111 protein-coding genes and 1 pseudogene (1 of these 112 only partly in view) are annotated in these 115343 nt (G+C 53.6%); 54 read left to right on the forward strand and 58 right to left on the reverse strand.

Annotated elements, in window-relative coordinates; translation table 11 throughout:
- The 11 genes from BN8_RS16475 to BN8_RS16525 all read left to right on the forward strand — a co-directional run.
- Positions 1–80, forward strand: partial view of an HNH endonuclease signature motif containing protein gene (locus tag BN8_RS16475; RefSeq protein WP_009283048.1) — the end only. The gene continues 268 nt to the left of window position 1, outside the view; only the last 80 of its 348 coding nucleotides appear in the window; its start codon lies beyond the left edge, outside the window; the stop codon is at positions 78–80.
- A gap of 6 nt (positions 81–86) precedes the next feature.
- Positions 87–809 (forward strand): hypothetical protein, encoded by a 723-nt coding sequence (locus BN8_RS16480; RefSeq protein WP_009283049.1) that lies wholly within the window; start codon positions 87–89, stop codon positions 807–809.
- Between the two features lie 162 nt (positions 810–971).
- Complete coding sequence (locus BN8_RS16485) at positions 972–1583, forward strand: ParB N-terminal domain-containing protein (protein ID WP_009283050.1); 612 nt, start codon at positions 972–974, stop codon at positions 1581–1583.
- Positions 1583–2074, forward strand: coding sequence for a phage terminase small subunit P27 family (locus BN8_RS16490; RefSeq protein WP_009283051.1), 492 nt, complete (start codon positions 1583–1585; stop codon positions 2072–2074). The genes BN8_RS16485 and BN8_RS16490 overlap by 1 nt, the downstream gene beginning before the upstream one ends.
- Positions 2075–2079: 5 nt before the next feature.
- Positions 2080–3852, forward strand: a complete 1773-nt coding sequence (locus BN8_RS16495; protein WP_009283052.1) for a terminase large subunit — start codon at positions 2080–2082, stop codon at positions 3850–3852.
- A gap of 25 nt (positions 3853–3877) precedes the next feature.
- On the forward strand, positions 3878–4144 hold the full coding sequence (locus tag BN8_RS16500; protein ID WP_040006173.1) for a hypothetical protein: 267 nt from the start codon (positions 3878–3880) through the stop codon (positions 4142–4144).
- 118 nt (positions 4145–4262) lie between these two features.
- The gene (locus tag BN8_RS16505; RefSeq protein ID WP_009283054.1) at positions 4263–5639 is read left to right on the forward strand and encodes a phage portal protein; all 1377 of its coding nucleotides are present in this window, start codon (positions 4263–4265) and stop codon (positions 5637–5639) included.
- Positions 5636–6658, forward strand: coding sequence for an HK97 family phage prohead protease (locus BN8_RS31860; protein ID WP_009283055.1), 1023 nt, complete (start codon positions 5636–5638; stop codon positions 6656–6658). Before BN8_RS16505 ends, BN8_RS31860 begins: the two co-directional genes overlap by 4 nt.
- A complete protein-coding gene (locus BN8_RS16515; protein WP_009283056.1) occupies positions 6655–7902 on the forward strand; it encodes a phage major capsid protein in 1248 nt (415 codons plus the stop codon). The genes BN8_RS31860 and BN8_RS16515 overlap by 4 nt, the downstream gene beginning before the upstream one ends.
- 62 nt (positions 7903–7964) lie before the next feature.
- Entirely contained in the window at positions 7965–8411 is a 447-nt protein-coding gene (locus BN8_RS16520) for a hypothetical protein (RefSeq protein ID WP_009283057.1), read from the forward strand.
- Positions 8408–8926, forward strand: a complete 519-nt coding sequence (locus tag BN8_RS16525) for a head-tail connector protein (RefSeq protein ID WP_009283058.1) — start codon at positions 8408–8410, stop codon at positions 8924–8926. Before BN8_RS16520 ends, BN8_RS16525 begins: the two co-directional genes overlap by 4 nt.
- A 38-nt stretch (positions 8927–8964) precedes the next feature.
- Here BN8_RS16525 and BN8_RS16530 read toward each other — a convergent pair whose 3' ends face one another.
- Positions 8965–10047, reverse strand: a complete 1083-nt coding sequence (locus tag BN8_RS16530) for an RNA-guided endonuclease InsQ/TnpB family protein (RefSeq protein ID WP_009283059.1) — start codon at positions 10045–10047, stop codon at positions 8965–8967.
- 101 nt (positions 10048–10148) lie between these two features.
- On the opposite strand from BN8_RS16530, the gene BN8_RS16535 reads away from it, so the two are divergent.
- From BN8_RS16535 to BN8_RS16570, 8 genes are all read left to right on the forward strand, one after another.
- Entirely contained in the window at positions 10149–10484 is a 336-nt protein-coding gene (locus BN8_RS16535; protein ID WP_192579069.1) for a phage head closure protein, read from the forward strand.
- A complete protein-coding gene (locus BN8_RS16540) occupies positions 10484–10951 on the forward strand; it encodes an HK97-gp10 family putative phage morphogenesis protein (protein ID WP_009283061.1) in 468 nt (155 codons plus the stop codon). The genes BN8_RS16535 and BN8_RS16540 overlap by 1 nt, the downstream gene beginning before the upstream one ends.
- Positions 10948–11334 (forward strand): hypothetical protein, encoded by a 387-nt coding sequence (locus BN8_RS16545; RefSeq protein ID WP_009283062.1) that lies wholly within the window; start codon positions 10948–10950, stop codon positions 11332–11334. The genes BN8_RS16540 and BN8_RS16545 overlap by 4 nt, the downstream gene beginning before the upstream one ends.
- A 16-nt stretch (positions 11335–11350) precedes the next feature.
- A complete protein-coding gene (locus BN8_RS16550; protein ID WP_009283063.1) occupies positions 11351–11815 on the forward strand; it encodes a hypothetical protein in 465 nt (154 codons plus the stop codon).
- A gap of 76 nt (positions 11816–11891) precedes the next feature.
- Positions 11892–12314 carry a hypothetical protein gene (locus BN8_RS33620; RefSeq protein WP_009283064.1) on the forward strand — a complete coding sequence of 141 codons (423 nt, stop codon included), beginning with the start codon at positions 11892–11894 and terminating at the stop codon, positions 12312–12314.
- A 62-nt stretch (positions 12315–12376) separates the two neighbouring features.
- Positions 12377–12640 (forward strand): hypothetical protein, encoded by a 264-nt coding sequence (locus tag BN8_RS33625; protein ID WP_009283065.1) that lies wholly within the window; start codon positions 12377–12379, stop codon positions 12638–12640.
- On the forward strand, positions 12637–15801 hold the full coding sequence (locus BN8_RS16565; protein WP_192579070.1) for a tape measure protein: 3165 nt from the start codon (positions 12637–12639) through the stop codon (positions 15799–15801). Before BN8_RS33625 ends, BN8_RS16565 begins: the two co-directional genes overlap by 4 nt.
- Positions 15802–15814: 13 nt before the next feature.
- Entirely contained in the window at positions 15815–16075 is a 261-nt protein-coding gene (locus BN8_RS16570; protein ID WP_009283067.1) for a hypothetical protein, read from the forward strand.
- Here BN8_RS16570 and BN8_RS16575 read toward each other — a convergent pair.
- Entirely contained in the window at positions 16050–17057 is a 1008-nt protein-coding gene (locus BN8_RS16575; protein WP_040006174.1) for a hypothetical protein, read from the reverse strand. The two genes, BN8_RS16570 and BN8_RS16575, sit on opposite strands and share 26 nt — an antisense overlap.
- A gap of 44 nt (positions 17058–17101) precedes the next feature.
- Positions 17102–17425 carry a hypothetical protein gene (locus BN8_RS16580; RefSeq protein WP_040006175.1) on the reverse strand — a complete coding sequence of 108 codons (324 nt, stop codon included), beginning with the start codon at positions 17423–17425 and terminating at the stop codon, positions 17102–17104.
- A 437-nt stretch (positions 17426–17862) separates the two neighbouring features.
- Here BN8_RS16580 and BN8_RS16585 point away from each other — a divergent pair, with 437 nt between their 5' ends.
- The 11 genes from BN8_RS16585 (at position 17863) to BN8_RS33925 (ending at position 33229) form a co-directional block, all read left to right on the forward strand.
- On the forward strand, positions 17863–20226 hold the full coding sequence (locus tag BN8_RS16585) for a hypothetical protein (RefSeq protein WP_009283069.1): 2364 nt from the start codon (positions 17863–17865) through the stop codon (positions 20224–20226).
- Positions 20216–21544, forward strand: a complete 1329-nt coding sequence (locus BN8_RS16590; protein WP_009283070.1) for a hypothetical protein — start codon at positions 20216–20218, stop codon at positions 21542–21544. Before BN8_RS16585 ends, BN8_RS16590 begins: the two co-directional genes overlap by 11 nt.
- On the forward strand, positions 21541–23109 hold the full coding sequence (locus BN8_RS16595) for a putative phage tail protein (protein ID WP_009283071.1): 1569 nt from the start codon (positions 21541–21543) through the stop codon (positions 23107–23109). The genes BN8_RS16590 and BN8_RS16595 overlap by 4 nt, the downstream gene beginning before the upstream one ends.
- A 2-nt stretch (positions 23110–23111) precedes the next feature.
- Positions 23112–24656: a BACON domain-containing protein gene (locus tag BN8_RS16600; RefSeq protein WP_009283072.1), complete on the forward strand. Its 1545-nt coding sequence runs from the start codon at positions 23112–23114 to the stop codon at positions 24654–24656.
- Positions 24657–24698: 42 nt separating this feature from the next.
- The gene (locus BN8_RS16605) at positions 24699–27560 is read left to right on the forward strand and encodes a hypothetical protein (RefSeq protein ID WP_040006176.1); all 2862 of its coding nucleotides are present in this window, start codon (positions 24699–24701) and stop codon (positions 27558–27560) included.
- Between the two features lies 1 nt (position 27561).
- The gene (locus tag BN8_RS31865) at positions 27562–30981 is read left to right on the forward strand and encodes an SGNH/GDSL hydrolase family protein (protein WP_009283074.1); all 3420 of its coding nucleotides are present in this window, start codon (positions 27562–27564) and stop codon (positions 30979–30981) included.
- Between the two features lie 47 nt (positions 30982–31028).
- A complete protein-coding gene (locus tag BN8_RS16615; RefSeq protein WP_009283075.1) occupies positions 31029–31403 on the forward strand; it encodes a hypothetical protein in 375 nt (124 codons plus the stop codon).
- Positions 31404–31407: 4 nt separating this feature from the next.
- Positions 31408–31878, forward strand: a complete 471-nt coding sequence (locus BN8_RS16620; RefSeq protein ID WP_009283076.1) for a hypothetical protein — start codon at positions 31408–31410, stop codon at positions 31876–31878.
- Entirely contained in the window at positions 31875–32330 is a 456-nt protein-coding gene (locus BN8_RS16625; RefSeq protein WP_009283077.1) for a hypothetical protein, read from the forward strand. The genes BN8_RS16620 and BN8_RS16625 overlap by 4 nt, the downstream gene beginning before the upstream one ends.
- An 85-nt stretch (positions 32331–32415) precedes the next feature.
- Entirely contained in the window at positions 32416–32712 is a 297-nt protein-coding gene (locus BN8_RS16630) for a ubiquitination-like system serine protease family protein (RefSeq protein WP_009283078.1), read from the forward strand.
- Positions 32713–32776: 64 nt separating this feature from the next.
- Complete coding sequence (locus tag BN8_RS33925; RefSeq protein ID WP_040006178.1) at positions 32777–33229, forward strand: lysozyme; 453 nt, start codon at positions 32777–32779, stop codon at positions 33227–33229.
- 171 nt (positions 33230–33400) lie between these two features.
- On the opposite strand, the pseudogene BN8_RS33930 reads toward BN8_RS33925, so the two are convergent.
- From BN8_RS33930 to BN8_RS33365, 17 genes and pseudogenes are all read right to left on the reverse strand, one after another.
- Positions 33401–33910, reverse strand: a pseudogene (locus tag BN8_RS33930) (hypothetical protein); the annotation flags it as partial.
- A 6-nt stretch (positions 33911–33916) separates the two neighbouring features.
- Positions 33917–34645 carry a DUF5131 family protein gene (locus tag BN8_RS16645; protein WP_009283080.1) on the reverse strand — a complete coding sequence of 243 codons (729 nt, stop codon included), beginning with the start codon at positions 34643–34645 and terminating at the stop codon, positions 33917–33919.
- Positions 34645–34899, reverse strand: a complete 255-nt coding sequence (locus BN8_RS16650) for a hypothetical protein (protein ID WP_009283081.1) — start codon at positions 34897–34899, stop codon at positions 34645–34647. Before BN8_RS16650 ends, BN8_RS16645 begins: the two co-directional genes overlap by 1 nt.
- Positions 34899–35564, reverse strand: a complete 666-nt coding sequence (locus BN8_RS16655) for a hypothetical protein (RefSeq protein ID WP_009283082.1) — start codon at positions 35562–35564, stop codon at positions 34899–34901. The genes BN8_RS16650 and BN8_RS16655 overlap by 1 nt, the downstream gene beginning before the upstream one ends.
- Before the next feature lie 32 nt (positions 35565–35596).
- Positions 35597–36097 carry a hypothetical protein gene (locus BN8_RS16660; RefSeq protein WP_009283083.1) on the reverse strand — a complete coding sequence of 167 codons (501 nt, stop codon included), beginning with the start codon at positions 36095–36097 and terminating at the stop codon, positions 35597–35599.
- The gene (locus tag BN8_RS16665; protein WP_040006180.1) at positions 36094–36792 is read right to left on the reverse strand and encodes a hypothetical protein; all 699 of its coding nucleotides are present in this window, start codon (positions 36790–36792) and stop codon (positions 36094–36096) included. The genes BN8_RS16660 and BN8_RS16665 overlap by 4 nt, the downstream gene beginning before the upstream one ends.
- Entirely contained in the window at positions 36782–37846 is a 1065-nt protein-coding gene (locus BN8_RS31875; protein ID WP_051041090.1) for an LvrA C-terminal domain-related protein, read from the reverse strand. Before BN8_RS31875 ends, BN8_RS16665 begins: the two co-directional genes overlap by 11 nt.
- Positions 37843–38415 (reverse strand): GIY-YIG nuclease family protein, encoded by a 573-nt coding sequence (locus BN8_RS16675; protein ID WP_009283085.1) that lies wholly within the window; start codon positions 38413–38415, stop codon positions 37843–37845. The genes BN8_RS31875 and BN8_RS16675 overlap by 4 nt, the downstream gene beginning before the upstream one ends.
- Before the next feature lie 26 nt (positions 38416–38441).
- Positions 38442–38594 (reverse strand): hypothetical protein, encoded by a 153-nt coding sequence (locus BN8_RS33360; RefSeq protein ID WP_009283086.1) that lies wholly within the window; start codon positions 38592–38594, stop codon positions 38442–38444.
- Positions 38591–38992 carry a hypothetical protein gene (locus tag BN8_RS16680; RefSeq protein WP_040006181.1) on the reverse strand — a complete coding sequence of 134 codons (402 nt, stop codon included), beginning with the start codon at positions 38990–38992 and terminating at the stop codon, positions 38591–38593. The genes BN8_RS33360 and BN8_RS16680 overlap by 4 nt, the downstream gene beginning before the upstream one ends.
- Positions 38989–39291 carry a hypothetical protein gene (locus BN8_RS16685; RefSeq protein ID WP_040006182.1) on the reverse strand — a complete coding sequence of 101 codons (303 nt, stop codon included), beginning with the start codon at positions 39289–39291 and terminating at the stop codon, positions 38989–38991. Before BN8_RS16685 ends, BN8_RS16680 begins: the two co-directional genes overlap by 4 nt.
- Entirely contained in the window at positions 39284–39799 is a 516-nt protein-coding gene (locus tag BN8_RS16690; RefSeq protein ID WP_009283088.1) for a hypothetical protein, read from the reverse strand. Before BN8_RS16690 ends, BN8_RS16685 begins: the two co-directional genes overlap by 8 nt.
- Before the next feature lie 20 nt (positions 39800–39819).
- Entirely contained in the window at positions 39820–40074 is a 255-nt protein-coding gene (locus tag BN8_RS16695) for a hypothetical protein (RefSeq protein ID WP_009283090.1), read from the reverse strand.
- 4 nt (positions 40075–40078) lie between these two features.
- Positions 40079–40387, reverse strand: coding sequence for a helix-turn-helix domain-containing protein (locus tag BN8_RS16700; RefSeq protein ID WP_009283091.1), 309 nt, complete (start codon positions 40385–40387; stop codon positions 40079–40081).
- Positions 40388–40392: 5 nt separating this feature from the next.
- Positions 40393–40638, reverse strand: coding sequence for a hypothetical protein (locus tag BN8_RS16705; protein WP_009283092.1), 246 nt, complete (start codon positions 40636–40638; stop codon positions 40393–40395).
- Entirely contained in the window at positions 40635–41423 is a 789-nt protein-coding gene (locus tag BN8_RS31880) for a KilA-N domain-containing protein (protein WP_051041091.1), read from the reverse strand. Before BN8_RS31880 ends, BN8_RS16705 begins: the two co-directional genes overlap by 4 nt.
- 4 nt (positions 41424–41427) lie before the next feature.
- Positions 41428–41676, reverse strand: coding sequence for a hypothetical protein (locus BN8_RS33365; RefSeq protein WP_040006183.1), 249 nt, complete (start codon positions 41674–41676; stop codon positions 41428–41430).
- A 116-nt stretch (positions 41677–41792) separates the two neighbouring features.
- Here BN8_RS33365 and BN8_RS16720 point away from each other — a divergent pair, with 116 nt between their 5' ends.
- The 5 genes from BN8_RS16720 (at position 41793) to BN8_RS16740 (ending at position 45063) form a co-directional block, all read left to right on the forward strand.
- A complete protein-coding gene (locus BN8_RS16720) occupies positions 41793–42632 on the forward strand; it encodes a LexA family transcriptional regulator (RefSeq protein ID WP_009283094.1) in 840 nt (279 codons plus the stop codon).
- A 37-nt stretch (positions 42633–42669) separates the two neighbouring features.
- Entirely contained in the window at positions 42670–43257 is a 588-nt protein-coding gene (locus BN8_RS16725) for a DUF4468 domain-containing protein (RefSeq protein ID WP_009283095.1), read from the forward strand.
- A gap of 97 nt (positions 43258–43354) precedes the next feature.
- Positions 43355–43948, forward strand: coding sequence for a DUF4468 domain-containing protein (locus BN8_RS16730; protein WP_009283096.1), 594 nt, complete (start codon positions 43355–43357; stop codon positions 43946–43948).
- A gap of 27 nt (positions 43949–43975) precedes the next feature.
- Positions 43976–44215 (forward strand): hypothetical protein, encoded by a 240-nt coding sequence (locus BN8_RS16735; RefSeq protein ID WP_009283097.1) that lies wholly within the window; start codon positions 43976–43978, stop codon positions 44213–44215.
- 35 nt (positions 44216–44250) lie between these two features.
- Positions 44251–45063: a hypothetical protein gene (locus BN8_RS16740; RefSeq protein ID WP_144051758.1), complete on the forward strand. Its 813-nt coding sequence runs from the start codon at positions 44251–44253 to the stop codon at positions 45061–45063.
- Between the two features lie 555 nt (positions 45064–45618).
- On the opposite strand, the gene BN8_RS16750 is transcribed toward BN8_RS16740, so the two are convergent.
- Complete coding sequence (locus BN8_RS16750; protein WP_040006186.1) at positions 45619–46227, reverse strand: hypothetical protein; 609 nt, start codon at positions 46225–46227, stop codon at positions 45619–45621.
- Between the two features lie 127 nt (positions 46228–46354).
- On the opposite strand from BN8_RS16750, the gene BN8_RS16755 reads away from it, so the two are divergent.
- The 4 genes from BN8_RS16755 (at position 46355) to BN8_RS16770 (ending at position 51291) form a co-directional block, all read left to right on the forward strand.
- Positions 46355–47260, forward strand: a complete 906-nt coding sequence (locus BN8_RS16755) for an HNH endonuclease signature motif containing protein (protein ID WP_009283100.1) — start codon at positions 46355–46357, stop codon at positions 47258–47260.
- Positions 47261–47310: 50 nt separating this feature from the next.
- A complete protein-coding gene (locus BN8_RS16760; protein WP_009283101.1) occupies positions 47311–48732 on the forward strand; it encodes a site-specific integrase in 1422 nt (473 codons plus the stop codon).
- A 91-nt stretch (positions 48733–48823) separates the two neighbouring features.
- Complete coding sequence (locus BN8_RS16765; RefSeq protein WP_009283102.1) at positions 48824–50245, forward strand: MBL fold metallo-hydrolase RNA specificity domain-containing protein; 1422 nt, start codon at positions 48824–48826, stop codon at positions 50243–50245.
- Between the two features lie 92 nt (positions 50246–50337).
- Positions 50338–51291, forward strand: a complete 954-nt coding sequence (locus BN8_RS16770) for an acetyl-CoA carboxylase carboxyltransferase subunit alpha (RefSeq protein ID WP_009283103.1) — start codon at positions 50338–50340, stop codon at positions 51289–51291.
- Between the two features lie 153 nt (positions 51292–51444).
- Here BN8_RS16770 and BN8_RS16775 read toward each other — a convergent pair whose 3' ends face one another.
- The 4 genes from BN8_RS16775 to aroQ all read right to left on the reverse strand — a co-directional run bounded on the left by BN8_RS16775 (position 51445) and on the right by aroQ (position 54131).
- Complete coding sequence (locus BN8_RS16775) at positions 51445–51918, reverse strand: pyrophosphohydrolase domain-containing protein (RefSeq protein ID WP_009283104.1); 474 nt, start codon at positions 51916–51918, stop codon at positions 51445–51447.
- A 155-nt stretch (positions 51919–52073) separates the two neighbouring features.
- Positions 52074–52649, reverse strand: coding sequence for a MarC family protein (locus BN8_RS16780; RefSeq protein WP_009283105.1), 576 nt, complete (start codon positions 52647–52649; stop codon positions 52074–52076).
- Positions 52650–52684: 35 nt separating this feature from the next.
- A complete protein-coding gene (locus tag BN8_RS16785; RefSeq protein WP_009283106.1) occupies positions 52685–53701 on the reverse strand; it encodes an aminotransferase class V-fold PLP-dependent enzyme in 1017 nt (338 codons plus the stop codon).
- A 7-nt stretch (positions 53702–53708) separates the two neighbouring features.
- Positions 53709–54131 carry a type II 3-dehydroquinate dehydratase gene (aroQ, locus tag BN8_RS16790; RefSeq protein ID WP_009283107.1) on the reverse strand — a complete coding sequence of 141 codons (423 nt, stop codon included), beginning with the start codon at positions 54129–54131 and terminating at the stop codon, positions 53709–53711.
- A gap of 81 nt (positions 54132–54212) precedes the next feature.
- Here aroQ and xerD point away from each other — a divergent pair, with 81 nt between their 5' ends.
- Complete coding sequence (xerD, locus tag BN8_RS16795; protein ID WP_009283108.1) at positions 54213–55136, forward strand: site-specific tyrosine recombinase XerD; 924 nt, start codon at positions 54213–54215, stop codon at positions 55134–55136.
- 109 nt (positions 55137–55245) lie between these two features.
- On the opposite strand, the gene BN8_RS16800 is transcribed toward xerD, so the two are convergent.
- The 4 genes from BN8_RS16800 to BN8_RS16815 all read right to left on the reverse strand — a co-directional run bounded on the left by BN8_RS16800 (position 55246) and on the right by BN8_RS16815 (position 56985).
- Positions 55246–55782 carry a DUF8685 domain-containing protein gene (locus BN8_RS16800; protein ID WP_009283109.1) on the reverse strand — a complete coding sequence of 179 codons (537 nt, stop codon included), beginning with the start codon at positions 55780–55782 and terminating at the stop codon, positions 55246–55248.
- Between the two features lie 93 nt (positions 55783–55875).
- Complete coding sequence (gene gloA2, locus BN8_RS16805; RefSeq protein ID WP_009283110.1) at positions 55876–56265, reverse strand: SMU1112c/YaeR family gloxylase I-like metalloprotein; 390 nt, start codon at positions 56263–56265, stop codon at positions 55876–55878.
- A 5-nt stretch (positions 56266–56270) separates the two neighbouring features.
- Complete coding sequence (locus BN8_RS16810; RefSeq protein ID WP_009283111.1) at positions 56271–56480, reverse strand: hypothetical protein; 210 nt, start codon at positions 56478–56480, stop codon at positions 56271–56273.
- 1 nt (position 56481) lies between these two features.
- On the reverse strand, positions 56482–56985 hold the full coding sequence (locus BN8_RS16815; protein ID WP_009283112.1) for a SixA phosphatase family protein: 504 nt from the start codon (positions 56983–56985) through the stop codon (positions 56482–56484).
- 186 nt (positions 56986–57171) lie between these two features.
- On the opposite strand from BN8_RS16815, the gene BN8_RS16820 reads away from it, so the two are divergent.
- From BN8_RS16820 to BN8_RS16850, 7 genes are all read left to right on the forward strand, one after another.
- Positions 57172–57603, forward strand: coding sequence for a hypothetical protein (locus BN8_RS16820; RefSeq protein ID WP_009283113.1), 432 nt, complete (start codon positions 57172–57174; stop codon positions 57601–57603).
- Positions 57604–57809: 206 nt separating this feature from the next.
- Positions 57810–59276, forward strand: coding sequence for an asparagine--tRNA ligase (asnS, locus tag BN8_RS16825; RefSeq protein ID WP_009283114.1), 1467 nt, complete (start codon positions 57810–57812; stop codon positions 59274–59276).
- A gap of 100 nt (positions 59277–59376) precedes the next feature.
- Positions 59377–60462: a complex I subunit 1/NuoH family protein gene (locus BN8_RS16830; protein WP_009283115.1), complete on the forward strand. Its 1086-nt coding sequence runs from the start codon at positions 59377–59379 to the stop codon at positions 60460–60462.
- Positions 60463–60519: 57 nt separating this feature from the next.
- A complete protein-coding gene (locus BN8_RS16835; RefSeq protein ID WP_009283116.1) occupies positions 60520–61209 on the forward strand; it encodes a phosphatase PAP2-related protein in 690 nt (229 codons plus the stop codon).
- A gap of 539 nt (positions 61210–61748) precedes the next feature.
- Positions 61749–62564, forward strand: a complete 816-nt coding sequence (locus BN8_RS16840; protein WP_009283117.1) for a phytanoyl-CoA dioxygenase family protein — start codon at positions 61749–61751, stop codon at positions 62562–62564.
- A gap of 68 nt (positions 62565–62632) precedes the next feature.
- Positions 62633–63406: an SDR family NAD(P)-dependent oxidoreductase gene (locus tag BN8_RS16845; protein ID WP_009283118.1), complete on the forward strand. Its 774-nt coding sequence runs from the start codon at positions 62633–62635 to the stop codon at positions 63404–63406.
- A 62-nt stretch (positions 63407–63468) separates the two neighbouring features.
- A complete protein-coding gene (locus BN8_RS16850; RefSeq protein ID WP_009283119.1) occupies positions 63469–64734 on the forward strand; it encodes a DEAD/DEAH box helicase in 1266 nt (421 codons plus the stop codon).
- Between the two features lie 77 nt (positions 64735–64811).
- Here BN8_RS16850 and BN8_RS16855 read toward each other — a convergent pair whose 3' ends face one another.
- The 6 genes from BN8_RS16855 to BN8_RS31890 form a co-directional block, all read right to left on the reverse strand.
- Positions 64812–65858 carry an adenylate/guanylate cyclase domain-containing protein gene (locus BN8_RS16855; protein ID WP_009283121.1) on the reverse strand — a complete coding sequence of 349 codons (1047 nt, stop codon included), beginning with the start codon at positions 65856–65858 and terminating at the stop codon, positions 64812–64814.
- Complete coding sequence (locus BN8_RS16860) at positions 65855–66229, reverse strand: response regulator (RefSeq protein ID WP_009283122.1); 375 nt, start codon at positions 66227–66229, stop codon at positions 65855–65857. The genes BN8_RS16855 and BN8_RS16860 overlap by 4 nt, the downstream gene beginning before the upstream one ends.
- 72 nt (positions 66230–66301) lie before the next feature.
- Entirely contained in the window at positions 66302–67666 is a 1365-nt protein-coding gene (locus BN8_RS16865; RefSeq protein ID WP_009283123.1) for a sensor histidine kinase, read from the reverse strand.
- A gap of 64 nt (positions 67667–67730) precedes the next feature.
- Entirely contained in the window at positions 67731–69170 is a 1440-nt protein-coding gene (locus tag BN8_RS33800; protein WP_009283124.1) for a sensor histidine kinase, read from the reverse strand.
- 39 nt (positions 69171–69209) lie between these two features.
- Positions 69210–70982, reverse strand: coding sequence for a hydroxysqualene dehydroxylase (locus BN8_RS16875; RefSeq protein WP_009283125.1), 1773 nt, complete (start codon positions 70980–70982; stop codon positions 69210–69212).
- Positions 70983–71230: 248 nt separating this feature from the next.
- Positions 71231–73474, reverse strand: coding sequence for a tetratricopeptide repeat-containing sensor histidine kinase (locus BN8_RS31890; RefSeq protein ID WP_009283126.1), 2244 nt, complete (start codon positions 73472–73474; stop codon positions 71231–71233).
- Between the two features lie 236 nt (positions 73475–73710).
- On the opposite strand from BN8_RS31890, the gene BN8_RS16885 reads away from it, so the two are divergent.
- Positions 73711–74292: an HD domain-containing protein gene (locus BN8_RS16885; RefSeq protein WP_009283127.1), complete on the forward strand. Its 582-nt coding sequence runs from the start codon at positions 73711–73713 to the stop codon at positions 74290–74292.
- Here the strand turns inward: BN8_RS16885 and BN8_RS16890 are convergent.
- Complete coding sequence (locus BN8_RS16890) at positions 74289–77549, reverse strand: cyclic nucleotide-binding domain-containing protein (protein ID WP_009283128.1); 3261 nt, start codon at positions 77547–77549, stop codon at positions 74289–74291. The genes BN8_RS16885 and BN8_RS16890 overlap by 4 nt on opposite strands.
- A 156-nt stretch (positions 77550–77705) precedes the next feature.
- Positions 77706–78665, reverse strand: coding sequence for a hydrogen peroxide-inducible genes activator (locus BN8_RS16895; RefSeq protein ID WP_009283129.1), 960 nt, complete (start codon positions 78663–78665; stop codon positions 77706–77708).
- A 103-nt stretch (positions 78666–78768) separates the two neighbouring features.
- On the opposite strand from BN8_RS16895, the gene BN8_RS16900 reads away from it, so the two are divergent.
- The 3 genes from BN8_RS16900 to BN8_RS16910 all read left to right on the forward strand — a co-directional run bounded on the left by BN8_RS16900 (position 78769) and on the right by BN8_RS16910 (position 84885).
- Positions 78769–79557, forward strand: coding sequence for a hypothetical protein (locus BN8_RS16900; RefSeq protein ID WP_009283130.1), 789 nt, complete (start codon positions 78769–78771; stop codon positions 79555–79557).
- Positions 79558–79597: 40 nt separating this feature from the next.
- Positions 79598–80686, forward strand: a complete 1089-nt coding sequence (hemH, locus tag BN8_RS16905) for a ferrochelatase (RefSeq protein ID WP_009283131.1) — start codon at positions 79598–79600, stop codon at positions 80684–80686.
- Between the two features lie 305 nt (positions 80687–80991).
- On the forward strand, positions 80992–84885 hold the full coding sequence (locus BN8_RS16910; protein WP_009283133.1) for a hypothetical protein: 3894 nt from the start codon (positions 80992–80994) through the stop codon (positions 84883–84885).
- Positions 84886–84974: 89 nt separating this feature from the next.
- On the opposite strand, the gene BN8_RS31895 is transcribed toward BN8_RS16910, so the two are convergent.
- The 3 genes from BN8_RS31895 to BN8_RS16920 form a co-directional block, all read right to left on the reverse strand.
- Positions 84975–85370, reverse strand: a complete 396-nt coding sequence (locus tag BN8_RS31895) for a response regulator (RefSeq protein WP_009283134.1) — start codon at positions 85368–85370, stop codon at positions 84975–84977.
- A 19-nt stretch (positions 85371–85389) separates the two neighbouring features.
- Positions 85390–90240 (reverse strand): PAS domain S-box protein, encoded by a 4851-nt coding sequence (locus BN8_RS31900; RefSeq protein WP_009283135.1) that lies wholly within the window; start codon positions 90238–90240, stop codon positions 85390–85392.
- Positions 90241–90490: 250 nt separating this feature from the next.
- A complete protein-coding gene (locus BN8_RS16920) occupies positions 90491–91561 on the reverse strand; it encodes a hypothetical protein (protein WP_009283136.1) in 1071 nt (356 codons plus the stop codon).
- Between the two features lie 199 nt (positions 91562–91760).
- On the opposite strand from BN8_RS16920, the gene BN8_RS16925 reads away from it, so the two are divergent.
- Together BN8_RS16925 and BN8_RS16930 are read left to right on the forward strand one after the other, a co-directional pair.
- The gene (locus BN8_RS16925; RefSeq protein WP_009283137.1) at positions 91761–92642 is read left to right on the forward strand and encodes an OmpA family protein; all 882 of its coding nucleotides are present in this window, start codon (positions 91761–91763) and stop codon (positions 92640–92642) included.
- A 93-nt stretch (positions 92643–92735) separates the two neighbouring features.
- Positions 92736–93239, forward strand: coding sequence for a helix-hairpin-helix domain-containing protein (locus BN8_RS16930; RefSeq protein WP_009283138.1), 504 nt, complete (start codon positions 92736–92738; stop codon positions 93237–93239).
- 8 nt (positions 93240–93247) lie between these two features.
- On the opposite strand, the gene BN8_RS16935 is transcribed toward BN8_RS16930, so the two are convergent.
- The 10 genes from BN8_RS16935 to BN8_RS16980 all read right to left on the reverse strand — a co-directional run bounded on the left by BN8_RS16935 (position 93248) and on the right by BN8_RS16980 (position 102862).
- Complete coding sequence (locus BN8_RS16935) at positions 93248–94102, reverse strand: DMT family transporter (protein WP_040006189.1); 855 nt, start codon at positions 94100–94102, stop codon at positions 93248–93250.
- 8 nt (positions 94103–94110) lie between these two features.
- Complete coding sequence (locus tag BN8_RS16940) at positions 94111–94461, reverse strand: DUF5615 family PIN-like protein (protein ID WP_009283140.1); 351 nt, start codon at positions 94459–94461, stop codon at positions 94111–94113.
- Positions 94461–94700, reverse strand: coding sequence for a DUF433 domain-containing protein (locus BN8_RS16945; RefSeq protein ID WP_009283141.1), 240 nt, complete (start codon positions 94698–94700; stop codon positions 94461–94463). The genes BN8_RS16940 and BN8_RS16945 overlap by 1 nt, the downstream gene beginning before the upstream one ends.
- A 77-nt stretch (positions 94701–94777) precedes the next feature.
- Complete coding sequence (locus BN8_RS16950; protein ID WP_009283142.1) at positions 94778–95218, reverse strand: PIN domain-containing protein; 441 nt, start codon at positions 95216–95218, stop codon at positions 94778–94780.
- Complete coding sequence (locus tag BN8_RS16955) at positions 95215–95445, reverse strand: hypothetical protein (RefSeq protein ID WP_009283143.1); 231 nt, start codon at positions 95443–95445, stop codon at positions 95215–95217. The genes BN8_RS16950 and BN8_RS16955 overlap by 4 nt, the downstream gene beginning before the upstream one ends.
- A 25-nt stretch (positions 95446–95470) precedes the next feature.
- Entirely contained in the window at positions 95471–97531 is a 2061-nt protein-coding gene (gene nadE, locus BN8_RS16960; protein ID WP_009283144.1) for an NAD(+) synthase, read from the reverse strand.
- Positions 97532–97670: 139 nt separating this feature from the next.
- On the reverse strand, positions 97671–98612 hold the full coding sequence (locus tag BN8_RS16965) for a phosphatase domain-containing protein (protein WP_009283145.1): 942 nt from the start codon (positions 98610–98612) through the stop codon (positions 97671–97673).
- A gap of 150 nt (positions 98613–98762) precedes the next feature.
- Positions 98763–100049 carry a DUF5690 family protein gene (locus BN8_RS16970; protein ID WP_009283147.1) on the reverse strand — a complete coding sequence of 429 codons (1287 nt, stop codon included), beginning with the start codon at positions 100047–100049 and terminating at the stop codon, positions 98763–98765.
- A gap of 99 nt (positions 100050–100148) precedes the next feature.
- Positions 100149–100544, reverse strand: a complete 396-nt coding sequence (locus BN8_RS16975; protein WP_009283148.1) for a GxxExxY protein — start codon at positions 100542–100544, stop codon at positions 100149–100151.
- A gap of 71 nt (positions 100545–100615) precedes the next feature.
- Positions 100616–102862: a TonB-dependent receptor gene (locus BN8_RS16980; protein WP_009283149.1), complete on the reverse strand. Its 2247-nt coding sequence runs from the start codon at positions 102860–102862 to the stop codon at positions 100616–100618.
- A 171-nt stretch (positions 102863–103033) separates the two neighbouring features.
- Here BN8_RS16980 and BN8_RS16985 point away from each other — a divergent pair, with 171 nt between their 5' ends.
- Positions 103034–103399 carry a DUF1304 domain-containing protein gene (locus tag BN8_RS16985; RefSeq protein ID WP_009283150.1) on the forward strand — a complete coding sequence of 122 codons (366 nt, stop codon included), beginning with the start codon at positions 103034–103036 and terminating at the stop codon, positions 103397–103399.
- A gap of 11 nt (positions 103400–103410) precedes the next feature.
- Here the strand turns inward: BN8_RS16985 and BN8_RS16990 are convergent, their stop codons facing one another.
- From BN8_RS16990 to BN8_RS17025, 8 genes are all read right to left on the reverse strand, one after another.
- Positions 103411–106176, reverse strand: coding sequence for a bifunctional YncE family protein/alkaline phosphatase family protein (locus tag BN8_RS16990; protein ID WP_009283151.1), 2766 nt, complete (start codon positions 106174–106176; stop codon positions 103411–103413).
- Between the two features lie 36 nt (positions 106177–106212).
- On the reverse strand, positions 106213–106779 hold the full coding sequence (locus tag BN8_RS16995) for a phosphonate degradation HD-domain oxygenase (RefSeq protein ID WP_009283152.1): 567 nt from the start codon (positions 106777–106779) through the stop codon (positions 106213–106215).
- An 88-nt stretch (positions 106780–106867) separates the two neighbouring features.
- Positions 106868–107779: a metallophosphoesterase family protein gene (locus BN8_RS17000; protein ID WP_009283153.1), complete on the reverse strand. Its 912-nt coding sequence runs from the start codon at positions 107777–107779 to the stop codon at positions 106868–106870.
- A gap of 116 nt (positions 107780–107895) precedes the next feature.
- A complete protein-coding gene (locus BN8_RS17005; RefSeq protein WP_009283154.1) occupies positions 107896–109410 on the reverse strand; it encodes a SusD/RagB family nutrient-binding outer membrane lipoprotein in 1515 nt (504 codons plus the stop codon).
- Between the two features lie 128 nt (positions 109411–109538).
- Positions 109539–112868: a SusC/RagA family TonB-linked outer membrane protein gene (locus BN8_RS17010; protein ID WP_009283155.1), complete on the reverse strand. Its 3330-nt coding sequence runs from the start codon at positions 112866–112868 to the stop codon at positions 109539–109541.
- Positions 112869–113241: 373 nt separating this feature from the next.
- Positions 113242–113607 carry a TonB-dependent receptor plug gene (locus tag BN8_RS33640; RefSeq protein ID WP_009283156.1) on the reverse strand — a complete coding sequence of 122 codons (366 nt, stop codon included), beginning with the start codon at positions 113605–113607 and terminating at the stop codon, positions 113242–113244.
- A gap of 16 nt (positions 113608–113623) precedes the next feature.
- Positions 113624–113878: a carboxypeptidase-like regulatory domain-containing protein gene (locus tag BN8_RS33645; RefSeq protein ID WP_009283157.1), complete on the reverse strand. Its 255-nt coding sequence runs from the start codon at positions 113876–113878 to the stop codon at positions 113624–113626.
- 180 nt (positions 113879–114058) lie between these two features.
- Complete coding sequence (locus tag BN8_RS17025; RefSeq protein WP_009283158.1) at positions 114059–115228, reverse strand: TIGR03364 family FAD-dependent oxidoreductase; 1170 nt, start codon at positions 115226–115228, stop codon at positions 114059–114061.
- Positions 115229–115343: the final 115 nt, after the last annotated feature.

Consider the following 115343-nt stretch of genomic DNA (forward strand, 5'->3'; position numbering starts at 1 on the left):
GGGACATTGGCAACCTGCAACCGTTATGCCTGAAATGCCACCAGCGTAAGAGTGCTAAAGAAAGCCACCGTAAATCGTAATTAATCATGGAGTCAGTAAGCCCCCCCAAACCCGACTACTCGAAAGGTGAACACCTGAAAGCCCTGCACACCGATAAAGCCTTAAAGGCCTACATCGAAAACGGTGTCTTGCACATTATCACGCCCAAAGGTGAGTATCTGGGATCGATAACCGATGTACGTATTGACCAGCCATTTGGCGCCGTATCCGGAAAGAGGAATGGATTGACTACAGCTAACTTCAAAGGCTTCGTTAATCTTTACGACACCAAAGAAGCCGCCTTGCAGAGTGTTCCCGCTGAAGAACCCCAAATAGAGGTTGGTCAGAAGGTATTTATCATTCGTGGTGAAGGGCTTAGTCAAGAGATTGTATACGTTGAGATTGCACAGATCGCCACCAAACGTATGCGCTTTGGCTCAGATGGCGAAACAATCGAGACGGTAACAACCTATTGGTTCGCTGAACTTAACGAAGACGACACCTACAAAGGCAGATATACTATTTTTCCGTTCATGGGACTAGTCTTTCGTTCGCGTCAGGAAGCCTTAGACCTTATCCAGTTTACCAAGTCTCGTATAAGAAAGGAACAGACGCCCCCCGTTACTGAGAACATCTACTTTAAGGACGGTGCTGCTCACGTAGTCCATGATAAGCCCGGTATGGTATACGATGAGGTGTCAGAACAACCCCGCCAGTACCCCCAGAAACCCCGAAAGCACGACCAGGGGGAGGGGGGTATCGAATCCTAACGACGCGCCCTCTTGCGACCGCACTGTTGCACCAAAAAAAACCGGTGTCAAAATTCGAGGGGTTTTCATAGGGGTATCAACCTATAAACGACTCGCTTAAAAGGAGTTAAGACCCAAAAAGACCCCACCCAAAATTGCCGTTAATTAATACCCACCGTAATTATGAAAGATATCCGAACCGGTAAGCTCGATGACCTGAGCTTTGACCGTCGTAATGCCAACAAGGGTAGCGAGTACGGTAACCACCTGCTCCGTAAATCCATTCAGGAACTAGGTGTCGGTCGCGGGATCGTGGCCGCTGCGGACGGTACCATCATTGGGGGTAACCATGTCGTAGAGACCCTCAGCGATCTGGGAATTGAAAACGTTGTCTTTGTACCCTCTGACGGCAAGACGCTGGTCGTAACCCAGCGCATGGACATCCAGCCCGACTCCAGAGAGTTTCACCAACTTGCCCTCGCTGATAACAAGGTCGGTCAAATCAACCTCCACTTCGATGAGGAAGTTGTCAAGCAACTCGCTACTGACTTCGATTTCGACGCCCACGACTGGGGATTCAACATCGACGACGTGGTTACGGATGAGGAAGAGGAAGCGGAGAAAACGCCCAAGGTGGATGATAAGGTGTCGTTTCAACTAAGCTCCTTCCAACTAGCCGAACTGACTAAGGCGCTGGCTACGGCCAAACTGGAAAAGGCGCTACCAGACGGCAAAGACTCGGACGGGCAAGCGCTGATGGTGATTGTGAAGGAGTACTTATCCCATCGTAGCTAATGGGACCGGGCCGACCTGCCAAACCGACTTCCGTCAAGGTACTGGAAGGGACTTACCGCGCTGATCGTGCCGTTACGGACGAGGTGCCCCCTGAACTACTGGCTGAAATTCCCGATCCACCCGAAGGCCTGGGTGAATGGGGGCAGCGCGAATGGCACGTCGTTACCCGGTGGCTGCATAGTGTAGGGAATCTTGCCGCCACAGACCTCAGCCTGGTGGCGGCTTACTGCAACGAGGTCGACAATTACTGGAGCTACGACGCCAGTGTCAAGAAGATGGGCGCTGTTGTACCCTTCAAAAAAGGCGGGGAGCTCGTCAAACTGCAACGCAATCCGTATACAGTCCTGCGTACAGATGCCCTGACCAACGCGCTTCGCCTGGCGGGTCAGTTCGGCTTTACGCCATCGGCCCGTGCCCGGTTGACAATAGGTGGAAGTGATCCCGCTAAACCCAAGTCGAAGCTGGCTAAACTCATGGACCGCAAGAAGTAACCAAAATGCCACCGTACCCCTTGGAAGATTACAACGAAATCGCTCGGCAATACGAAGAGGATATCCTGAGTGGTCGGATCGTAGCCGGTCGGCTGCTCAGGCTGGCCATTGAACGGCAGCGGGATGATCTGGAGCACGGGCACGAGCGCGGGCTGTACTTCGATCACGACGCCGGCCAGAAGATACTGGACTTTGCTGACTGCGTTAACATCGGCCCCGACCAACCGTTTCACCTGTTCCCGTTTCAGGTGTGGGAACTCTATGTCTTCTACGGCTGGAAACGGGAGGATGGACGGCGTCGGTTTCGTCGTAAATACAAATCGTGCGCCCGGGGTAATGGCAAAACGCCCCTCGAATCCTTGCAGATCCACTACCACCTGACGGTTGAGGGCTTACAGAATGCGGAGGCCTACGTATCAGCTACCAAAGAGAAACAAGCCAAGATCGCCTTCGACGATGCGGTATTGATGCTGGATAATTCACCTGACTTGCAGGAGTACTTAGATCAGTCGGCCGAACAGATTTTTAACCGATCGCTGAACGCCAAGTTCTCGTTTCTGACCTCCAGCCCCAAAACCGCCGACGGTACACGCCCCTCGTTCGCCGTGATCGATGAGTATCACGAATTTGAGAATGACGGGATGGTCAATAAGCTCAGTTCAGGTTTGATCAAAAAGAAAGAGCCGATCATGAGTATTGTCACAACCCGGGGAAGCCATCAGGAGTGGCCATGCTTTCAGAAAGAGCTCAAGGTTTACATTCCGATTCTCGAACGGTCGGTCGAAAACGATTCGTTCTTCGTGGTGATCTACTCCCAGGATTCGGAAGAGGAACTTCAACAGCCCGAAACCTGGCAGAAATCAAACCCGATGCTGTGTGAGGGCGGTATTCTGGATCTGGAGACACTGATTGAGGAGCGGGACGCCAAGATTCTGGAAGGAGAGGAAGGCAAGGTATCCTTTCTGACGCTGAACCTGAACTGGTGGTGTGATGCGCCCCAGGTGTTTATTCCGAACGACATCTGGATAAAAGGTAACGGTACGATCGATATCGAATCGCTCTACGAGCGGGAATGCTGGGCCGGGCTGGATATGGGTCAGACGAACGACTTTTGCGCCCTGTCGTTGTTTTTTCCGCCCGCTGATTGGTCCCAATACGACGAGGATCTGACCGATGAGCAGAAAGAAAAGCTGGTGTATCTGCGTACGCCTACCCGGGTGCCAGGTGAATTTACCTTTCTGTGGTGGTTCTGGATTCCCCGCCTGCGTTACAACAAACGCGTAGCGGATGGGCTGCACTCGCTCCGGGATTGGGAACGCAATAAACTCATCTATGTACAGGAGGGCAACGTGATTGACCCGCGCGAAATTGATGCGAAGCTGCTTGAATTGGCCGGCACCTTCAACATCCGGATGATGACCTATGACCGCTACAACGCCAATGCCACCGCCCTGACCATGCAGGAAAAAGGCGGGGTGCCGGTACTGGAGTTCCCCCAGACGATGCCCATGTACGCCGAACCGACGCGTAGTTTCCGGGATATTGTTTTGCAGGAGCGCATTCGGCACGGTGGGAATCCGATCGCTGAATGGATGATGCGCAACAGCCGACCCATTACCGATACCAACGGCAATATCAAGATCACCAAAGACCCCAAACGCTCACCCGATAAGGTCGATGGTATTGTAGCCGCCATCATGGCCCAGGCGGGCTGGATGTACGACCGTAACGTCGTCAGCAGTAACGTGTATGACCAGCGTGGGTTCCTCGAGTGGTGACCTTCTTAACACAACCCTTTTCCCTATGAGCCAAGCTTTACCCCTTACCGACCACCGTACGACCATGAACGTTAATGACGTGCCGCCCTTCCGTCAGTATTTTGATGGATTGGTTGCCCAAAAGAAGCAAACCATTCACAAAGCGTCTGATCAGGATGCCTTTGATGCGGCTGTCAAGCACGTGGCCGAGGTGTTCGGCTTTGTGCCTGACTTTGAATTTGCCGCCTGGAAAGCCCGCAAAAACGCCCGAAAGTTGAAAAATTCGCCCGAAAAAGGTAAAAAACTCGCCTAAACCGGGTAAAAACCTCTGTTTACCGGCCATCGGTAACTTACGAGTTTTACGGTCACAGAAAGCGCTGCCCTTGTAACCAAGGTTGGATAAAGTTTTCACCCACCGTAACGTAATGTAAATGGCCGGATTCGCTTCGTGGGCATCTGGGTTTCTCAGGGGCTTTACTGCGCCGGAGTCGTCGTCGATTCCGGACCCGGTAGCCCTTGCCCAGCCGACCGACCCGCAGGTTCGAGGCTCTTTAGAGAATCCGGCCACTCCCCTTTCTGACATCACCTCCTGGGAGAGTTTCTTCGGGGGTGGTGAAGCTCCCACTTTTACCGGTATCAACATTTCGCCCGATACGGCGCTGAAAGTTTCAGCCGTCTACCGGGCTGTTGGTCTGATTGCCGAAAACGTAGCCCGGATGGACATCTCCGTCTACCGGGAGACGAACATGGGCCGCGAGGTTGATAAGCGCAATGCGTTTCAGAAGCTGCTGGAATCGGGCGGACCGGATGAGTACATGACCTGGTTTGATTTCTGGCTGACGGCCGTAGCGCAAACCCTGCTACACGGCAACGCGTACGCCCTGATCGATCGGGATGCCTACGCGACACCGTTGTCGATTAGGCTACTGGCACCGGGTCAGTGCGTACCCATCTACATGGATCTGGGACGGACTCGCTATCTCTACTACACCGTGTTTGGGGAGTACGTCGAGAAGCGCAACATCCTGCACTTTAAATGCCTGGGTAATGATGGCGTAATCGGCAAATCACCCATTGCGCTGTTCCGCGAATCGATCGGTCTGGCCCGGGCGGCCGAGGAATACGGTGCTCGTTTCTTTGGCCAGGGCGGTAACATGTCGGGCACCCTGGAAACCGATCAGGTTTTCAAAGATGCGGGGGCGATTGAGCGGCTCCGTCAACAGTTTGCCCAGCGCAACGGTGGGTTGCTGAACGCCCATAAGCCGCTGGTGCTCGAACAGGGCATGAAGTACAACCGGGTGGCCATCCCGCCCGATGATGCCCAGTTCATCGAAACCCGCAACTTCCAGATTGAGGACATCGGCCGAATCTTCGGCGTACCCCAGCACATGCTGGGTAAGCTGGACCGCTCGACCAACAACAACATTGAGCACCAGGGCATCGAATTCAAGAACTACACGATTCTGCCCTGGACCGAACGCATCAGTCAGGAGCTGAAGCGGAAGCTGATTCCGGAAGATCACAAGGCCAGCCGCCAGATCGTCTTTGACGTCGATAAGCTCGATGCCGGGGATGCTACTGCCCGCGGTAACCTCTACAAAACGCTGTTCAACATCGGGGCTATGTCACCCAACGAAGCCCGGCGCAAGGAGAATATGAACCGACGCGAGGGACTTGACGATACGTTCATTCAGGTCAACATGGCCCGCGTCACGCCGGATTCTCACCAACATCAACCTCAGCCCGCGACTCCAAATCCGGGAAACGACAGTCCGACTGAGGATAAACCCTCCAATGAGGCACCATGAGCAAGTTAGAAAAACGCTTATATCAGACCGAACTGGTCGTTGAAGAACGGGCTGCTGACGAGGGCGGTTCGAGTAAGGTATTTTTTCGGGGCATGGCTATCGTCTACGATAAGCCTTCCCGGATGCTCTACCATAAGGAGAAAGGTCCGTTTGTCGAGGTTATCGAGCGGGGTGCTGTTGACGAAAATACCGACCTCGCCGAAGTACTCGCCGTATTCAACCACGACGAAAACCGGCTGCTGGGTGCTAACTACTCGGGTACGCTTCGCTTTGACAAAACCGATGAGGGGGTATCGGTCATCATCGAAAAGCCCAATAACACAGTTGGCAACGACTGCGAAGAGTGGGTACGCCGGGGTGACATTCGGGGTATGAGCTTCAAATTCTTCGTGGCCAAAGACCGCTGGGAGATGAAAGGCGAAGTACTCCACCGCTACGTCGAGAAGATCAGCAAGATCATGGACCTCAGCCTGGTCACGCGGGCGGCTTACCTGCAAACCTCCGTCGATATGGCAGAGGCCGGCACGGCTACTACCCGTTCCATGGCGGACGGTCCCGATGCGGCTCTGACGCGCGGTTACTGGCATTCTGAAACCAAACTGGGACCTGTCAGCGACACTGACAAGGCGTTTTTGGCTGATCTGATCACCCAGTTGCAAAGCCAGATTGACCTCATTGCCAAAGCCATCGCCGGTATCACCGATAACCGCATCAAGCAACTGGCGGCCAGTCGGCTCAGCGATGCCGTGTACGTGCAAAACTGGATTCAGGAGGTGCAGGCTGAACTACTGGCTGCTGAAGCCGAAACGTCGGGCGCCGATGGTGCCATGGCATCAGCCAAACAGCAGCGGTCAGCCACAGAAGCCCCGGACGGCAAACCGTCGGAGGTGCCCACCAACGAAGTACCCACCAATCAAGAACCAGCGAAACAGGAGCCCGAAGCGCGTAGCGTCGAGGGTGATCCCCTGGAATGGTTCAAGCGTAAAAATAGTCTCCACCGTAATTCCTTATCGTCATGAATGACAAACTGAAGGCCCTGCAGGAACAAAAAGGGCGTATTGTAGCTGAGCAGCGCAGCCTAATCGACGCTGCCGAAGGTCGTAGCTTCAACGCGGAAGAGCGTTCCAAGTTTGACCAGCAGGATTCCGACATTTCGGACATCGACCGCAAGATCAAAGCCCTCGAACGCGAAGAGGCTGACAAGCGCTCGATAGCGGAAGTTACTGAGAAGCAGGAAGCTGAGAAGCGGGGCAAGCATGAAGATCAGAATGCGGAGACGGCTCACAAGCAGGCGTTTGATGCGTACCTGCGTCATGGCCTGGGGGAATTGACCGAGTCTGAAAAGCGGTCACTTGGTGGTTTCCACAAAGCCATTGAGGGCGGAGAAACTCGCGCTCAAAACGGTGGTTCGGGTGCCGCAGGGGGTTACCTGGTACCGCGTGAGTTCAGCAACGAAATCGATGTGGCCCTGAAGGCCTACGGTGGTATGCTGGAATTGGGTCGTACTTGGGGAACCGGTACGGGGGCTACTGTCGACTGGCCGACGATGGACGATACGAACGTAAAAGGGCGTATCCTTACCTCTGGCACCAGTGCCGCTACGGGTTCTACTGATTTGGGCTTCGGTTCTAAAACCCTGACCGCCTTTACTTATACCTCAGACCTGATTGCGGTCGACAACGCCTTGATTCAGGACTCAGCCTTCAACCTGGGTGCGCTGATCACCGAAGCCATGGGTATTCGCTTTGGCCGGGTTCAGAACGAGCACTACACGAAGGGCACGGGTTCGGGCCAGCCGCAAGGTGTAGTGGTTGCCGCCGGAGAGTTCACTAATGGCGTATCAGCTACGGGGATCACGGCCGACAACCTGCTTGAACTGCTGCACTCAGTAAACCGGGCCTATCGCAAAAACGCCAAGTACACGCTGAACGATCTGACGCTGGCCGCTGTGCGCAAGCTGAAGGATGCCGAAGGCAAGTACATCTGGAGCATGGGCGATATGCAAAAGGGTGCACCAGCGACTATCTGGGGCTACCAGTATGAGATCAACGACGATCTCGAAGACATCGGAGCCGAGAAAAAATCGGTTGGGTTCGGGGACTTCAAACGCTATATCATCCGCACGGTGGCTCAGCCGCTGATCATCCGGTTGAATGAGCGTTTCGCCGAAAACAACCAGACGGCCTATGTAGGCTTCATGCGTACGGATGGTCGTCTGCTCAACTCAGGGGCCGTCAAGTTCCTCAAGCACGCAGCCGCCTAACCCAGTCCGGGAAAGGTAAGTCATCCCAGCACGTAACCGGTCCTTAGTGACCCTCCCCTACTATGTGGATCATCCCACAGGTCAGCGTATCCGGAGCTAACTACAGCTACCAGCCAAAGGTAGCTGTAGACGCTCCGGAAAACGTAGCCAACGACCTGATCAAACACAATATGGCGGTAGCGACCACCGATCCGAATGGAACGGTACCGACCGCCCAGACCGCCCAGCTATCCGCTGACGGTGAAACCGCTACTGATGTGAATCCGGCTGGCGAAACCGCAACCGACGAAGTTACGGGCAGCGAAACAGCTACCGATAATTCGGCTGATGCGGAATCGACTACCGATGCTGCTGACGTGGCTCCGGCTGCTGAGCAGTCAGATGCTGCTGATGTGAACCCAGTTGATGAGGAGTCGAACACTGAGCAGTCGAACGATCCGAACCCAGCGGCTGAAAAATCAGCCGACACGGTAGCTGACGCTAAACCGGCCAAGCCAACCAAAAAATGATCCATTCTGCCCAAACTACGGAGCCAATGCCGGCAAACCTGATCCTACTGGAGACCGTCTCGCAGTGGGTGAATGTCGACGAGAGCGACCCAAGTCTGGCTCGGCTCGTCAAGTCGGCGGCTCTGTGGGCAGAAGGTTACTGCCGGCAGCCCCTGTTTCGTCGTACCTACGTCATCGAACTGGAGGGCTTCGAAGATGGCTATCTGCCGGGCGTGAACCCCGAGATCGTCAGCATCACCTACATCGATGGGGATGGCCAGGAGCAAACCCTGGAAGAACGCACGCATTACAAGCTGTTGACGACGGGCTTGCTCCGCTTCTGGATTGACGATAGAACGAAGTCGGTGACCATCACCTACCAGGCAGGCTACGAAGCGGGTGAGGTTCCCGAAGACATTCAGGATGCGATGCTGCTGAAGATTGAGCACCGCTTCGATAACCGCGCCGATACGATCGAGGAACGGACGACAGCCGCTCAGAAGCTGCTCTACCCGTATCACTACCCCATACTGTGATCAACCGCTCCCGGTTTGTCCGGTGGCTTGTAACTAAATCAATGAAGCTGACTTGCTACCATAGGCCTGTTGATAAGACCCAGATTCCGAATGTTTAACGCAGCATTTTCATCTGCATTAGCCGAATGACCACACAAACGACATACGAACTCCGACTGGCTTTTCCGGTTAGCCTTTTTGCAATAGCCGCACTTATTACAGGTTCGGCTGGTATTGCGGGGATTAACCACCAGTACAGGTACGCCGTAACGTATGGCTTTATAAGTGATATGTTGACGCAACTGACCGAACGACCAGTTGGTGTGCTTGGTGCGCTGTGCTTTTCTAACCGTTGCCCGTTCGCGAATACCCGTCAAATCTTCAAGAGCAATAGCGCGATGGGTGCCTTTAGCCTTTGTAACAAGCTGTTTAGAGATTACATGATTGGTGTTTTTCTGGAAGTTTCGTTGACCGCCCGACAGTTTTTTAAGTCTCCGTTTAGCGGATTTTGTACCAACACTTTGCAAGACCGAACGGCGTTTCTGATACCATTGACGCGTCGCTTCAATGGTAGCTCCACTAAACGATTGTCCATCCGAATCGGTAGCAAGATTGGTAATACCCAAATCGACGCCAAGTACGTCTTCTGGTGTTTCGGTCTGGTCATCAGGAACCTCGCACGTTGCCAGCAGAAAAAATTTACCCTTCGTGTAGAGCAAATCCGATTCGCCTTTCTGGTAAGCAAGCAACGCTTCATTGTGTTTGCCACCAACGTAAGCAATCTTTTGTCTGCCTTCTATCGCCCAGATAGACACTCGCTTTTTGGTCGTATTGTAGGTGAGGATACGGCTATCATACGCAACAGCACCCGTAAGTCGAAAAATGCGCTTACGCGATTTGTCCAGCTTATAACTGTCGGCAACCTTGCTGATACACCGAATAATTACCTGACTACTAAGCTGACAGGTCTCTTTGGTAGGATAGTACCGTTCACGGTGAAGCTCGAACTGTTTGAATTTTTTCTTTTCCCACGCCCAATCCGACAACGCATTACAAACGCTGTTCGCTTCCTTGATGGTTGTCAGCAGCAATTCAGCTTGTCGTTTGGTAGGGAGAAGTTTGATTTTAGCAGTAAGCTTCATACCTCTCTAACTGATAGTTATGCCGTAAAGTTTCTTGTTTGTGAAAATAAGATTATGCCTAAGCTATCTTGGTTTAATTCGGTCCTAATGGGTTTCAGATGATGAAGAAAAAATTACAGTCCGGTGATCTGGACCGGACGGCCCATTTCTACCATCAGCAAACGCTGAAAGACAACGGCGGGGACTACCTCAATGCGCTGGATAACGATCCGTACGCTTCGGTTCCGGCGGCCCGCCTTTCCAGTCGGGGCGATGAAAAGGAGCTGCTGAATCGGCCTACCGAGGTCGGTGTAGAGACGTTTGCCATCCGCTACCGGGACGATGTGCGGGCCACTGACCAGATGAAAATCGACGGGGTAGTCTATAACGTCACCTTCGTCACTGAAGGCGAAGGTCGGCGCCAGTGGACGCTCATTACCGCCAAACGCAAAGATTAATGGAACCGCTGCTCGATACCCGACAATTAACGAACCTGAACCGCCAGCTGAATCAGGCTGGCCGGGCGTTCGACGATCAGGTAGCGGGCAAGGTGCTACGTCAGGCCGTGCAGCCGATGCTACCCGCCATGCGCCTGGAAGCACCGGTCGGAGCCGGCAATGAACGCATCAGCCTGCGCCGTCGGGATAACGTCAATGCCAACGACTACCGTCGGGGCGGGGCAACCCGGCGCGACTTACGCATAAAGCTGGTGGCCGGCGTCGATGGCGAAGCGGCCCGGGTGCTGATCGGTGTGGATAAGCGCCGGGGTAAGGTCGGCTGGCGGGCTCATTTTATTACGCGGGGCACGGTTCGTATGGCTGCCAACGACTTCATTCAGCGGACCTACGACAAGACGATCGCCATTGTCCGCTTCCTGTTTGGGGAAGAGGCTCAAAGCGTCGTCACTAAACTGCTCAAGCAATGATTGGCTCCGTTATCCGCACTCTGTTGATTAATACACCCGCGGTGGCGGCTCTGATCGGTGACCGCATGAAGGCCATCAAGTTCGCCCAGGCGGAGGATCTACCCGCGCTGATGTACTCGACCGATAACCTGCAGCCGCTGGCCTGCCGAAACGGGGGTGGTGTGTATTACGGCACCCTGGAGCTATCGCTGCTGGCCAAACGCTACGCCGAGATTGAGCAGCTACTGACCGTGATCCGCCTGGTACTGGACAATTTCAGCGGGGTGGTGGACGGCTGGAGTCTGTCGATTGAAGCGGGTATCGAAGGGCCTGACGACGAAGACATCGAATTGCAGGCCTACTATAAGCGCATTGATTTTTTCATAACCGCCGAAAGGCAATAAAACCACCGTACAAACAATGGCACAGGCAAGAACGCAAACCGCCGTGTTCGGTAAAGATGAACTGATCTGGGTAACCAAGCCGGGCGGCTCAACGCCTGTACTGATGGGCTGCATGACCAACTTCGACGAGGATGTTCCCGGCGCGGAAGCCGAAGAACTCGCTTGTCGGGAGGGCATCTCGCAGGCTCCAGCGGGTGACGTAAAACCCCAGTCGCTTCAGATTGAATTAATCAGCCGCCGGTTTCCGACCGGTCAGCAGGCCGGACAGGTGACGGCCGATGAGATTAAGAAATGGGTAAAGGACGTCGCCATTCTGACCATCCAGTACGGCGGCAAGTTCGTGGGTGATCCCATCTACACCGTGAGTGGCTGGTTTTCAAACTACCAGGCCAAGAACCCCCAGAAAGGCTTTCGGACCGCGAGCGTGAAATTCAACCCGAGTGCTACGGAGACCGAATCAACGGTTACCAACCCGACGTAATCCGCTTTATCTGGTAAGACGCTGGTACCTGTTAGCAGCGTCTTACCGCTATTTCCACCGTAACCGTACTTACCTCATGAAACCGCTTGAACAAACAAAAGGGGAGTTGACCGTTACCATTAACGGCAAGCAATACACCCTCAAATTCGGCATGCTGGCCGCCAAGCTCGTCGAACAGCACGGCGTCGGCATCACGACCAACGTTGAAATCATGGCCCTGACGCTCTGGGCGGGTCTGATGGTTCGCCACGAACAGAATCAGCTACCCGACGGCTTTGACGTCGCTACGGCCCTTAACTGGATGGACGACATGTCGGACGATGACCTGGCTACTATGCTGGTCGTATCCAAAACCGCCTTCGATCGCATCCCAAACGTAAGCAGTCTGGTCGAAAAAAGACTCGGCATCGTGCCGATCGGCGAAACGCCCAAAGTCAATCTTCTGCCAGACGCCACCTCCAACGCCTTGCCCAGCGGTGGGAAACCCTCCTCGAAGTAGGCTGTGAGCTGGGCCTGAACCCGGCTGAATTCTGGGAAACCACGCCCGCGGACTTCGAACGCATGCGGGCAGGTTACCAGCGACGCAGCCGGGCGGGTGGCCTGTACTTCCGCGAAATCTACGCGCTGCTGGCGAACGTCTACCGTAAGGAAGGCACACCGGCCATTGACGGCACCGACGTGCTGGCGCTACCCGGGGAGAAGAAACCCCGGCGAAAACGTGAGAAGGAACCGCAGCTGGATTATTCCGACGAGGAACTCGCTGACATCAAGGCCCGCATCATAGCGGCCACCACCGTACCACCCGTAACACCCATTACCCCGTGAGTCAGGGCGCTGTTAACCTCCGATTAGGCATGATCGTTACCGATTATGTCGCTTCCTTTAAGCAGGCGACGACGGTAACGAGTCAGTTTGTCAATACCTTCAAACAGCAGTTTGATGGCTTAAAACGCACGGCTGATGCGCCCAAGGGAGCGTTTTCGGATTTAACGCGCACACTGTCGGCTACGGGTCGGCAGATTAAAGACATACTGGCCACGGGCGGTCAGGTGCCCGACGAACTGAGCCGGAAGTATGCCCTGCTCAGGGGGAACGTGGAGGCCGTTAACCGGGCTTTCAATCCGGCCCCTACCCTATCCGGCTTTCAGCAGCTTAACCAGCGGCTATCGGAGACCCGCGCCAAAATGCAGGAGCTGTTGGTGGCAGGCAAGCCCGTTCCGGCTGAACTCTCGGCCGAATACCGCAAGCTTGAAAGCCAGATCAACCAGGTTAACGGCGCGTTTGCGGCCACGCCCTCGCGCATGGACCGGATTGTTGAATCCGGTAATAGACTGTCTTCAGTCGGTCGTAATTTATCGATTCTGACGGCCGGCCTGGCCCTGGTTGGTGCTACGGCCTTCAAGGATTACGCCGACATCGACGGCTTAGTCCGGGGCCTTCGCATCACAACGGGATCGGTTCAGAATGCCAACAAGGAGTTTGCCGAGTTGCGCGAACTCTCGAAGCTGCCGGGTCTGGGTCTGCAGGAAGTCTCGCAGGGCGTACTGCAACTGGAAGCGCTGGGTTTTGCCGGCCGCGAAGCGCAGCGGGACGTGCGGGAGGTGGGTAATGCCATTGCCCTGGGTGGAAAAGGTAAAGTTGAGTTCGGCTCGGTCATTACCCAGTTTACTCAGCTGGCCGGCAAATCCAAAGTACTGGCGGAAGACCTCAAACCGATCGTCAATGCCAGCCCGGTCATTGCCAAAGCGATTCAGAATATTTTCGGCACCGTCGACTCCGAGCAGATTTCGGGTAAACTCCAGGCGGTCGGCAAAGGACCCCGGGATTTCATCAACCTGCTGGTCGATGAGCTCTCGAAGGTCGAACGCGTATCGGGCGGGCCTAAGAATGCCATGGAGAACTTCGGCGACAGCGTCAAGATCGCCGGCTTTGAGATTGGTAAAGCGGCCGACAACGCCTTCAACCTGACGGGGCTGATTGATGGTCTGGGTAACGGGCTGACCGGAGTCGCTACCCGCTTTGGTCAGTTGCCGACGGGTATTCAGCAGGCTACACTCACAGTTGCCGGCCTGACGGCCGCGACTGGTCCCCTGCTGCTCGGCATCGGCTCGGTGATGCGGATACTACCGCTGTTGAAAACGGGCTTTCTGGCCGCATCGGGTCCGATCGGACTGACGGTGGCGGCTGTAGCCGGTGCAGCCGTACTGATTATCGCCAACTGGGATTCCATCAAAAAGGTACTCGTTGATTCGGGCATCTGGTCAGCCGTTTCGGATCTGGTCGATACGGCCATGGCCACCATCAGCGACACCATCAAACTGGCCGTCGATTTTGGCAAAGCCCTCTGGGCTACGTTCGGCTCGCAGTTTATCAGCATCGGTAAATTCGCCTTCGAAGGCGTAGCGAACCTGCTGAAGTTCACGGCGGGCGTTCTGCAGGGAACCTTGAAGGTGCTCACCGGCCTTTTGACGGGTGACTGGCGCAAATTCGCCGAAGGGTTCCAGAACATTGGAGCCTCGCTGTGGAACGCCGTTATCAACTCGTTCACCAGCGGTCAGCGCATCGTCGGTAATCTGTTTGCCGACTTTCTGAGCTTCATCGGAGCGGACTCGTTATCAAAAACCGTCCGCGGTCAGGTCGACAGCATCACCGGCCGCATCAACGGTCTGAAGGTTGCCCTGGAAAACACCAAGAAGGCGGCTGCCTCACCCGTAGCGACCAACAATCCGAGTGCTACCGGTGCTAAACCCACCGCGACGACACCCACCACCAGCGGCCCCAAGATTGATTTCAAGAACCTCAGCCTGGGCAACGACAGCGAGTTTCAGCAGGCCAAAAAACGCCTAAAGGAACTCAAGGACGAAATCAACAGCCTGGAAGTATCGGGCAAGAAAGTCCCTCAGTCGCTGCGGGATGAATACACTCAACTGGCGGCAAAAGTCAAGTCCGCTACGGATTCGACCAAACTGTCGACCAACCCAGTTCGCTCATTGGCCGAAAGTGCGCTGTCAACAAATGAGCGTATTCTTCAACGGCTTACAAGACAATTAAAGGAGGCAGGGGATTCGGCATCGGATGAACTCAAGCGTCAAGTTGCTGTCTTTCAAAAGCTGGTTGAAGATGACAAAAAGCGGGTCAATAATCCCTTACAAAATATCGGACCAGGAATTGATTTATCCGCTATCCGAAAACAAACCCAGGAGGAAATTCGGGCCAGCAATGAAGATAATTTTCGCTTAAAACCAAGAGGGGAAAACGTCCTGTTTAATGAAGTAATTGATTTGGCAGGACGCCAGACGCGCATGTTTGATGCGCTGCAAAATCGGGTTGCTGGTATTAGTGAGTTCTACAAAAAAACTCAGGAAGCAATCCAGAAGGGAGCCCAAGATACGGCAGAAATTACCAAAGGTGCGCGCATTCTACTTGCGGAAGCGGGGGCGAATATTCTAACAGGAATTGGTGAATCAATCGGTAGGGGTCAAAATCCATTAAAAATTGCCCTAAAGTCGGTATTGGACTTAGTGGGTGGGTATTTAATTCAACTCGGTACGGCACTACTCTTTTCGAGTGCCGCCCTACTCGCAGCCGCGCCCGTTACGTTCGGTATAACATTAACACAAGGTATCGGCCAAAAGATTGCCGGTGCTGGCCTTATTGTTGGTGGTGGGCTAGTGAAAGGATTGGCGGCTAAACCCTTCGCGAAGGGAGGTTTAATTGCTGGCCCTACTTTGGCTTTAATGGGCGAATACTCGGGTGCTGTAAATCGCCCAGAATTTGTATCGCCAGTCGATATTGGCGCGGACTTAATTAGTAAACGCATCATCAATAATCTAAAAATCGACGCCGTAAACTCCCAGTCTAACCAGATTCGGCCAGCTACTGAACTGGTATTCCCCGACTATTTACCCGCACAAGAAATACAGGGTGATACCCTATTAACCTGGTATGAACGCGCCGACCGCAAGCAGCGCCGAACCAAAGCGTAAAACTCACCGTACTATGACTTCCTCGCCCGTTGCTACAAATTTCTCAACGATGATTCGGTACGCCCTCGATCTGTTAACGGTCGAGGGGTTTGTTGCCTGCTACGAACAACACCTTGCTGCACTGGGTAATAAAGCGGCTGCCTATGAAGAAACCGAGCGTACCTACGAGACATTTTTTATGAAACGTAGGTACGCTGACCGAGATAGCTTTTATACGACGCTGTGGAGATATAACGAGAATAAGAAGGTTAAGGCAATGGATGGATTTCAGTAATATGAGTCCATGTTTTTCTGTCTTTTATTGCTCGGATTGTTCCGTTTGCAACCCCAAACTTCTCTGCAACTTTTCTCGTCGAATATCCATTCCCTAAGAGCTGTACGATCTTGGGTATATCAAGGTCGCTAAGTTTGGTACCTTTTCGTTCGCTCCCTCTTTTTTTGTTAATGACAGTTGGCTCCAAAATCGCATCAGCGATATGTTTCTTCCGATCAATGTATACCGATGCATCTTTGTACAAAAAAGATACAATACGCCTTACTTGATTGCGTCCACTAACCGATAAAACCTTTATTCTTTCTTGGGAATGGTGGTTAATTATTTTGACATTCACATTGCACTTTCTTGATAGTATTAGGCCGACCGATTGTATAAAAGCCCCTGATCCAATTAAGTAGAATTTGCATTGTTTTCTATTTAAATGTAGGCAACCATCACCATCCGTATAGCCCCTTAAAAAATGGCAGACAAGCGAATCAGGAAGCCATTCAGGATATGTAATTACAAATGACTTGCGCCTAACGCAACCCAACTCGGATAGTCTTTTAGAAAGCTTAGAACTGTATATTCTCAACAGATGCTGCGTGCCACCATTAACACATCTCCCTTGAATAGGTGTTTTATTTGTCTGTGGTTCACGACTAAGTATGGGACCTGTAAATTTTAGGGCTTGCTTAAATTGGTCAAGAATCCTTCCATCTCTTTGCTGAAGAGATATTTTAAATGAAAAGTTAAGAGTGTCATTACACCCATCTGCAAATAATAGTCCTAGAAAATAAGCCTTGCTTTCGCAGTCGATTTCATCAAAATAAGATTCATCAACACTGTATTTGCGTGGTTGCCCCTTATAATGTACCCCTTGCTTGTTCAAATAGTGATACATTGTTCCAGGGGAAATATTGTACTCCTCTTGAATGGCCCTGTTAGTTTTACCGTTGAGGTAATCACTTACCAATTTGGCAATTACGTTGTCTTCCATAAAAATTAAAAAAAGGGGCAACCATAGGCTACCCCTTTTGTGATTTATACGGTGGCTAAATCTTTGATATGCTGATACCGCTTGTACTCATACTCAAGCCTGGCTACCAAATTGATAACCTCCATCACATGAAATACCGCATCGTGCGCGCTTCGTTTGTTCATCTTTCTAAACTCATGCACAAGATATTCGTATAGAATCGAGTTCAGAATCTCGATGTAATCCGCACCACTATTCAGTCGGTAAAATTCGTGGATTACCTTCTTAACGCGTTCGTCGGCATTCTTGAGAAGGTGCAGAATGTGGTCGTGGGGTTGATCGTGCTGATCAGGGGACTGGGGGTTGTTTTGTTCGTTTGGTCTGAGCATGACACAAAAAGTTATAGAATGAAAAAAGAGGCCGGTCACTGCTCAGACCACCATTGCACGAAGCAATGAGAAGAACTAGGGACTTTCACCCTTTGCCGGCCAATATCGTTGTATGTTCTACTGCTTAAGGTATGCGACTTCGTGTTAGAGATGAAACAATGGTTAATCTGAGCAACACTAAGTACGCATCTTTCTAGGACTAAAGCAAGCCTTTCGGAGGTTATTTTTTGCAGTGACAAAAGTAGGAAGCAAACCAGCAGCCACACAGACGTTTTGAGGGAGTGGCAAAACTAATCTTACACAGTCGTTTTTTAATCCTTATCTCAACACGTGTTTAGATATTGACCCTGTGGGTGACTCTAACTTTAGGGTAGCGGAACTAGCCGCCGTAACCCGCTGTGTCAGAGATATATAATACCCGGTTTATTGTCAAGTTTATGACCCGCCCCCCCAAGCACATGGGGGTGTTGCCGGTTGATATAGTCATTGAGTTTAAAAAGCGGGGGTACACCGGCGATCCGGTTGAAATCCGGGCGTCTAAAGAGTCTACTGTTGTTCGGGAGACGGTCGATAGTTCCGATTCGAGATGGACCCCCATTCTTGCCCAGAAGGTGTCTATCAGCCTGTTCTGTGAGGAGTTTTGGGACTTTAAAGACCTCTACGTTGAGACCGATGACACCTACCAGGTTGTCATTACCAAAAACGTTGGTACGCGCTCGAATCCGCTACTGGTTACCGAGTTTACCGGCTGGCTGCTGTCGGACGATGCCGCTGAACCCTATACCGTCAAGCCGTACCGGGTTCGGGTATCGGCTATCTGTGGTTTGGCGCTGTTGAAGAGTCGCCCCTTTGTAGACCTGACGGGTAGACCCATTACGGGTATGCGCGACCTGCTGGATCTGCTGGCCGATGCGCTGCTGCAAACGGGCTACGATTTACCGATCGTAACGGCCGATAACCTCTACGAGCTGTATGATATGGCGTCGGGGCAACTGCTGAACGGGCTACCCAACCCAGCCTACGATCCCCTGAAGCGGACGCGCATCAAAGGTGAACACTTCACCGACGACAAAAACCAGCCGCTAAGCTGTACGGACGTACTGAAGGCTATTCTGGAAGCCAGAGGGGCCAGGCTCACGCAGTGGAATGGCATGTGGTTTATCGTGCGATCGAGTGAGGTGGTGGGTGGCTGGAACCCCTGGAGCGGTGATCCCAGCGCCCTCTGCATGCGCCGGTACGCCGATGCTACGGAGCTTGAGAATCCGCTGGTAGAATACAGGATTCTCAAACAAACAGTAACGCTGCCGGGCACGCTCCGGCCGCTTGCTACGGCGAAGGTTGCCTATGAGCCACCCCTAAAAAAATACACCGTCAAGCAGGATTTTGGCCGCACCATTAACCTGCTGCCCAACGGTAAGTTTTCAGCCTCGGCCGGGGGTTTTCCGACCATCTGGCAACGCAACCGACTCAGCTCCACCGGCACCGACCGCTCGGCCATTTATCTGGGTTCTGGTCTGGAAGGTGATCCCTACCGGGTGCGTATTTACGGCATTGCCTCCGACGAAGCCGATAGGGGCAAGGAGTTTATCTATCAGCAGATTCGGCTGCCTCAGTTTGTGAAGGGACAGGCGGGCTACGTCATCAAAGGCAAAATGCAGGTCAACAACTGCCGGGGCGCTATGCTGATCGTGCAGGGGCAGGTGGAAAACAACCCTCACCCACCCAATGACGGCAAATGGGCGTGGCTGAAAGTAGATGATAAGTCCTGGGATATTCAGCCCAAGAAAAAAGATATGCGTTGCCACACTTTCCCCCACGTTGACACTGTGCCGGGTGTGGCAGAGGGAAAACCTGGCTGGTTGAAACCCAAAATCGGCTGGGGCGACTTCGAACTGGAGTTTAACACCAATCCCTTCATCCGTAACATCCGCATTTGTCTCTGTATTGCCGAATCGCTCGACGGACAAACCTCGACGCCAACGCCCTGGCTGGACTATGCTGACATTCGTGTTGAACGAAAAGTCTCCGATGCAGGGGCGCCGACGGGCCGTTACGAAACCCGTACGCAGGACAATAAGCAGCTTGTCACAACGCCCGAAGCCGATCTGACGATTACGATAGGCGACGTGCCCGACGCGGCCGATGCGACCGGGCATCTGGGTACGCTTTATAAACCTGACGGTCAGACGCCCGCGTCGAAGTGGCTCAACCCAAACGATGTGCAGCACCTCGAACGGGGTGGTTCGATGCTAAGCTACGCCGTTTCCGATCGCTTCGGAGCCTCCATCCGGGCGAAACAAACTTGGGATGGTCAACTCGTCGGTGATCTGCTTTTGGGTCCTTTGTCAGTACCCCAGTTTCCCGACATCACGGGCCCCGATGGGCCGCTATCATTCCAGATCGTCAAGTGGAAGCAGGAGATGCTGTTTCACAAGCACACGATTACCGCCGTAGAAGTAATTGGCGAAGGCGGGGTGCAGCTTATTGGTAAACACTGGGATACGCCATCGGGACCCGTGTCGCTCGAAGTAGACCCGCTGACGGGCGAACCTGCGACAACCCAATCCAAGCTTGATGAAATCACCAAGCAAATCAAAAAGCTGCTGAGTCCAATACTACCGACGCTCAAATTCGAACTGGGCGTTTCGACCCTGCCCGGCTCGCTGGTGCCGCTCGACGAAAGCGATCGTAGTCGCTATCAACTGGGTGTGGAACTGAGCGTGAACGGTAAGGTAATCGGCAACGTGCGGGCGATTGGTCGAAAAATTAACGATCTAAATCTGATTGACGATGGCCAATAGAGTAGCCCGACCCACCCTGACCGCGACCGGCGAAGGCTGGGAATACCAACTCGAACGGGATGGTATTTTCTCGGACTGGTTTGCCTGGCCGTATACGTTTACCACCGATCCGGAAGATGGAGGTGAACTTCGGGCAAACGTCACCTACTGGCTGTACTGTCGGAATCTGGATTTGCCAGGAATCGACGTGCAGGCGGCCAGCTTCAAGTTTACCGAGGACGACCGGATTGTAACTGTCGATCCGGCTGGCAACGATTCCGACGCCGATAATGCGGCCGGGCTGGGGCTTGCGGATGTGCAAACGCTCATTGCTGAAGCGCTAACGGCCGTTACGCTGGAATCAGCTCGTCAGAACGGCCCTGAACTAAAAGGTGAGGTTACCGTAGACTCTGGTTCAATTCGCTTTCAGGCCGATTCGGGCAATTTTGGCGTTGCCTGGGATTACATACTGGAAGGGGGAACGGTGAAGACCGTGACGCTTACCGTGAGCAAAGACGGCGAGATCCTCATCAATGGAGATCCCCTTCCGCTAAATAATTCGCCTGGTGGCGGTATCAACGATGCACTGGGAGTAGACCCAAACGCTACACTATCGATTCTCTTCGGAGCAACGGGTAATATTTACTTCGCTGGAGACGGTAACACCCCACGAGGGTTGTTTTTTCAACGACCGGGTGGCCGGCTGTTAGGGATCGGCGAATTAGGCGACGGGGCGCTCGGCATGGATGATGGCGCCGGCAATCAGCTTCGAATTAAAGACGGGCTGCTGACCTGGAGTGCCAAAGAGATCGCCGGCGCCATGGCCCTGTTTGATCTGATTCAGGCGACCAATCCAACGGGCTGGCTGGTCTACAAAAAGAATGCCCTGCCCGACGGCCGCGACATCTACGACTTTCAGTCGCTGACAAATGAGCAGGCGGCTGACCGGATCGTCACTGATATGAGCGAGACCAGCCTGCGCAAACTGGCTTCCCGGCTCGGCCCCCTCATTGACCCGGACGGCTTCTCGGCTGTGGCCTATAAAGTCGAATTCATCAAATGCGCTGAGGTTCCCGACGACCCCCAAAATGATCAAGATTTTTCGATTACGTCCGCGATGGTCGGCATATGGCAGGATCACAACCTGCAGGTTGCTGAATCTGGAATTCGCGTAGTAGCCTTCCAGAACAAGTATTACAACCCTGAGCAGCTTATGCGCCTGTCGTTTCAGGGTACCTCACAGTGGCGCATTGACTACCCAACCGACGAGGAAGGCAATCCCATCGCCGACGACTATGAAGGCGGTTTCTTATCAATAAAACGCAAAGACCCCCTATGAAACGAGTGTTAACCGTCCTGCTGACACTGCTTACGGTCGTCAGCTTCGCTCAGATCACCAAAAACCCGCGTCGCCCCTCACTCAGTGGCGCTTTTGAGTTGGGCCGCTCGGATGAGGGGCTGTTATTCGTACGCCCCAAAACCGGCGTTGATCTGCTGATTCCCTCGCTCGTGCCCCTGTCAGTTTCTCAGGTTCGGGGGCTCAATCCAACGTTAACGAACCTGTTACCCCAAACCATCGCCATCACAGATGAGGGAAAGACCGGTGTGTTCGTGCTCGATCCTAACGATACCACCACGCCCGATAATACCGGCACCGTGCTGGTGACGGCCGGTGCAAAACGATACAAGCGTCGATACGACACCTGGCTGAATCCGGCCTGGTTTGGTGCCAGGCCGAACGATACCGCCGACGATGCGCCGGCTATTCAAGCTGCCATCAACCACGCGGAGGCCATCAAGGCAGGCATTCAGATCGACGAGGGCCGATACGTCATCGGATCAACGCTCGTCAAGGCAGAATCCTTTCGGGGGCTGGAGATGCGCGGCCGGGGCAGGGTGACTTTCGCCTTTCGGAATCTATCGACGGGCTCCGCCTGTCTGCGCATCGTCGGCGGATCAGGCTACCTGACGGAAAATACCCTTCAAGGCATTGATTTCGTAGGCAACGCGGGTACGGTGGCCGTTGAACTGTCGGGGCAGTGTGGTCAGAAGATCGTAGCCTGTCGGTTTGACTCGTCAGCGACGGGCGTGCTGTTTCATAACCAGGCTGCGAATAGCTTTACCGAATACTGCCAGATTGATCGGTCAGATTTCACGGGCAACTGCCTGGTTGCCGTCGAGTATAAGGTCAGTAGCGGCAATGACAGCTTTCACGGCTCTGGCCTGATCGGCTCCAATACGATCAACTCGAAGGCCGGTGGCCGGGTCATTAAGATCGGCCCGGGTTGCCGCCCCTACAATTTCCCCTTGTGCTTTCAGGTCTGGAATGGATCGGCTGATTACGTGGTGATCGAAAACGCCGGCTACGCCTGCGATGCCTACGGCCACATCACCGTCGAAAACAGCCAGCCCATGCTACTGTGCGCGGGCAATTACATCTACTATACCGGTTCGCTCCACACCTTCGGCGATAACATTCAGGGCGGGGCGTTTCTGCGCTGCAAGTCGACCATCACCAAAAATAACGGCTCGGTTGTCGGTCTGGGGATTGAAAAGAACATCCGGCTCGACTACAGCCCCACCAACTACACCGTCATTATGCCTGCGGGCAGCTACCAGGTGTACGTCAACATCTCGGCCCCCAACTACGAATACCGGGCGGTACTGTATATCCATGCCAGTGGCTTTCCCGGCTTTCTCAATAATCCGGGATCGGTGAGCACGCCGGTTGTGCTTTCTCAGTTCAACGTGGGCTCGCTGGGTGCTCCGGGCTTCGGCATCGATGCAGCCGGCCACCTGACCATCACCAACCCTAACTACCCGGCCTCGGGCCTGGTGGCTCATCTGAGCTACAAGCAGATTTCGGATTACGAGGAGGGTAATTATCCAGGTTCACACTTCTAGTCATGGCAACGGGATATTGGGTATTAGTCTCCAAACTGGACCGCAACGGCAACGTTGAGCTTGATGCGAACGGCGATCCGATTCAGCGAAAGGTACGCGTACCGAAGGGCTTCTCGCTCAACGTCGGCAAAGTCATCTACCCGGACCTACAGGGCTTTGTTGATGACGAAGAGGGCTACGACGAAGCCGGTACGGGGTGCGACGTGCCGACACCGACGTATTTTTTGCGCAATCTGACCTACAGTCAGGAGGATATACGGGCCAATGCACGGGTAACAGCCAACGTCGAAACCAACTACCCCGCTCAATTCCGGCTGTCGGGCCACGGCTACGATTCGGGACTTGTGCAGGGCACGCAGGCCTATCAGGAAGACCGGCAGTTTTACACGTTTGACAAGCAGTTGACGCGTGGACTGACGTATCAGTTGTACGTCCAGCGCTACGACGACACGCAGAGCATTTCACTGGAAGTTACCGTACCTGAATTGCCTTCGCAGCCCGGCCCGACGAGTGCGATCATCAAACACGGGTATCTGTGGGACTCCGATCCGGGCAACCTGGCCTTTTCGTCGTATCTGCTGGTCAACGATGACAGCGACTACGAAGGGCTCTTGCAGCCGCAATCCGGCCAGACGGCCCCCTCGGGCGTCTATCAGACGTACGAAAAAGGCACCTACACGCTCAACGGACAGACGTTCAACCGGCTGTTGCTGTATAAGCCAAAGTTCCTGGGCGGCATCGGCGTTTCGCCGGGCAACTGGAACGACGTAGCGCGTAAGAAGTCGGAAACGAGTGTGAATCATACACTACTGGTGACGCTGAACGCGGGGCAAAACTCCAGCAACATTGTCGAAGTCGGTAACGCCGGCCAGGAGCTGAAGATTACCGGCATCACAACCGTCGACGAAGGCGTCAGCGAAACGCAGTTTACCTCAAACGGTACCGGAGCCGCTACCTGGTCGGTCTCTTCATCGCCAGGTGTAACGATCAATGCGCAAACGGGGGTCTTGTCAGTCTCGACCAACTCAACCTTGGGCGATACGCGAAAGGTAACGATCACGGTCGTGCAGGGCGGCAAAACGGCGACGCTGGAAGTAACCATCAACGATACGAGCACAGTTGGCAACGAAATCACCAAGATTGAAGCTCGATACGAATATGACGGAACGAACATAGACCCGCAAACCGGTGCAGGTGCCTCTAAGACGCTCTTGATTCGCGTGACCCGAACCGGTAGCGTTGAAGCTGAAGTATCGGTGGCCACCGACCGCGACCTGTCGCAATCACCCGGCTGGCAAAACGGACAACAGCCCGGGGGCTTCTGGGAAGATTGTTCAACATCTCGACGGTTGGGCGAAACCTACTACGGCCATCAGCAGACGAATGGCAGCTCAACCACGGCGTACCGGGCCATCGTTCGGCGTAAGGGCACCTCGCAAACGCTGGCGTCCATCAGTTTCACGGCGGATACGATCGACAAAGCCTGGCAGACCATCTACCCAATCGATACCATCCTGACGGTCGAAGATGATTCGTTCGCAGCCTAGCACTTAAGTACCGAGATTACTTAATAACCACCGTAACAAACTATGAAACGATTGCTTTTAATCTGGGTAGGGCTTCTTATGGCCTTACCCGGCTTTGCTCAGAAAAAAGCCCCACAACGCCTAGCCCGTCGCGATCCGGCGACCGGACAAATTCAGTACTATCTGCTGGCCAGCGTACCGCAGAACACCTACACGGTACCGACCGGCAAAAAGCAGTTTGAGCGCGACGCATCCGCTGGCGGTTTCAACCTCATCGTCGAGGATAACGGGATCGTCATACCGGCCGGTACCGTACCTCCCCTGGTTAAGCCGCAGCCACCAACCGGCACGAACGGACTGCTTTCGGCGCAATTCACCTACAACGTAGCCAATAAGCAGCTCAGTATTGAAGGAGCGCCCGCGCCCGGTCAAACGCTACAACTTAAATTCGAGCCGCTGTCCGGTACACTGACCGGCATCCAATCCAATCAGGGGCAAGCGCTGAACGCGGGTGACTATTACCCAGCCGGAACGCTTACCGGCCAGGGCGAGTACACCCAGGAATGGAGCTTGTTCAATATGCCACAAGTGGCGATCCGGATTACCTGGCGACGCGTCAGCGATGGCGCAACGCATAGCTACGTGTTTGGTCCGGTGCAGGCAACGCGGCAGTTATTGTTTACCCGATCATCCGGCAGCGACCCACCGCCGACGCTGACGTATAATTATCAACGTGGCTATTTTTTGGGGAATAGCTTCTTTAGTCACGGAGCGTCAACAGCGATCAACTGGTACCAGAACAATGGCATGGCGGCTAGCGGTCCGGATAAGGACGCTCCGGCTCGCATTGCTGCCCATCTCAGAGCTAACGGCTCACCGTCGTTCGACTACCGCGCTTCAGGCTACGGATCAATTCTGGAGCAGCAGTACGCCAATCCTTCCAGCATCAACTATGCCGGCATTACGGCGGAGGTTACCGAAAAATTTGGGTCTCAAAAGGTTGATTTTATCGCCGTTCGCGTCGGTGAAAACATACCACCCGGCTACAACCAAACAGCGTTTAACCAGACGTTTGATCAAGCCATCGCGGCCATTCCTAAGACCGACAACTGTAAAATTGTCGTATCGGACGGTGTTTGGTTGGGTCACGATGAAGGCCACGCCATGCTCCAAAGCTGGGCCAACGCACGAAGTTATCCCTTCGCTTCGGAAGCGTCAATACGCGAAACCCTTGTGAATGGCAACCGCTTTTCGCCCTATTACGCGTACCAGTATACAGACCCAGGGGTACAGCGGCATTTCAATGACGAAGGGCATCAGCAGATTGCCAATCTGATTATTGCCAAAATTCCGTCTGGCAGCAACGGCGGCAATAACGGTGGAGGAAACCCAACTACACCGGTTTCGGATGCTGAGTTCGATCAATTCGCCCAAATGGCCGACACGCCCTGGGATGAGTATGATAATCGGTTATTTGGCAATGGCGCGGCTGGCACGAATGGTCGTCACCCGAAGGTAGCGATTGGTGAAAAGGATGTGCTGGATAACGGCACGGTTCGCTTTGAGGTCTGGAAGCTGTTCGGGGGTGCGGTGGCTCATATGTCGCTTGGCTCGTCGCGCGACAACATGCTCAACCTCTACGATCTGGGCCGGGGGGCGTACATGTCGCTGTATGGGCATCCGCAGCCGCTTTTCCCTTACAAGGGCAACACATGGAAAAATGGCGGCTGGACCGGCATGAGCCACAACCCCATCCAGGGAGGTGACAGCTTCGACTATCCATGTACGATGCTTAAGCACGTCAAGGCGAATGGCAAGATTTACACAAAGGTCATACTCCAGCAGTGGGCGTTTCACAACCAACCCACTGATGTAGTACTGGAGCAGATCACGAGCCTAGCCTCCAATAACGCCGTTGAAGTCAAAATTCGGTGGACCCAAAACCGGACGGACGAATACGCCAACATCTCGGAACCGACCGCTCAACAGCAGGAATACCCGTGTTTCATGGTGAATGGCGATGATTGCCGGGTGGCGTATGCGCTCGGTGGAGAACCCTTCAACGCTAACAACGATGTACGGGTACTACGCCCCATTGAGAATCTGAATGTCGGCTGGGAGCAAACGCCTATGTACATTTCAGAGCCCTGGCAGGCGGTCGAATACAAACCCGGTCAATGGGGCGGACTGGTGGCTCCAGGCTTTTACCGCGCTACGCAGTCGGCGTATCTCAGGCCCTCCGACGGCGGCAAAAACGAGTTTAGCGACCCGATTGTCTATACGGCTGACGTCAGATCACTACACCTAGACAAAAACGGCTCACAGAAGCATACGTACTACCTGGTGGCCGGCAACAACTACGATGTGGTCCGCAACTTTGCGGCCAGCCTGCCGCGTGAGACAAAACCCGACTGGACGTTTAACACCGCGAAGGGCCGTAATGGCTGGTGGTACAAGCAGTGCGAGGATGAACGCGAACCATTTCCGAGCGATGGGTGGAAGATCACCACGGCCAGAGGTTTGCAATCGGATCAGACCAATGCCGCCGTCAGCAAGTTGTTTTCGCCGGCCATCGGCTACAAAACATCGGATTTCAATACGGTCTATATCCGCTACAAATACTCAGGACCTAGTTCACAGCTTCGATTGTCCTGGATTCGCAACGGCGAAAAAGAAGGCCCTTTAGATCCACAGAAACCCCTGCAGGAAGCTAACCGCTGGCCACGTGGCTGGCGCGGGGGTGGCAGCACCCGCCTGTTCAGTGTAATCAACGACGGCCAGTGGCATACGGCCACCATTAACCTCTCAGGTGGTGACTGGTCCGGTGTCGTGCAGGAGTTTCAGCTCGAAGGCTTTTCTGGTACACCACAGAGTCCCGATCAATTCACGATGATGTATTTCGGCGCTAACAACCCAGGCAATTAACATGAAACAATTCCTTAGCATCATAGCTCTGCTTATTTCGCTGACGGCCTCTGCCCAGGTAACCATCCAGCCGACGCCCTTCTGGGTTAAGGTGTACCGGGGTTATCCAACGGCGACCTACAAGATGACGCTGCCCGCGTCGCTGTCGGCAACGGTGGTAACGACCGTGCTGTATTACGGCGAAGGGAAACTAGCCTTACCCGCTCCCGCTCAGCCAACGCTGAACCGAACGGATAACGATGTTACGATTACGTATCCGAACGTAGCGCTGCTACCCACGACATCGTATCAGGTAATTAAATTTGATGGCGTAATTGGCCTGGTCGGTCCGCTCACGACCAGCTTTGCCTTTGCGGGCATACCCCAAAATCAGTCCACCACCATAACCCTGTCGGGCGGTACCACCGTCACCGTATCGGTACTGGGTTCGGGCGGTGGTGTTTCCTCGGGCATCAGTTCGTTTACGGCCCTGACCGACCGGCCGACCACGCTTTCAGGGTACAATATCACCAACGCCTACACCCAAACGCAGATCAATTCGCTGCTATCGGTCAAAGCCAATACGGCTACAACGCTTTCAGGCTATGGTATCGGTGATGCGTATACCCAGAGTCAGGTCAACACGTTGCTTTCTGGCAAGGCGACTACCGCGACGACGCTTTCAGGGTATGGCATTACAAATGCGTACACGAAAACAGAGGTAGACAATGCGCTGTCGGGAAAAGTCAGCGTCGTTTCAGGTAAGGGGTTATCTACCGAGGACTACACAACGGCTGAAAAGACGAAGCTGGCCGGGCTAAGCAACTTCAACCTGACACTGACTACGACGGGCAGTTCAGGCCCGGCCACCTATTCGGGCGGGGTGCTCAACATTCCGCAGTATGCTGGCGGTGGTGGCGGGGGCGATATGTTCAAGGCCACGTACGATAGCGATAGTGATAACGTCGTTGATCAGGCCGAAACCGCTCCGTGGTCAGGCGTATCGGGCAAACCATCGACGTTCAGCCCATCGGCTCATAGCCACGCGCAAAGTGAGGTAACGGGGTTAGCTGACTCGCTCAGCGTACGGGCGTTCAAATGGCAGCTTTCGGGCTATAAACCCAGCAGTTACGTACCGGCCTGGAGCGAGATCACCGGCAAACCCAGCTTTGCGAGTGTTGCTACCTCTGGTGCCTATACGGACCTGTCAGGACGGCCCTCAATTGGAACAGCAGCAGCGCTGAACGTAGCGGCTACCGGCAACGCGGCCACAGGTGAGGTGGTCAAGGGCAACGATACCCGGTTGACCGACAGCCGAACCCCGACCGCGCACACCCAGACGGCCAGTACAATCACGGATTTCCAAGCTACCGTCAGCGCCAACACCGACGTATCAGCGAACACCTCGGCCCGGCATACCCACAGCAACAAAACGCTGCTGGATACCTACGATCAGTCGAACGCGAACCTCTCGGATGCGGTAACGAAACGGCACAGCCACAGCAATCAGTCGGTACTGGATAATACGACGGCTTCGTTTACGACGGCCGACGAGTCGAAAGTCGATGCGCTCGGAACGGCCTCGACGAAGAACGTTCCGGCATCGGGTAATGCCGCAGCGGGTGAGGTGGTGCTGGGTAGCGATACCCGACTGACTGACGCCCGGACACCGACTACGCATACGCATTTGATCGGTGACGTAACCGGTCTGCAAACGGCGCTGGATGGCAAACAGAATATGATTACGCTCACCACGACCGGCACATCGGGAGCCGCTACGCTGACGGGCAATACACTCAACATCCCGAACTATGCCACGGGTGGTGGCTCAGCTACCCTCACCCGAACGGCCGTCACGGGCAATTATACTGCCCTTACCAGTGATCAGGTACTGGAGGTCAACACCGGTGCAACGAGCACGACGCTCACGCTGCCTACGGCTTCGGGCGTGTCGGGTAAACAGTATTTCATTAACCGTTACGCCAGTGATGTCACGGGGCTGATTACGATTGCCTCGGCATCGGGCGTGCAGGGGCCGGAAGGCTTGCTCACCCTGACGGTCGGCAATACCGGCACCAGTAGCTTTACCATCGCCAACAACACCTACACGTTGCCGACGGACTGGAAGCAGGTTAGTTTCTACTCGAACGGGACGGAGTGGCGGCTGCTCGATTACCAGGTGAACTACCTGCGCAACAGCCAGACGAAAAAGCGGGTGCTGGTGGTAGGTTCGTCAAGCGCGAACGGTGCTGGAGCGTCGGTTGGAACCGGCAGCAGCGCAACCGCGCCCCTCGACCGCAATGGTTGGGCGCAGCAACTCGGTCAGCGGTGGAGTGCCACCCATACGTTCATCAACCGCGCCACCGATGGGGGAACCACCACGACGATTCTGCAAAATCTGGAAAGCTACCTGGTACGCGATCGACCCGATTACGTGTTGGTAGCGCTCACGCTGGGCAATGAGTGGAGTGAAGTGTCAAACCGGCCCACTGGTTACCTGCAATTCATGACCAATTACGCCAAGATTGCATCGATCGTGCGAGCCTACGGCGCAATACCGGTCCTGGTGACCTCGCAGGGACGCAACACCTTCAACGCGACCGACTATAATTACCTGCAAAACCACAGCCGCCAGATCAGCGACATTTCGGGAACCCTAGTGCTCGATCATGGAGGCATGCTCGACAACGGAGCCGGCCAATACCCAGCCAGCATCAACGCCGGAGATGGTATCCACTACGCCTTTCCTACGCATACGCACCTGGCTGATCAGACCCCGAAGTCTTATTTCGAGGGAGCACCCGGAGATGTACCATCGTTTCTGCCGGCCGGCACCGGCACACGCATTACCAGTAGCGCGGCCGTGCAGCCTCTTCAGCTCGATTACGGGTACAAGAGTTTCTGTTTGACGTTCGATCTTCGGCGCGAGTCCGGGGCCGCAGCCAGTACCGTCGTAGCCTCGTTTTCGACCACCAGCAACGCGAATTTTAGGGTGGATGTACTGTCCGACTACCGACTTCAAATCAGTATGGATAACGGCTCGGGTGGCACGACCGCCTTGGTCACATCAACGGCCGTAGTGGGCACGAGCTACCAGACCGTCAGCGTGCGCTACAACGCGCTGCAAAACCAGATTGCGCTGTACATCAACGGCGTCAAAGAGGGCCAGTCGACGAGCGTAGGAAATGGCTGGACAATCGACCGGATTATCCTGGGTGGGCGCATCACAACGGGTGTCAACGCGGTAGACTATTGGTTCCGCAACGCGCTCGTTCATACCACTGCCCCACTCGATCAGACGGTGCTGGACGGTCACCGGGGCCGGGTTAACCGGGGGTCGTTGCTCCTGCTGAGTACCTTCTCAGAGGGGCAGCCGCCGTTCTCGGGCTTCCGGTTCAGTAATCAAACCGGTCTACCGTTTCGATTCGTCAACAACCAATAAACACACTGGATAAGGAAGTTAGATTCCTTTTCCAACTCACCGTACTCATGAACGAAACCAATCTCACCAGCGCTGTTCCTGCCGACGTGCTGATTTTCTTTTGTTTGTTTCTCAGCGCGATGGCGATGCTCTGCCAGGGCAAATACATCAGCCCCGTTGCCGCCCTGCGTCAGTTCTACTGGGGCTTGATCGTAGGAGCCAGCCTGACGGGCTTCTTCATCTGGTGGACCGAATTACCCCTTCGGTCGGCCTGGTGGATCGCGCTGGGTTTGCCCGTCTCCTCGATCTGGGTATCGAAGAAACTCCGGCGCGTGCTGGGCAAAAAGCTCCAGCAGTTTGAAGACCTCACCTTACAGGACTCCCTGAGCCTGATTACCACTACCCTGCGTAGCTTTTTTAAACCACCAATCAATCCATCGTAACACTATGAAAGTCTTAACGCTTCTGTTTCTGTTTGCGGCTACCAACGCCGTCCTGGTGTTCCTGGCCCGGCTGTCGGCAGATGTACCGGCCCGGGTCCGCATCAGCGTAGCCGCCATTGCGGCCAGCTTCTGTCTGACTTTTCTGCTGGTCTGGCGCCTGCCCCTGCACACTGACTGGGGGCTCAACTCGCTGAGTATATCGATTACCGTTACCGCCCTGCTGGGTTTTCAGTATCTGGGGTCAGGTGAGCTCTCCCGGGAAGAACGCATGAGTTTGCTCCGACGCTATGCAGCAGGCCTGATCATCACTTCGATTGCAGCCGTACTGGCCACGGGTCTGATCTACCAGCTTAACAAACAGCAGCTCTCGGCTCCTGCTCCCCGCGTACCTATTCAGCCAGATACGGCGAAACGGGTCACTGTCGATGCGTCGACTCAGAAAGCTATCGATGATTTCAAAAAACTGGCGCAATGAGACGGGAACGCAATTGCCTAATCCTGATCAACCTGATGCTGGCCATAGCGGGCCTGCTACTGGTAGAGTGCGCCAAGGGGCAAGCCCTATCGATGCCGGCGCATCTGTCACGTGATCCGGCCTACTGGTATAACCAGTACCAGCAGCAGCGCGTCCTGAACGAGGGCTTGAAGCAGTCGGGGCTGACGGCCATTACCGGACTGGAGAAAGGTTTGAAATCTGCTAATGATACGATCAGTCGGCAGAATCGAACGATTGTCACCCTGACGGATCAGGTTAACCGGCAGACCGGACGAGCGGAAGCGGCTGAAGCGGCTCTGAAGCCCGTGACGGATGAACGCGACCGGCTAAAGGGAAAGACCTGGGCGGGTAAGCTGCTCCGTAAAGCCAGGGATGGCCTGGCCGTAGTGGGTGGCGTGACGGTGTTGATTGGAGCCGCAACGTTGCTGTAATCGCCATAAATGCGCCCATGAATTCATAAAAACGTATGCGGTTTGCGCCAAAGCGTGTGTAAACCGCACATAAACTGCACATAATATGGCTAAGCTAATGGAGATCATCAATGGCAAAACGTTCTCCCATATTTTTTTCTGCCCCGGCTGTCAGTGTGGCCATGGTGTTAATGTAAAACCGGACAATCAGGCTCCGGTCTGGACGTTAGTCGGAACCCTGGACAATCCTACGGTTCAACCCAGCATTCGGGTTCAGAGTGGTAATGAGCATGGTCCAACCGTCTGTCACAGTTTTATCACCGACGGCAAGATCCAGTTCCTCTCCGACTGCACACACGCGCTGGCTGGCCAGACTGTTGAGCTACCGGATATGGACGACTGATTTTGCTGAATCAGCCCCAAAATATTCCACTTAAACCCGGAAAGATATTCCGGACCACCGTACCATGAATAACTTACAGATTTCACCTAATGGCATCGACTTTATTAAGAATGAGGAGGGGTGCAAACTGAAGGCTTACCGCGATGTCGTCGGTGTGTGGACAATAGGCATCGGCCATACCGGTTTTGACGTAACACCCGGCAAGGTCATCACCTATGCCGAAGCGCTCAGATTGCTGGACAACGATCTGGATAAGTTTGAAGCGGCTGTCAATCGTCACGTAACCAAACCGCTAACACAGCACCAATTTGATAGCTTGGTGAGCTTATCCTTCAACATTGGTGTGAGTGCCTTTGCGGGCTCGACGCTACTGAAGCTGGTCAACATCAACCCCAATAATTCCAGCATTCGCGCTCAGTTTATGCGCTGGACGAAGGGAACGGTTAATGGCAAGAAAATAGACCTGACCGTACTGGTAGCCAGACGAAAGCGGGAAGCGGACTTGTATTTCAGATAAGACAAAAGGGTAAATTGAGGAAGTACCGACAGCCCGGCCACATTGCAGCCGGTAATTGTTCATACCCTCATCCCGCACGAACCACTTGGCCCGCATGTCCTGAGCGTCCAGCACGTTCAGAAATTCGGAGTGGTTGCCGATTTCGTTCAGGTCGTTGGGCGAGGGAGTTGCCGTGCAGGCCAGCTTATAGGGCGTATCGCTGAAAGCTTCCAGTATTGCCCGCTTGGTGGCACCGGTGAAGTTTTTCAGAATCGACGATTCATCCAGTATTACACCAACGAATTCATCGACGGGCAAACTGTCAAGCTGTTCGTAATGGGCTACGTAGATAACATCGGGTAAATACGCATTTTGAGCCATTTCGGGCATCCAGCGAACAACGCCTTCGACCTGAAACTTACGTGCTTCGTTGAGTGTCTGAGCGGCTACGGCCAGGGGTGTAAGGATAACAACGGGTCGGCTAGTGAACTTTACGACCTCCTCAGCAAAGCATAGCTGCATCAGGGTTTTGCCCAGACCACAATCAGCAAAGATGGCGTACCGCCCGGCTTTCAGCGCTTTCTGAACAATATGCCGCTGAAACGGAAACAGATTCTGGTTAAGCTGATCGGGGTTAATATCGAAGCCTGACTCGGAAACCCGGGTTATTTTGGAAGCGATTAATTCGTCGTATGATTCCATAAGATTTTACTGATTGTTAGCCTGATAGGTAAAGGGCATCTCGTCGTAGGTGCGCCCATTGAGCAGCCGGCCAGCGGCTTTCTTGTTAGTACCACCCCATTGCTTGAAGAAAAAGGCAACGCCAGCCGCTTCACATTGACGCTGTATGTCTTCTACCCATTCACGTTGCATAGGGCGCGGTTTGCGACCGGATTCACCGCCGACGATTACCCAGTCAATGCCCGTTAGATCCAGGTTTGGTAGTGGACCTATCAGCGGTTCAAGTGAAAGGAATTTAACTTTGGCGCCCGTTCGACGTAGGGCATCAATTCGCCAAACATGCTCCTCACTCTCGACTGATACGCCCATCCACACGTTATCTGACCAGTTGATTGCTGGGGAATACTCAGCCAGTAGGTCAGCTCTCTTAGTTAGCACCTGATACGTGTGCCAGGATGCTTCGCACATTACCGCAAATACCTTTTGGATGAAGGTTAGCGGTATGTCTTTGTGAAACAGGTCGCTCATGCTGTTGACAAAGATCAATTCTGGCTTTCGCCACTTGTAGGGCAAATGCAGCTCCCCGGGGTGTGTTTGTAGCGTCGTGAACGGTTCACTATACTTAGGCTGCCCCATTGCCCGCAAGCGACGGTGCATAGTCTCAGCGTAACAGAACTTACAGCCCTGCGATATTTTAGTGCAGCCGGTCGTTGGGTTCCACGTCTTGCCGGTCCATTCAATTGATGTGTCTGCCATTATCGTCTTGCTTTTGCCGTTCTGGGGCGTTTGATGGGGTTAACTGGGTTGCTAATTGGTGTTGCTTTCGGTTTACGACCAGTGAGCTGATACAAGGCATTGAGCCGGGCGCTGACTTCGGCGGCTGACAGACCGGGGGGCAGAGGTGGATCGTGCTCCAGCTCATCGATCATGTACAGCATCTGGCCGGTGGAGTAGCCCTGGCCGGGAAACCTGCCCAGCCAGTAGGCTACTGATTCACGTTCACTGGCCATTAGTCCTCAGGTTCGTCGTCAGACTGGGAGGCTTCCGGCTGCTGGGGTGACTGATCAGGCTTCTCAGGGTCTTGTGGATGGTCAGGCTCCATTGCCTTCAGGGCGGCTTCCAGTTCAGCGATCTTTGCGGTGATCCTCAGACCCCGGTCGATCTGCAAGTCGTCCGGATCTTCTGACTGGGGTAACATGACCAGCTTTTCACGCCAGTGGTTTAGTTCGCGAATCAGGTGAGTATACTGGTTTGGATTGGTTTCAGCCGTGCCCTGGGGTTCCGGTGTCGGATCGGTCACGCTACCAAACTCCTCATCGATATCTTCCTCCTGATCGTCAATGTCACGCTGGTAATCGTAGGATTTAAACGGTTCGGTTTTGACCAGTTCGAACGTATCCAGGCTGTAGTATTCCCGCTGGTAGGTTTTGTAATTCTTAATCATGCGGGCGCGGATTTCCCGCATCTCGTAGCCGGAATTCAGCTTGTTACAGGCTTCATTAAAAGCTTCTTTGATGGTGTCGAGCTGGTGTTTGAAAGCAGACATGGCCGATTTCTTTTCCAGTTCCTTTTCCTGAAACTCCTGATTGAGCCGGGCAATGATGGGGCCTAACTCGTTGAGTTCGTCCTGGGTGAACTGGTGGCGGACTTCGATGAATTTGATTTCAGACTTCATGGGGGTAGGGATGATTTATAAGTGATTATTGATTAGCGATTCATGTAAGCGGCCCGGATAGCGTCCCGAACGTCCTGATTGGTGCGGGCTTTGATGCCGGTGATCTGACGGAGCAGCTCAGCGTCCCATTTGGCCGACGTAGGCGTATATTCCTTGACCAGGTAGTGATTGGCCCTGAGTACGGCGATGATGGCGTGACCTGCTCCGAAGTTGACGCCGGTATCTGCGCCCCGCTGCCACATATAGCCCTCGCGGGATTCGGCTTTCCAGGTTTCGAAGCCTTTGGGCAAGCTGTCTTTCTTGCTGCGGTGCATACCCTGATTATGCCAGCCTGCTTCGACGAAGACTTCGGTTTCAGCCTGTGGGTATTCGAAACAAGCCATTTGCAGCGCCCAGAACTCAAGGCCTTCGTGTCTGAGCCATTTGCGATCCTGACGATCCCAGACGGCAAAGCCGGATTCGGTTTTGTCGGGATCGATACCGATGCAGTAGCGTCGCCGGGGTGGGCGATTGATGGGAAGCTGATACATCATGGTAAGGTTTTGAGGTAATCATTGAGGTATAGGTATTTAGCCTGCGCCCGAACCCGGTCGATATAGCTGGCGGGTATCAAATCCGAGTCGCCTAAGACCATTTTCAGGGTTTCGGTTAGCTCCTCCCGTTTGGCATTCTGGCCGGGTGTAGCATTGATGCGCGGAATGGCGGCTTTTTCTTCGGCAAGAAGCTGGCGAACGATAGACTCAGCCCGTTTCATGTACTCTGCCTGCTCCTCAGCCGTTGGGTTGATCAGACCCGACTGCTCAAGCCAGGTATAAAGCGAATTGCCCGGGTCGGCAAAATCGCCGGTCGTTTTGGCAATGGCTGTTGCCTGCATCAGCAGGGCGTTCATTCGGGCTTTAATTTGGTCGGCCGTTGGCTCTGTGGCTGGATATAGTAGTAGTTGTTGCCGGTTGACGCTCGAATACTCAACATTGTCGTTGAGGTAGTCACGGTAGGCCTTTAAAACGGAGCCGACGTATTTCGGGGCCAGCCGGGCGAACACCTCCATACCCAATTCCCCTTCCACCAGCAGATTGTAGGCCTTGCATACTTCCTCACAGGTCATCCCCTTGGGGCCGTACTGACGTCGAAGCCAGTCGTTGAGGTCGACTAATTCGGCTACGTGTTCGTCAAACTCCTCATCGGTAGCAAAGCGAATATCCAGCAGGCCAATAACCTCATTCCACATCGAGGACAATTGTATATCGGTTGCCGTCCGGATCGGGGTCCCCACCATTTGGGCTATCACGACGGAGATGGTCTGGCTGGATATATGCCTTTCGCTTAAGAGGGCGGTGATTTCCGTTTTTCGGCGGTCCAATATTTGTTGCTCCTGCTGCATAGCCAGTGCCGTTTGCTGCGGCTGGGCCTTTTCGAGTTGTTGATGGTTGCTCATCGTATGCAATGATTTCGTCGTTCCAGGATTTCTTTTTGAGGTAGCGAATGGGGTCTTTTCTAAAGTACTTGGGCGTTACGGCGGTATAGGCCTTGGTGTGTTCGAGGGCCTGAGTTCGCTCCGTGTCGGTCAGCTTTGCCCAGGTCGTTTCGCAGTCATCGCGGTCCCGCTTCTTGCCGTAGGCATCCCACCAGATTTCGAAGGGAATGTTGGGGGGGGCGGGCGGAATTCGGGGGGGCTTTCCCTTTTTTTCTTCACCGACAGGTACTGTGTTTTCGGCAGCGACCTCCACCCTTTCACCAGCCATCAAATCGCCGTTAATACTTTGTTTAGTATTTGGCTTATTATCTGGTTTATTATCTGTATCCTTATATATAGTCGATTTCTCATTTTGGGAAATCGGGGGATCAATTTGAGAAATGGATGTCTCATTTTGAGAGATGCAACTCTCAGATTGAGAAATCGGAGTCTCATTTTGAGACTTGCATTTCCCATTTTGAGAGATCGGATCAGATAACCAGTTTTCTAAGCGCTCCCCGCGGGCGAACCAGGTCGTTTTATCCAGTTGATGATCGTTGTACCGAGCGGTTACAATCCAGCCATCGACCGAGAGCTCCTTAAGCCAACGGTAGATTGATTTTTCAGTGAGGTAAGGATATTTGGATGAAAGGTTCTTACCGGTATCATACGTCCAATACCGGCCGTCCCGAAAATGAGCCTGACTGTTTCGCTGCTCATTTTCGTGAATCCAGAATAGGATGTTGCCCAGTAAAATCGCCTTTTCCACCCCAACCTCACACGCTAACGCGACGTCGAAGGAGTGAACATTACTCCGTTCGATCATCATCTGAAATAAGCCTTAAATTGTGCTACGTCTGATTCAGCCAGGGCAAACCATTCCCCGCGCAAACGCTTGTCAGCAAAAAGATTATGAAGGTGTTTTTCGTCCTTTATTTTGCCATCGAAAGCGCAAACCAATTCGATTTCGGGCTGCTCATCCTGCAGGGTCTTTTCCCTTAATTTCAAGCTTTTGGACCGCCCTATTTTATAGTTACCAGTGCGTTTATTGTGCATCAGGTAAACCTTACAAACGGCTTCTGACTTCTGCTTTTTCAGTCGCTTTAAATGCTCAGCCTCAGCCACTTCCTTTTGGGCTCTGCGAAACTCATTAACCTGATTGACAAGGTTATTGTATTCATGCGTATCGTAGGTTGTCCTAATCGAATCAATGATTTTCTGAAACTGATTCAGCTGTATTTGCAAAGCCATCAATGCGTCATGGGAATACAAGTAACCGACATTATTGGCGACAAACTTTTGACCATCGTATTCAGCTACATAAGCGTCATAAATGGAGTCGGTTAGTGATTCATCAATCGCGTTAACGAACCGATTTAAGGCTTCAGAATTGTCCATAATCTCTTAGGTTCTTTAGTTACAAGTCAGTACCATAGGTATCGGAAGAATATGCCCATCGGCTCCACGTAGAAGGCCAGCACGAAGCCAATCAGCCATAGCGCGGCCAGCCACCAGCCGATCAGCAGTAGACGCCGGGCCGCCGGGCGGTGGAGCCAGGGTTGACGAATTGGCTTCATACGGTGCAGGAAAATCCCTGATTGACCAGTGCGTCGAGCGATGCGTTGGCGAGGACCCGGGCCCAGGTAAAGGCCAGATCGTGTACCAGGCCGGTATTACGGCCCGTTAGCTCCATCATCGAGAAAGCCAGCCGATTGGTGATCCAGACCCGATCTTCGTGGTGCAGTATCATCTGAGGATCGATAAACCGTTCATAGAAGCGATTGGACCACTCGCGGGCCAGCCGAACGAGTTTATAGGGTGTTGGCTTTAGGGTGCCGGCCATGACGACAAAGGCTGCCAGATGGCGTTCGAGCGGATCGGCCAGGTTATGCTCCGGAATGTAGGGGTATAAATCCGCGCCAACGTTGTTGACTTCGGCGGTGATTCGTTCCTGAATTGGGGTTTGTGGTGTCATGATTTTGCAGGTGAAAACAGGTGAGCAATCCAGGCGATCAGGCCACCGATACACAGGCCACCCAGAAACCAGATGGCTACTATTCCAGTGTACCGGCCCGACCATCTGGGCAGGTAATCGTGACCGTCGGCATAGCCGTCGTATTCGATGTAGGTATGCTGCGGGGGAGCCGGTTGTCCAGCGCGATACTCCTGGTGGGCTTCCAGCAGGATCATGTGTAGTTGCCAAGCGTGCTGGCTGGGGTCATCCGTGAGTACGTAGGGACTCAGGGCCGGTTTCTGATTGCTGAGCTTAGCCATTGATCATCTCCTTTCCCCGCATCGCCAGCCGACGTTCGTAGATGGCCCGGGCCAGATCAATGGTCGGCGCGTAGATGATTTGCTGATGAAGCTGTCCGTCTATGCGGAAGGGCTGAGCCCCCTTGCTGTACGCCCATTCGCGGGCAATCTCCCGAAACAGCGTATCCGTCAGCCGGATGGATTCGTAGTCGCCATCGGGATCAGCGATAAAGTCAAATTCAGCTTCCAGATCGTTCAGGGCGGCAATGACTTCGTAGATGTGGTAGAGGGGCTTTAGTCGCGGGTGGGACGGTGAGCCGATATAGGTAGGCAGCCAGCGAATTACCTGATCGATGGTAAAGCGGGCAAATTCGCTGGTCAGACTCCGGTGGTGACCAAAGCTGGTAAGCTCCAGACTGTGCTTAGCCGATCGGATACAGGCCGTCAACACCTGCCGGTAGCGGTTTTTTTCGGGGGTAGAAAGCCCCTGGCTGCTGACAAAAAGCAGCCCAATGCGGTCCAATGTCATGGGGGTAGGGGTTGGTTTGGTTACAGGCTCAGAAAGCAGTAGCCCTGCATCGGGATGGCTTTGCGGCCGGTGCGGGCCCGGTGTTGTTTGAGCAGTCGTTTAAAACGGCCTTCGGAGATTTCAACCTGCCGAAAGGCTCCCAGAATCACGTAGCTACGCAGCGGTTTGGTCGACCAGGCGCCTTGGCCGGGCTGGGTAGTAACCGTGCCACGGCGGTAGCTGAGCGTCAGGGGCGAACGGGTACCCGTTCGAACGGTGTCGATGCGTACAAGCATTGTATCAGGCAGTTACAGCGGTTAGGAGTCGGTTGTTGACTTCATCGGTCTCCAGGTGTTTACCAGCCAGATACGCCCGGATGTCGTCGGCTTTGTAGAAGGGCTTTACGCCCCGGTACGTCGGTTGCAGCCGGTTCAGTTTGGTCAGCCGCCGGACGGTATGGGTCGAAACGCCTAGTGCTTTGGCGGTTTGGGTCAGAGAGAGCTGATCCTGACCCGTTAGCAGCGACTGCAGAAACTCGATCTGCTTACCCTGCCGCTCGACGATCTGTCGGAGCTGAGAAAATTCCTCGTGAGATGGGACGTTCAGCATAGGACTTAGGCAGTTGCATTAGCTTGAAACTGATGATGAACAAATTCCCTGTATAGCTCAGGAGATGTCCAGTAACGACGCTCCAATACATCCGCAAGCGCACACAGGACAGGGTTGTCAGCTCCGAAACTCAATTGCCCCATGATGTAATCGAGCGCTACCTCGTCCATTGGCTTTTGAGTCAGACCCAACAGATCGTTCAATAATTCAGCTTCCTGAACGATAAGCGAAAAGGCTTCGTGGTTGCTCATGATTTGGAAAGTATGGTTTGAGTCGATGACTGCGAACGCACTCCGCTTTCTTTCAGAGCCTTAGCTACGGAACGGGCCGCTGACAAACAGGCCGTTTCACATTCGGCGTTACCCCACAGGTTGTTATGCTCAATGGTATGCTGGGCAATCTTTTCGGAGAGGTTGACGGCGGCCAGTTCCAGCTCATTCATGTGGTCACGGATGTTTTCCGACTTTTCCAGGCCCTTTTTGTGGCGAACCACTTCGCTGGTACCACCGTAGAGAGGCATGTACGTAGCGTTGGTGCAGTTGCGAAATCCTTCGCGTCGAACCCCATGCTTTCCCAAGGTGGAGGCAAAGGCTTTGCGCTGGGAAACGCTCTTGATTCGCTGTTCAATCCAGCGATCATCCTTACCCTGCTTTTGCCAGCCCCTGACGGCCCGCTCCTGGCCACGGGTTAGGGCCAGTTCGGGATTCGTTTCCTCTTCGAGTCGTTCGAGAAAGGCCTGGTTGACGGCGATGTGTAGTTCAGGGTTAAGCCATTTGGCGTATGACAGCGCAAGATTCTTATGCGCCCAGGTGCCACCATCATGCCGACCACGCTTTGATTTCAAAACCCCCATTTTTGGGGTATTTAAAATTCCGCACAGCGTGTCGATTAGTTCCTCCGTCGCTTCCCGATTCTGCCAATCGTTTGGCGATTTCTTAGAAGGACTTCCCATCGCTTTCCATAGATCAGTAAGACTGACCAGTCCGCCAGAATCTTGACGAACCGACACTTCGGAGTTGTTAAGGTGTACAAGCATAGCTTTAGGCAGTTTGAGGTTGAGCATAAGGATCGTGCGCTTCCATCCATTCGACTTCTGCTTCAAACAGAGAGGTAAATCCATTCATCTTGTTGCGAAAAGTGCCGGGCGTAACATGATGAGCTTCGCAGAAAGCTTTTTGCGCAATCTGTCGTTGGGAGTGATTCATCCGTTCATAAGCTACTCTGAACCGTGACATTAGGCTTTTTGACCGTTTGCTCATTCTGTTTTGTTTGTTATCTTTGGCTGTCATACGTTTGTCATGTCAATATCAATTGATGTCATGCGTTTGACATGCACAAATGTATAACCAATGTCATGATATTGTCAATAGTTGACAAATTATATTTTCAATTTATATCATGATATATGCTAGAAGTCATTGATTTAGAAGTGGAAAGCTATCAAGAGTCTGCTATACGAATGTCTTTGTTTATCGACTCAAGTGGTAAATCCCAGTCTGATATTGCTCGAATTACAGGTTTAGCGCCGGCTACTTTATCAAGAATTGCCAAGGGAAAACAGGTAATGGGCAAAAATGTCATTGACACGATTGTCAAGCACTTTGATGTCAATGCTCAGTGGTTAGAAACAGGAGAGGGAGAAATGGGAAGTGCGAAAGAAAGAGCGCCACATCATTTAAGCTGGAAGGCCGATACATTAAATGAAGCTAGTCCAGTTGATCTGGTAGACGAAACTGAGGTTAGCTACAATTCCAAGGGTATTGAGTTTCGGGAACTGGAAAACGGCATGGTGCTGATGACCATTACGCTGGTGCCTGAATTCGCCTATGCTTCTTACCCTCATGGGTGGCGTGATCCGGAGTATCTGGTCGAGCTACCCAAATATTCAATCGTGCTGCCCAGGCGTGAGCAGGGTTTTTTCCGGGCGTTTGAAGTACGGGGGGATTCGATGGACGACGGCACAAAGTATTCGATCAGTCATGGCGACGTAGCCATCGGCCGGCGAATTGAACCGGACCTATGGAATCAGAAGCTATACAATAATGGGGGTACAGATTTTATAATTGTCACCCACGATGGCGTAATCTGTAAGCGTATCATCGGGCATGACATCCCGCAAGGCGTAATTACCTGCGCTTCCCGGAATCCGAATAAAACCGAGTTTCCAAACTTTCCCATCCGGCTGTCTGAAGTATACGAACTGTACAAGATCAGGAAAGTGGACAGGGACTGGAATCATCGTTAGAACACACCTACTTTAAAATTACTAACCACATAAAATCATGAAAAAACTGACTCTACTTTTTTTGCTCGGTGTATGTTTTTGTAGCTGCTCTACCAAACTACGGCCCGTCAAAGTGATCGACGGCAAACTCATGGGTGTCTTGCCCTTGAAAGATGGTAAAGTCACCTATATAGTCACAGAAACAGTTAATAATGCCAGTGACCTTGAGTTATTTCGCCAAACCCGGCGGTGGGCGGCCTTTCGCGTAGCCAGCCCCAGTGACGTATTCAAACTGGGGGATGCTGTTACCAAGGACGTAATTGGATCGGGTTATTTCAATGGAATCTTCCTGAACAAGGGAAGTTACGCCGGCCCGCTGGGCAACTACGTCGTTACGGTAGAGTGCAACCAAGGGGCTTACCGGGCAACGCTGTCAAACTTTCGCATTGACCACTTAATCACCAAGACGGGCGTGAACAACCAGGTGTCAGGATACGCTATTGAAGCAGGTACCCAGCTTTACAACGATAAGCTAGTGGTTGAATACTTCAAGGCTATCGACCGCAATGTTCAATCGCTATTGGCTTCGTTAAAAGAATTTGTCAATGAAAACGCTGCCACGAATATTCCATCCGCGCAACGCTGACTTGATTGCTATGCCCCTAGCGCTGTCAGCGATCCGGCAGTTTTACACGATAGAGTACAAGATTGAACGGTAATAGCGTCATTAACCACACCATTGAATGAAGAGATTTTTACTGCTACTGCTCTTATTGCCTACCCTTGCTTTTGCTCAGAAGCGAAAATACACGATGGCTGACGTGCCGATGGCACCAATTGACTCTGTTACAGGTCACGTTGCCTATATCGGTGTTGTAGAAGTCCCTGGGGCTACGGCCGATCAGCTCTACACCCGGGCCAAAGCTTACCTATTCAAGACATTCGTCAATGCCAGCGCCGTTATTCAGGTCGACGATAAGTCGGGTGGTTTGTTGGCTGGTAAAGGACTGGTACTCCTGCCCGGTGAAACTGCCTCGAAACAAGCCTTCCGCGCAGCCATGCTGGGGCCAGGCGCTGGCGATGGTATTTACTACCGGCTTCCCATCGAATTCAGGTTTAAAGACGGCAAATACCGCTACGAGATCAGCCATATTCAGATAGTGATGGGGGCCACGACGATCAACCTGGACGATCACCCCATTCCAAAATTCGATCCAAGCCAGAAGATCAGTGAAGGTCAGTACAAAAAGTACATGCAAACGCATGAAATGTTCCAAACCTTTATTGATAACCTTAAACTGGCCATGAAGCAGACGGCCGGCAAAGAAGACTGGTAACACACCTAATTAAAACCACACCTTACAATGGGAGAACTCATCTTTCTGGCTATCGCTGGACCGGTAATCTGGTACGCCATCGCCACGACCCAAAAACGTAGCCGTCAGGAAGATCAACTCCGGGAAGCCTATCATCAAGCCTTACGTAGTGGGGATAAAGCACTGGCCTTACAACGAGGTCGAGATTATTATGGCTTTATGCGAAGAGGGAAGTTAACAATCTACGACGAACAGGCCATTGCCAACGATCTGAGTACAATGGTATAAATCTCACTGGCGATCTGTAGGACGCCAGTATTACGGTGGATACAGAAACGCCCGGCTCCCTGGGCCGGGCAGTTTTTAGAATTTTTTATAGTTATCGCTATCTCGATATGGGCAAGCTTTTCATCTTATTCACCTATTTATCAATTGCGCTTTCTTCATCGTGCGCCTTCAGCACCTGCATTGTAATCTACAGAACGGACAAGGAAATAATTGTCGGAGCAGACAGTCGTCGACTTGCCTTCGTGTTTAACGAAAAAACCAATCAGTTTCGAGATGTAACGTTTGATAATTTCTGTAAGATTCGCCACCAAGGCAGCATCAATTACGCTGTTGCTGGCTTTAATGATGATTTATTGCACGAAGTGGCTATGCAGGCCAGTAAAGGCAAAAATGATCTGGCTAAGGTGGCTGCGGATTACATAAAATTGCTTACACCTCGTTTAGAGGCAAGTGCAGAGGCCTTTCGCCGTCAGGACATTAATAAATACAAGGAGCGTTTTCAGGAACCCGCTATTGCCGATGTCGCCTTCTTTGGCTTTGACAAGGGGAAGCCCGTTGTTATCTATTTAATGTTCTTGATTACCACCCCACCCAATCAACCAGTTCGGATTAGGTCAGAATATAAAGTCGACCAGCATGTGACACTGCTTGGGGTGTTTGGTGAAATCGTAAAAATGCCCTTTAATAACGTCATGGCGGAGCTGAAAAAGAATCCCGTCACTGCGATACGTCGCTTTATCGGCCTAGAAAACAAAGCAAACCCTATGTGGGTTGGAGGGCCCATTGATGTGATGCGTGTTAACGTACAGGGACGAACCTGGGTAGCCAAAAAGAAAATTTGTGGATAAGCTATTGAGCGCTTTTCAGCCACTTTTCTTGCTTCTCAAATAGTGTATTGCCAACACCAGTATCATAAATTACCCTAATCTTAGGATAAACGTTACTGGAAAGGGGTTTCTTGACTCTGGTCGACTCCTTAGTTAGAATAGGTTTTTTGCGTCGAATTGATGTCGAGCTATGAGAAGCCTTAAACGGTTCTTCGAAAGTCGAACCCATCAGCAAGGTTAAGCAAAACAGAACAACAGTTTTCATGGTACGATGGTCCTAGCAATTTCAATAAACTACCTCTTTAAAAAGAATGTCACAAGAGCAGAAACCTCAACAGTCACCTGCCCCCAGGCCCCAAAGTGATCCGAAGCCGGCACCTTCCAGGCCTCGCGTAGATACCAATCGGCAGGAGCAACGCAGTGACCGTACACCTTACGAACGAAAAGACCGATAACAACAACGATTATGGCTAAAAAACGTGACGACCAAACTGGACGGAATTCCAAAAAAGGTCAGGTAATGATTAAAGAGGAGAAGGAGCGCCCTCGTACGAATACCAACCGGACTGAATTTCGCTACAAGGACAGCAAAAGCGACGATAAGAAAAACAGCAACAAGGAATAAACAGCTATGCCCACTAAGGGGAGATAACAGATTCTTTCTGCTGAATCATTAAAAATTTTAAGCCGCTGAGCATTAACGGTTCGGTTTCTTATGATTCGGCAGTTGTAGTTTTCGATTTCATTTAAATACAAATTTTGAAGCGTGGCTTTTGCGTCGGCGTCCTCGTCGGTGAACATGTGATCGACAAGTAAATCCTGTGGAAAACTCCCCATAGGATCGTACGATTTGGGAAGGACAATGTCGATAAAGCGAAATAAAATGACTGCTGCGTAAATACAGCAGACTCCCACCGTACAAAGCTTTGGATCGAATACGCCCTTTGGGTCGAAATTCACAAAGAGATATGCCGTTAAGGCAGTCAATAACGTAGCAGTCAGAGTGATGAACGAGATGGATTTGGAAGTTGTCACATCAAAGTTTTTGATAGTATCATCCAGTCGCTTCTCAGCCTGGGCAAATATGAATTTCAAATCATCTAAGTCGACGTTTTTCAAATTCTCAAACTCCGCTCGCCAATCCTCCCTAAGCTCAACTTTTTCTTCGTTTACCGATGTATCCATAATGGTTAGTAGCTGACTTAACTAGTCCAGTGCTACCGCTAAAATACCAGATTGTAAAAGGTGATTATCATTTTTTTCAAGGCAAATGAGATCCACTACGTTTTAAACCTTTCTCGATCTAAATCATATGCTCAATCAAGAACCCAATAGAGAACCTCCTGATTCAGTAAAACGTCATCTTCGGCAAGAAGCTGGATTTGGGTGCTGCATTTGCGGTATCCCAATTTATGATTACCACCATATAATTGAGTTTGGTAAAAAGAAACATCATAACCCAGATGATATGATGTTGCTTTGTCCTTTTCATCATAGACTTGCCTCAGCCTATGCGCTAAGCGTCTCCGTTCAGAGAGAGGCAAAAAAAAATCCTTATAACATAAGACAAGGGTATGCCGAAGGGGTGCTCTACACGCCTGAAAAGGTGATAATTATAAATATGGGTCAGAATTTTTTTGTAGGGGAAAATACTGGACTTTATATAGAAGATTACCCACTGGTATCAGTAAAGTTAGACAATGAAGGCCGTATACTTCTTTCGGTCAACTTATATGATAACGCAGATAATCTACTTGCCATAATTGAGGATAACGAATGGATATCCGGAGACCCAATGGCATGGGATATTGAATTTGGGATAAACAAATTAACTATTCGGGAAAAATCACGTACCATTTCATTATCAATTGATGCCAGTTCAAAGCCAGTTGAGTTAAAAGGTCATTTATGGTACAAAGGGCATCATTTTGATGTGTCCAAGGACCAATTGAGTTTTGGTCCGACCCATGTATCTTTCGTAGGAATGGTGTATTACAACGCATACATAAATGCCAAACCTTCTATTCAAAGCATGCAGATGCAGCCGGTACCTCCATTTGGACGTTCATTTATAGGAGCAGGGTTAGATAATATTGATGAATGGTACGACAAGACCATTGTAGAATACAAAGCACATAAGAAAGAGTTTTTTTTTAAGACTTTAAAAGAAAACATTGAGAAACGAAGGCGTTTACCCCCACCCTTCATTCAATTATAAATCAAAGCCAGGATACCTCAATTTCAAATGCTCAGCAAATAATATTCCTAATGGGCTCCACCACGCTGAAAGTCGTTCTTGAACCCGATGCCAACGAAGCGGGTCTGCACAAGATCCGGCTCCGGGTTACCCGTGACCGCAAGCCTCGCTACTTCGGGCTGTCGATCTGGGTAACCGCCAAGCAGTTTAACCCAAACGGAGACGATCAGAAAGCCAACTGGGTACGGGGTTCGCATCCGGATCAGGGAGCTTACAACCAGCGCATTCGGGATACGTTCAAACGAGCTGAAAAAATCATCGGTGAGCTAGAGAAGTCGGGCGATTTCACCAGTGACCACGTGATCAGTCAGCTCAAACACGGCGGTAAGCCAGATTTACTGCTGGAGTATTACGCGGCTCACATCGATCAGCGCCGGAAACTAGCGGGCAACAGTTTGCAGAAACACCGGACCTGTGGGCTGTACGAACGGGCGCTGGCCATCCTGACCGAATTCCTAACCAGTACCAAACGAACAAAGCTTCCCGTCAGCGGTCTGACCAAAGCGCTGGTACTGGAGTATCGTGCCTGGCTGGAATCCAGATATGCTGTCAATACGGTTTCCAATAACCTGACGTGTCTGCGTAAGGTCGTACGCGAAGCCATGGACGACGAATTGATTGCGCACACCAAATACCCCTTCAAAGGCGTTACCATTAGCGTGAAACGCAAGATCGTCAGTCGACTTCGGGAAGATGATATCGATAAGCTGGCCACGGCAGAACGCAGTCCGTCCAAAAAACCGGCGCGGGTGGTGACGCCCCGCGAACATGCCCGGCCGATGGCGCTGTTGATGTACTACATGCAGGGCATTCGCCTGGCGGATCTGGTTCAACTCAGGCGGTCCAACTACGTCGTCGAGGACGGGGAACATCGCATCAAATACCTGTCGGGTAAAGCCCAGAAAGAGCGTAACGTTCTGCTACCAGACGAAGCGATTAGTCTCCTTCAGCCGTATCTGAACCGCCCCGACGGGACGCTTAAAAAACCGGGAGACGTCCTGTTTCCGTATCTGCTGGTCAATATTGATAAGCTCAATCCCCAGCAGCAGATCAAAGAAATCGCCCGGGCTACCAGCCGGCTCTACCACCAGATCAAAACCCTGGGTACGGCCATCGGACTGGGCAAAAAAATAACGCCCCACGTCATGCGGCATTCTTTTGCGGATCTGCTGCGTCGCAAACACGTTGATTTAATTACCATTCAGATGACGCTGGGCCACTCTGATCCGCGGACAACCCGCGACTACATGGAGTCACTCGATCAGGCCGCGGTGGATAGCGTTGTGCAGCATTTCAAGCGGGAAAGTCAGGAAAACAATAGGAAAACAACTATGGAGGATGGTGCCGGAGAAGGGGTTGCAGACGAGATTCGCGACGGGGACGATAACGCAGATTTGCAGGTAGATGACCGTCAATCGGTCGTAAATGCGTAATATTGCAAACTTACAGAATTCATGCCACCAAACTTGTGTTAATAAAACCAATACGACACTTCGAACCAACGCAGAATTGTAAGCTGTACGCATGAAATTATCATTTCTGGGGGCCGCCCGGCAGGTAACAGGCAGTATGTTCCTGCTGGAGGTAGATGATTATCGCATCCTGATCGATTGTGGGTCGGATCTGGAGCGATCGAATGGCCAGACTCCCCCAATTACACCGCATACTGGATTTTTCCCTTTTGAGGCTTCCAGTATTAATCTCGTCTTACTGACCCATGCCCACGTCGACCACTCGGGTAACCTGCCTAACCTGTACCGGGAAGGCTACGAAGGCCAGATTCTTTGTACCGAACCGACATACGCCCTCACGGAGGTACTGCTCCGGGATGCGGCCACGCTGAATCAAAAGCGAATCAACGAACTCAACGCCAGCAAAAAGCAGCGCGTCAGGGACCGGCAGGCGCAGATGATGAAGGACTTGTACCTCGAAAAACAGGTGCGGGAAGCCATGACCAACGTCGTGCCGATTGCGTTTAACCGGCGGTTCAAAGTAGCCGATGGGATCGACGTGACGTTCATTCCGGCGGGGCACCTGCTCGGCGCTGCGCACATTGTGATTAACGTTATCGATAATGGCGAGCGTAAAAGTCTGTGCTTTTCGGGCGATATCGGCCGGCGCAACTACCCGCTGCTGGTCGATCCGGCCCCGGTGCCTCAGGTCGATTACCTGATCTGCGAAAGTACGTACGGTAACCGGCTCCACGAACACAAAATGTCGCCGATGGATGCGCTGGCCGATGTCATTCAGCGGACGTGTATCGATATTCCGGGTCGCCTGATCATACCTTCGTTCAGTGTCGGCCGGACGCAGGCCCTACTGTACACGCTGAACCGGCTGTATAATGAGCGTAATTTTCCGCCCATTAAGGTCTTCTCCGACAGCCCTATGGCCTACGAGAGTACAAAGATCTATATGCAGAATATCCGGCTGATGAACACGGAAGCCAAGGAGTTCTACGAGGAAAATGAGGCTCTTTTTGATTTTCAGAATTTTGAATTCCTTGAGTCGTCGAAAGCCAGTAAAGCGGTATCGAACTACGGGGAACCGTGCATCATCATCTCGTCGTCGGGGATGGTGCAGGGCGGTCGGGTCGAGTACCACGTAGCGGCCAACATCAGCAACCCGTATTCAACGATTCTGATCATCGGCTACTGCGCCGAAGGAACGCTGGGCTGGCGGCTGCTCAATGGTCAGTCGACGCTCACGATCAAAGGCAAGGAACATCCGGTTATGGCCAACATCGAACGTACGGATGTGTTCAGTGGGCACGGCGACCGGAACGATCTGATGCAATTTGTTCAGATGCAGTCGCCCGAAACCCTGAGACGCCTATTTTTAGTGCATGGTGAGTTCGAGAGCATGGAAGCTTTCAAAGATACGCTCGCCGAAGCCGGTTACCCGCAGGTAGAAATACCCCGTCGCGGTCAAACGTATGAATTGTAACAAGGAGGGAAGGAGAAAAGGAAGAAAGGAGGAAAGGGGTCAACTGCTCCGTTCCCTTTCTCCTTTCCTCCTCTCCTCCCTTCTCCCTTTTTATGAGAACATATCTTGATTTTGAAAAGCCCATCGCCGACCTTGAATCGAGGTTAGAAGAAACGAAGAAACTAGCCGAGAGCAGCAACGTCGACGTTAGTGAAGCGGTTGCCGTCCTGGAGCAAAGCATCGAAAAGCTGCGTCGGGAAATTTTTCAGAACCTGACCCGCTGGCAGCGTGTTCAACTGTCTCGCCATCCAGACCGCCCCTACACGCTCGATTACATTTCGTTGATGTGCAACCAGTTTATTGAACTGCACGGCGACCGTACCGTCCGCGACGATCCGGCCATGATCGGTGGTTTCTGCGAACTGGACGGCCAGACGGTCATGATCATCGGTCAGCAGAAGGGTCGTAATACCAAGCAGCGGCAACATCGTAATTTTGGTATGTCAAACCCTGAGGGTTATCGTAAAGCCCTGCGGTTGATGAAACTGGCCGAGAAGTTTAATAAACCCATTATCACGCTGATCGATACGCCGGGGGCCTTCCCGGGTCTGGAAGCCGAAGAGCGGGGTCAGGGCGAAGCGATTGCCCGCAATCTGAAAGAGATGTTCATGCTGAAAGTGCCGGTGATCTGCATCATTATCGGCGAGGGTGCATCGGGTGGGGCGCTCGGCATTGCCATCGGCGACCGGGTATTCATGCTCGAAAATACCTGGTATTCGGTGATTTCACCGGAGTCCTGCTCGTCTATTCTATGGCGGAGCTGGAACTTCAAAGAACAAGCCGCCGAAGCCCTGAAACTGACGGCCAAGGATATGACAACCTTCAACCTGGTGGATGGCATCATCGACGAACCGCTGGGTGGCGCTCATACCGACCACAGTGCCATGGCCAGTCATCTTAAGGACGTTATCCTGCAAAACCTGGCGGAACTGAACGCCCTGGATACCGACGAGCGAATCGAACAGCGGATCGACAAATTCTGCTCGATGGGGGTCGTCGTGGAGTAAATGAAATGAACATGAGTGCGGCCGGGAAGAATCGACTTGTTCAACTCTTCCCGGCCGCACTCGTTTTAGTCTCCCACTTAGATTACTATAACCTGTTTTTCCATATCCCCCTCCAGGGAGTTGGGGGTAATACATTACATTATCCGAATATTATTAGACTGGCTGGTTCAACACACTCTCCAGATCGGCCGGTGAGTAATTGATGTTCTTGAGCGTTTTGTGATCGGCATCGCGGTATACCAGGTACCGGCCGTCTGATTCGATGTAGTGGCAATCCACGCCCTGGCTGCGGTAATGCGCAACGGTCGCTTCGGCTTCGTCAACCGTCAGGCAGGCTTTGCTCATGTTTGACCGCTGCACTTCGTCGAACAACGCTTTAAATTTGTCGCCCAGGCCAAATTCAAGCACCGCCCCCGACAGTACGTATTGCAGATCACAAAGTGCGTCGGCCACCGCGACAATATCGCCGGCTTCAATAGCTTCCTTAAACTCATCCAGTTCTTCGGCCAGCAGCGCTACACGCAGCCGACACCGGGCTTCGGACGGAATCTGAGGGGTGTCCAGCACGGGCGCATGGAACGTACGATGAAATTCGGCTACCTGATTGAGTGAATCGGGGGATTGCATAGGGTATCTTGTTTTCTTCGTGCAAATCTCCGTTTCCTGAAGCTCTAAACAAAGCCTTCCGACGTAGGGATTTGCTTGTACCAGTTTCTCTTTAGGAATACGTTTCACCCCAAGCCCCTCTAGGGGCTTCGGGTGAAAGCCATTTTGAATTAGTATTAGAAATCGGCGATCAGATTGCTTTTCAGGAGCTTAATGGCAATGGCCAGCAGAATGATTCCGAATACCTTTCGTAGTACATCAAGCCCGCCGGGACCGATGCGCCGACCGAGCCAGGCCGATGACTTCAGTACAGCGTAAATCAGAATCAGGTTAATCAGAATACCTATCAGAATATTGATGGTCTGGTACTCGGCCCGAAGCGAAATGATGGTGGTGAGTGTACCGGCTCCGGCAATCAGCGGAAACGCAATCGGGACAATATGAGCGGCTCCACCCGTTTCCACCTCCGATTTAAAAATCGTGCGGCCTAGGATCATCTCTAATCCAAGTAGAAAAATAATGAGCGCCCCGGCCACGGCAAACGATGAGACGTCCACGCCAAACAAACTCAGAATTCGCTCCCCGACAAACAGGAACGACACCATCAGCACACCCGACACGATGGTGGCCTGTTCAGACTCAATCTGTCCTACTTTTTTGCGCAAATCGATGATGACCGGTAAGGAACCGACTACATCGATGACCGAAAAAAGAATCAGCGTAACGGATATTATTTCTTTGAAACTGAGCATACAATGACTGAACAAAATACGGCTATTCTGGCTGTTCAGGCTCGGTAGGTACGTAAAAACGTTTTCAGTTGTTCCCGTTCTTCCTCGTCAATAGCCGGGAAGTTAGCAATGCGGAACGTAGTGGTTTTCCAGTCGCCGTAGCCATTGCCGAGGGTGATGCCTGCCTGCTGAGCAGCCGCTTTCACCGCTTTGATGTCGGCTTCGCTTCCGGCCACGGCAATGACCGTGTCGGAGCGCAGGGCCGGGTCCTGAATGAGCAGTTTCCAGGGCGAATCGGTAAGTTCCTGTTCAATAAACGCGTACCAGTCAGCTGCTTGTTGGCGGATTCGTGCGTCTACCTCGGTAATCGGCGGTACCTGCTCCAGCACCCGCATCAGCAGGTAGATCCCCAGGCCATTGGGCGTGTAAGGCGTCTGAAATTTGGCAAAATTCTCGTGGATGAACAGCAGACTATTGTAGTGGTCGTTTTCGCCGATGATCTCAGCGCGTTTCAGGGCATCAGGCGAGTAAACCAGCACAGCCAGCCCGGCGGGCAGTCCAAAGCATTTCTGCACCGATGCAAACCAGACATCGGCCAGCGTCCAGTCGAAGGCAAGTCCGGCCATCGACGATACCGCATCTACGGCAATCAATCCCGTAAAATCGCGACGAAAGCCCGCCAGCGTATCCATCCGCACCTGCGTACCGTTGGAGGTTTCGTTCTGCACCACGCATAACGTATCGGCTAGCCCCGGCTCGATCATTGGTTTGATCCGGTGAGCGTATTCCATCCATTTCTTTCCGAACGCCCCACCGTAGGGATGCAGGCTGGTGGTGGCCGTCAGCGACTGCGCGACGATCTCCCAGCACTCCGTCGCCGACGACACGAGCGCTACGTGGTAGTCGGCCGGAATGGCAAGTTTTTCGTGCAGCAGCCGGATGGTTTCTTTTACTACGTCCATAAAGCCCACGCTCCGGTGATTCAGGCTCACAATACCCTGCTGCACAGCCTCCTGAGCATACTGAGCTACCTGCGGGTACACTTTGGACGGTCCTGGATAGAACGTAATCATACCGTTGCTACAGCGTTAAAAGGTACCGAATAGCCAGTTCGTAGCCGGTCAGGCCCAGGCCCACAATAACGCCTTTGCACTTGGCCGACAGGTAGCTGTGATGCCGGAACGACTCGCGGGCGTGAACATTCGAGATATGAACCTCTACGGCCGGTGCCGTCACGGCCCCCAGAGCATCGGCCAGGGCGATTGACGTGTGGGTTAGCGCCCCGGCGTTGATGACGATGCCGTCGATGTCGAAGCCCAGTTCGTGAATTTTATCCAGCAGTTCGCCCTCGTGGTTTGACTGAAAATAGCGTAGTTGCACGTCGGGAAACTGACTTTCGATCGTTTTGAGATAATCCAGAAACGATTGGCTGCCGTAAATCGCCGGTTCGCGTTTCCCCAGTAAATTAAGATTGGGGCCGTTGATGATCAGAATCTTTTTCATGTTGGGTCCGTCGTTTCCTGTTTTCGGTGATTGAACAGCCCCGTAAATCGTATTTCGAAACCCATTTACCGAAAACCGACTGTGTGGCAAAGTTATATAAACGCCTTTAAGAACTACCTTACGCTCGAACGGTCGCTGTCCGAAAACTCGGTTGAAGCGTACCTGCACGATGCTGAAAAACTCCACGAATACATCCTGCTGACTGATCCTGCCCTATCGCCCATGCAGGTATCGGAAAAGCAGTTGATGAATTTCCTGGCCTATCTGGGCGAACTCGGGCTATCGGCTCACAGCCAGGCCCGGATGCTGTCGGGACTAAAATCATTTTTCAAATACCTCCTGCTCGAAGGCCTTATTGACCACGATCCGACCAAGCTCCTGGAAGCACCCAAATTGGGCCGCAAACTCCCCGATACGTTGAGTTTTCCGGAAATTGAAGCCATGCTGGCCGTTATCGACCTGTCGACACCCGGCGGCACCCGCGACCGGGCCATGCTCGAAGTGCTGTATAGTTCCGGGCTGCGTGTATCCGAACTTCTCGACCTGCGGCTGACCAACTGCTATTTCGACGCGGGATTCATCCGGATTCTGGGCAAAGGCAATAAAGTCCGACTGGTCCCGATTGGACAGGACGCCATGCATTACACCCGGATTTACGTCGATCATGTACGTAGCCAGCTCGACATTCAGAAAGGGGCCGAGGATCTGGTGTTTCTGAACCTGCGCGGAGGGGGATTGTCACGTATTTCGGTGTTCACGACCATTAAGCGGGTTGCCGACGAAGCCGGTATTCAGAAGAACATCAGTCCGCATACGTTCCGGCACTCGTTCGCGACGCACCTGATCGAGGGCGGTGCCGACCTGCGGGCCGTTCAGCAGATGCTGGGTCATGAGTCGATCACGACTACCGAAATCTACACCCACCTCGACCGCGACTATCTGAAGCAAACGCTGCGTGAGTTTCACCCGCGGGCAGTGAGTAAAGGGTATAGGGCTAATGGCTGAGTATACCTTTTGTGGCCCCATGCCCTGCTGTCAAAAAAAGTCCCCGCCATCAGCCGACGGCGGGGACTATTAATCCACTTTACTAACCCAAAACCACATGGTATCGGTACTACGCGTCGGCCATTGATTTTTCGCCGACGAACTGATGCTCGGTATGCTTGAAAAGCAGGTTGAAGGAAGTCAGGCTTCCGTAAATGCGGGTGATGTATTGCTGGATATTTATCTTCTCTTCATCGTCGAGCGGGCTGGCATTGACCCGTTGTTCGAGTACCCGGAGCCGGTCTCGTACCATTACGATCTTGTGAAAGAACGTATCGATGGGTATTTCTTTCGCGGCCAGGTCAGTTCGGCCCGGTTTCAGGATCAGCTTACCGCCTTTCCACTTGTCGCCCAGCGGCACCACCTCTGTCTGATCAACCCACCGCTGCAACACCCGCGACAAGGTTTGCTCTACATCGAACAGGCTGACCTGATCGCTGTCGTGCTCAATCAGATCGAGCACATTGAGGGGCGAATCGAATTTGAGAACTTTTACGCCGTGCTGAATGAACGTAACGACGTAGCCGGTTGATTTTACGTTGATCACCACCCCATCGCCAAAGTCGGCGTGGTGGACGCGTGAGCCAATGCCCAGGAGGGTCGTCATGCTGTTGTTCTTAGTAGGGTTCGTTGCAGGTAAAACAAACCCCGTGCCAGATTCTGCCCGCTGCCCGTAATTTACGCTGCCAGGTACGTTTGTCTACTGCTCATATAGTTCGAGGGGCAGGCCGTCGGGATCGGCGAAGAAGGTGAAGCGCCGACCCGTATGCACATCAACCCGGATCGGCTCCGTAATGACGGCATGACCGGTCAAATGCGCTACAGCGGCATCCAGGTCTGCAACGGCGAAGGCCAGATGACGTAGTCCGACGGCTTCGGGCCGCGACGGGCGTTTCGGTGGATCAGGAAAAGAGAACAGCTCTATCTGATAACGATCGTTAACAGCCAGATCCAGTTTATAGGATTGCCGTTCAGCCCGGTACACCTCCTGCAAAACCGTTAGGCCAAGAACCTCAGTATAGAACCGCTTCGAAACGGCATAATCCGAACAAATAATGGCAATGTGGTGAATGGCGGATAAAGTAAGCATATGGATCAGGGAACAGAGATCGTATCAGCCGCGAGCGTATCCACCTGAGTTCCGTCGACTTCGGTGACCGGGCCCTCGCCCGGCAGCGCTCGTTCGACCTGTTTACGCCGGTTCCAGGGGGCGGTTGTCCGGCGGGCCATGTCGATGGCAAACAGCGCTACGATGGTCGTAAAGACGATGAAGACAATGATGAATATACGTCGGTTACGGTTCATACTACTCGTTACTTAATTGTTTGGGAGCCATCTGAAAATCAATGTGGCCCGTTCGCCCCGAGACTTCCGCCCAGTTCAGATCCTCGAAGCGCACCGCCACTACGGCACCTTTGCTCATGGACCCCACGTTCTGATGCGTCAGGAACTCCGCAAAATACGACACGTCGGGATTGTGCCCCACGATAAAGGCCGTCGTGCACGTATCGGGCAGGGCATTCACCGCGGCCAGATACGCCTTTGGGCCACCATCGAAAAGATCCGGGTCCTGACGAATCTGGTCAACGTCGTAACCAATCTGCTCGGCAACGACCCGTGCCGTATCGCGGGCGCGGGGGGCTGTGCTGCTAACGATACAATCGGCCCGAACCGAGCGCTCTTTTAAATACCGTCCGATGCGGGCAGCCGCAATTATTCCCTCGGGTATTAACTCACGGTCATGATCCCGCTGAAAGCTAGCCCGGTCTTCCGCCTTGGCGTGACGAACGATGTAGAGTGTTCGTTGCATGAAATTCGCTTAATTTGTAGCCCATAAATGGACCATATCCTAAAAAGATTGCAAATCTAATGACTTGTTGAAGGATAGTGAAACACCCTTTGAACAAAACAGTATTTGTAAAAGATGGTTTATTTTGATGATTCAACTACTTACTAAGTATAAATACTAAGCGGCTGTTGGAGTGCGCGCGGAGCTATGCGATTTCAAGGTGAAAATTGTACATTATCGTTCGGACTTACGTTCGAGGGTGAAACGGTCTGGCTAAACGCAACGGTTTGGCCGCAGCGTCAGCCATTGCATGACGTTCATCAGCCACATCCACGCCTTCGTTTCAGCACTCAGTTGCCTCAGAAAGACATTCTTCAGCTTCAGCAGTGGCTAACTTCCAACTCGGAGGAGCCGTTGCATTTTACCGATCCCATTCGGCTGGTCCGGCGCGTCAGGAATCCCGAACACGACGATACTATTCGGCTCGAACTGGATTACTACTTACAACCTGAGCCAGCCTGGTGGGATTGGGAGATATCATTTCCACTCAAAATACGGCTGGAGATGCGCCCGGCAGAATTTAAGTACCTAACCAACGCGCTGAACCGCGAAAACTGGTCAAGGGACCTGACCTGGTAACCCGACGTGTTTAAGTTTCAGGAAGCTGGGATTAGACAAACAGTGGGGTTTGCCACCCTATGATGCAATTTATGTATATACGTCGAAAAGGGCTGTTTTGTCGAAGGAAGGGTTAAACAAATACCCGGCACATTTCGCAACTATCTCGACGATTCCAAGCACTTTTGTACCTTTGCCCCACCAAAACCATCCGGTAGCCAGTTGGCATGAGTTATTTACCGATACAGCAACTTCTTCAAGCTACCCCAGGCACAGACGTGACCGTCAAAGGCTGGGTCCGCACCAAGCGCGAAAGCAAAAACGCCGTTTTTATCGCCATCAACGACGGCTCTACCATCAATACCATTCAGGCTGTTGCCGAAGCCGGCCAGTTGCCGGACGATCTGCTCAGACAGATCACGACCGGTGCCTGTGTGGCCATAACGGGTCAGCTCGTCGAATCCATCGGCTCCGGCCAGAATGTAGAGGTCAAGATCAATGACGTAACGGTCTATGGCCCCGCTGACCCGGATAAATATCCGCTGCAGCCCAAGCGCCACTCCCTGGAGTTTCTGCGGGAGATCGCTCACCTGCGCCCTCGCACCAACACGTTCAGTGCAATACTGCGCGTTCGGCATGCGCTGGCTTTTGCCGTTCACAAGTATTTTAACGACAACGGGTTTTATTACCTCAACACCCCCATCATCACGGCCTCCGATGCAGAAGGTGCCGGGGAAATGTTCCGCGTGACGACCCTCGACCCCCTGAACCCACCCCGTACCGACGATGGTAAAGTCGACTATAGTGAGGATTTCTTCGGGCGCGAAACCAACCTGACCGTATCGGGTCAGTTGGAAGGCGAACTGGGGGCGCTGGCATTAGGCAAAATTTACACTTTTGGGCCGACGTTCCGGGCGGAGAACTCCAATACCACCCGCCACCTCGCCGAGTTCTGGATGATCGAGCCGGAAATGGCTTTCCATGAACTGGAAGACAACATGAACCTGGCCGAGGATTTTGTCAGGAGCGTTATTCGCTACGCCCTCGACCACTGCGCCGACGACCTGGCCTTCCTGGACAACCGACTGAAAGAGGAGGAGAAGACTAAAAAGAAAGAAGAACAGAGCGAACTGAGCCTGATCGAAAAACTACGGTTTGTGGTTGATAACCAGTTTGAACGACTGACCTATACCGAAGCCGTCGACATCCTGATCAACTCAAAACCGGCCAAAAAAGGGCAGTTTCAGTACGAAGTGACGTGGGGCATCGACCTTCAATCGGAGCATGAACGGTATCTGGTAGAGCGCCATTTCAAAAAACCGGTGATTCTGACCAACTACCCCCGCGCGATCAAGGCGTTCTACATGAAGCAGGACAACGCTCCCGCAACCAACAGCCGGGGCGAGGTTTTCGGCCCGACCGTCCGGGCGATGGACGTACTGTTCCCGGGAATCGGCGAAATCATCGGCGGCTCCCAGCGGGAAGACGACTTCGACAAACTCGTTGCCCGGATGAACGAAGTAGGTATTGAGCCTGAAGCCCTCTGGTGGTACCTTGATACGCGCCGGTTCGGCTCAGCCCCTCACGCCGGGTTTGGTCTTGGCTTCGAACGGCTGGTTCAGTTCGTGACCGGCATGGGTAACATCCGCGACGTTATTCCGTTCCCGCGGGCTCCGAAATCCGCCGAATTCTAACAGGATATACGGTATTCGGTTTTCGGTGGCTGGCACCCGCCTTCTCCCGAAAATTGAGTACCGTATCCTGAAAACCGTAAACCGACCATCGGTAGACCGCATGATTCCTCTGCTCATTTTCCTGGCAATGGTTCCCGGCTTTGTGGTCGTGGGGGTATACCTCGAGCGCAAAGTATCGGCGTTTATACAGGACCGTCTGGGACCGATGGAAGTAGGTAAATACGGTTTGCTCCAGTTATTTGCCGACCTGCTGAAGCTGCTTCAGAAAGAGGACATCGTTCCGACAGCCGCCGACCGACGCCTGTTTTTGCTGGCTCCTGCTGTCATTTTTGCCTCCGTGTTTGCGGGCTTTGCCGTGTTGCCCTTATCACCCGATTTGCAGGGTTCCGGCGCTGCAGTGGGCGTTTTCTACCTGATGGCGGTCGTTTCGTTCGACGTAGTTGGCATTCTGATGGCCGGCTGGGGGTCAAACAACAAGTATTCGCTGTTCGGGGCGATGCGATCGGTTGCCCAGATCATCTCCTACGAGATTCCGCTCGGGCTGACCATTTTATGCGCCGTCATGATCTGCCAGACGCTCAACCTACAGGAAATCAGCTTTCAGCAGGGTATCTACACCTACGAGCCTAACTACCTGTTTGGCATTCAGGCGCTTGGTATCGAGGTAACCGAATGGGGTGGCATTTTTAGCTGGAACATTCTACGCAATCCGTTCCTGCTGGTAGCATACGTCATCTTTTTCATCTGCACACTGGCCGAGTCTAACCGCGCTCCGTTCGACCTCCCCGAAGGCGAATCAGAAATCGTGGCCGGCTATCATACCGAGTATTCCGGCATGCGCTTCGCTCTGCTGTACCTCTCCGAATACGGTATGATGCTGTTGGTATCGTTTCTGGGGGCCATCCTGTTCCTCGGCAGCTGGAACACGCCCCTGCCCAATCTGGGTCCTATCCGCCTGGCCGACTGGACCAGTGGCGAACCCGGAACCGTCTGGGGCTACGTAACGGGCGTTTTCTGGCTGCTATCGAAAGCACTTTTTGCGGTTTTGCTCCAGATGTGGGTCCGCTGGACATTCCCACGGGTTCGGGTCGATCAGATGATGTTCCTCTGCTGGAAAGTTTTAACCCCGGCCGGCTTACTGCTGTTGTTGCTATCGGGGGTCTGGCGGCTGCTGATGGTGTCCTGATTCCAGTTTGTCTCCCTAAAACAAATTAGTACCTTTACGGTCTTTTTTAGGTACAAAATGGGGATTCTACATCCTGGTGAAAAAGAGGATATAGCCTGGCGGGTAGCCCGGCAATCGGCGGCTTTCCGCAAAAAACTGGTCATAGGCATCGTCGCTTTGGTGCTTTTACTGATTGCCTTTCCTTTCTTTTTTCAGTCCATTGAGCAGCATACCGGCCCCGTCCTGAACGATTGGGTACTTAGTCAACTGCCCGCCCGGGACATGTCCCTGCCAATCTTCCTGATTATCTGGTCAACGGGTTTTCTGCTGTTGATTCGGGCCCGGCACAGCCCGGTCATTTTCATGACCTTCGTTTACAGTTACGTCGTAGTCAGCCTGTCGCGCATGGTAAGCATCAGTCTGGTTCCACTGAATCCGCCGGAGGGCCTAATTCCGCTTATCGATCCGCTCAGCAACGCGTTCTACGGCCGGACGTTCATCACCAAAGACCTGTTCTACTCGGGGCATACCTCCACAATTTTTCTGATGTTTTTATGCCTGCGCCGGCGAGGTGACAAGTTGTTTGCTTTGGCCGGTTCATTTGCGGTTGGCCTTTTGCTGTTGATACAACATATACACTATACCGTCGATGTGCTGGCAGCCCCCTTGCTGACGTATCTGTTCTACCGGATAGCGAAACGCATAGCGTTATCAAAGTGGTACAATGGCGTACCGGTTCAGTCACCAAAAAATTCAACTGCAACGTAAGAAGCCGGCTATTCTCCCTGTTTTTAAATCTACATTTGACAATCTTTTCGAGTAGACGAAGAAAGCAGGATTAGTTAGTACGTAACATTCGCTTAACAAATACAAACGATCGAACATGCCAGCAGATCTTAAATTCTGTGGGAGTTGTAGTTTTTTAAAAGTTATTAAGACCGTTTACGAAAAAGATAGGCTCATTTGTATCCAGCCGCTTTTCTTTGTCAGTTCTATTAAAAATTGTATTTCGCACAACATCCGTTCCGCCTATGGTACGGATGGGTACATTGTGAATGTCGAACGAATTGGCAGAGTCCGCAGCGCAGTTAGTTAACAATTCCTTAAAACAAAACCACATGAAGAAACAGCCTCGTACCGCAAGAAAGCCATCTGATTAAAGTACCATTAATTAAAAGCCTGCTAGATGGAGCAAACAGCCTAATTTTAGTAGATTTGGCGCAGCCCATTAGTAACCAATTCTTTCAATCATTCAGCTTATTGCCGGGCTGTTGGTCCGCACAACGGTCCGACCACCGATAACCAGTATGAGAAAATTAAACTGCCCGCATTTTACTTTAGGAGAATCACTAACGCCCGACCAACGTGATTTTTTTAATAGGCATGGCGTCATTATTTTCCGCAATTTCATTAATCCCGAAACGGTTCAGTTATTCATTAGGGAAGTTGACCGAATTGAAAAACAGTGGTTAGCCGAAGGTCGTGATAAGGTGAATGGCGTCCCCCTGAAATTTGGTCAGGATGAAGCAGGCGACAAGCTTATCCAGCGAATGTGCTTTCTGTCGCAGTACAGCGATGCCTTACACGAGTTCCTGCAGGACCCTCGCCTTCAGACTGTGGTTGACCTATTGCACCCCTACGAAGGTCGTATTGGCGAGATCGAAAAAGATGGGTTGATCCTGAATCACTACGTTCGGACACCTAACAGCAAATTTTCGCAAATGGGCTGGCACACCGATAGCCCACGCGACATCTTCCTGGGTCAGCGCATTATGCCCATGCTGAACGTTGGTATTCACCTGAATTCGACGCCGTTCGAAAGCGGTGGCCTGCGGGTAATTCCGGGTACGCACAAGCAGGGCTTATTCCGGATGCTGTTCCGCAAACGGTATTTTGTTGATAACAACCCCGACAAGGACGAAGTTGGTTTTGATATCAACGCCGGCGACCTGACCGTTCATGATGGGCGTTTGTGGCACCGGGCGCAACAATCGCCCTATTTTGGGGAGGCAAGCCGCCGTCGGGTCATGTACGTGCCGGTCGTGACGGGTAAATATATGCCCAAGGATGAGAACAGCAAAACGCCGTTCTACCACCGCTTTATTTCTAAAGTTAACATTTAACGTGTTTTCGGTTTACTGTTTTCGGTAGAAGTACGAACCGAAAACAGTAAACCGAAAACTATCCTTCCATGCCCTACGCGCTTATCACGGGAGCCAGCAAAGGCATTGGTCTGTCCATTGCCGAAGAGCTTGCCCGTCGGAAATACAACGTCCTGCTCATTGCCCGGTCGGCATCCCTGCTCCAGCAACTGGCGCAACGCCTAACGGCTACCTACGGCGTTCAGGCTGATTTTCTCTCCGTTGATCTGGCTACGTCCGGCGCTGCCCAGCAGATTTTCGACTGGTGTAGCGAGCGCTCCTACACGGTTCAGCTATTGGTCAACAACGCAGGCTACGGCCTGAGCGGCTCATTCGACAGCTATACGGACGCTGAACATGCCGACATGATGACCGTCAACATGACGGCCCTGGTGCAATTGTGCCGGTTATTTCTGCCACAGCTTAAGCAGCAGCCCCGCGCCTACATTCTGAACATTGGTAGTTCAGCGGCCTACCAGGCTGTGCCCCTGTTGAGTGTCTACGCAGCCTCGAAAGCGTTTGTCGTTAGTTTTAGCCGGGGCCTGCGGCAGGAACTCCGCCGAACATCAGTTTCCGTTACGTGTATTTCGCCCGGTGCAACCGACACAGAATTCGTCAACCGGGCTCAGATTGGTGAAAAAGGCCGAAAAGCTGCCCAGCAAGTTCACATGACCCCAGCCGATGTAGCCCGCATGGCTGTTGACGCTACCCTGGCTGGAAAAGCGGAGGTGATAACCGGTTTTATCAATAAACTGGGGGCATTTGCAGCCTGGCTCCTGCCAAAAGGGTTTGTTGAGCGAACCGCGGGAAGCATCTACGAATAACATGCGGCACTTTATTTGCACCGATGCCGTTGTAATGCAAGCAGAGTACTTATCTCATACGCATGTTATTTTCTGAATTACCCCTGATTTCACCCATTCTGACAGCCCTCTCCGAAGAAGGTTATACGAATCCAACCCCCATACAGGAGCAAGCCATACCGCCCCTGCTAAGCCGCCGGGACCTGCTTGGCTGTGCTCAGACGGGCACCGGTAAGACGGCTGCCTTTGCCATCCCTATCCTTCAGTTGCTGCACGAAGACCGTAAGCAACAACAAGGTCCGCGACGCATTCGGGCGCTCATTCTTACGCCCACCCGCGAATTAGCCATTCAGATCGGCGAGAGCTTTGCGGCTTATGGCCGCCACCTCAACGTTCGTCATACAGTGATCTTCGGTGGTGTTTCGCAGCACGCACAAGTCAACGCGCTTAAATCGGGTATCGATGTGCTGATTGCCACACCGGGGCGCCTGCTCGATTTGATGAACCAGGGATTCATTTCCCTGCGTAACATCGATCTGTTTGTGCTCGACGAGGCCGACCGGATGCTCGACATGGGTTTTATTCACGACGTCAAGAAAGTGATTGTTAAACTGCCTACGCAGCGACAATCGCTGTTTTTCTCGGCAACGATGCCACCCGACGTAGCGAAACTGGCCGATTCCATCCTGAATAAGCCGGTTAAGGTAGAAGTGACGCCGGTTTCCTCCACGGCCGATACCATTCAGCAGTCGGTGTATTTTGTAGATAAAAACGACAAGCGCAAACTGCTGGTGCATGTCCTGAATGACAAGCGCATTGCATCGGCGCTGGTTTTTGCCCGCACGAAACACGGCGCTGACAAGGTTGCCAAAGACCTGGTGAAAGCTGGTATCAAGGCAGAAGCCATTCACGGCAACAAATCGCAGAATGCCCGGCAACGCGCCCTGAGTAATTTCAAGTCGCGGCAAACCCGCGTGCTGGTCGCGACGGACATTGCTGCCCGGGGCATCGACGTAGAGGAGTTGTCGCACGTGATTAACTATGAACTACCGAACGTACCGGAAACCTACGTTCACCGCATTGGCCGGACTGGCCGCGCCGGTCACAATGGCATCGCTCTGTCATTCTGCGATGCAGAAGAAACCGCTTACCTGAAAGACATTCACAAACTGATCGGTAAGCACGTACCGGTGGTCAATGACCATCCTTATCCATTGGATTCAGCCGCGGCTGCGGTAGCGACTCCAGCTCCGAAAGTCGTGAACAAACCTGTTTCTGGGCGGCCAGGACCAGCAAACGGTTCAAACCGACGTACCAGTAACCGAAATCGATTCAAACGGCCGAACTAAAGCTGAGCCAGTCCCTTTATAATTGCTACGTCCCGGCCAGGCCGACACCATAGTGGTCGGTCTGGCCGGGAGGTAGGCTATCCTACTACGTCGTAGATAACGACCGGAGCCGCTTTATTCTTCAGGTTTACTTCCCCGATCAGGACACAGTTGAATGATTCTTTAACAATTTCCTGAGCGGATTCAGTGATAACGATCTGGCCCGGCCTGGCAACGGTCTGGAGCCGCTGAGCCATGTTGACCGTATCCCCGATGACCGTATAATCGAGTCGACGCAACGTAGCCGAGCCGATATTCCCCGATACCATCTCGCCGGTATTGATGCCAATCGCAACCTGGGGCCGGTAATCGGGTTTACTGGGCAAACTGCCCTCGATAGCGGCTACCTGCGTGCGAACGGCCAGCGCAGCTTCAATGGCGCGGTCGAGGTGGTATTCGTCCTGAAAAACGGCCATCACGGCATCGCCGATGAACTTATCAACGTAGCCCCCCTGCGCGATAATCTCCTTCACCATCACGTCGAAGTAATTATTGAGCAGCTTAACGACCGTATCGGCCGGTTCGCGCTCCGAGATGGACGTAAAGCCACAGATGTCGAAGAAGGCAACCGTAGCCTCGATGGTTTCGCTGGCGGTCAGCGACTGTTCAAATTCCACCCGGCTCATAAACGTCAGCACACTCTCGTCGACGTACATACGCAGGATGTTATTCTCCTTGATCGCCTGCAAGGTCTGACGGAGCTGGGCTACATGCTGAATGGTCTTCTGCATGGTCACCTCCAGATCGTCGAAGTTGACCGGCTTGGTCACGAAATCAAACGCCCCCCGGTTCATGGCCATCCGGATGTTATCCATGTCGCCGTAGGCCGATACGATCACGGCCTTCAGCACGGGGTTCGTTTCGTTGAGTTTCACCAGCAGGGTAAGGCCATCCATCCCCGGCATATTAATATCGCTGAGTACTACGTCGGTATCAGGATGTTGCTGAAGAAGTCGAAGCGCTTCGGCTCCTTCGTGGGCGAATATGAATTCGTATTGTTTCTCGCGGATCTGACGTCTGAACTTTTGTTTGATGAGCAGTTCGAGGTCGGTTTCATCATCAACTACCAGAATTTTTGCCTTCATACCACGCTTTTAAGTTTTTCTTTGAGCGCCTGAAAGTCGAGCGGTTTGGACAATAAATCATTGGCCCCGAGCGAAATCGCCTGCTGCCGGGACTGATCATCGCCATAAGCCGTCACCATCAGTACGGTCGGCGGAGGAATTGGATACGTAGTCCGAATGTGCCGCAGAAGCTCAAATCCACTCATGCCTGGCATGTTGATATCAGACAGGATCAGAACGATTTCTGAGTGATGAGCCGTTAAGTAATCAACGGCCTGCTCGCCGGAGTAACAGAAAGCCAGTTGCATTTCGCCGGAACGTACTTCCCGCCGGAACCGCTGCTCAAATAACGTCTGTACGTCCGTTTCGTCGTCAACGACTAGAATTTTCATGAAGTGGTGCTAAAAGGTTAAAAATACGACAGCTTTCCGGTCTTGCCACTACAATTCTACGGGAAAGTCTACTTAAACCGGTACGCGAATAATAAATTCAGTGCCTTTACCTTCTTCTGTTTCGACCTCCATTGTTCCGCCGTGTCCTTTCGTGATGATGTCAAAAGCCAGGGATAAGCCCAGCCCAGTACCTTCGCCGGTGGGTTTGGTGGTAAAAAAAGGTTGAAAAATTTTCGATCTCACGGACTCCGGAATACCAACTCCGTTGTCTCGCACCCGAATTTCTACTTCTTCATCGCACCGTTTGGTGCTGACCGTTACGGTTGGCTGGTATTGGGCATCCCCATTGAGTTTTTGTTTCTGCTGAACGGCGTAGAAGGCATTGGTGAACAGATTCAGCAGCACCCGGCCCATATCCTGCGGCAGTACGTCGACCTTGCCCACCTGCTCGCTGAGGTTTGTAATCAGGCTGGCATTGAAGTTTTTGTCTTTGGCGCGCAGACCGTGGTAAGCCAGTCGCAGGTACTCGTCGGCCAGTGCGTTGAGGTCGGTCGGTTCTTTCCGCCCCGACCCCGCGCGGGAGTGTTGCAGCATGCCTTTCACAATACTGTCGGCGCGCTTGCCATGATGAGCGATTTTCTGCTGATTCTGCACCAGATCGCTGATGATGCCCCCAACATAGTCGCGGTCTGATTCGGGTAAGTCAACTTTGGCCAGTTCTTCGTTAAGTTCCTGACACAGTTCGACCGATACCTCGGCGAAGTTGTTGACGAAGTTCAACGGATTCTGGATCTCGTGGGCGATACCGGCCGTCAGTTCCCCCAGCGACGCCATCTTCTCCTGCTGGATCAACTGGGCCTGCGTAGCCCGCAGTTCGGTCAGGGTTTCTTCCAATTCCTCTTTCTGACGTACCAGCTCAGCCGTACGTTCGGCAACCATGCTTTCGAGCTGGGTATTCTGAGCGGCAATGAGCCGGTTGCGTTCTTCTTCCTCCAGGCGTTTCTGCCGTTCTTTTTCGAGGGCTTTCTGCTGGCGTTGCGTACTGACCCAGGCTGCAATGACCCAGCCGAACGCCAGTATTTGCGCCATCTCGAAGTAGTTGTTATACTGCCTGGCAAATGTGGAGGCAACCAGCTCCGTAAAATCAACGACAATGTTGATCAGTACCAAGGGTAATACGGCAGAAACGAAATTTCGGGTGGGCCGAAATTCGGACCGTGGGTAAATAAGCCACAGCAAACCAAGCAGAAACAGGTGCCATGCCCATTTCGACAATTGCTCTTTATCGAATACGGCATCAACAACCATCAGCCCAATGGCCACGTACTGAGCCCGTAGCAGGATTTGCTCCCACATGGGTGGTAGTCCGGCATTCTGGGCAAACTTGCGCAGGTGTCGGATCAGAAAAAATGCAATCAGAAAAGAGCCTATTGACATGTTGTTACCGCTAAGCCCGTTACAGTAGGTTAATGGTGGCGTACTTGCTTAACTGGCAGACAAATTAATTTTTTATCGGTAGTCGTACAATCATCTCGGTGAATTGATTGGCTTCGGTCTGTACGGCCATCTCGCCATTATGCCCTTTTGTAACAATGTCGTAGCTCAGCGATAGCCCCAGGCCCGTGCCCTCGCCTGTTGGCTTGGTGGTAAAAAACGGCTGGTAGATTTTATTTACGATCTCCGTCGGAATACCCGTCCCGTTGTCTTTTATCCGCAATTCAACCTTGCCGTTTTTGAGGCAGGTGCTGACCCGAACCAGCGGCTGATAGCCAATGCCCTGCTGGCTACGTTTCTGTTGCGTGGCGTAAAAGGCGTTGTTAAACAGGTTGAGCAGTACCCGACCTATGTCCTGCGGCACCACCTCCACCTTGTCCAGCTTCTCATCGAAATCAGTAATTAACTCTGCGTTGAACGACTTATCCTTGGCCCGAAGCCCGTGGTAAGCCAATCGAAAATACTCGTCGGCCAGGGCGTTCAGGTCGATTGGTTGTTTCTCTCCGGTCGATAGTCTGCTGTGTTCAAGCATGGCCTTAACGATAGAGTCGGCCCGCTTACCGTGGTAGGTAATCTTTTGCAGGTTCAGGGTCAGATCACTCAGAACCTCAATGAGGTAGTTATCTGTTGTGCCGTTCAGCTTCTGCTCCAGATCTTCCTTTAGTTCGTCGATCAGTTCAACACTTACTTCCGAAAAGTTATTGACAAAGTTGAGCGGATTCTGAATTTCATGGGCAATGCCGGCCGTTAGCTCCCCCAGCGACGCCATTTTTTCGGCCTGAATCAACTGGGTCTGGGTTTTCTGCAAATTGTCCAGCGACTGCTGAAGTTCGCCCGTCCGCTCTGACAGTAACTGGTTTTTTTCGGCGACCAGCCTGAGGCTGTGCTGGTTTATGCTGTAAAAAACCAGGGCAATCATCAGTTGAATAAGCATCAGGCCAACCGTCACATTCAGGCTGAACAGAAGCTGGTAATCGGGCACAATAAAATTGGTTAGCACGACCTGCCGGCTCTCCAGCCACCACAGTACCATCAATCCGGCCAGCGACGCTACGGTAAAAATAATGCCGCCCCGGCGTCCGAGCAGGAAGGTTCCAACGATCGGATACGCAACCAGCCAGGCCATAATTGGTGAGTAGTAAGCCCCCGTTGCCAGGCAATTAAAAAAAACGGCGCTGAAGGAAGACGCAATGAAAGCATACCCAACCATCCGGTAGCTCAGCAGCTTCCACTTGAAAAAAAGCGGCAGCACCAGCACAATGACGAAATCGATCAGCATCGAATAAACGCCCGGCCAATAGTTCATCGACCAACTGATCAGTACGTAGTTAAGGGAAAACAAACTCGTCAGCAACGATGTGTTGACGATGATGCGAGCCTGGCGGTACTCGTCGTTGCTACCGGTGAAGTCGGGAGGAAAAAAGTAGTTCGTAACGTTATGTAGCATCGTAGATAGCTTTGACAAATCCACCAGCAGCACCCTTTTCTAAACCCGAACTGGTTTTGATGCCCGACGGAACCCCGTCAGTTTATGAAACAAATACACTATTTCGTGCAGCAGCCCAAACAGCCAGGGTACTTCGTTGGTCCAGGGCAGCCCCCGTTCGTACCGACGCCGGTCGAGCCAGCGCAGCACAGCCAGAATATTCGGCTCATGAAGCGGCCAGATGTTGCATAACTCTACGTTCGCCCCGCTGGCCGTAATGATTCCATTCACAGCCCGCCGGGCCGCTTCATTAGCTCCTTCCATCGTTGCCAGATCGGTATGCGTACGGACGTAATCGGCGGCCAGAAAGAAATTTTTGATGTTTGAGTAGGCTTCCGGGCGTTTGCTCCACGAGTTGGGTGTATTGACCAGCAGGGGCTCGGCATTACGGGTTTTGAAGTCATGGGGCGCGATCTCCTTATCCCTGATATCGCAGTCGAGATGGGTTGTAATGATCATGGAGCGGTCCAGTACCTTCTGTCCGTCGACGTTCAGGCTTTTCTCCATCTGATTCCATACCTCGTCAATGATTTCCTCCACGGAGCAGTCGCAGGCAGATTTACCGTTCAGTCCTTTGGAGAACCAGTCCGATACGTCGACGGACAGAATACCTTTTACCTCCCCGTTACCGTACTGACGGATGTCAAAATTCTTCCAGAACTGAAGCTGTGAGATGGCGGTCACGGCCCAGGGCGAATCGATGAAGATCACGTGGCCTTTCGTCAATTGCACATCTTCCCGCAGGTAGTATTGAATGCCGCTCATCCAGTTAAGACTCCTGGCCCGTTTGGCGGCCAGATCGTCGATGAAATCAAACGCCGTATCTACCGCGATCATGCTGTCATTCACCAGCTTCGCCATACGCTCCAACGGAACGGCCGAGATGTAATAATCGGCTTTGATAAGCTTCTCCTCCCCGGTCTGGGTATCCTTTACCATCACGCCTTTGATAGACCGGGTTTCGCGGTCGCAATGAAAGGCGGTCGCTTCGTGGTGGTGGTAGTAGGCGACACCCTTCTGTTTCAGGTAGTCGAGCCAGGGGAAGAGCCAGGCTTCGTTGGTAGGACCGTTCAGCACCCGGTCGGCATGGCCGGTCGGGTTGAGCATCAGAAACAGGAGTTGCAGCAGCATGTCTCCACCGGTTTTGGTGCTCATCAGTTTCGGTTGAGCTGCCACGAGCGTATGCGTCAGGCCACCCACAAAATATTCCTCATACGGGCTGGGCTGACGACCATCCGTTTCCTGATCGGTCTCCATAAACTGCCACCAACTGATTCGCTCGTATTCCTGCTGCCGACGGTCATAGCTGCTCGACATCACCTGCCATAGCTTATTGGCAAACAGTTTCTTATCAGCTTCAGTAACCCCCGTATCGGCGTGCGTAACGGCGTTGATCAGCACCTGTAGATCGGCCCGGTTCTTTGGAAAGTTAACGGTGTTAACGATGGGCGGCTTACCAAAACGAGCCAGCATAACCCGCTCCGACTGCACCAGATTATCGAAAACCCCGTTGATATTACCCGGAAACGGAATGCGTTTCATGGTGTCGGTAATGTGCTTGTAGAATCCAGGAAAGAACCGGAATCCGTGTTCGCCCGGCAACGGTTTTCGGCCCCCTTCAGCGGTGTGCTCGGCGTCGACGCTTCGGGCTTTACCCCCGACATATACCGGCTGTTTTTCATACACAGCTACGTCGAAGCCGCGCTCGATTAACTCATGGGCAGCACTCATGCCGGCCACTCCACCGCCGATCACGGCTACTTTTATGTTCATGAATAAGGGTTAGTTGAAATAACGAGTGTGAGTAAACGCCTTTATAGATAGCGGTCTGCCAAATTTGCGGGATCTGATTGTATTGTTTTATCGAATACCTGGACCGCTTATAAATTTGTCACCAACTCGTAGCAAATTAATATAGAATTGTTTTTAATCAACCTTCCGTTTATATGATAAAGGGGAATTTGAGCTGATCTACATAACTAGTCATTCTATTTTTTCATGTAAGTTCGCTCACAGACGAATTAAGTTTGTATCGGCAGCCGTACAATCATCTCGGTGAATTGATTGGCTTCGGTCTGTACGGCCATCTCGCCATTATGCCCTTTTGTGACAATGTCGTAGCTCAGCGATAGCCCCAGGCCCGTGCCCTCGCCTGTTGGCTTGGTGGTAAAAAACGGCTGGTAGATTTTATGCACAATCGATTCAGGAATACCGGTGCCATTATCCTTTACGCGTAGTTCGGCCTTGCCGTTCTCCATGTGTGTACTCACCCAGATTCGGGGTTGATAATCGGCTGTCTGCTGCTTAGCTTTTTCCTGCGTCGCATAGAAAGCGTTATTAAACAGGTTGAGCAGCACCCGGCCGAGATCCTGGGGTATGGCCTGAATTTTATCCAGACTGGAATCAAAGGTGGTGACTAGACTGGCGTTGTATAGTTTGTCCTTAGCCCGAAGCCCATGGTAGGCCAACCGCAGGTACTCGTCGGCCAGGGCGTTCAGGTCGGTCGGTTCTTTCTGGCCAGTACTAACCCGGCTGTGTTCCAGCATACTTTTAACGATACCGTCTGCTCGCTTGCCATGATGCACAATCTTCTGTAAGTTTTGCTTGATATCGCCCAGGAGTTCCTGCTCCAGTTGTTCGTCACGATCGGGGTTTTGCCGTTCGTCTTCAAGCTCTCCGATCAGTTCTACCCCCAACTCAGCAAAATTATTAACGAAATTGAGCGGATTCTGAATTTCGTGGGCAACGCCGGCGGTCAGTTCTCCCAGCGACGCCATCTTCTCGCGCTGAACCAGTTGATCCTGCGTATTTCTGAGTTCACTCAGTGTCCGCTGGATCTCTTCCTTTTGCTGCTCAAGCAGCGTGTTGGCCTTTTGCTTGCTCCGGTAGGCATTGTAAGCAACGCCCGCCAATAATAGAGTCAGTACCAGACCTCCCCCCAACGCCATCTGTTTCGTATTGGCGATAGCCGCTTCTTGCTGCCGTTCGGCCCGTACCAGTTGCTGCTTCTTGTCAAACTCGTAGTTGAGCGTCAACTCGGTCGTTTTCCGGATGTTTTCCTTATTGCGGATCGAGTCGCCAATCGCCGTCGCCTTACGGTCCGCCAGCAGGGCCCGTCTGTAATTACCTACCTGTTCGTAGCAGCCGGAAACGGACTGATACGATACCTCAATCTGTTCGTCGTAGATGTCCGAGTCAGTCAACGCCTGAAACCCTTTTTCAAAATACGGTATGGCGGCCCCACAGTTGCCCTGCATCTTCAGCAGCGTACCCATACCCGCGTTCACCTGATACGTCACCAAAGGCTGGCGGGCTGCGCCGGCAATGGCAATCGCCTGCTTAGCCAGCGTTTCGGCTCTGGCAAACCGTTCGGATTGAGCCACTGACGTTCGCAGGGCCATTGCCAGGGCCGCTTTCGCCAGGCTGGCAGCTTCAATACCCTGGTCGCCCAGTTGCTTACCGAGCTCAGCCGATTTGACCGCGTACTGGTAGGACAGATCGTACTCCTTTTTTGCGTCGAACAGCGTCGCCAGATTGGAATACGCATATAATTCAACATTTTTGATATCAACCGTTTTAGCGGCTTTTATAGCTCCGAAAAACGATTTTTGGGCCCTGTCAAAATCCCCCAGCACCTTGTAGGTTATCCCCATATTGGTCAGTACGTATGCCTGACTGTTTATGTTATTCGTCTGTTCGGCAATCGCCAATGCCTTTTGTTGATACGACAGAGCACGTGAGTAATTAGACTGCATCTGATAGGCGATGGCAATATTCTGATAGTAAGAACTCAACGACCTGTGGTTAATCGCCTGTCCGATACGAATCGCTTTGTCGAAAAAGACAATTGAACTATCATATTTGCTCTGCATGCCGTACATCATACCGTAGCCGGAATATACGTCGCTCAGAAGACCCTGCTCGTTCAATGGCCACACCAGTCGTTCGGCCCTGATAAGGTTTTCCCTGGCTGCAGCAAAATCGCCTTTCATGTTGTAGTTGTTGGCTAAACGGGTTCGCGCTACAACTTCCCCCTTCTCATAGCTAAGCTGTCTTGCATCCGCAATAACTTCCTTGCCCAGCTTTAAAGCAGCGTCGATATCATTCTCGCTCAGCACATACACTTTCCGGTTAAGCAGATTGATACGACCCGTATCGGTGGTCGCCTTCTTAATCAGGCGATCCAGGCTATCCAACTTTGCCTTTTGTGCCCACGTGAAGCCGCAGCTAAGCGAAAAGAGTAGTACCGTAGCAATGATTTTCATGGCAGAAACGATAGAAGTCAGGCATGCGAATCAACAAAACAATCGTATTCGTATTGACTTCAAACGGTAGATGCCTAACGCCTTACCCCTGATGATCAATCAATTGCCAAGATACAATTCGATTCGCTATAAATAATATACTGACATACTATAATTATGACGAATGACAGGATCAGATAGCCGAACGTTTCTTTTTTTACTTACTTGGTAACCCATTAGCCTGTTTGCCCTACCTTATGGATATCCATCGTGCCGAAACTTTCCTGCTTGAGCAACTACGGCATGGCTTATCGCCTGCGCTTTACTACCACGGCCTTCACCATACGCTCGACGTAGTACAGGCCGCACTTGACATTGCTCAGCAGGAAGGAATTACGGATGAGGAATCACTCGCCTTATTGAAAACGGCCGCCCTTTACCACGACAGTGGCTTTATGACCACGTATCAGGGCCACGAAGAAGCAGGGTGCATACTGGCAGGCGAAACGTTGCCGGGTTTTGGCTATACCGACCAGCAGATCGAAACGGTTTGCAGCCTGATCCGGGCCACGAAGGTACCCCAGCAACCCCAAACGCACCTGGAACGGATTCTGTGCGATGCCGATCTGGACTACCTGGGCCGGGACGATTTTGAACCGATTGCCCATACCTTGTATCAGGAGCTGAAAGTTCGCGACGCCGTAGCCGACGAAACTACGTGGAACCAGATGCAGGTACGTTTTCTGGCAAATCACACGTATTGGACGCCCACGAACGACGCCCGGCGCGAACCGGGCAAACAGGCAAATCTCGCCAGACTGCGGGCACTGACAGACTAACCGACCGGCCGGGTTACGGTCTGGTTCAGGACCCGAATCCGCTGACAGAGCGTACGAACGATGCTCCGCAGCACTTCGCCCCGCTCTTCCATCAGATCGTAGAAATCTTCCTGATCAATACGCAGCAACCGTACGTCGGTCAGGGCTTCAGCTGTGGCCGACCGGGCTTCGGCATCCAGCAGGGCCAGTTCGCCAAAAAAGTCTCCGCGCTTGAAGCGGGCCAGTTGCTTGCCGCTGTCGTAAATACCGATTTCGCCCGCGTAAATCACAAACATCGACGACCCCAGATCGCCCTTATTGAATACGGTCTGCCCTTCCGCATACGACACCTCGTTCATAATCGGGGCAATGCTGCTCAGGACATTCTCGGGCGTCTGGGCAAAGAGGCTGGTTCCTTTCAGAACCATAATCAATTCAATTTCAGGAATACGGCTGTGGGCCTCAGTCGAATGGCTCATAAATCGCGACGACAAGTCGGGGAATCGTTTCAGTAACTCGCTGTAGTTGCGGGGCTGCTGCGTTTGCAGGTGTTGCACAGCCGCCACTACGCTATCCTGTAGCAATGGAATAGCATCCAGGTAATGAAGAATGGTTGAAGCCGGACTCACTCCGGGGGTCCACCGACGCAGGGCGACACTCACCGTCCAGTCGGAAAACAGGGTCTGTCCTTGTTCAATGATAAACGGCAGGATGGCTTTCTGCTCATGGAATGGTTCGAGAGCTGCGTCGATCAGCCGGATACGTTCGGCGCGGGGCTGATCGTCGATGAGCGCCTGCATGGTTTGGTATACCGGTCGCGGCACGAGATTGTCGAGCCGTTCGAGGGCGTTGGCCCGGCGTTCGCGCGACGGGTGGGCCACCCCAATCCGGACACTATCGATGACGTTGCGATCGTGCAGTTGTTCTAGCGCGTAGAACAGCCGTTGCAGGAGCAGCGTCAGTTCGTAATCGAGCGTATCGGTCAGTTCCGCGTCCTCGCCGTAACTGCCGTGCAGCAACCGCTGGGCAAGGTTTATTTCCTGGTCAACGAAGTGTTCGAAGAGCTCATCGTCGGCCGGATGTCGGCCAAACCGGCTCAATGCCCGCAGGGCCGTTGCCCGCACCGCCAACGTGGGCTGATTGGCCAGTTTGGTTAATAATTGTCGGCTCTGGTTTGTCCGGATCCCTTCACAGATACTCGCAATCCGGGTAGCCACGAGTCGGTCGGGGGTTCCCTCGACCGTTCGGGTCAGCAACGGCAGCACATCGGCTCCCATCGCTTTCAGGCTGTTGGCTGCCGTACGACCATACGTACCGTCGCTCAGCCGGTCGATGAGCCGCTGCGTAAGGTCAGGGTCACGGAGTACCCCGGCCGTTTGCAGGGCCGTTTTTACCAGGCTGGTGTCAGTATGCGTCATGCAATTCCGGACAAACGGCACATAGGCTGTGAGCCGCAGGGCCTGCACCACCGACAAAGCAGCCTTCAGGCTCGACACTGCACTTTCTTTCGTCAGGGCGGTCAGGCTGCCCAGCGCATCGGCGTTGGCCGGCTGGATTTCGAGCGTCCCGCGGATGGCACCCTGCCGGATCGCGATGTCGGAGTGGTGTAGCAACGGAGCCAGCATGCTCACTTCCGTATCGGCCCGGCGGCTAATCAGGTACGAGGCCCGTTCACGCAGGGTCGGTTCGGTATCGTAGAGTGCCTGGTGGTACAGCAGTTGTGTTGGTACCGGCCAGTCGAGCGTAGCGGTTGCGTCGAGGGTCCGGCGACGTACGGCGGCCGTGGGGTGATTCAGCAGCATGGGCGTCTGCTTACCGAGTTGGGGCGGATTATGCCGTTCGAGCCAGCCAATGGCCGCTACTACTTCGTCCGGATTTGCGCTCTGGAGCGTATCGGCCACCCGATTGAGCGCTTCGGTGGGAATCGCAATCTGATCACTCTCCAGAAACCGCCGGGCAATGGCGTCGTTCAGCTCCGTTACGTAGTGGCGATACGTGCGTTGCAGCAGCACAAGGGCCGTAATCATCAGCGCAATCCACGCCACCGGCATCCAGAACTCCAGAGCCGGCAGGGCATGAATAATGTACAGCAGCACCCCGGCGAGACCAATCCCCAGCGGTTCGTACATACCTTTAGCGAGGGTATGGCCATGCAGCCGCTGCTGGGGCGACAGCGGTTGGAACAACACCAGGAAAACCGGATCAAACAACGACCGACGTGCCACCTCGAACACCAGATAGAGTCCGCAGAAATAAATCAGCAGGCGTGTAGTATCTGTTTGAACGGCCGTTAAGGCTTCCAGCGCCAGCAGCCCCACCAGGGCCGTAAGGGGCAACACCAGCAAGGATCGACGCACCCCAAACCGGTCGAGGGCATGCCGCGACAGCAACAGCTTAACGATCATGGCAACGCCGTAGGTCAGTGCCAGTACGATACCAACGTACCGGATAACGTCCTCCTGAGCGTGAAACCGGTGCTTAACGTTGACGAAGAAATTGTATTCAATCTGAGTCGCTACTGTCGCGATCGTTGCTACGCTCAGGCACATCATAAACACCAGTTCGCTACCACCGAAAAGCCGCTCGACAAACCGGGGGCGTGCGCGTTTCACCACCCGGGCGGGCCGGTGTGGGGCGTGTACTTCGTGCGACTGAATCGTTAGCCGAAGCGTATAGAGCGCGGCTCCGAACGCCACAAAAGCGACGACCAGCAACCGTAAAATATCAGTATGCGCGTGGACCAGCACCGCCAGGATGGCACCCATCGCTTTGGCCGGCATATCGCCCGAACTGATCACACTGAACAGCCGTTTGCTCTGCCGGGTATCGAATACCACCGCCGAAACACCCCAGAACTCCAGATTTGTGAGCAGGTAAATAAGCCGGTACCCAACCATGATGGCCACGGCCGCAGTCACCGAATGCCCGACAATCACCAGCACGCCGATAACGGCTGTCATGGCCACTACGGCAATCAGGACGCGTCCGGCCAGGCGGCTCAGCAGCAGGTGGTGTTCGACGTATTCGTATAGCTTCCCCACCGCAATCATGGCAATGGCCGATGCGATGTAGGCAATCGGAAGGCTCGCTTCCGGGTTGTTCTCCAGCAGAATGGCATTGGCCGCTACGTACACCAGGATGGTACCGATACCCAGCAGAAAGTTGTGCAGAAAAAATAGCCCAACCGTCCGCGTTTCTTCCTGCCGCACACCCAACGCCCGCTGAATCCGCGACATCTGAGAGGGAGTTTCAATTACGTTGTTTACGCCAGCGTCCATTGAAAAGAGAGAGAAAGACCTCCGGAGCCGCCACTAACGACCCAGCCGAAGCATCCGTTTTGTTAGCAATTTACGCACAAAACCACAAGCGCAAGCTACCCCGGCGACTTTTGCGTCACTCCTACCCCCTACTATCCGTTAGGTATGCTTTGTTTATCAGCTCTTTACCACCGACAGCCCCGGCCCAACCACCGTGCTGCTTCTTGTCCCCGTGCTCAGTTCCGGGGGTAGATGCGCCATAATTTCGTGGCGGAGCGCATTGATCAGCTTCCGTTTCAGAAAGCTCCGGTGTATAACCAGACTCACTTCCCGAACCGGCTGCGGAGCTACAAACGGTCGAATCTTGGCCCGCCGGGCGTCGTCCATATCGATCGTAGCGAGGTACGGCAACAGCGTAAACCCATCCTGTTTGTCAATAAGCTTGATGAGCGTTTCGAGCGAACCGGTTTCGTAGCGTAGGGCATTCGCTCCATTAGCCGGACGGTTGGCTCCGCACAGATTGGCCACCTGATTCCGGAAACAGTGGCCTTCGGTCAGCAACCACAGACCTTCCGTTTGCAGATCGGCCGGCGTAATGACCGATTTGTTCGCCAGAGCGTGCGATTCGGCGGTATAGACCAGAAACGGTTCGCGAAACAGCGGAATTTCGGTGATCCCGTTTTCGGTAAGGGGCGTGACCACAATGCCCACATCGATCAGGCCGTTTTTCAGCTTTTCGATTACCTGCTCCGTCACCAACTCCTGAATCTGCACGGATACGGCCGGATAGCGCTCCACAAACTCCCGGATAAAATACGGCAGCAGATACGGCGCCAGCGTCGGAATGATACCAATCTTCAGCTCACCCCGAAAGTTATCTTTCGACTCGTTGACGAGTTCGGGAATGCGCCGGGCCGCCCGCAGCACTTCCCGGGCCTGAGCCAGAATAGCCTGTCCGGTTTCCGTCGGCACAACGGGCTGCTTCGAGCGGTCAAAAATTAGAACGCCCAGTTCATCTTCCAGCTTTTGGATCTGCATACTGAGCGTGGGTTGGGTAACGTGGCAATGGTCGGCCGCTGTAGCGAAATGCCGGTGTGTATCGACGGCTACAATATAATCGAGTTGCGTTAACGTCATGATGTATAGGCCCTATCAATAAAATCTATGCAAATCTAAATTTTATCAATCAAAACAAATTAGGACTTGTTTTACTTTTGTTCACGAAATAGCCCCCTTATTCATGAAAACCCGTTACGCTATACTTCTTATTCTTTTACTCAACAGCTTAGCCGGCTTCGCTCAGCGCAGCACGAACCCGGCAGCACCCGGCTTTGACCTCGCTGGCTCCGATCCGCGCGCTGTTCAGATCGCCGATCAGGTCATGAACGCCATGGGCGGCCGGAAAGCCTGGGATAATACCCACCTGATTGCCTGGAATTTCTTTGGAAACCGCCGACTGATCTGGGACAAATGGTCGGGTAATGTACGGATTGATAACCTGAAAGACGATCAGACGGTGATTCTGAACGTCAACAACGACAAAGGCCGGGTATTCCGGAACGGGAAAGAAGTTGAAGACCCCGATTCGGTGGCGAAGTACGTCAAGCAGGGGAAAGGAGCCTGGATTAACGACTCCTACTGGCTCGTGATGCCGTTCAAACTGAAGGATTCGGGCGTAACGCTCAAATACGTTGGCGAAGACAAAACCGCCGACGCCAAACCGGCCGATAAGCTGCAACTGACCTTCAAGGGCGTCGGCAATACGCCCGACAACAAATACTACGTATGGGTCGATAAGCAGACGCACCTGGTTTCGCAGTGGGCGTACTTTCCGAAATTCACCGACGAAACACCGCGCTTTACCCTGCCGTGGGCCGATTACCAGAAACGGGGAAAAATCCTGTTATCGGGCGAGCGGGGCGAACGTGACCTGACTGATATTATGGTCTTTACGGGGCTGCCGGGCGAAGTATTTACCGATTTTACCCGGCCTGACCTGAACCGCTACCCGCAGGCCGATCAAGATTAATTCCTTGCAACCATCAGCTTGCAAAAGCTGTTTTCCAACTATGGAAACACCCGCGTTATCATCACCCACCACGTTCCAGTCGGCCGGCGGCTCATCGACCGTGTCGCCCCAGCTTGGCCGCACTGGCGTTCTGATCGTAAACCTTGGTACGCCCGACAGCCCATCTGTACCCGACGTTCGCAAATACCTGCGGGAGTTTCTGATGGATGGCCGGGTTATCGACATCCCGACGGTTCCGCGTTTCCTCCTCGTGAATGGTATCATTGCGCCGTTCCGCGCACCCAAATCGGCAAAGACGTATCGCCAGTTATGGACAGAAACCGGCTCTCCGCTCAAATACTATGGGCAGGTTATTGAACGCGACCTCCAGCGGGAACTCGGCGACGCCTATCTGGTGAAGCTGGCAATGCGGTACCAGAACCCGAGCATTGACGCCGGTCTGGCCGAATTTCAGCGGCTGGGACTGACCGAAATCATTGTTATCCCGTTCTTTCCGCAATACGCTTCGGCTACCACCGGCTCGGTGTATGAGAAGGTGATGGATGTGCTGAAAACCTGGCAGGTGATGCCCCGGATTCGGTTCGTCAACCGGTTTCTGGAGCATCCCAAGTTTATCGAAGGGTTCGTTCAGCTTGGCCGTAAACACATGGCTGAGCACGACTACGACCATTTTGTGTTCAGCTACCACGGCCTGCCCGAACGCCAGATCCGGAAGGGCGACGTAACGAAGCAGGTCTGCCAACTGGGCGATTGCTGCTCGTCACTTCATGCGCTCAACCAGCATTGCTACCGGGCGCAGTGCTTTGAAACCACCCGTCGGCTGGTGCGTGAACTGGGCATTTCCGAAGGGAAACACACGACCTGTTTTCAGTCGCGGCTGGGTAAAGATCCGTGGATTCAGCCCTACACCGAGGACGTAGTGAAAGAACTGGCAACCAAGGGTGTCAAACGCGTCCTGGCGTTTTCGCCCGCGTTCGTAGCCGACTGCCTCGAAACCACCATTGAAGTAGGCGAAGAATACAAAGAACTGTTCGAACAAAACGGTGGTCAGCACTGGCAACTGGTCGAAAGCCTCAACGATAGCCCGATCTGGGTGGAAACACTGGTCGATCTGGTGAAAAATAGCTGATGACGTAGCCGAACTGAGTGGCTAACAAAAATGATGCGTATTAAAAAGACCGGGGCGTCCCCCGGTCTTTTTTTGTCTCCCGATGCGCACGCTCTGCTTCACCATTGCTCCGCTCCGCCCTTCGTCTGCCAGCCTGCTCCCGATAGCCTTACAATACGGTTCCATTCAGGAGCAAAATACGTGTTACCATTTATTCAAATAGCATAAAAAATACCTACCGAAAAATGGACAATGGACCAATTATTGTTCAAAACTCCACTAAACCTATTTCGTATCGACTATAGCAATTTTATCTACCTAACCACATGCGATTTCTTTCCTTGTCTATTCAGCGCATACGCCGGTATGTTACGCTGTCTCTGGCTACCCTCATGGCTATCAGCCTGTCGGTAGCCTCGAACCCACCAGTCAATGCCCCCCCCGGAAAACCGGCTCTCAAGCCTTATGTTTCGCTGCTCCGATCGCCGGGTAATCCGCTTATTCGCATTCCGCTTGCTGCTAATGACCCGATCCGGTTTAGTCTCACCGTCGACAAACCAGCCGTTCGATTAGGTGAGGAGATTGAGCTGACCATCACGGCAGAGCTACTGAACGTATCACCTAACCTGATGTTTTTCCTACCCGGCTCCAATGCCTTCAGTCTGAAGCTGTTGCTACCTCCGGGTTTCGAACAGACCGGGGGTACATTCGTCGACTATGTCGGCGACGAACTGACATACCCTGCCAAACCAACCGTAACATACCGAATCAAAGGCCGTTTCACAGCAGTAACACCGGGGGCCACCTTCCGGCTGTTGCGCAGCCATCGTCAGGCTGGCGACCAAAGCCAGTTTGTCGAAAAAGCCCGGCTCCAGACCGAACCATTTACCAGCCTGAGCGGGCAACCCCTGCCCCGCCGGCAACCTGCTGTGCTGTACGTCCTGACAACCCCGGAAGGCTCGTCGGCAGGAGCCCGTACGGCGGCTTCCAACGTCAGCTACCGGGGCTTCTTTGAGTTTGCCCACTGCGACATTGTTGGTGGCTGGGCCATGAACGACAATGCCCGCCGACGGTCAACGAGCGTCGACATTTTCATTGACGATCAGAAAGTTGCCACCGTACCGGCCGATCAGATCCGGCAGGATGTAGCCGATGCGTTCGACGTTCGGGATTACAACCGCTACGGATTCCGGTGGGAGATGCCGGCAAAATACAGGAATAATAAGTCGCTACGGGTTTCAGCCCGTTTTTCCGGTACCGATACGGAGTTAACCCTCAGCCCCCGCACGACCGACGTTTGTAAGGGCTCCGGCCCCGTAACTCCCCCGGTCGACCCGCCGGAAACCGAAACGCCTACTACGCCCCCGGCTAACGCCCGCTACCGGGGTTTCCTGGACTGGGCATCCTGCGAGCGGATTACGGGTTGGATCATGAACGAGAACGCCCGGAATCAATCGGCCAGCATTGACATTTACATCAACAACCAGAAAGTTGCCACCATAACGGCCGATCAGCAGCGACCGGACGTAGCGGCTGCCTTTGGTGTGAAAGGGTTTGACAGGTACGGGTATAACTGGCTGATTCCCGACCGCTACAAAAAGAATGCCCGTTTAACAATTACGGTTAAAGGGGCGAGTACAACCCAGGAGCTAACCAACAGTCCCCGTACTACTGATGTGTGCGAAAACAGCACGCCGGTACAGGACAGTTGCCGCTTTGAGGTCTCTGTCCGTTCCGTAACGGCCACCTGCGGCAGTTCGGTTACCTTAACCACTACCTGCGAGGGCGAAGACTGCAACGGTGTTAACTACGCCTGGGCTGGCAACGACCTGACAAAAACCGGTTCGTCAATCAGTTTCGACGCCCCCTCGACCAACGGGGTGTACTCCTACACCGTCACAGCCAGCCGAAATGGGTGCACACCTAAAACGGCCGTTTCGACGGTCACGGTGACTGGGTGCGTCACTACACCACCGCCCGTTAAGGACAGTTGTCGGTTTGCGGTCACAGCCAGTTCGCTGACAGCCACCTGCGGTAGTTCAGTTACAGTAACGGCCAACTGCGAAGGCGAGGATTGTAACCGGGTAAATTATCAGTGGACCGGCAACGGCATTACCCAGGCAGGTCAGTCACTGGCTCTCAACGCTCCTTCGACAAACGGTACGTATTCATACACCGTCACGGCCACTCAAGACGGTTGTCCGCCTAAAACCGCCGTTTCAACCGTTACGGTCAGCGACTGTGAGTCTACCCCACCCCCCGTCAAGGATAGCTGTCGGTTTGCGGTTTCGGTCAATTCCGTGACGGCTACCTGCGGCAGTTCGGTTACCTTAAGCACTACCTGCGAAGGCGAAGACTGCGACGGCGTAACCTACGCCTGGACTGGCAACGACCTGACAAAAACCGGCTCATCAATCAGTTTCGACGCTCCCTCGACCAACGGCACCTACTCGTATACGGTAACGGCCAGCCGCAACGGTTGCACGTCTAAAACTGCGGTTTCGACCGTTACGGTGACTGGGTGCGTCACTACGCCACCACCCGTTAAGGACAGTTGCCGGTTCAGTATCTCGGCCAGTTCTGTGACGGCCACTTGTGGCAGTTCGGTTACCTTAAGCACTACCTGCGAAGGCGAAGACTGCGACGGCGTTAGCTATACCTGGTCGGGCAACGGCATAAACAAAACCGGTGCGTCTGTCAGCTTCAACGCTCCGTTGGCAGACGGCACGTATTTCTATACGGTCAAAGCCACCCGAAACGGCTGCGCAGCCAAGACAGACACTGTCGCCATTACGGTCAGCGGCTGCACACCGCCATCCAACGACGAGTATCCCATCCTGAACAGCCCTTTCCCCGCCGATAAGCGCCCTGTTCTGCAAAATGAACGGGTTCGGGTAGCGATCGATCTGGGTGTTGGGGGCGTAATCCGCGAGGTAACCGACCTGGAAGTCGGCGAGAATATGATCAACTGCATGGTCAAATCGGATGGTGTGCGCGATCCGGGCCGCGACGATCAGATTTCGCTCTACAGCCTCCCCGGCGACAATACAGGCTGGAAACAGGGCAAAGGACCACTCCTGCAGGACATCGGCTACAACCCCGTTCAGGGTGGCGACATTGCCGGTAATTTCTCCCCAATCCTGGGCTATGGCCGTACCGATAAGATGCTGTACTCGAAAACGCGGGGGCTGCACTGGGGGCTGAACAACGAACTGGGCGACTACATTGTTGAGCAGTGGGTTTGGCTCGATGGCAACATCGTCCGGCGGCACGTCCGCATCACCGGCGACCGTAAGGATGAGACACGGTACAGCGACGCCCGGCAGCAGGAACTACCCTGTACGTATACCAACAGCGCATATTACCAGTATTACGTCGTGCAGGCCGACCCTTACACAAATGGCGAACTGATTAACGTCAACGCCCTGCCCAATATCGGCGGCACGCAGGAAAGCCTGAGCCAGCATAACAACCGGCCGGTTTCGGGTCCCTACGACATCGACGCGTCGGAGCCGTGGATTGTAGCCATCCGGCCAAGCATTAACCGGGGTCTGGCGCTGCATACGCCCTTCTCGCATGAATTCAGAGCCGGTTTGTTCGGTGAGATTGGCTGGGGACCGGCCGAGTCGAGCAACGCGGGCTACATTGCCAATGGCATTACCATGATTCTGGACCGGAACGGGGTGTATGAATTCGACATCAACATGGTGGTTGGTACGCTTTCCGAAATCCGGAATACAATCAATACCCTGCCGCGCTCGGAGACGAAGCCTAATTACGTATTTGCGGGCCAGGGCAAACGGCATGGCTTCTTCTACCGCAAAGGATACGACCAGGGCTACCCCGTCGGCGATGAACTTGTCATTACGCCGACCGATAAACGCTTCCGGTTCAATTCACCGACGAAAGGGTACCGAACCAATGAATTCAAGACGGTCTACGTTCGGATGCGGGCCAGAACGCGCGAAACGCAGTTGGTTTTTGACTGGCGTAAGGTAGGACAAACCGAACTGCAGGCCGCCCAGGCAGGTCAGCAAATGACGTTCACGATCACCGGCGACAATCAATACCGGACGATCGCCATTCCGGTTGGCAACCATCCTGATTGGAACGGTACGGTTGCCGAATTTGGCATCAAGTATGTCAACCCAACCGAAACGCCCGTCTACAATCAGGAATTTGGCATCAAATGGCTGTCGGCAAGCGACTTAGGTAATTGACGCGTGTAGGAACCGTCTACGGGCAACACGAAGTTCGTGTTGCCCGTAGACGGTTCCTGTTTTGTTACGTACCCTAACGGCCGATTGTCTCAGTTCGCCGGTGCTGAATTTTCCAGCAGCTCAATCAGCCTGACCAGGTCCACCGGTTTAACCAGATGTGCGTTAAAGCCGGACTCAAAGCTCTGGCGAATGTCCTCCTCTTTGCCATAGCCGCTCAGCGCAATTACCAGCACATCGGCGCCCCGTGGCCGCTGCCGTAGCAACCGACAGGTATCGTACCCATCGATGCCGGGCATACCCAGGTCCAGCACTACGGCGTCTGGCTGCTGCCGTTCGGCGGCTTCCAGCGCATCCTGCCCACTGTAATACGTACTCACCTGATACCCTTTGATTTTCAGCAACATCGACAGGGTAAAAGCAGCCTCTTTGTTATCATCAACCACCCATACCGAGTTGCCTGATGATGGTTCATTCGTCGAACTCATTGATCGTAAAATTTGTGCGCTATAGTATGGGTAAGTAAATTATGAACTCACTTCCTTTTCCGGGGCCCTCACTATAAGCTTCTACACGCCCCCGGTGCATTTCAATAAACTGTTTGACCAGGGTTAACCCCAGCCCAAGCCCCCCTTGCGAACGGGTATGGGACGCATCGACCTGAGCAAACATGTCGAAGATCCGTATTAGCTGATCTGCCGGGATACCGATACCGTCATCGCGGATACGTAATACGGCCTCTTTCTCCGCCTTCGCCAGGCTCACATCAATGTGGCCCCCGCTGGGCGTAAACTTACCGGCATTGCTTAGTAGGTTGCGGATCACCTGCGTCAGCCGGATCGTATCGCCGTCAACGTAAATCGGTTCGTCCGGCAGGCTCACCCGAAGCTGACACTGGTGGTGGCGCTCGATGGCTGGTCGGGCCGCTTCAACAGCCTGGTACGTAAGTTTACCCAGTTCCAGCGGATTCAGCCGTAGTTCGGTCTTGCCACGGTTGATCCGACTTACGTCCAGCAGGTCATCGACCAGCCCCACCAGTTGAGTCATCTCCCGGCTCATCATATCAATCGCCTGCTCCAGAGGAAAGCTGGCATCTTTCCCTTCGGTCAGCTTCAGAATAAGCAACGTATTACTCAGTGTAGCCAGTGGATTACGTAGCTCGTGCGCCAGCAAAGCCATAAACTCGTCTTTTCGCCGATCGGCCTCCAGCAAGGCTTCCTCGGCCTGCTTGCGTTCGGTAATGTCGAACATAACGCCACTCATGCGGGTTGCCCGGTCGGCGATGACCTCCGTAACCCGCCCGTATCCGCTCATCCAGCAAACGACCCCATCCTCACGTAGCACCCGAAAATCGGCGTCGTAAACGCCCTTCTGGCTGATCGCATCGGTTAGGAGTCCTATCAGCCACTCCTGATCACCCGGATGAATATGGCTGATGAACGTACTGGCCGGTACGGGGTTCGTCTGCATCGGCATACCGAGCAGGGTAAAGTGCTGATCGTTCCAGTACACGTCGTCGGTGAGCAGATTCCACTCCCAGGTAGCAAGCTCAGCGGCTTCAACAGCCAGCCGGGTACGTTGCTCCTGATCACGCAGGGCCTTTTCAGTGTTTGCGCGTTCCACGGCCCCCCAGGCCAATTCGGCGGTTTCGACAGCCAGCCCAATTTCATGTTCTGTCCATTGCCTCGGGCTGGATTGAACCAGCGAAAAGATACCGACCGCCCGGCCCTCTTTTATCACCGGCACATCAATGAAGGAGATCACCTGCAGTTGGAGACATATATCCCGCAGCGGCTCATCGAGTATATCCGTCGTAGCCGCATCATAAACGACAAATGGCACACCACCCTCAACTACTTTCCGGAAGATGTCGAAACTGCTGAGCGGATAAACGCCGGCCACCGACGGCAAATCGCCGGTGGCAGCATCCCGGCTGATGATTGCCTGACCACCTTCTATCAAGGCGTAATAGCATCGATCGGTACCCAGAAAATTCATGGCGGTTTCGGCCACTGCCTGTTGAATGGCAATGGGGTCGGCTGTCGAACGAAGCGCATCATTGAGTTCCAGCAGATAGTCCCGCCGTTGCTCCAACTGCCTGCGCTGGGTGATGTCGTCATAGATGGCGGCAATAAACAGACTTCCTTCTGTGCCTACCCGGGACAGATAACAGGTATACCATTGACCCAGTTGCTGCACTGGATACTCAATCCGGATTGGCTCGCCGGTATGATACACTTTTTCGAGCAGTCTGTACCACTCTGCTTCAAGGTTAGGCACAAGCTCACTCATTCGCCTATCGACCGGATTTTCTATACCGGTCATCCGTGTAAACGAAGGGTTGTCTTCCCTATGCCAATAGTCAACGACATTACCCTCGTCGTCGAAAATCAGTTCCAGCAGACTAAACCCTTCGTCGATGGAGTTGAAGATCGTACGGTATTTCTCTTCACTTCGGCGCAGAGACGCTTCAACCTCGGCCCGTTCGAGACGGAGCAGCACCCGGTTACAGACCTCCTGAACCAGCTCGATTTCTTCGGCTGTCCACTGGCGGGGCTGGTTGTCGGTAACCACAAAAAAGCCTTTCAACCGGTTGTTACTGAAGAATGGCACAGCGAGGTAGGCCCCGATATTGATGGCCGCTGTGGCCGTAGCGATGCTGCGCGGGTCGTTCTGCGCGTCGTTAATGACCCAGGGTTCGCCGGCCTGCATAGCCCGGGTAAACGCTGGCGTTGTATAATCGTCAATGCGGTAGATGCCCTCGATCCTCGGTACGTTCAGCACATGCCAATAGTACCGAACCACGAACTCAGTACCGGCCTCATTCACGGCAATGTAGTGGTAGCCGGTCAGATGCAGGAACGCGGCCAGCTTTTGACCGATCGTTTGAATAATCTCTTCGCCGGTCGAAAGCCGGGTAAAATCGTCGGCGATTTCGACCAGGAACCGCCCGTTTGCGTCGGCTCGTTTGCGTCGGGTAACATTAACGCTGATGCCAATAATCCGGATGATGCTGCCGTGTTCATTTTTAATGGCCAGGCCACGATCAATGAGGTGGCTGTATTGCCCATCCTTGCATTTAACCCGGTATTCAGCCACGAATTTATTCTGGGCGCTAAGAGGAGCAGGGGGCAGAAAAGCGAGGTTGGCCCGATCGTCGGGGTGAATCAAGGCCAGCCAGGCTTCGGGCTGTTCGGCAATCTCCCCTTGCTCATAGCCCAGCACGTTGGTAAACCCTTCGCTTCGTACCACACGCCCCGTCGCAATATCCCAGTCATAGATAAAACCGTCGAGCGCTTCCTCGGCCAGGGTGAACCGTTCGTTGGCCAGTTGCAGGGCTTGTTCCCAGGCTTTGCGCTGCGTTATCTTTTGCGCAACCCCAATGGCCCGAATGGGCTCGCTCTGTTCATTACGTATCAGCTTGCCGGAAACCCGGAACCATTCAAGGCCCACGCCAGGATTCGCCGACAGCGTCCGCATCTCATACGTGAACCGGTCGACACCGTTCGTTGCGGCTTCCGTCAATGCCTGTTGCACCTGCCGACGATCATCCGGATGCACCGATTGCAGATTATCTTCCAGTCGGCTGAGCGGCACCCGGCCCGTGATGTTGGTGAAATTGTCTGAAAAATACGGCACCCGGGTTTTTAAGTCGAGCTCCCAGGCGTACATCTCAGCCGCTTCCATGGCGAGTCGTAACCGCTCCTCGCTTTCCCGGATTGCCTTGTCGGCACGTACGCGTTCCGTAACGTCGTTGAACAGTACGGCAAGATGGTGATCGCCGGGCAGCCCGGTGGGTGTAGCGTACAGCTCGAACCATTGCCCCGACGATGTCTGGTAGCTGAACCGCACCGGCTCCCCGGTTCGTACGACGTCGGCGTATTTATTGATCAGCGCTGGATTCACATGGGGTATCACCTCGCGGATGGTTTTGCCAACCACCTCTGTCATGCCCGTTTGTTTTTCGAACGCAGGATTTACGTCAAGGTACCGGAAGTCGTACGGCTCCTGTTTGTCATCGAACAGTATTTCGATAGTGCAGAAACCCTCATCGATTGAGTTGAATAAGGCGAAATAGTTGTCAATTGCTTTCTGAACTATCTCCTCTTTCAGGCGCAGTACGTCCTGCTGCGCCTGTTTGCGCTCGGTGATGTCGACCGTAGTGGTTGCAACGCCATCGTACAGTTTAACCGCCGATTGAAAGAACCAGCCGTTAAACTGCTCATGCACGTAGTGCCGCTCCGATTGGTCCGGAACGCCGGTTTCCACCACCCGTTTAAACGTATCAAAGATGCCCTCTTCCACCACGCCGGGGTTCAGGGTCAGCAGGCTTTTACCGATTACCTCGCCGTAGTACTGTTCGGAAGCATGATTGTTCAGTGTCCAGACGAAATCAACAATCTGCCCCTGCTCGTCACGGACGGCCTCAAACACCTGAATCATGGCCAGTGAGCTATTCAGCGTGGCCCGTAGCAAGTCCTGCGTCGCTTTCAGCTCGGCGGTACGGTCAGCGACTTCTTTTTTGATGCGAGACCGGTACGCGACTTCGGCCTGTCGCAACACCTCTTCCGTCTGTTTGCGCCCGGAGATATTCCGGGTTGTGAATGTGACGCCACTCGCTTTCCCGTCAGCCTGTAAAATCGGATAAAAGAAAAATTCCCACCAACTGGAGCCGTTGATCCCCTGAATCTGCTTCTCAACCGATACCTCTTCACCGGCGAGTGCCTGCTGAAAATGGTCGATAAAACTAGCCCGATCGCCGTCCGAAACAAACTGTAGAACCGACTGACCAACCTCCATTACCGTACCAAAAACGGCCTCAGCAGCCGACGCGGCAAAGCGGTTGAAAATCTGTATGGTGAAGTCAGGAGCAATCAGCATAATCGACTGATTGGCACTGTCGAGGATAGCCCGCTGATTAGCTTCCGCAATAGCGAGCCGCTCCTCCGCCTGCTTGCGTTCACTAATGTCGATGTTCAGGCCAACCCATTTCTGAATAGCCCCATCCGGGCCAGCAATGGCCGTAGCCCGGACGTTCGTCCAGCGCCAGCCACCGTCCGGGCTGCGCAGCCGAAACTCGGCATTGACCGGAAGCCGCTGCACGACGGCATCCTGCCATTGCCGGAGCGCATACGCCTGATCGTCGGGATGAACCGCCTGCACCCAGCCCTCGCCAAGCCAGTCGGTCAGGCTTTGGCCGGTATAAGCCCGCCAGCTTGGCGAATCTGACCTAACGATGCCGTTCGCGTCGGTTTCCCAAACGGCCTGAGCGAAGGACTCGGTAAGGGTCATCAACTCACCAACGGTCAGGGTACTACGTAACGAGGCAACATATTGGTGTTGAGCTTCCTGATCCATACGTCAACAAGTAAAAACGACGCAAACAGCTATAGTTCTCCTATCGAAAAGAACACGAGTCCATAGCCTGTTTATATACGGCTAAGAAACAACTGCCACTAAAAATCTACCTAGTTCGCCTGTGGGCACAATTGAATATAAAGCAAGTTTACTATTTTGACTGGCAACAAAAAAGCCGTGCCAGCATATGCCAGGACACGGCTTATCATATGGTACTACCCGAGTGTGCGGCAACAATCAGCTTACTGCCTTAGGCAGCTATATGTTGCTCCAGCATGGGCGCAATAATCGTATTCATACGCTCACGTACAAAACTCTCCTGCAGGTACGAAGGCAACTTACTCACCAGTTGGCGATAGCCATCCAGTCCCAGCGCCCTGGCAATGTATACCTCATGGACTGAGTTGACATGCGAAACGATATTGACCAGACTCTGATGGAAGAGCTTTACGTCAATCTCCGAATCGACAAACCGCTCGATCTCGCGATTGGTCGACGAAATGCGCAGGCGGCTCAGCATATCGAAGTACGTGGTATAGCCAATCTGGCGGGCCAGTTGCTTATACTGCTCAACGCTGAACTTCTGCAAAATCTCGCCCGTCCGGGGGCTACGTAGTGCTGTTTTGGGATTATTCTGAATAACGTTGCGCAGAGCCTTCACACGCTGGTCGCGGGTGGTTTTCAAGAACTGGGCCAGTTCGAGCTGGGCCGAATTCTCCCGCGACGGCAACGTCAGATCCGACCGACCGGTTGTCAGCTTAAATTTGGCCATCGGCAACCGTTGGATGCGGTAGTTGTTGATCGGCCCAAGGGCGTAGTAGCCAATGGAAGCCGGGTAATATCCCCGAACGACCATGTTGCCAATCCGCTTACGAATCAGCTCTTCATTGCTGACGTTAATACCCTGCACGGCCAGAAACGCCCGGGCGCTGAACAACGCACTGTAATACGCCTGCGGGAAGGTCCAGTGCAGCGAACTCTGCAAATACTGTTCGTCGTTCACAACGGGGGTGATCCGCAGGGCATACTCGGCGCTCCAGCTATTGAGTAATAACTTCTCCAGTGCCTTCCGCTGCTCGTCGGTTACGCGCCCCCCAAACTGCTGAAAAATGGGAAACTTCGCCACGTCGAACAGATCGTTCTGATACTGGATATGATAATCCATCGCAAAAAAATGGTTCAGAAACACCTGTGCCGGAATGGACTGGGCCGCTACCCGCTTGGGCCAGTTTTCGTCCATCAGCGAATTGCCCGATGAAGCCGGCGCGAGAGGTGCCTTAGGGTCTACGGAATGCATCGCCACGTTGGTTGTTTGTCTCATATTATACTAACAAAAGGTGCGTTCCGAACGTTCGTTTTCAGGCATTATTTTCATTATATAACTGTATTGAAAATCAGTTAGTTACACAGCACTTTCAATTCTCTTTCAACGTTTAGTTTTTCATTGTTTTTATCAGGGCACTGAGTCTATTTTTGGCAGGATGCCGTACTTTTGAGTATTGATTCAGCGTTGCAGATAAATGATAGAATACACTCAAAAAGTAGGCGTTTTGATTCGGTGCTTACTGTGTTTTACACTGGTTTTGCCGGTCGACGTTCGCGGGCAAACCCGGCCAGTCTCGACGAGTGCCTCCGATGTAGCCTCCCTCGAAGGCAACGTTGTTGACGCCGACACCCGACAGCCGATACCAGGGGCTACCGTTACGGCCCGCACGGAATCCGGCAACGTGAGTGGTGAACAGATTGTACCCGCCGATGGCGCGTTTCATTTCTCACTGGACCCAAAACAAACCTACGTGCTCGTCACGAAAGCCAGCGGCTACCAACCCACTGAAGAGCGCCTGGCATTTACGTCCAGTTATACCAACCGGCTCTATGGCAAGCTGATTCGCCTGAAGCGAGCCGATGCTTCGACACCGGCTTCGCAACCAACCGCTTCGCGTCAGGAAAACGCGCCCCGTCCAACAGCCCCGACCCAACCGGCCGGCATACCTCCTGCGACTAACGCATCGGCCGTAGCGGTCCGCAATACGCCCCCACCGCTGGTGGCAAAAACCGGCGAAACTACCCAACTCCGCGCTATCCAGTTTGTCCAGAGCAAGCCGGATCTGCTACCGGAAGCACAGCCAGCTCTGGACCAGTTACTGGCCTTCATGCAGACCAATCCGTCCGTCGAAATCGAATTATCCGGACATACCGATAATCAGGGGGATTTTGACAAGAACATGGCACTGTCGAAGGAGCGCGTGGACGTAGTGAAGAAATTTCTGGTGAAAAACGGCATCAAAGCCCGTCGTATTTCGACAAAAGGCTATGGCCCAACGCGTCCCATTGCCAGCAACAGCAGCGAGGAGACCCGGCGGCTGAATCGTCGGGTCGAAATGACGGTGCTGAAACAGTAGCTTTCTGCAAAAAACGGTAACAATGCCAACACGATCGGGTTGTAAGGAAAAAACCAACGGAACAGGTTTTAACAACTCAACGTGTTTGCCACCATGAAGAATCATACGAAACGACTGCCGGTTTCTGATCAGAAAACAATCCATCAACGTAACGAAAGCGAAGAACCGGTCGGAGACGTACTGGACGAAAACACAACGCTCGATGTGATCATCAGCCCAACCGGCTTTGTTACAGAACTGTCGGATACAGTTGATGCGATGGACGGAGCCGCCGTGGAAGTCATCGACATTGTCAACGAAGCCGACGGCACCGACATTGAGGTGACGATTATTGAAGAACCCACCGACCGGCCGGGCATCGACAGTGTAGATCGCTTCGTTGAAATTAAGGGCATTGGCCCCAAAGTAGCCGAATTGCTGGTTCAGGCGGGCATCCGACGCTTTTCTGAACTGGCCGAAACCCCGATCGAACGAATCCGGGAGATCCTGTCGGCGGCCGGCTCCCGCTACCGGATTTTCGACGCTACTACGTGGCCTGCCCAGGCCAAACGGTTGGCCCAGCGCAACGTCGATGGCGTCAGTAAGCCCGCCAACTGAGCTTACGCTTATTTCCGCCCCAGCCATAACCCGCCGATTACCAGCACCGTACCGACGACGGTGTAGATCGTGATGGGTTCGCCCAGCAGCAGGTACGAATACACAAAGCCGAATATTGGGCACAGAAACAGCCAGAGCGACGCCCGAACGGGGTCTTTCCGAATCAGGAAAAACCACAACTGCAACGCCAGCACCGATACCGGCAGGATCAGCCAGAAGACGGATAGCCAGAAACGCTGGTCGTAGTGCGACGCGTCGAAGTCGGCGGTCAGCAACGTGAGTGGCAGGAGCAGTACCCCACCGAGCAGGACCTGCCAACCATTGATCACCAGACTCGGTAGCTGCCACTGAACGCGGGCGTAGTAGACCGTCGCGGCCGAAACGGAGATCATGCCGACCAGCAGAATGAGCAGCCCTTCGACGGTAGCGTGGGCATCTTCCAGCAGTGGATACGTGGCAACACTGACGCCCAGCAAGCCAAGCGCCAGGCCCGCGGCTTCGAACCAGCGCAGGGGTCGCCGGAGCCAGATGGCCGACAGTAGTGTAATAAACAGCGGATTCGTGGCCGTTGAGAGGCTTCCGATCCCCGCCGATACTTGTTTAAGTGCCAGCACAAACGCACCGAGGTAGATGGTGGTGTTGAGCAGGGCAAAGATGGTCAGATGCCGCCACTCCGGCCCTTTTGGCCATGCATTCTGAGTGCGCTGAACGCCGTAGGCCCACGCGAGCATCCCGGCCCCGGCAATGAAGAAACGGACGTTGGCCAGAATCAGCGGGTGCACCGACTGCACACCAAACTTGGTAGCAGCCGACGCCGATGCCCACAACATGGCGAAAAGAAGGCCTGGGAGAAGTTGTCGCACAGGCTTGTTTATAGTTTGCGAATACGAATCTTAATGGGTGTCACCACCGTAAACGCAACCTGTAATTCTGCTTCATTCTCCTGCAATGTCTTCAAAATCAACCGCGCTTTATCCATGGTGGGCATTCTATCCAACCGATACAACAATACACCTTTATGAGCGAAACCCTGATGAAAATGTAGTTCACCAAAATCTTTATCGCCGGTCAGCAGCAGGTCATACGCCTTTACGGCCCGGTCTAACACAGTTGTGTCGTCGATACCACTGCTTTGCTCAGCAACATAATCAACCGAATAGCCATTGTCTCGCAGGAACAATACACCCCGTCTTTCAACATTTTCGTCGGCCAGAATAAGCATCAGGCGGCCAGATCGAAAATGATATCATTCCGTACCGCATCAGCGGCATAGTGAAGACAGGCGAAAATAGCGTCCCTCGTAATATGCGGGTAATCGATCAGGATTTCGTCTACTGTTTCTCCGTAAGCCAGCTTATCTACAATCAGCTCAACGGTTATTCGGGTTCCTTTGATAGTCGGCTTACCGACCATAATCTTAGGATTGGCCGTGATGTAGTCACGCCAGTTGATGGTATTCATGCCCGTACTGTTTTTAGCAAATATACCTCAAAACCCAATCCGGCCTTTGCGGCTTACCCATCACCGAACAGGTTGTTCTATATTCCTTCCCCGGTTAGGTTTTGGGCAATAAAATCACCGAATAGTTGGACTCGTTCGTACCCCTTACCAATTAATCCTTCGTAAAGGGGTTTATCACGAGTAAGCAATATTGTACCTAATTCTTCATTCAAAGCTAGGTAAGCAACATCTTTTGGATCAATATCAGCTAACAAGTTCTGTGCCTGTCGATAAGACGCTTCGGAAATAACATAGTCAGGTACAACGATGATTTTAGAAAACAGAAAGAGAGTGAATTCCTTCAATTCGTCTCTTTGAACATTTGTTTTGCGCAAGATTACCTCGCGGTAATTGTTCAATTCAGCCAATATAAAATCTGGCGCATAGTACAGGTTCTGATTAAAAACCGCCCGATAAATAGCTTTTCGACTCAAGACACCGCTGAACAGAATATTCGCATCGATAACATACTGCTTCATGCGTTCGGCTCGCGTTTTTTCCGGTATTCATCAAACGCCTTCTGACGAGCCTCTTCAAACTCTTTATCCCAATTCACTCCTTCTGCCTGCTGCAACGCTGCCTGAACGCCCTCCTCCAATAATCGAAAGCGCTGATACGCTAATTCATCATCAATCATACGCTTGATGGCTTCAACGCCAAAACGCTGTACCAAGTCATCCTGTATTTGTACCTGAATCGTAGCCATAATAAGTCAATTTACTGATTATACCTCAAAACCCAATCCGGCCTTTGCGGCCCTTGCCGCTCTGGCCGGCTACCCACTGCTTCATTTCCTCAATCTCCTTCTCATAGCCGCCCGACAGAATTGGGAAGCGCATCCACGAGCGCGGATCGAGGTTGTGGTCGTCCAGGTGGAACGAGGGCGCGTACCGTTCGCGCTTCCACTGGTTGCGGCTCCAGAGCCGGAAGAATCGCTCAACCCAGATCATTAATTTCTCACGATCATACACCCCAGCGAACCGAACTTCCAGCCATTTCAGCACCTCAACCGGCGGCTGCTTGTCGCGAATCCCCGCCGACTCGATAGCGTTCAATACGTCGTACGGCATCAGGTCATCCTCGTCGGTTTGCTTCTTGTCCAGTGGACGTAGTTCGGCAGTGGGTTGCAGGTTGTTCACCCGGTGTAGACCCTCGATCTTGATAGCCGTTTCGGGCGAGGGCGTCGACGCGATGTTCAGACCGGTGGTTTCGAGCCAGCGGAGCCAGCCCCGCAGGAAATGCTTGTCGATGCCTGTGATTGGCGAGATACTACCCGCTGTGTCGCCGTCCATGGTCGCATAGCCCACGGCTGCTTCGGAGCGGTTGGACGTACTGAGCAGCAGGGCGTTCTTGATGTTGGCCAGCATCCACACGCCCGGAGCCCGAACGCGGGCCTGGATGTTCTGTAACGCCAGATCGTCGGTTTCCCAGGTCAATGTCCGGCCGATCTGCTGTTCGATCAGGCTCGTATACGTTTCGACCAGGCCGTTGATGTTGATATTGAGGAACGTAGCCCCGATGCTCTCAGCCAGTTCTTTCGCCGACAGGAACGTATCCTCCGATGAGTTTTCGGTCCCCTGATAAATCACCGTCAGCAGTTTGCCGATCATCTCCTCAGACGACTGGCATTCCTGCAACGCCGGGATATAGCTTAGCTTCTTTTTCACCCCGTCTAGTCCCAGGTTTTCAACCGCCATCCGAATCATCAGGAACACCGTAGCGGCAATAGACGACGAATCAGCCCCGCCACTCAGCGACAGCACGTAGCCCTGCGAGCGGCTTTTGCGCAGGTAGTCGAACAGCCCAAGCGCCACAGCCCTGGCAAACTCTTCTTCTTTGAGGTAGCCGGTCCGCTCCCACGATTCCAGTTGATTCTGGTGCATAACAGGAGCGATTTCAGGCCAGTCGAACGTACCGGCCACGCGCAGGTTCGGATAGGCCAGGGCAATGTTAGCCCGGTTCTGCACCTGATTCAGGCGCGTATTGTCCACGTCGATCACAGCCGATACGATCAGATGGTCTTCGTAACTCAGTCGCGGCCCCGACACCAGCAGTTCGCCGTTGCAGGCCACCATCGCATCGCCGTCGTAGATGGCCCGGCCCGCTTCATTGCCCAGCATATTGGTGTACACGTAGCTGACCCCAAACGACCGCGACGCGTCAATCACGAACCGCTCCCGCGTCTGCGACTTCAGGAAGGAGAAATGGCTGGCGCTGGGGTTCATGATGATGTCGACACCCCGTTCATAGAGCGTCCGACCGGGGCGGTTGGCAATCCAGGCGTCTTCGCAGATTTCAAAGCCGATCCGGACCGCCCCCGCGGCCCCACCCGACAGCTCATACACGATGTCCCCGAACGGGTAGGTGAACTCCCCGACCCTGATCTCGTCGCGCACAAAGATCGGCCACGGCTGAAACCAGCGGGCTTCGTAGTGAATGCCGTTGTTGGCCAGATACTGCTTGGCCGTGAAGCCCAGAATCCGCTTGTTGGCCACCAGCGCCACGACGTCGAAGGTGCGGTTGTTGTGGCGCATCGGCAGCCCGAGCGCTACGGTGATGTCGTTGGTATAGTCAACTATATCGAGTAGTGAAGCAATGGACTGATCCATTGTATTTTGCGCAAAGAAGGCATCCTCGCAGCCGTAGCCTGAAATGCAGAGTTCGGGCAGGCACAGCAGGCTAATGTTCTGCTGCTTGGCGTCCTCAATGGCGTTGATGATGTTTTGCTTATTATGGTCCCAGGCCAGGGGCGTCTGGTTCAATACTCCGGCGGCTACTTTGAGAAGTTTCATTCAGATTGGATTCCTTTAAGGGATAACAAATATGAATGAAAAAAGGGTTTAGTTAAATAAGTGAAGGCAGATGACCAGGATCTGTCAGCAAGGCTCTACCTGTAATTTTTCTTCTAACACGCCCATCACCTCCTGCTTATCAAAAGTCCCCATAATCGACCTGCACGCACGTTAGCCCCAGCGTCCGGCGCCACATGTCGACCACCTGCTGGCGGTCATCGACCACAAACTCAACATAGTATCGCCCCGCTACGTGCTGTTCGAACAGTTCCAGCTTGATGATTGAATCCTTCCGGTTATCCTGCTTTGGGCGCATGAAAAGTTGATAATCGGTGGGTGCCCAACCAAAATGCTGACAGAGCCAGTCCGTCGTTTCGCGCCGACAGACAGCGTCGCGACCCGAAAAGAACACGATCGCATAACCCGCCACGCGCATGGCCTGCACCAGCCGAATGATCGGCCACTTGGGCGTATCCAGCCCCACTTTATGCCAGTCGTAGGGCGATCGGTCTCCTTTCTCAGCTACGGTACCGTCAATATCCACCAGAATACATCGGGGCAACGATTCATCCTGCACCCTACGATGAATGGCGTCGCGGGTAAGCGTAACCGGCCGAAACTTAAAATTTTTCTTCAAGACAGCCAGTTGCTCGGCCTGCTTCCGGATGGCAGCCTCCCCGACTGAATCGGGCCGTTCAGCATCGCGCCGGATGCACTCGTCCACCGGTACGTCGAGCAACTGATAACGAATCTCTACCGCATCGAAATGCGCCGACAGCAGCCGGTTGAATTCGTTCAGGTAGCTCAGCTTCAGATTCGTGTTGTCGATCAGTACGTGCCAGTTCCGGTTCAGGGCTTCGAGAATCGCCGTTTTCTGCAACTCATTCACAAGCTGCTCAATGCGGTTCTTCTCGCGGTCCGGCCAGTTTTTCCAGTACTCGCCGAGGGGTACCGGCAGCAGGCTACGCCGAAGATCGTCGCGGTTGACCCGCACGTAATTTGGATTTTCGGCGCAGAATTGCCGGGCAAAGGTTGACTTACCACTACCGCTCAGACCAGTCAGTATGAGGACTTTTTTCATAATTTAATTAAACGTATGGCTCTTCGGCACCCGGAAAATTACAGCCTGCACTTGAGTTTACTGATAAACTCCATAAAAAAGCCCGCTTCTGCATAGAAGCGGGCAACGATTGCAAATTGTTTACTTATTGCTTCGCCAAACCAGTTTTTATCAGGCATCGGGCTGCAACCCATACGGGGTCTCTTCGGCCCGCAACCGACGTTGAAAATACAGAAAGGAGGCTATGACAAGTACGGTATATACCAACGCCAGGATGTACGCGCCGTACACGAAAAACTCCCGAAAGCTGATGGTTGCCTGACCGAAATTTTTATACAGCAGTACGGCCACACTGCCCAGATACCCATACCAATCAGCCAGGGTAACGATAAACCCGACAGTACTGACGTAGCGAAAGGCAGCCACCAGCCGTTCGAAATACAGTCCGTTGCAGGGCACGTAGCCCATGTACAAACCCAGACCTGTCAGCAGAAACCAGATACCGGGCGACAGCACCCCCGACATGTAGAGCCACGTACTGATGCCGACCAGACCGGCCCCGGCCAGCATGATGGCGTTCAGCAGGGCAAAGGCCCGAAAATTGTCGGTGACGCGTTGCAGCAGGGCCATGACGATCAGGATACCGAACGCAACGAGCGTTTCGGTCTGTGCAAAAACACCGGGATTATCAACGCCTGCATCGCGCATGATCTCGGGGCCAAAGTTGTCGCGAAAGTCGCGGAAGGCCGTCAGGAGCACGTACGACGCGATCAGCAGCACCAGACCCGGGCCGAAGTTCCGCACAAAGGCCTGCCGCTCGGCCTGGTTCATGGGTTTACGTTCGGTTCGCAGCGCCCGGTCTTCGTCGGTGGGCGGGGGGAGCAACGTGAGGGCATAAACAGAAACCAGCATTGGCAGCACAAACAGCGACCCCGTCACGAACGGTAGCCAGAACTCGGATACACCCCATTCGGCCCTGAGGGTTAGGGCCACGGTTTTGACGAAGCCCGACGCAAAAATAAACGAAGCCGTCAGTCCGGCCACGAGCGCATCGGTTTGTCGACGTCCTTCCAGGAAGCCCAGCATAATGCCGTAAACCATGCCCAGCGGCAGGCCATTCAGGAACAGAAAGATAATGTTGTATGGAGCCGGGATAGTAGCGAAACCCAGCAGAGCCAGTAAAGCCACCCCAACCAGCATAAGTATGTTCCCGGCCCGGCGACCCGGCGACATTTCCGATACGAACTTGATACCCAGGCCTTTTGAAGCCGCATAGCCCAGCACCTGCGCCGTCACGAGCCATATTTTGTAATTGATGCCGGCGAAGGCCATTCCCTCAAACGTAACAGCCGTGATGCCTTTGCGGAAGGCGTACATGCACGCATACGTACAGAAGGCCGAGGTCGCTCCGAAGAGCATGAAGGCAGTGGAGTTACGAAGAAAGGCAGGTGAACGCATAGGGCAGAGGGTCGTGTGCTGATGTCAGGGAGACAATATAACACAATCAATCATGTTAAATCGCTACATTCAATCCATATAGCACGCTGATGCTTATGATTAGAAATGATTTTTTCGGTCGTTGGCGAAGACTTTGCGTTTGTGCTGTAGTTGCTGGCCAAAGTTGAGCAATAACCCTACTTTTATATTGGTGGCTTTAAGGTAGTTGGTAAGCTGTGCTTTATGCTCTGGAGCTAATCCGGCAGCCGCCTTAAGCTCAACAATAACGCAATCATTAACGATTAGATCGGCATAATACAGGCCTACCTTTTCGCCATCGTAATACACATCAATTGATTGTTGAGCCGTACAGAAAAGCCCCGTTTTATCTAGTTCGAGCCGCATTGCGTTCTCGTAAACCTTCTCTAAAAAACCAAAGCCCAGCGTATTGTAAACTCGATAAAAGGCTTTTATAACCAATTGTGTGATTTCAGAGTGCTGATAATTAGCGTTCATGATTGTTACGGTTATATGATAAAATCATAAAGTAACCATAACAATCATAATAATCAGCGTTCCAATCTTTTTTAAAACCGGTAGTTCACCGCCAGCCAGGCACTCCGCCCAACGCCATCAACGCCCGAGCCATGGGTCCGGTAGGCTTCGTTGGTCAGGTTTTGCAGTTCGGCGCTGACCGTTACGTTCCGCCACCGATAGCCGCCGTTCAGGTTGATGACCTGCCAGGCCGGGGTCCCGCCTTTGGCAATCCGGTTATCGTCCTGATCGCCTTTTGCCAGTCGGGTTTGCGCCCCGGCGTAGAGGAACTCAGCCCGCGCCCACCAGCCGTCGGCGGGCTGATACGTAATGCCAAAACGACCGTTCAGGGGCGGAATCCGCCGGAATGGCTCAGCGGCCGTTACGTTCTGACCAAACGTATACGTCAGGCTACCATAGGCCAGCCAGTTCCGGATGAACTCATACTCGGCGTCGGCTTCAAACCCGCGGATAAATGATTCGGCGCTGTTCTGCTTCAGATATACCGGATACCCCTGAATGGAATCCCGGCCCGCCCGAACGCGGCTGATAAAGTTCGTCAGGCGGTTGTTATACGCCAGCAAGGCCGCCGAAAACCGGCTCGTCCGTACTTTAACCCCCGCTTCGGTATTTAACGACCGCTCCGGCTCCAGACTGGCGTTAGGCACCTCGTACCGGAAATCGACGATACCCAGCGTACCGAGGTCATCGACGTTCGGAGCCCGGAACGCCGACTGCACGGATGCGACGATCCGCACGGCAGGCAGCACGGCAAACGACGCACCGAGATTACCCACCAGCGCCGAGGGCTGGATCGAGGCTTCCCCCAGGGTTTCGTTTGGCGTCGTGATCTGGAACGCGTTGTAGCGCCCACCGGCCGTCAGCGTCAATCGATTGAGCGTGAGCGTATGCAGGGAAAACAAGGCCAGACTACTCATTGTAGCGCGGTCAGGATAAAGTCCCCGCTTTAAGGCAACGGCTCCGGTTTGCGTATTCACGTCCTCGCGACTACTCCGAACCCGGTCGTAATACCACTCGACACCGTTCTGCATCCGCCAGAACGAAGTCGGTTCAGCATTCATCAGGAACGTCAGGCCGGTGGTCGCCGTTTCGTCGCGCTCGTATACGGCCGTAGGGTTAGCATTCCGCTGGCTCTGACGACCTTCGATCTGCCGCTGCCACGAGGCTGTCAGTTGCACCGATTGCAGAAACCGGCGGTTATAAAATCCCTCCAACCGGGCGTAGGTCAACTGCCGCCGTTGCGGATTGAACTGGTAATACGCGTAGTTTTCCAATCGAACCCGATGATATAGGGGCACACTGTCCTGTTCCAGATCCTGGTAGGCAACCGTAGCTACGTACCGATCCAACAACCGGAATTTCGCTTTGACATCGCCGGAAAGCTGGCTGTAGCCGGTTGGTGTCAGGCGACCCAACCCTTCACCTGCCACCAGATCGCCGAATTTCCGGTAGGCCAGGCCACCCAGCACGGCTACGTTGGCCGACTGATACCCGACCTCAACCCGGCCGGTGTATTCCATGCCCTGCGTGGCCGCTTTCAGGAACACATTGCCCGTAAAGCCACCCTGCTCCGAAAACTGCGGGCTTTTGGTCAGGACGTTGACTACGCCCCCGATGGCATCGCTGCCGTAGGCCACGGAGCCCGTACTCCGAACCACTTCGATCTGCCCGACACTCTGCGGATCAATGGTGTTCAGATACTGGTTCGGGCCGGAACGGAACGTCGCGTTGTTCAGCCGGATGCCGTCGACCAGCAACAGGGTTTGCTGACCGGTCAGGCCCCGTACAAATGGCGAACCACCCCCGTGATTTGTCTTCTGCAAAAAAACCCCCGTAACCCCGATTAGCGCTTCGGGCACCGACCGGGGAGCCCGCTGACGCAGGTCGCGGGGCGTTACGACCGAGATAACTTCCGGCCGTACAAACTCAGGGGCTTCGGTTCGCTGGGCGGTTGTGACAAGTTGTTCGTTGAGCTGAATAACGGCTGGCTGTACGTTTATCACTACGTCGCTGGTGGCTCCCTGCGCCCAGTTCACCGACTGCTCAGTGGTCCGGTACCCGACCGAACTGACGCGTAGCTGATACGTTCCGTCGGGCAGGTTCGTGAACACAAAGCGGCCCTGCCGGTCGGTCTGGGTACCCCTGGCCGAGGATAAAAGCTGTACCGTGGCCCCCACCAGCGGACTATTGGTACGGGCATCGCGCACAACGCCGGAGAACAGTTGACCATAGCAGACACTGCATAGCAACCATAGAAAAACGGTAAAAATTTTCGTCATCAGGAATAAAGACTTAGTAGCCAACACGACAAAGTAACGTCATTAAAAACTGTTGTAAAATACCGGTTCGATCAACCTTCTGTTAACTTTACCAGCAGCTTCCCTCCGCTTACTGGAACACCATCAGCGCTGCTGGTTGCTGAGTCTTGTGTTATCCTGAACCCTATTGCTATGAATGTAATCGCTACCATTCTGATTGGCTTCGTTGCCTTCGAACACCTCTATATTCTCTGGTTCGAAATGTTCGCCTGGGAAACGAGGGGTAAACAGATTTTCAAACAGGCGCTGCCGGCCGAACTATTCAAACCGACAAAAGGACTAGCGGCCAACCAGGGGCTTTACAACGGCTTCCTCGCAGCCGGTCTGATCTGGACGTTCTTCATATCTGATCCGGCCTGGAAAGCCTACATCGCCATTTTCTTTCTGAGCTGCGTAACCATTGCGGGTGTTTACGGTGCGCTGACCGCTACCCGACGCATCTTTTACGTGCAGGCGCTGCCGGCCCTCCTGGCCCTTATCGCCGTTCACATTCGCTAGACGCCCCCGTTTCAGTTGTCCGCTTGTTGGCGGTAATGTTCGGCCCGTTGATCGGCGCGGTCGTCCATCTCGGGTCCTTTCTGAATTTTCCGCCAGTCGAAGGTTTTGTTGTACGGCTTCATGGCCGTTTGCGGATCAAACACGCGACCATCGGGCAGCACGACGTCGTAGTGCCGCAGGTCGGGCTTGTCGGTAAAGAAGTCCTGGAGCAGCGACGCCGTCAGGTCGTACTGATTCACATACGGCACATTCAGTACGTTATAGATCACCTTCAAAATTGACCCGAAATTGGCGTGGGTGTGCGACACGTAGCCGCGCCTGACGTAAGGCCCGGCCAGCATCAGCACCGAGCGGTGGGCATCGATGTGATCGACACCACCCTGCGGGTCGTCTTCGGTAATGATCACCAGCATGTTTTTCCAGTATGGCGTCCGGCTCAGGAAGTGCAGAATCCGGCCGGTCGCCAGATCGTTGTCGGCCATGTACGAATGCAGATACGGGTAGCCATCGTCGGCCCGCGGCCCGGCCCCGTGGTCATTCGGCAGCATCACCGTAATGAGCTGCGGCAGGGTCTCCTTTGGTGGCTTGCCTTTGGTCGGCAACCATTTGGCCGTAAATTCCCGCTCAAACTGATCCATCCGAAACTGGTCGGGGATGTTGGTGTTATACCCGGCGAAGTTCCGGGATGTATGCCGGAAGGCAGCCGCGGGCATCGGGAAGGCGACCGGATGAGCCGCGCCGAAAGTAGTGTCGTACTGCTCCTCGTAGTTTCCGGCGTATTCGTTTACCTGACCGAAATTGTAGAACGACACCTTACTTCGTTCGAGGGCCTCCCACAACCCACCGATCTCGTTGTAATCTTCAGGGTCGATCGCCCCAGATGCTTTGGGGAATCGACGGCCAGGGGCTTTCGAGAACGCATCGAACCGCCCCGCCGACGCGGCATTGGCCTCCACCCACTCGTTCGGGATGGTCCCCATCATCCAGTGGTGGCCGTGGATGCTGGCGTCTGAATCGCAGTAAAAGTTATCTGAAAATGCGAACTGCTGCGCAATTCGGCTGTGGTTTGGCATGATGTCAGCCTTCGTAATTGCCACCGTATCAACGGGTCGGTCGGTGGTTCGGCCGCTGTTGCCACGGTCGGTCGCGATTCGATTTCTGATCGTCACACCCAGGCCGAACCGGGCCAGCGTGGAGTCACCCCGGCCGGTTTTGAGCTGACCGAATACCTCGTCGTACGTCCGGTTTTCCTTCGTAATGTACACGATGTGCTTGATGGGCGACTGCCGTACTTTAGGCAGCGGAGGCAATGGATTCCGGCCGTTATCAGCGACGGCAACAGTCTGGTACGTGTTGCCCAGCACCTGCCGGGTATAGGCAGCCAGTTGGGCTGCATCGGGAACGGGTATGTCCTGAAACGTACCTAACTGAATATCGCCAATGTATGTCCCCTGCGAGGGCTTCACGAACGTTCGGCCGCCATTCGGCCCGGCTCCGTAGCCCCTTGCCGACGTTACGTACAATGTTTCCTGGTCGGGTGACAGCGCTACGCGGGTCGGTCCCCAGCCGGTGGGGATCAGGCCACGGACTTTCCGGGTTGGTATGTCCACTACAGCCACGGCGTTGAACGCCAGTAGCGCCACGTACAGCGTTTTTCCCTCACGGCTTAGCGCAAGGCCAAACGGCATCAGACCCCGGTAGCGGTCCAGCTTTGGCGATCCGTCGTTACGGTCCAGTTTTAACGGGATGGTTCCCGCCAGTTTGCGCGTTTTATAATCAATGATCGAAATGTTGTCGTTGGTGGCGTTGGAAACGTAGGCGTATCGGCTACCCACCACTACCGAATTTGGGCTGGACCCTCCCACCACCTCAGCCTCCTCAATCATTCCACCAATCTGTACACCCGTTTTAAGTTTACTGACCACCTTGCCGGTTTTCAGGTCGACCACCCAGACACTCATCGCTTCGTCGGCCAGCGGATCGCCCAGACCGGGAATTTTGCGGCCGTCGATCTCAACGCCCTCCCGCGACTCTTTGGTGTGCGCGCCATAAGCCGGGAATTGCAGCATCATGGTGTCCTTATTGGTCGGCGTTACGCCCGGCACTTTGGGGTATTCATACAACCCCACATTAGCCACAAACGCCAGCGTACGATCGGGACTGACGGCCAGCCCGAAGGGTTGCCGCCCCGTTGGGATTGACGCGGTAATCTGTTTCGTCGACAGGTCAATGCGCACCAGCCGAAAATTAGCCCGGTCCAGTACCAGCAGTTCGTTGCCGTTCAGCAGCAGATCGGACGTAAAGCTGTCGGTGTAGCCGTTACCGTCCAGCGCGATGCTGTCGATGGTCTGCAACCGGTCAATATCGTACACAATCACCCGCCCTTTGTCACCGTTGCTCAGGTACACCGTTTTGTTGTCGGGCGCGAACGCTACGCCCAGGAACGTAGCACCATTGACCGGCGACTTGATCGTACCGGCATAATCGGGAATCCGGGTAGTTGTCGGTGTTCCATCGAGGTTCATCACCGTCAGTACGCCGTCGTGGAGCGTAACCGCCTTTTTCCCATCCGGCGACAGCGCCATTCCGAACGGGTCGTTGGTGATACGTAGCGTTCGACCGACGGGCGTCACGTACCGGCCACTCGGCAGCACCGAGCGCCCGGCCGTATCGATGCTACAGAACGCCGACCGACCCGGCACCTGTAGCGTCTGGTACGTTTTCTGAGCACAGACAACGATTGGTAAAAGCAAAAAGACAAGGGAAAGGTGCTTCATGGTGGTGAGAGGTCAGGGGAGTCGGGGCAAGGAAAATTACGACAGGCGGCTTTCGAGGTGGTTGTAGCACTTCTCCAGGTAATGGATCGGATCGGGTAACACCATTCCCGTTTCTTTCGCCTGCTCATCCCACCCCCGCACCTGTAAGATCTGGCGGAAGTACGGATTCTTTTCAAAGGATTCGGTCTCATCCACCGTCATCGGCCCACCCTGAAACTCAAGTGTTTTTAAACTGGCTTCCGACAGCCGTGCCAGGTATTCGGGCTTTTTTGCGACCAGATACCGCTTGGCATTGACGTGGTGTTCAATCAGTTGGGCTACCTTCTCCGAAAAGCCACGCTGACGCAGGTAGTCGGCTCCTAACCGTTCGTGATCGACGGTACCGTAGCCGTCCATGTACCCGCCAGCCATGTCGGGTGGCAGCAGGTGCCCAATGTCGTGCAGAAATGCCGCAATGATAGTTTCGTCGTCGGCACCGGCGCGTTCAGCCAGACCAGCGCACTGGAGCGCATGTTCCAGTTGCGTAACCGGCTCACCGAAGTAAGCATCGTTGCCGCTGCGTTCGAATAATGTGGAGATGTCGGAAATGGTTTGTTCGATCATGATTTTAAAGAGTGCGGGAGTGACTGAGCGAAAGAGCGAAATATACCCGCCGGAGCGTAGCCACTCTTTCACTCATTCACTCTTTCGCTCATTGATAATGTACATACGTCCGCTCCACGGTTCCGTCGTCGTAGAGATCAATCAGGGCGTATCCGGCTTTGGTTTGCTGGTGGGTGTCGGTTTTCCACCAGTTGCCGCTGACGGCCCCGTTGCAGAGGTACGACACGCCGTTATAATCGACCCGTTCGAGCAGGTGCGTGTGTCCGCTCAGCGCAACTTTCACGTTCGGATACTGGTAGAAAAGCTTGATCAGGTCGCCGAAATCCGTGTGCATCAATCCGGCCATGATGGTTGTCGGGTTGCTTTGTTGGCCGTTGAACGCAAATACCGTTGTGGTCAGAATCGGGATGTGCGACAAGACGAGTACCGGCGTTTTAGCGTTGGTTCTGGCCAGGTCCTGCTTCAGCCAGTCCATCTGCTCCGGGTCGAGGTTGCCCGTGTACCAGCTACCATCCGGCTTTAGCTGCACACTATCGAACACAATGAAATGCCAGCCGTTCCGGTCGAAACTCCGGTAGCGGCCACTGATCCGCATCTGATCTACGGCCCACTTTTTACCGTACTCCGGCTCCGCTTTCGCTTTTTCGTAGCCCCAGACGTCGTGGTTCCCGATGCAATACTCGATGGGCAGCGAGTTGTTGGCTTTCACTACCTGATGCCAGGCATCCCACTGCGTCTTCACCCGGTCGCGTCCCTCTGCCAGCGCATCCATAATCGTGTCGCCCCCGTGCATGATGAACTGCGGCCGGTCGGCCTGGCTCTGGATATGTTGCAGACAAGCCGCAATGCCATTCATCGGCCTGGCTTCTGGGAGTATGTGCGTATCGCCGATGTAGGCCAGCCGGACGCTCCGTTTACGATCCAGACGTGGGGCCAGGGTTTCAGGGGTCGTTGCGAGCGGCAGCAGCGCGGCCGATTTGAGCAGGTCTCTGCGGTTCATAAGGTTTACGGTTTCGGCATACGGCTTTCAGTAAGAAGCTGGTAGTTACCCCGCTCCTTACCGAAAACCATATACGGTCTACCTTCTACTACTACGGATCAGACTACACTAACTGATTACTTATCCCACCACACGGGCGTATTCAAATCGTCGGTACCCTGCCGGGTCACGGCCTCGGTCCGGTTGGTTCCGTTCAGCGACTGTTCGTTCAGCGGATACGGATAGCGAACCGGTACGCGGTTGTTGTTCAGGTTGTCCGGACCCGGCGTTACGGTCGGAATACCCGTCCGGCGCCAGTCGAACCACGCTTCGAGTCCGTTAAAGAACAGCGCGACCCATTTCTGCGTACCGATTTTCTGCAATTTCTCCTGCTGCGTACCCGTATAAGCCACTCCGGCCTGTGTGAAATACTCCGGCGACGGCGTTACGTTGATACCGTATTCGGTCGGCACGATCGCTTTATAGAAATCAAAGTTAGCCCGGATACCGTTCAGATAGTACGTTTCGGCGCTGCCGGTGGTGATTAACCCCTTCTCCCGGGCTTCGGCCAGCAGAAACTGCAGTTCGGCATACGTCATCACCAAGCCACGCATGACATTCGGCACCGGCGCGGGCGTGCTGCACACCAGGCAGGCAAACGACAAACCGACCCGCGATACCCCCTGCGGACCGCCGTTGTAGTTCAGCGCCGGCGTATCACCCAGCCCGTTCGGAATGCCTGTGTACTCAACCCGACCCGCTGACGAGGGACGCTCTACCGGGCGGGCAAATACGGGCAAACGCGGATCGTTCAGGGCCGTCAGCCGGTCAACGAGCGATTTGCTGGCCCGAAACTCGTCGAACGAACCGACGCGTGAGCCGTAGAGCGGCCACTGGTTCGGGGCCGTGGCCTGATAAACCAGCGCGGCATTGTCGGCGTTGCTTTCGAAGATCGGAAATTTTGCCTTATCGCTCAAAATTTCCTGCAACTCCGTATTAACGTTCCGGCGATTGGAAATCCGCATCAGGTACCGCACCCGGAGCGAGTTGGCCAGCTTGCGCCATTTAATGATGGCCCCGGAACCACCCCCGAACAGGATATCACCACTGATCGACTCCGAACCGGTACCCAGTATCTCATTGGCTCGCTTCAGATCGGCGAGAATCCCGTTATAGACGGTCTCCTGCGTATCGTACTTCGGCGCATACACCCCGTCCGACTTGGCTTTGGTCGCATCAGTGTACGGAATGTCGCCGTACGTATCCGTTGCGATGGAAAACAGCCACGATTTCAGCACGAGCGCTACGCCGAGGTAGTTGTTCTGCTGGCTGGCGGTGGCCAGATTGATGATATTCTGCACGTTGCGCATGTTGCCATACACGCTGTTCCAGACGCCGTTACGTTCCCCCCAGAGGTAACGGTCTTCGTTCACGAACTGAATCTTGGCCGTATGCTGCACCACAATGTTGCCGATGCCCCAGGCTTCGTTTACCTGGTCGTTGATCGTATTGCGAAGCACGCCCGCCAGCAGCAGGTCCGGCGAAATGGCGGTCGGTACGTTTGGGTTATTGTTGATCTGCTCAAACTCATTATCGCAGGACGTGACAACCAGCAACGATAGAATGGAGAATATATATGTTATGGATTTCATAATTTGGATGTTAGCAGATCGAACCGCACCGGCGGACCGGCAGATAGTTATGATCCTTAAGATTAATCATGATCGATCATAAAAATCATAATCATCTGCCGGTCCGCCGGTGCGGTTCGATCAATTAATTACAACTTCAATCCCAGATTAAACCCGAAGCTACGGGCCGACGGAATAGCCATGTACTCAATACCGGGCAGGGCCGTCCCACCCGAGTAAGACAGCGTTTCGGGGTCTACGTGCGGCACTTTCGACCAGACGGCCAGGTTGCGGCCGACCAGCGTGAACGTAACGCCCCGTAGCGGAACCCGTCCCCAGATGCGATCAGGAATATTGAACCCCAGTTGCACTTCGCGCAATTTGACGAACGACGCATCGTACATCACCCCTTCGGCGATGTTCCGGCCACCCGTCCACGCGGTATGCCACTGCCGCGAGTTGACTTTAACATCGTTCGGCGCAAACGTAGTCGTGCCATCGGCATTCGTACTGACCACTTTCACCCCCTGACCAATGACACCGTTCCCAGGCAGATTCAGGTCGTAGCCATTGGCGCGCCCTTCGAGGGTTTCGATGATAATACCGCCTTCGCGGCCCACAGTCTGGGTTTCGGAGTAGAGCTTGCCGCCCTGCCGGATATCGAACAGAAAGCTCAGCCGCAGGTTGCGGTAGGTCAGGCTGTTGTTAATACCCAGCAGAAAATCAGGGTTGTAGTTACCCAGTTTGATCCGCTCGGTTGTGGCAATGGGGCGTCCCTGGTTGAACACCATCTGCCCCACATATTGGCCGGTAGCGTCGTAATAGGGCTTGGTTGGGTCGGTGTTCTGCACGCGGGCGAAGCCGATGCCGTACATATCACCCATGCGCTCACCGACGCGGGCTTCAATGCTTACCCGACGGCTGGCCATCACGAAGTTCTGGATGTTGTCGGCCAGCCGAATCACCTTGCTGCGGTTGGCCGAGAAGTTGAAGTCAACACCCCAGCGCAGGCTGTTGGGCAGTTCAACCGGTACGAGGTTCAGCGCTACTTCTACCCCATTGTTCCGAATCAGACCGGCGTTGATCGCCCGGCTGTTGTAGCCACTGGTAATCGAAAGCGGAATGTTCAGAATCTGGTTGCGGGTGTTGGTCTGATAATACGACACGTCGAGCCCTACCCGCCGTTTGAATAGCTTCAGTTCAACCCCGCCCTCGAAGGAATCACTGATTTCGGGCTTGAGGTTGAAGTTGGCCAGCCGGTCGGTTTCGCCGTAAATCTGGCTGCTGCCAAACGGATCGCTGGGATTATACGACTGCGTGAACGTAAACGCATCGGTATCATTCCCTACCGATGCGTAGTTCAGGCGGGCTTTAAGAAATGAAACCGACTGAGGGAGCGTAAAGATGTCGCTCAGCACCGCGCTCAACGCCACCGATGGGTAGAAGTACGAATTGTCCTGGGTACCGAACGTGCGGGCGTATTCCGGGAGCGTGAGTGCACTCGACCAGTCATTGCGGGCCGTTACTTCCAGGAACAGGTAGTTGCGGAACGACACCTGCGCGGAGCCGTAGAGTGAGTTAACCCACTTTTCGACCAGGCTCTGCGACGTTTGCAACGGCACCCGCGAGTTAGTCAGGTTGTAAATTCCCGGAATATTCAACTGCCCGGCGTTGGTTTCCAGGAAGTCGGATTTCTGCCGGAGCTGGTTCCCCCCGAACGTACCCGATACGGTCCAGGTCTCATTAAGTTCTTTGTTGGCTGTGAACAGGAAGTCGGTGTTTCGTTCTTCGGTGATGATACGACTGTCGCGGTACTGCCCAAACGGAAACCGCTGCGTACTGAACGCCCGTTTATATTCCCGCTTTTCGCTGCTGTAGTCGATGGCCGTACGGCCCTGTACGCTCAGCCAGGGGGTCAGGTCATACTTCAGTGACGCATTACCGATAACGCGGTCGTACAACTGCCCGTTGGTGTTTTCGTAAACGGTCAGGTACGGGTTATCGTGGTAATTGTAGTTCCAGCTATACTGCCGAACGCCCTCCAGGCCGCGCATCCAGTAGTCTTTCATTGGCTCAAGCTGCACCGATGGCGGCAACCAGCAGTTGAACAGATACATAATGCTTTCGGTACCGTAGCTGATGGAGGGGCGGTTGCCGCTCTCGCCTTTGATGTAACTCACGAAGGCATTGGCCGAGAACTTTGGCGTAAACTTAAACCCACCGCTGAGCGAGGTTGTGTAGCGCTTCAGGTCAGTGTTGGGGACGATACCGGTCTGGTTCAGGAGGGTGTGAGCAAGTCGAAAATTACCCGCGTCGTTGCTGCCCGTCAGGGCGATGCTGGTTGTATTCGTACGTCCCGTTTGCAGAAATTTCCGGAGGTTGTCGGTTTCGGCAACCCAGGGCGTCGGGGTGATTACACTGCCCGCCGGCGCATTCAGATCGCCCCCCCGGAAGTTGGTAGGCTGGCCGTTGAGCGTTCGGGGCGAGTCGTACTGCGGGTAACTTTTGTTCAGCGAGAACGCTGGCCCCCAGGCTTCGTCGGTACCGTCGGTCAGGCCGGCACCACCGCCGTTAACGAAGGCAAAGTCCCCCCCGTTTCCATTACCCTGGCCGTAAACCGTCTGGTATTCGGGCAGCACGAGCGGGGTTTCAACGGTCTGGTTCGTGTTGATTTCCACCCCGATGCCTTTGTTGCCGCGTCCCGACTTGGTTTTAATGACGATAACGCCGTTAGCTGCCCGAGCGCCGTAGAGGGCCGAAGCGGCTCCGCCTTTCAGTACGTTAATACTCTCAATATCATCGGGATTGATAAAACTGGCGCCGTTACCGAAGTCAACTTCGAGGTTGTTCCGGCCCGACGCCCCCGTAAAGCCATTCGAGATAGGTACGCCGTCGATGACATACAGGGGCTGATTTTTATTAAGGTCCACCGAGCGTTCGCCCCGAATCGTGACCCGCGACGACCCGCCAATGCCTGATGGGCTCCCTACCACCGTCACCCCTGCGATCTTACCGGCTAACTGATTGGTTACGTTCGTTTCGCGGGCGATGGTCAGGGCCTCTCCCTGTATTTCCTGCGTAGCGTAGCCAAGCGCTTTTTTCTCACGCTGGATACCCAGCGCCGTTACAACAACTTCGCCCAGGGTCTGGGCATCGCCCCGGAGCGTCACGTCGATGGTCGAACGGTTCCCGACGGCTATTTCCTGCGTTTCGTAGCCGATGAACGAGAACGTCAGCGTAGCGGTTGAGGGCGCATTAATCGAGAACCGGCCATCGGCACCGGTGGTAGTCCCCGTAGTGGTTCCTTTAACGACAATGGATACGCCCGGCAGCGGCTGGTTATCGTCGGCGGATGCAACGCGCCCGGTTATCGTTTGCGCCACGGCCGACAGGCCCGACAGCAGGCAAAACAGAAACGCCACCAGTTGCCTGCGGAATACAGGAGCGGATGGCGTCGAGTGACGTAAAAAGATGGTCATAAGTCGTAGTACAGTTTGAATGGAATTAGGTGCAAGCACAAAAGTACTTAGCTACCATTACGCCAATACTGATTGTGAATCAACGATTTATGAACTCAGTATTAAAGAATTTCACAACTACTTAACACACCTGATACGTTTAATTAAAACCTGATTAATAGCTGGTTTCAGTTTACCCCAAATCCCTGAAACGGTTGGTTGTTGCCGGGTTACCGGCGTACTTAACGATTCAAAGCGCGACTTCGGCGAGAAGTTCAGCCCAGCGACGTATTGAAGTTAGTGATGTTCAGCCTGGTGTTCGGCACCAGCCCCCGCTGGTAGTTATGCGATAGCGAGAAACGCAGATCGTATTTTTCCGTTGAGGACGATACGGCTACGTTATTGGTCGACAGGATACCCGTTTGCAGAAACCAGCGCAGGTTATCCTTACCGCGTAGAGTCCAGGGCTGGTATTTACCTCCACCGAGAAGCCGCGCTTATCTTTCGATCCCCGCTTGGTCGTGATCAGGATGGCAACGTTCTTACCCCGGAAACCGTACAGGGCTGAGGCTGAGGCCCCAATGGTCAGACCGGCCACCTTACCGACCAGATTGTTGATCGGGTTCGGCTCGCGGGCTTTCACCAGCGACGCACCGTCGACCGACTGAATAGCCACCCCGGTGTTACGCACGTCTTTCTTAATACCGAGCGCTGTAATGACAAACTCATTCAACACTTTAGGGCTACTAACCAACGTCACATCGATGGTGTTGCGGTTACCTACCGTAATCTCCTGTGAGTCGTACCCAATAAATGAAAACGTCCGTCAGTGTAGCGGTTGACGAGGGGACGTTAATCGAATACGTACCATCGGAGCGGGTAGCGGTTCCGGTGGTTGAGCCTTTAACGACGATGGAAACACCCGGCAGGGGTTGCTGATCATCGCCGGAAACGACCCGACCGCTGATCGTTTGCGCCAGGGCTGGTAGCCCCGACAACAGGAAAACAAAAACACCATCGGCAGTCGGCACGGGGCGTAACTGGATGGTATTGAGGAAAATAAATAAAGCTTAATACATTTATGGATTAACCCGGTGCTGATTTCCAAAAATGTACTTAGGCAGTATTACGCGTATATTGACTGCCAATGGTTTATAAATAACCTACCCGATTAGTTTACATAAAAATAACACTACCTGTACCGCTTATCTCTAAACGCTGACCCCCAGCCACTGTCGGATGCTGGCTTCGGCAAAGCCGGCACCCGAGGTCATGCCTTTGCCACCGATGCCGGTAATGATACGAATGTGCTCATCGACATCGTACTCAAAAATCTCTTTGTCCGTCTGGCTGTAAAAACCAGCCCATTCTTTCCGGATCGGCTCGACCGGGAAGCGGACAATCCGGCGGGCTTCGTCCAGAATCAACTGGTTGATATGCGCCTGGGTATGATAGCCGAGGTTTTCGGCCTGTGTTGCGGGGGCGTATTCGTGTGAATCACCGATGATGAACGAGCCATCTATCGCCTGCTTAAACAGGACGTGGATACCCCACTGTTTCAGCTCGGCCAGGTGTTCAGGCGTGGTCAGCCCGGCGTAGGAAGGACATTCCCGAAACGATTCATACCGCCGGATGGTCAGGCCGGTCAGGATGTTTCCGCGCAGGTCAACATCAGGCATCGGCTTGGTCATCAGCATCTGTAATTTACTGACGACCAGATCCGCTTCGGCCAATACGTCGGGAAACAACAGCCGGACTTCATGCCCGCTGCAGATCAGCAGCCGGTCGGCCTGAAACCGCTGCCGGTGCGTCTGACGTGGCCCGGCCAGGGTGACGATCGCCCCGTTGTAGTTCGACTGGCAGTCGATCACCGCCGAGCCGGACTGGTACGCTACGTTGTATTTCTGCCGGATGTAGGCAATCAGCCGGTGTACCATCTGTTCCGGTTCCACACTAACCTCATCCGGGAAGTACAGCCCACCCAGCACGTAGTCGGGTTGAAGGGCCGGGTATTTCGCCAGGCACTGGGCTTTTGTCAGTAGTTCGCAGGGATAGCCAACACCTACGTAGCGGTCGTGCAGTTCGTTGATGAGCGTGAGTTCATCAGTGTCGGAGGCTATGTACACCGAGCCATTCGGCCGAACAGTCAAGTCCGTTTCATGCTGGATGGCTTTGTAGATTTCCAGGCTCCGTCGGCCGTAGTCGAACCACCGTCCGGCCAGCCCGGATGGCACCACCTGACCAAAGTTACGCACCGTAGCGCCTACAGGATAGCTGTCTTTTTCGAGCAGCAACACCCGCTGACCGGCCCGGGCGGCATGGTAGGCATGAAACGTACCGAGGGCTCCGGCACCGACAACAATCAGGTCGTAAAAAGCCATTGTTAGGAAGGTTAGCGTTCGATGGATGGTTCAGCCGGATCGCCGGGCAGTTAAAGGCTTCAGATTCAATATTCCAACCAGGCGGTTCTGGATCAGGAACTTGATACCTTACACA

Source organism: Fibrisoma limi BUZ 3 (assembly GCF_000296815.2).
Taxonomy (GTDB): Bacteria; Bacteroidota; Bacteroidia; order Cytophagales; family Spirosomataceae; genus Fibrisoma; species Fibrisoma limi.

Coding starts and splice junctions, on each gene's coding strand:
- BN8_RS16480 (WP_009283049.1), top strand. CDS start 87: ATGGAGTCAGTAAGCCCCCCCAAACCCGACTACTCGAAAGGTGAACAC.
- BN8_RS16485 (WP_009283050.1), top strand. CDS start 972: ATGAAAGATATCCGAACCGGTAAGCTCGATGACCTGAGCTTTGACCGT.
- BN8_RS16490 (WP_009283051.1), top strand. CDS start 1,583: ATGGGACCGGGCCGACCTGCCAAACCGACTTCCGTCAAGGTACTGGAA.
- BN8_RS16495 (WP_009283052.1), top strand. CDS start 2,080: ATGCCACCGTACCCCTTGGAAGATTACAACGAAATCGCTCGGCAATAC.
- BN8_RS16500 (WP_040006173.1), top strand. CDS start 3,878: ATGAGCCAAGCTTTACCCCTTACCGACCACCGTACGACCATGAACGTT.
- BN8_RS16505 (WP_009283054.1), top strand. CDS start 4,263: ATGGCCGGATTCGCTTCGTGGGCATCTGGGTTTCTCAGGGGCTTTACT.
- BN8_RS31860 (WP_009283055.1), top strand. CDS start 5,636: ATGAGCAAGTTAGAAAAACGCTTATATCAGACCGAACTGGTCGTTGAA.
- BN8_RS16515 (WP_009283056.1), top strand. CDS start 6,655: ATGAATGACAAACTGAAGGCCCTGCAGGAACAAAAAGGGCGTATTGTA.
- BN8_RS16520 (WP_009283057.1), top strand. CDS start 7,965: ATGTGGATCATCCCACAGGTCAGCGTATCCGGAGCTAACTACAGCTAC.
- BN8_RS16525 (WP_009283058.1), top strand. CDS start 8,408: ATGATCCATTCTGCCCAAACTACGGAGCCAATGCCGGCAAACCTGATC.
- BN8_RS16530 (WP_009283059.1), bottom strand. CDS start 10,047: ATGAAGCTTACTGCTAAAATCAAACTTCTCCCTACCAAACGACAAGCT.
- BN8_RS16535 (WP_192579069.1), top strand. CDS start 10,149: ATGAAGAAAAAATTACAGTCCGGTGATCTGGACCGGACGGCCCATTTC.
- BN8_RS16540 (WP_009283061.1), top strand. CDS start 10,484: ATGGAACCGCTGCTCGATACCCGACAATTAACGAACCTGAACCGCCAG.
- BN8_RS16545 (WP_009283062.1), top strand. CDS start 10,948: ATGATTGGCTCCGTTATCCGCACTCTGTTGATTAATACACCCGCGGTG.
- BN8_RS16550 (WP_009283063.1), top strand. CDS start 11,351: ATGGCACAGGCAAGAACGCAAACCGCCGTGTTCGGTAAAGATGAACTG.
- BN8_RS33620 (WP_009283064.1), top strand. CDS start 11,892: ATGAAACCGCTTGAACAAACAAAAGGGGAGTTGACCGTTACCATTAAC.
- BN8_RS33625 (WP_009283065.1), top strand. CDS start 12,377: ATGCGGGCAGGTTACCAGCGACGCAGCCGGGCGGGTGGCCTGTACTTC.
- BN8_RS16570 (WP_009283067.1), top strand. CDS start 15,815: ATGACTTCCTCGCCCGTTGCTACAAATTTCTCAACGATGATTCGGTAC.
- BN8_RS16575 (WP_040006174.1), bottom strand. CDS start 17,057: ATGGAAGACAACGTAATTGCCAAATTGGTAAGTGATTACCTCAACGGT.
- BN8_RS16580 (WP_040006175.1), bottom strand. CDS start 17,425: ATGCTCAGACCAAACGAACAAAACAACCCCCAGTCCCCTGATCAGCAC.
- BN8_RS16585 (WP_009283069.1), top strand. CDS start 17,863: ATGACCCGCCCCCCCAAGCACATGGGGGTGTTGCCGGTTGATATAGTC.
- BN8_RS16590 (WP_009283070.1), top strand. CDS start 20,216: ATGGCCAATAGAGTAGCCCGACCCACCCTGACCGCGACCGGCGAAGGC.
- BN8_RS16595 (WP_009283071.1), top strand. CDS start 21,541: ATGAAACGAGTGTTAACCGTCCTGCTGACACTGCTTACGGTCGTCAGC.
- BN8_RS16600 (WP_009283072.1), top strand. CDS start 23,112: ATGGCAACGGGATATTGGGTATTAGTCTCCAAACTGGACCGCAACGGC.
- BN8_RS16605 (WP_040006176.1), top strand. CDS start 24,699: ATGAAACGATTGCTTTTAATCTGGGTAGGGCTTCTTATGGCCTTACCC.
- BN8_RS31865 (WP_009283074.1), top strand. CDS start 27,562: ATGAAACAATTCCTTAGCATCATAGCTCTGCTTATTTCGCTGACGGCC.
- BN8_RS16615 (WP_009283075.1), top strand. CDS start 31,029: ATGAACGAAACCAATCTCACCAGCGCTGTTCCTGCCGACGTGCTGATT.
- BN8_RS16620 (WP_009283076.1), top strand. CDS start 31,408: ATGAAAGTCTTAACGCTTCTGTTTCTGTTTGCGGCTACCAACGCCGTC.
- BN8_RS16625 (WP_009283077.1), top strand. CDS start 31,875: ATGAGACGGGAACGCAATTGCCTAATCCTGATCAACCTGATGCTGGCC.
- BN8_RS16630 (WP_009283078.1), top strand. CDS start 32,416: ATGGCTAAGCTAATGGAGATCATCAATGGCAAAACGTTCTCCCATATT.
- BN8_RS33925 (WP_040006178.1), top strand. CDS start 32,777: ATGAATAACTTACAGATTTCACCTAATGGCATCGACTTTATTAAGAAT.
- BN8_RS16645 (WP_009283080.1), bottom strand. CDS start 34,645: ATGGCAGACACATCAATTGAATGGACCGGCAAGACGTGGAACCCAACG.
- BN8_RS16650 (WP_009283081.1), bottom strand. CDS start 34,899: ATGGCCAGTGAACGTGAATCAGTAGCCTACTGGCTGGGCAGGTTTCCC.
- BN8_RS16655 (WP_009283082.1), bottom strand. CDS start 35,564: ATGAAGTCTGAAATCAAATTCATCGAAGTCCGCCACCAGTTCACCCAG.
- BN8_RS16660 (WP_009283083.1), bottom strand. CDS start 36,097: ATGATGTATCAGCTTCCCATCAATCGCCCACCCCGGCGACGCTACTGC.
- BN8_RS16665 (WP_040006180.1), bottom strand. CDS start 36,792: ATGTGGAATGAGGTTATTGGCCTGCTGGATATTCGCTTTGCTACCGAT.
- BN8_RS31875 (WP_051041090.1), bottom strand. CDS start 37,846: ATGATGATCGAACGGAGTAATGTTCACTCCTTCGACGTCGCGTTAGCG.
- BN8_RS16675 (WP_009283085.1), bottom strand. CDS start 38,415: ATGGACAATTCTGAAGCCTTAAATCGGTTCGTTAACGCGATTGATGAA.
- BN8_RS33360 (WP_009283086.1), bottom strand. CDS start 38,594: ATGAAGCCAATTCGTCAACCCTGGCTCCACCGCCCGGCGGCCCGGCGT.
- BN8_RS16680 (WP_040006181.1), bottom strand. CDS start 38,992: ATGACACCACAAACCCCAATTCAGGAACGAATCACCGCCGAAGTCAAC.
- BN8_RS16685 (WP_040006182.1), bottom strand. CDS start 39,291: ATGGCTAAGCTCAGCAATCAGAAACCGGCCCTGAGTCCCTACGTACTC.
- BN8_RS16690 (WP_009283088.1), bottom strand. CDS start 39,799: ATGACATTGGACCGCATTGGGCTGCTTTTTGTCAGCAGCCAGGGGCTT.
- BN8_RS16695 (WP_009283090.1), bottom strand. CDS start 40,074: ATGCTTGTACGCATCGACACCGTTCGAACGGGTACCCGTTCGCCCCTG.
- BN8_RS16700 (WP_009283091.1), bottom strand. CDS start 40,387: ATGCTGAACGTCCCATCTCACGAGGAATTTTCTCAGCTCCGACAGATC.
- BN8_RS16705 (WP_009283092.1), bottom strand. CDS start 40,638: ATGAGCAACCACGAAGCCTTTTCGCTTATCGTTCAGGAAGCTGAATTA.
- BN8_RS31880 (WP_051041091.1), bottom strand. CDS start 41,423: ATGCTTGTACACCTTAACAACTCCGAAGTGTCGGTTCGTCAAGATTCT.
- BN8_RS33365 (WP_040006183.1), bottom strand. CDS start 41,676: ATGACAGCCAAAGATAACAAACAAAACAGAATGAGCAAACGGTCAAAA.
- BN8_RS16720 (WP_009283094.1), top strand. CDS start 41,793: ATGCTAGAAGTCATTGATTTAGAAGTGGAAAGCTATCAAGAGTCTGCT.
- BN8_RS16725 (WP_009283095.1), top strand. CDS start 42,670: ATGAAAAAACTGACTCTACTTTTTTTGCTCGGTGTATGTTTTTGTAGC.
- BN8_RS16730 (WP_009283096.1), top strand. CDS start 43,355: ATGAAGAGATTTTTACTGCTACTGCTCTTATTGCCTACCCTTGCTTTT.
- BN8_RS16735 (WP_009283097.1), top strand. CDS start 43,976: ATGGGAGAACTCATCTTTCTGGCTATCGCTGGACCGGTAATCTGGTAC.
- BN8_RS16750 (WP_040006186.1), bottom strand. CDS start 46,227: ATGGATACATCGGTAAACGAAGAAAAAGTTGAGCTTAGGGAGGATTGG.
- BN8_RS16755 (WP_009283100.1), top strand. CDS start 46,355: ATGCTCAATCAAGAACCCAATAGAGAACCTCCTGATTCAGTAAAACGT.
- BN8_RS16760 (WP_009283101.1), top strand. CDS start 47,311: ATGGGCTCCACCACGCTGAAAGTCGTTCTTGAACCCGATGCCAACGAA.
- BN8_RS16765 (WP_009283102.1), top strand. CDS start 48,824: ATGAAATTATCATTTCTGGGGGCCGCCCGGCAGGTAACAGGCAGTATG.
- BN8_RS16770 (WP_009283103.1), top strand. CDS start 50,338: ATGAGAACATATCTTGATTTTGAAAAGCCCATCGCCGACCTTGAATCG.
- BN8_RS16775 (WP_009283104.1), bottom strand. CDS start 51,918: ATGCAATCCCCCGATTCACTCAATCAGGTAGCCGAATTTCATCGTACG.
- BN8_RS16780 (WP_009283105.1), bottom strand. CDS start 52,649: ATGCTCAGTTTCAAAGAAATAATATCCGTTACGCTGATTCTTTTTTCG.
- BN8_RS16785 (WP_009283106.1), bottom strand. CDS start 53,701: ATGATTACGTTCTATCCAGGACCGTCCAAAGTGTACCCGCAGGTAGCT.
- aroQ (WP_009283107.1), bottom strand. CDS start 54,131: ATGAAAAAGATTCTGATCATCAACGGCCCCAATCTTAATTTACTGGGG.
- BN8_RS16800 (WP_009283109.1), bottom strand. CDS start 55,782: ATGACGACCCTCCTGGGCATTGGCTCACGCGTCCACCACGCCGACTTT.
- gloA2 (WP_009283110.1), bottom strand. CDS start 56,265: ATGCTTACTTTATCCGCCATTCACCACATTGCCATTATTTGTTCGGAT.
- BN8_RS16810 (WP_009283111.1), bottom strand. CDS start 56,480: ATGAACCGTAACCGACGTATATTCATCATTGTCTTCATCGTCTTTACG.
- BN8_RS16815 (WP_009283112.1), bottom strand. CDS start 56,985: ATGCAACGAACACTCTACATCGTTCGTCACGCCAAGGCGGAAGACCGG.
- BN8_RS16820 (WP_009283113.1), top strand. CDS start 57,172: ATGCGATTTCAAGGTGAAAATTGTACATTATCGTTCGGACTTACGTTC.
- asnS (WP_009283114.1), top strand. CDS start 57,810: ATGAGTTATTTACCGATACAGCAACTTCTTCAAGCTACCCCAGGCACA.
- BN8_RS16830 (WP_009283115.1), top strand. CDS start 59,377: ATGATTCCTCTGCTCATTTTCCTGGCAATGGTTCCCGGCTTTGTGGTC.
- BN8_RS16835 (WP_009283116.1), top strand. CDS start 60,520: ATGGGGATTCTACATCCTGGTGAAAAAGAGGATATAGCCTGGCGGGTA.
- BN8_RS16840 (WP_009283117.1), top strand. CDS start 61,749: ATGAGAAAATTAAACTGCCCGCATTTTACTTTAGGAGAATCACTAACG.
- BN8_RS16845 (WP_009283118.1), top strand. CDS start 62,633: ATGCCCTACGCGCTTATCACGGGAGCCAGCAAAGGCATTGGTCTGTCC.
- BN8_RS16850 (WP_009283119.1), top strand. CDS start 63,469: ATGTTATTTTCTGAATTACCCCTGATTTCACCCATTCTGACAGCCCTC.
- BN8_RS16855 (WP_009283121.1), bottom strand. CDS start 65,858: ATGAAGGCAAAAATTCTGGTAGTTGATGATGAAACCGACCTCGAACTG.
- BN8_RS16860 (WP_009283122.1), bottom strand. CDS start 66,229: ATGAAAATTCTAGTCGTTGACGACGAAACGGACGTACAGACGTTATTT.
- BN8_RS16865 (WP_009283123.1), bottom strand. CDS start 67,666: ATGTCAATAGGCTCTTTTCTGATTGCATTTTTTCTGATCCGACACCTG.
- BN8_RS33800 (WP_009283124.1), bottom strand. CDS start 69,170: ATGCTACATAACGTTACGAACTACTTTTTTCCTCCCGACTTCACCGGT.
- BN8_RS16875 (WP_009283125.1), bottom strand. CDS start 70,982: ATGAACATAAAAGTAGCCGTGATCGGCGGTGGAGTGGCCGGCATGAGT.
- BN8_RS31890 (WP_009283126.1), bottom strand. CDS start 73,474: ATGAAAATCATTGCTACGGTACTACTCTTTTCGCTTAGCTGCGGCTTC.
- BN8_RS16885 (WP_009283127.1), top strand. CDS start 73,711: ATGGATATCCATCGTGCCGAAACTTTCCTGCTTGAGCAACTACGGCAT.
- BN8_RS16890 (WP_009283128.1), bottom strand. CDS start 77,549: ATGGACGCTGGCGTAAACAACGTAATTGAAACTCCCTCTCAGATGTCG.
- BN8_RS16895 (WP_009283129.1), bottom strand. CDS start 78,665: ATGACGTTAACGCAACTCGATTATATTGTAGCCGTCGATACACACCGG.
- BN8_RS16900 (WP_009283130.1), top strand. CDS start 78,769: ATGAAAACCCGTTACGCTATACTTCTTATTCTTTTACTCAACAGCTTA.
- hemH (WP_009283131.1), top strand. CDS start 79,598: ATGGAAACACCCGCGTTATCATCACCCACCACGTTCCAGTCGGCCGGC.
- BN8_RS16910 (WP_009283133.1), top strand. CDS start 80,992: ATGCGATTTCTTTCCTTGTCTATTCAGCGCATACGCCGGTATGTTACG.
- BN8_RS31895 (WP_009283134.1), bottom strand. CDS start 85,370: ATGAGTTCGACGAATGAACCATCATCAGGCAACTCGGTATGGGTGGTT.
- BN8_RS31900 (WP_009283135.1), bottom strand. CDS start 90,240: ATGGATCAGGAAGCTCAACACCAATATGTTGCCTCGTTACGTAGTACC.
- BN8_RS16920 (WP_009283136.1), bottom strand. CDS start 91,561: ATGAGACAAACAACCAACGTGGCGATGCATTCCGTAGACCCTAAGGCA.
- BN8_RS16925 (WP_009283137.1), top strand. CDS start 91,761: ATGATAGAATACACTCAAAAAGTAGGCGTTTTGATTCGGTGCTTACTG.
- BN8_RS16930 (WP_009283138.1), top strand. CDS start 92,736: ATGAAGAATCATACGAAACGACTGCCGGTTTCTGATCAGAAAACAATC.
- BN8_RS16940 (WP_009283140.1), bottom strand. CDS start 94,461: ATGCTTATTCTGGCCGACGAAAATGTTGAAAGACGGGGTGTATTGTTC.
- BN8_RS16945 (WP_009283141.1), bottom strand. CDS start 94,700: ATGAATACCATCAACTGGCGTGACTACATCACGGCCAATCCTAAGATT.
- BN8_RS16950 (WP_009283142.1), bottom strand. CDS start 95,218: ATGAAGCAGTATGTTATCGATGCGAATATTCTGTTCAGCGGTGTCTTG.
- BN8_RS16955 (WP_009283143.1), bottom strand. CDS start 95,445: ATGGCTACGATTCAGGTACAAATACAGGATGACTTGGTACAGCGTTTT.
- nadE (WP_009283144.1), bottom strand. CDS start 97,531: ATGAAACTTCTCAAAGTAGCCGCCGGAGTATTGAACCAGACGCCCCTG.
- BN8_RS16965 (WP_009283145.1), bottom strand. CDS start 98,612: ATGAAAAAAGTCCTCATACTGACTGGTCTGAGCGGTAGTGGTAAGTCA.
- BN8_RS16970 (WP_009283147.1), bottom strand. CDS start 100,049: ATGCGTTCACCTGCCTTTCTTCGTAACTCCACTGCCTTCATGCTCTTC.
- BN8_RS16975 (WP_009283148.1), bottom strand. CDS start 100,544: ATGAACGCTAATTATCAGCACTCTGAAATCACACAATTGGTTATAAAA.
- BN8_RS16980 (WP_009283149.1), bottom strand. CDS start 102,862: ATGACGAAAATTTTTACCGTTTTTCTATGGTTGCTATGCAGTGTCTGC.
- BN8_RS16985 (WP_009283150.1), top strand. CDS start 103,034: ATGAATGTAATCGCTACCATTCTGATTGGCTTCGTTGCCTTCGAACAC.
- BN8_RS16990 (WP_009283151.1), bottom strand. CDS start 106,176: ATGAAGCACCTTTCCCTTGTCTTTTTGCTTTTACCAATCGTTGTCTGT.
- BN8_RS16995 (WP_009283152.1), bottom strand. CDS start 106,779: ATGATCGAACAAACCATTTCCGACATCTCCACATTATTCGAACGCAGC.
- BN8_RS17000 (WP_009283153.1), bottom strand. CDS start 107,779: ATGAACCGCAGAGACCTGCTCAAATCGGCCGCGCTGCTGCCGCTCGCA.
- BN8_RS17005 (WP_009283154.1), bottom strand. CDS start 109,410: ATGAAATCCATAACATATATATTCTCCATTCTATCGTTGCTGGTTGTC.
- BN8_RS17010 (WP_009283155.1), bottom strand. CDS start 112,868: ATGACCATCTTTTTACGTCACTCGACGCCATCCGCTCCTGTATTCCGC.
- BN8_RS17025 (WP_009283158.1), bottom strand. CDS start 115,228: ATGGCTTTTTACGACCTGATTGTTGTCGGTGCCGGAGCCCTCGGTACG.